101 protein-coding genes (1 of these 101 cut by a window edge) are annotated in these 92,136 nt (G+C 70.2%); 32 read left to right on the forward strand and 69 right to left on the reverse strand.

Annotated elements, in window-relative coordinates; all coding sequences use genetic code 11:
- On the forward strand, positions 1 to 869 hold the 3' portion of the coding sequence (locus tag ACFE76_RS00795) for a citrate synthase (protein ID WP_375429825.1). It extends 412 nt beyond the left edge of the window; 869 of the gene's 1,281 nt are visible here — the last part of the coding sequence; the start codon falls outside the window, past its left edge; the stop codon is at positions 867 to 869.
- Positions 870 to 1,004: 135 nt separating this feature from the next.
- A complete protein-coding gene (locus ACFE76_RS00800) occupies positions 1,005 to 1,919 on the forward strand; it encodes a 2-hydroxyacid dehydrogenase (protein ID WP_375429826.1) in 915 nt (304 codons plus the stop codon).
- Between the two features lie 87 nt (positions 1,920 to 2,006).
- Here ACFE76_RS00800 and ACFE76_RS00805 read toward each other — a convergent pair whose 3' ends face one another.
- The 6 genes from ACFE76_RS00805 to ACFE76_RS00830 form a co-directional block, all read right to left on the reverse strand.
- Positions 2,007 to 3,023 (reverse strand): glycosyltransferase, encoded by a 1,017-nt coding sequence (locus ACFE76_RS00805; protein WP_375429827.1) that lies wholly within the window; start codon positions 3,021 to 3,023, stop codon positions 2,007 to 2,009.
- A gap of 4 nt (positions 3,024 to 3,027) precedes the next feature.
- A complete protein-coding gene (locus tag ACFE76_RS00810; RefSeq protein WP_375429828.1) occupies positions 3,028 to 3,840 on the reverse strand; it encodes a glycosyltransferase in 813 nt (270 codons plus the stop codon).
- A 45-nt stretch (positions 3,841 to 3,885) separates the two neighbouring features.
- Positions 3,886 to 5,631: an ABC-F family ATP-binding cassette domain-containing protein gene (locus ACFE76_RS00815; RefSeq protein ID WP_375429829.1), complete on the reverse strand. Its 1,746-nt coding sequence runs from the start codon at positions 5,629 to 5,631 to the stop codon at positions 3,886 to 3,888.
- A gap of 61 nt (positions 5,632 to 5,692) precedes the next feature.
- On the reverse strand, positions 5,693 to 6,220 hold the full coding sequence (locus ACFE76_RS00820) for a peptidase (RefSeq protein WP_375429830.1): 528 nt from the start codon (positions 6,218 to 6,220) through the stop codon (positions 5,693 to 5,695).
- 166 nt (positions 6,221 to 6,386) lie between these two features.
- The gene (locus ACFE76_RS00825; protein WP_375429831.1) at positions 6,387 to 7,775 is read right to left on the reverse strand and encodes a sensor histidine kinase; all 1,389 of its coding nucleotides are present in this window, start codon (positions 7,773 to 7,775) and stop codon (positions 6,387 to 6,389) included.
- Positions 7,772 to 8,428, reverse strand: a complete 657-nt coding sequence (locus ACFE76_RS00830; protein ID WP_375429832.1) for a response regulator transcription factor — start codon at positions 8,426 to 8,428, stop codon at positions 7,772 to 7,774. The genes ACFE76_RS00825 and ACFE76_RS00830 overlap by 4 nt, the downstream gene beginning before the upstream one ends.
- A 135-nt stretch (positions 8,429 to 8,563) precedes the next feature.
- On the opposite strand from ACFE76_RS00830, the gene ACFE76_RS00835 reads away from it, so the two are divergent.
- The 9 genes from ACFE76_RS00835 to ACFE76_RS00875 all read left to right on the forward strand — a co-directional run bounded on the left by ACFE76_RS00835 (position 8,564) and on the right by ACFE76_RS00875 (position 15,312).
- Complete coding sequence (locus ACFE76_RS00835; RefSeq protein WP_375429833.1) at positions 8,564 to 9,667, forward strand: outer membrane lipoprotein carrier protein LolA; 1,104 nt, start codon at positions 8,564 to 8,566, stop codon at positions 9,665 to 9,667.
- 9 nt (positions 9,668 to 9,676) lie between these two features.
- The gene (locus tag ACFE76_RS00840) at positions 9,677 to 10,606 is read left to right on the forward strand and encodes an ATP-binding cassette domain-containing protein (protein WP_375429834.1); all 930 of its coding nucleotides are present in this window, start codon (positions 9,677 to 9,679) and stop codon (positions 10,604 to 10,606) included.
- A complete protein-coding gene (locus tag ACFE76_RS00845) occupies positions 10,593 to 11,456 on the forward strand; it encodes an ABC transporter permease (RefSeq protein WP_375429835.1) in 864 nt (287 codons plus the stop codon). Before ACFE76_RS00840 ends, ACFE76_RS00845 begins: the two co-directional genes overlap by 14 nt.
- A 22-nt stretch (positions 11,457 to 11,478) precedes the next feature.
- Complete coding sequence (locus tag ACFE76_RS00850; RefSeq protein WP_375429836.1) at positions 11,479 to 11,673, forward strand: hypothetical protein; 195 nt, start codon at positions 11,479 to 11,481, stop codon at positions 11,671 to 11,673.
- Positions 11,670 to 12,401, forward strand: a complete 732-nt coding sequence (gene trmB, locus ACFE76_RS00855) for a tRNA (guanosine(46)-N7)-methyltransferase TrmB (RefSeq protein ID WP_375429837.1) — start codon at positions 11,670 to 11,672, stop codon at positions 12,399 to 12,401. The genes ACFE76_RS00850 and trmB overlap by 4 nt, the downstream gene beginning before the upstream one ends.
- Positions 12,391 to 13,257 (forward strand): tRNA pseudouridine synthase A, encoded by an 867-nt coding sequence (locus ACFE76_RS00860; protein ID WP_375429838.1) that lies wholly within the window; start codon positions 12,391 to 12,393, stop codon positions 13,255 to 13,257. The genes trmB and ACFE76_RS00860 overlap by 11 nt, the downstream gene beginning before the upstream one ends.
- Positions 13,258 to 13,273: 16 nt before the next feature.
- Positions 13,274 to 13,876: a class I SAM-dependent methyltransferase gene (locus ACFE76_RS00865; RefSeq protein WP_375429839.1), complete on the forward strand. Its 603-nt coding sequence runs from the start codon at positions 13,274 to 13,276 to the stop codon at positions 13,874 to 13,876.
- A gap of 183 nt (positions 13,877 to 14,059) precedes the next feature.
- A complete protein-coding gene (locus ACFE76_RS00870) occupies positions 14,060 to 14,815 on the forward strand; it encodes a GAF domain-containing protein (protein ID WP_375429840.1) in 756 nt (251 codons plus the stop codon).
- The gene (locus ACFE76_RS00875; protein ID WP_375429841.1) at positions 14,812 to 15,312 is read left to right on the forward strand and encodes a hypothetical protein; all 501 of its coding nucleotides are present in this window, start codon (positions 14,812 to 14,814) and stop codon (positions 15,310 to 15,312) included. The genes ACFE76_RS00870 and ACFE76_RS00875 overlap by 4 nt, the downstream gene beginning before the upstream one ends.
- 34 nt (positions 15,313 to 15,346) lie before the next feature.
- On the opposite strand, the gene ACFE76_RS00880 is transcribed toward ACFE76_RS00875, so the two are convergent.
- Both ACFE76_RS00880 and ACFE76_RS00885 read right to left on the reverse strand, forming a co-directional pair.
- Positions 15,347 to 16,936 (reverse strand): hypothetical protein, encoded by a 1,590-nt coding sequence (locus tag ACFE76_RS00880; protein WP_375429842.1) that lies wholly within the window; start codon positions 16,934 to 16,936, stop codon positions 15,347 to 15,349.
- Entirely contained in the window at positions 16,912 to 17,676 is a 765-nt protein-coding gene (locus ACFE76_RS00885; protein ID WP_375429843.1) for an ABC transporter ATP-binding protein, read from the reverse strand. Before ACFE76_RS00885 ends, ACFE76_RS00880 begins: the two co-directional genes overlap by 25 nt.
- Before the next feature lie 146 nt (positions 17,677 to 17,822).
- On the opposite strand from ACFE76_RS00885, the gene ACFE76_RS00890 reads away from it, so the two are divergent.
- Positions 17,823 to 18,449 (forward strand): superoxide dismutase, encoded by a 627-nt coding sequence (locus ACFE76_RS00890; protein ID WP_375429844.1) that lies wholly within the window; start codon positions 17,823 to 17,825, stop codon positions 18,447 to 18,449.
- 105 nt (positions 18,450 to 18,554) lie between these two features.
- Here ACFE76_RS00890 and ACFE76_RS00895 read toward each other — a convergent pair whose 3' ends face one another.
- Both ACFE76_RS00895 and ACFE76_RS00900 read right to left on the reverse strand, forming a co-directional pair.
- Positions 18,555 to 19,247, reverse strand: a complete 693-nt coding sequence (locus tag ACFE76_RS00895) for a hypothetical protein (protein WP_375429845.1) — start codon at positions 19,245 to 19,247, stop codon at positions 18,555 to 18,557.
- Positions 19,244 to 20,086: a hypothetical protein gene (locus ACFE76_RS00900; RefSeq protein WP_375429846.1), complete on the reverse strand. Its 843-nt coding sequence runs from the start codon at positions 20,084 to 20,086 to the stop codon at positions 19,244 to 19,246. Before ACFE76_RS00900 ends, ACFE76_RS00895 begins: the two co-directional genes overlap by 4 nt.
- 221 nt (positions 20,087 to 20,307) lie before the next feature.
- Here ACFE76_RS00900 and ACFE76_RS00905 point away from each other — a divergent pair, with 221 nt between their 5' ends.
- From ACFE76_RS00905 to ACFE76_RS00925, 5 genes are read left to right on the forward strand one after another with little or no spacing between them, the layout of a single operon-like run.
- Positions 20,308 to 20,445 carry a hypothetical protein gene (locus tag ACFE76_RS00905; RefSeq protein ID WP_375429847.1) on the forward strand — a complete coding sequence of 46 codons (138 nt, stop codon included), beginning with the start codon at positions 20,308 to 20,310 and terminating at the stop codon, positions 20,443 to 20,445.
- Positions 20,446 to 20,489: 44 nt separating this feature from the next.
- Positions 20,490 to 21,500: an ABC transporter permease gene (locus ACFE76_RS00910; protein ID WP_375429848.1), complete on the forward strand. Its 1,011-nt coding sequence runs from the start codon at positions 20,490 to 20,492 to the stop codon at positions 21,498 to 21,500.
- The gene (locus ACFE76_RS00915) at positions 21,500 to 22,450 is read left to right on the forward strand and encodes an ABC transporter permease (RefSeq protein ID WP_375429849.1); all 951 of its coding nucleotides are present in this window, start codon (positions 21,500 to 21,502) and stop codon (positions 22,448 to 22,450) included. Before ACFE76_RS00910 ends, ACFE76_RS00915 begins: the two co-directional genes overlap by 1 nt.
- Positions 22,447 to 23,556, forward strand: a complete 1,110-nt coding sequence (locus tag ACFE76_RS00920; protein ID WP_375429850.1) for an ABC transporter ATP-binding protein — start codon at positions 22,447 to 22,449, stop codon at positions 23,554 to 23,556. Before ACFE76_RS00915 ends, ACFE76_RS00920 begins: the two co-directional genes overlap by 4 nt.
- Positions 23,553 to 24,323 (forward strand): ABC transporter ATP-binding protein, encoded by a 771-nt coding sequence (locus tag ACFE76_RS00925; protein ID WP_375429851.1) that lies wholly within the window; start codon positions 23,553 to 23,555, stop codon positions 24,321 to 24,323. Before ACFE76_RS00920 ends, ACFE76_RS00925 begins: the two co-directional genes overlap by 4 nt.
- 72 nt (positions 24,324 to 24,395) lie before the next feature.
- On the opposite strand, the gene ACFE76_RS00930 is transcribed toward ACFE76_RS00925, so the two are convergent.
- The 3 genes from ACFE76_RS00930 to ACFE76_RS00940 all read right to left on the reverse strand — a co-directional run bounded on the left by ACFE76_RS00930 (position 24,396) and on the right by ACFE76_RS00940 (position 27,137).
- Positions 24,396 to 24,998, reverse strand: coding sequence for a hypothetical protein (locus ACFE76_RS00930; protein WP_375429852.1), 603 nt, complete (start codon positions 24,996 to 24,998; stop codon positions 24,396 to 24,398).
- Positions 24,995 to 25,678, reverse strand: coding sequence for an FkbM family methyltransferase (locus ACFE76_RS00935; RefSeq protein WP_375429853.1), 684 nt, complete (start codon positions 25,676 to 25,678; stop codon positions 24,995 to 24,997). The genes ACFE76_RS00930 and ACFE76_RS00935 overlap by 4 nt, the downstream gene beginning before the upstream one ends.
- A gap of 70 nt (positions 25,679 to 25,748) precedes the next feature.
- The gene (locus tag ACFE76_RS00940) at positions 25,749 to 27,137 is read right to left on the reverse strand and encodes a glycosyltransferase 87 family protein (RefSeq protein WP_375429854.1); all 1,389 of its coding nucleotides are present in this window, start codon (positions 27,135 to 27,137) and stop codon (positions 25,749 to 25,751) included.
- A 370-nt stretch (positions 27,138 to 27,507) separates the two neighbouring features.
- Here ACFE76_RS00940 and ACFE76_RS00945 point away from each other — a divergent pair, with 370 nt between their 5' ends.
- On the forward strand, positions 27,508 to 27,678 hold the full coding sequence (locus tag ACFE76_RS00945; protein ID WP_375429855.1) for a hypothetical protein: 171 nt from the start codon (positions 27,508 to 27,510) through the stop codon (positions 27,676 to 27,678).
- 9 nt (positions 27,679 to 27,687) lie between these two features.
- Here ACFE76_RS00945 and ACFE76_RS00950 read toward each other — a convergent pair whose 3' ends face one another.
- The 5 genes from ACFE76_RS00950 to ACFE76_RS00970 form a co-directional block, all read right to left on the reverse strand.
- Entirely contained in the window at positions 27,688 to 28,257 is a 570-nt protein-coding gene (locus ACFE76_RS00950; RefSeq protein WP_375429856.1) for a hypothetical protein, read from the reverse strand.
- Positions 28,258 to 28,293: 36 nt separating this feature from the next.
- Entirely contained in the window at positions 28,294 to 29,862 is a 1,569-nt protein-coding gene (locus ACFE76_RS00955) for a polysaccharide biosynthesis tyrosine autokinase (protein WP_375429857.1), read from the reverse strand.
- 68 nt (positions 29,863 to 29,930) lie between these two features.
- Positions 29,931 to 31,355: a hypothetical protein gene (locus tag ACFE76_RS00960; protein ID WP_375429858.1), complete on the reverse strand. Its 1,425-nt coding sequence runs from the start codon at positions 31,353 to 31,355 to the stop codon at positions 29,931 to 29,933.
- A 133-nt stretch (positions 31,356 to 31,488) separates the two neighbouring features.
- Positions 31,489 to 32,793: a DUF1501 domain-containing protein gene (locus ACFE76_RS00965; protein WP_375429859.1), complete on the reverse strand. Its 1,305-nt coding sequence runs from the start codon at positions 32,791 to 32,793 to the stop codon at positions 31,489 to 31,491.
- Positions 32,794 to 32,801: 8 nt separating this feature from the next.
- A complete protein-coding gene (locus ACFE76_RS00970) occupies positions 32,802 to 34,364 on the reverse strand; it encodes a DUF1800 domain-containing protein (protein ID WP_375429860.1) in 1,563 nt (520 codons plus the stop codon).
- A 256-nt stretch (positions 34,365 to 34,620) separates the two neighbouring features.
- Here ACFE76_RS00970 and ACFE76_RS00975 point away from each other — a divergent pair, with 256 nt between their 5' ends.
- From ACFE76_RS00975 to ACFE76_RS00995, 5 genes are read left to right on the forward strand one after another with little or no spacing between them, the layout of a single operon-like run.
- Positions 34,621 to 35,700, forward strand: a complete 1,080-nt coding sequence (locus ACFE76_RS00975; RefSeq protein ID WP_375429861.1) for a polysaccharide biosynthesis protein — start codon at positions 34,621 to 34,623, stop codon at positions 35,698 to 35,700.
- Entirely contained in the window at positions 35,697 to 36,815 is a 1,119-nt protein-coding gene (locus ACFE76_RS00980; RefSeq protein ID WP_375429862.1) for an NAD-dependent epimerase/dehydratase family protein, read from the forward strand. The genes ACFE76_RS00975 and ACFE76_RS00980 overlap by 4 nt, the downstream gene beginning before the upstream one ends.
- Positions 36,812 to 37,933, forward strand: coding sequence for a non-hydrolyzing UDP-N-acetylglucosamine 2-epimerase (gene wecB, locus ACFE76_RS00985; RefSeq protein WP_375429863.1), 1,122 nt, complete (start codon positions 36,812 to 36,814; stop codon positions 37,931 to 37,933). Before ACFE76_RS00980 ends, wecB begins: the two co-directional genes overlap by 4 nt.
- On the forward strand, positions 37,934 to 39,109 hold the full coding sequence (locus ACFE76_RS00990) for a glycosyltransferase (protein WP_375429864.1): 1,176 nt from the start codon (positions 37,934 to 37,936) through the stop codon (positions 39,107 to 39,109).
- The gene (locus tag ACFE76_RS00995) at positions 39,109 to 40,548 is read left to right on the forward strand and encodes a glycosyltransferase (protein ID WP_375429865.1); all 1,440 of its coding nucleotides are present in this window, start codon (positions 39,109 to 39,111) and stop codon (positions 40,546 to 40,548) included. The genes ACFE76_RS00990 and ACFE76_RS00995 overlap by 1 nt, the downstream gene beginning before the upstream one ends.
- Here ACFE76_RS00995 and ACFE76_RS01000 read toward each other — a convergent pair.
- From ACFE76_RS01000 to ACFE76_RS01020, 5 genes are all read right to left on the reverse strand, one after another.
- Positions 40,520 to 41,038 (reverse strand): Imm26 family immunity protein, encoded by a 519-nt coding sequence (locus ACFE76_RS01000; protein WP_375429866.1) that lies wholly within the window; start codon positions 41,036 to 41,038, stop codon positions 40,520 to 40,522. The two genes, ACFE76_RS00995 and ACFE76_RS01000, sit on opposite strands and share 29 nt — an antisense overlap.
- A 2-nt stretch (positions 41,039 to 41,040) precedes the next feature.
- Positions 41,041 to 41,430 carry a hypothetical protein gene (locus ACFE76_RS01005; RefSeq protein WP_375429867.1) on the reverse strand — a complete coding sequence of 130 codons (390 nt, stop codon included), beginning with the start codon at positions 41,428 to 41,430 and terminating at the stop codon, positions 41,041 to 41,043.
- Between the two features lie 27 nt (positions 41,431 to 41,457).
- Complete coding sequence (locus ACFE76_RS01010) at positions 41,458 to 41,862, reverse strand: hypothetical protein (protein ID WP_375429868.1); 405 nt, start codon at positions 41,860 to 41,862, stop codon at positions 41,458 to 41,460.
- Between the two features lie 336 nt (positions 41,863 to 42,198).
- Positions 42,199 to 43,602: a lipopolysaccharide biosynthesis protein gene (locus ACFE76_RS01015; protein WP_375429869.1), complete on the reverse strand. Its 1,404-nt coding sequence runs from the start codon at positions 43,600 to 43,602 to the stop codon at positions 42,199 to 42,201.
- 147 nt (positions 43,603 to 43,749) lie between these two features.
- Positions 43,750 to 44,490: an SDR family NAD(P)-dependent oxidoreductase gene (locus tag ACFE76_RS01020; protein ID WP_375429870.1), complete on the reverse strand. Its 741-nt coding sequence runs from the start codon at positions 44,488 to 44,490 to the stop codon at positions 43,750 to 43,752.
- A gap of 151 nt (positions 44,491 to 44,641) precedes the next feature.
- Here ACFE76_RS01020 and ACFE76_RS01025 point away from each other — a divergent pair, with 151 nt between their 5' ends.
- Both ACFE76_RS01025 and ACFE76_RS01030 read left to right on the forward strand, forming a co-directional pair.
- The gene (locus tag ACFE76_RS01025) at positions 44,642 to 45,601 is read left to right on the forward strand and encodes a glycosyltransferase (RefSeq protein ID WP_375429871.1); all 960 of its coding nucleotides are present in this window, start codon (positions 44,642 to 44,644) and stop codon (positions 45,599 to 45,601) included.
- Between the two features lie 162 nt (positions 45,602 to 45,763).
- Positions 45,764 to 47,014 (forward strand): glycosyltransferase family 4 protein, encoded by a 1,251-nt coding sequence (locus tag ACFE76_RS01030; RefSeq protein WP_375429872.1) that lies wholly within the window; start codon positions 45,764 to 45,766, stop codon positions 47,012 to 47,014.
- Here the strand turns inward: ACFE76_RS01030 and ACFE76_RS01035 are convergent.
- From ACFE76_RS01035 to ACFE76_RS01085, 11 genes are all read right to left on the reverse strand, one after another.
- Positions 46,984 to 47,859 (reverse strand): FkbM family methyltransferase, encoded by an 876-nt coding sequence (locus ACFE76_RS01035; protein ID WP_375429873.1) that lies wholly within the window; start codon positions 47,857 to 47,859, stop codon positions 46,984 to 46,986. The genes ACFE76_RS01030 and ACFE76_RS01035 overlap by 31 nt on opposite strands.
- Before the next feature lie 155 nt (positions 47,860 to 48,014).
- Positions 48,015 to 48,680: a 50S ribosomal protein L17 gene (gene rplQ, locus ACFE76_RS01040; RefSeq protein ID WP_375429874.1), complete on the reverse strand. Its 666-nt coding sequence runs from the start codon at positions 48,678 to 48,680 to the stop codon at positions 48,015 to 48,017.
- Between the two features lie 143 nt (positions 48,681 to 48,823).
- On the reverse strand, positions 48,824 to 49,846 hold the full coding sequence (locus ACFE76_RS01045) for a DNA-directed RNA polymerase subunit alpha (protein ID WP_375429875.1): 1,023 nt from the start codon (positions 49,844 to 49,846) through the stop codon (positions 48,824 to 48,826).
- A 235-nt stretch (positions 49,847 to 50,081) separates the two neighbouring features.
- Complete coding sequence (gene rpsD, locus ACFE76_RS01050; protein WP_375429876.1) at positions 50,082 to 50,687, reverse strand: 30S ribosomal protein S4; 606 nt, start codon at positions 50,685 to 50,687, stop codon at positions 50,082 to 50,084.
- Positions 50,688 to 50,716: 29 nt separating this feature from the next.
- Positions 50,717 to 51,121, reverse strand: a complete 405-nt coding sequence (gene rpsK / locus ACFE76_RS01055; RefSeq protein ID WP_375429877.1) for a 30S ribosomal protein S11 — start codon at positions 51,119 to 51,121, stop codon at positions 50,717 to 50,719.
- Positions 51,121 to 51,495, reverse strand: a complete 375-nt coding sequence (gene rpsM / locus ACFE76_RS01060; RefSeq protein WP_375429878.1) for a 30S ribosomal protein S13 — start codon at positions 51,493 to 51,495, stop codon at positions 51,121 to 51,123. The genes rpsK and rpsM overlap by 1 nt, the downstream gene beginning before the upstream one ends.
- Positions 51,496 to 51,746: 251 nt before the next feature.
- Positions 51,747 to 51,860, reverse strand: a complete 114-nt coding sequence (gene rpmJ, locus ACFE76_RS01065; RefSeq protein WP_013862061.1) for a 50S ribosomal protein L36 — start codon at positions 51,858 to 51,860, stop codon at positions 51,747 to 51,749.
- A 170-nt stretch (positions 51,861 to 52,030) separates the two neighbouring features.
- Positions 52,031 to 52,252: a translation initiation factor IF-1 gene (infA, locus tag ACFE76_RS01070; protein WP_091075514.1), complete on the reverse strand. Its 222-nt coding sequence runs from the start codon at positions 52,250 to 52,252 to the stop codon at positions 52,031 to 52,033.
- Between the two features lie 190 nt (positions 52,253 to 52,442).
- Positions 52,443 to 53,321 carry a GTP-binding protein LepA gene (locus ACFE76_RS01075; protein ID WP_375429879.1) on the reverse strand — a complete coding sequence of 293 codons (879 nt, stop codon included), beginning with the start codon at positions 53,319 to 53,321 and terminating at the stop codon, positions 52,443 to 52,445.
- Between the two features lie 109 nt (positions 53,322 to 53,430).
- Positions 53,431 to 53,751, reverse strand: coding sequence for a DUF1707 domain-containing protein (locus ACFE76_RS01080; protein ID WP_375429880.1), 321 nt, complete (start codon positions 53,749 to 53,751; stop codon positions 53,431 to 53,433).
- 67 nt (positions 53,752 to 53,818) lie between these two features.
- A complete protein-coding gene (locus tag ACFE76_RS01085) occupies positions 53,819 to 54,811 on the reverse strand; it encodes a sigma-70 family RNA polymerase sigma factor (RefSeq protein WP_375429881.1) in 993 nt (330 codons plus the stop codon).
- 29 nt (positions 54,812 to 54,840) lie between these two features.
- Here ACFE76_RS01085 and ACFE76_RS01090 point away from each other — a divergent pair, with 29 nt between their 5' ends.
- Together ACFE76_RS01090 and mgrA are read left to right on the forward strand one after the other, a co-directional pair.
- Positions 54,841 to 55,209 (forward strand): hypothetical protein, encoded by a 369-nt coding sequence (locus tag ACFE76_RS01090; protein ID WP_375429882.1) that lies wholly within the window; start codon positions 54,841 to 54,843, stop codon positions 55,207 to 55,209.
- 38 nt (positions 55,210 to 55,247) lie between these two features.
- A complete protein-coding gene (mgrA, locus tag ACFE76_RS01095) occupies positions 55,248 to 56,285 on the forward strand; it encodes an L-glyceraldehyde 3-phosphate reductase (protein WP_375429883.1) in 1,038 nt (345 codons plus the stop codon).
- Positions 56,286 to 56,340: 55 nt separating this feature from the next.
- Here the strand turns inward: mgrA and ACFE76_RS01100 are convergent, their stop codons facing one another.
- The 5 genes from ACFE76_RS01100 to ACFE76_RS01120 form a co-directional block, all read right to left on the reverse strand.
- Entirely contained in the window at positions 56,341 to 58,437 is a 2,097-nt protein-coding gene (locus tag ACFE76_RS01100) for a prolyl oligopeptidase family protein (protein ID WP_375429884.1), read from the reverse strand.
- Positions 58,438 to 58,647: 210 nt separating this feature from the next.
- Entirely contained in the window at positions 58,648 to 59,487 is an 840-nt protein-coding gene (gene map / locus ACFE76_RS01105) for a type I methionyl aminopeptidase (RefSeq protein ID WP_375429885.1), read from the reverse strand.
- Between the two features lie 29 nt (positions 59,488 to 59,516).
- A complete protein-coding gene (locus tag ACFE76_RS01110; protein WP_375429886.1) occupies positions 59,517 to 60,107 on the reverse strand; it encodes an adenylate kinase in 591 nt (196 codons plus the stop codon).
- Positions 60,107 to 61,414, reverse strand: a complete 1,308-nt coding sequence (secY, locus tag ACFE76_RS01115; protein WP_375429887.1) for a preprotein translocase subunit SecY — start codon at positions 61,412 to 61,414, stop codon at positions 60,107 to 60,109. The genes ACFE76_RS01110 and secY overlap by 1 nt, the downstream gene beginning before the upstream one ends.
- A 156-nt stretch (positions 61,415 to 61,570) precedes the next feature.
- Positions 61,571 to 62,575 carry a superoxide dismutase gene (locus ACFE76_RS01120; RefSeq protein ID WP_375429888.1) on the reverse strand — a complete coding sequence of 335 codons (1,005 nt, stop codon included), beginning with the start codon at positions 62,573 to 62,575 and terminating at the stop codon, positions 61,571 to 61,573.
- Between the two features lie 240 nt (positions 62,576 to 62,815).
- Between ACFE76_RS01120 and ACFE76_RS01125 the strand changes: the two genes are divergently transcribed.
- Complete coding sequence (locus tag ACFE76_RS01125; RefSeq protein ID WP_375429889.1) at positions 62,816 to 63,877, forward strand: LCP family protein; 1,062 nt, start codon at positions 62,816 to 62,818, stop codon at positions 63,875 to 63,877.
- 116 nt (positions 63,878 to 63,993) lie between these two features.
- Positions 63,994 to 64,953, forward strand: coding sequence for a hypothetical protein (locus tag ACFE76_RS01130; protein ID WP_375429890.1), 960 nt, complete (start codon positions 63,994 to 63,996; stop codon positions 64,951 to 64,953).
- Between the two features lie 193 nt (positions 64,954 to 65,146).
- Here the strand turns inward: ACFE76_RS01130 and ACFE76_RS01135 are convergent, their stop codons facing one another.
- On the reverse strand, positions 65,147 to 66,121 hold the full coding sequence (locus ACFE76_RS01135) for an NAD-dependent epimerase/dehydratase family protein (RefSeq protein ID WP_375429891.1): 975 nt from the start codon (positions 66,119 to 66,121) through the stop codon (positions 65,147 to 65,149).
- Complete coding sequence (locus ACFE76_RS01140) at positions 66,118 to 66,987, reverse strand: hypothetical protein (RefSeq protein ID WP_375429892.1); 870 nt, start codon at positions 66,985 to 66,987, stop codon at positions 66,118 to 66,120. Before ACFE76_RS01140 ends, ACFE76_RS01135 begins: the two co-directional genes overlap by 4 nt.
- A gap of 302 nt (positions 66,988 to 67,289) precedes the next feature.
- Between ACFE76_RS01140 and ACFE76_RS01145 the strand changes: the two genes are divergently transcribed.
- Positions 67,290 to 68,555 (forward strand): glycosyltransferase family 4 protein, encoded by a 1,266-nt coding sequence (locus tag ACFE76_RS01145; protein WP_375429893.1) that lies wholly within the window; start codon positions 67,290 to 67,292, stop codon positions 68,553 to 68,555.
- 18 nt (positions 68,556 to 68,573) lie between these two features.
- On the opposite strand, the gene ACFE76_RS01150 is transcribed toward ACFE76_RS01145, so the two are convergent.
- The 25 genes from ACFE76_RS01150 to ACFE76_RS01270 all read right to left on the reverse strand — a co-directional run bounded on the left by ACFE76_RS01150 (position 68,574) and on the right by ACFE76_RS01270 (position 84,115).
- Positions 68,574 to 69,851: a nucleotide sugar dehydrogenase gene (locus ACFE76_RS01150; RefSeq protein ID WP_375429894.1), complete on the reverse strand. Its 1,278-nt coding sequence runs from the start codon at positions 69,849 to 69,851 to the stop codon at positions 68,574 to 68,576.
- The gene (locus ACFE76_RS01155) at positions 69,838 to 70,776 is read right to left on the reverse strand and encodes an NAD-dependent epimerase/dehydratase family protein (protein ID WP_375429895.1); all 939 of its coding nucleotides are present in this window, start codon (positions 70,774 to 70,776) and stop codon (positions 69,838 to 69,840) included. The genes ACFE76_RS01150 and ACFE76_RS01155 overlap by 14 nt, the downstream gene beginning before the upstream one ends.
- A 97-nt stretch (positions 70,777 to 70,873) precedes the next feature.
- The gene (locus ACFE76_RS01160; RefSeq protein WP_375429896.1) at positions 70,874 to 72,658 is read right to left on the reverse strand and encodes a polysaccharide biosynthesis protein; all 1,785 of its coding nucleotides are present in this window, start codon (positions 72,656 to 72,658) and stop codon (positions 70,874 to 70,876) included.
- 184 nt (positions 72,659 to 72,842) lie between these two features.
- Positions 72,843 to 73,283 (reverse strand): 50S ribosomal protein L15, encoded by a 441-nt coding sequence (gene rplO / locus ACFE76_RS01165; protein WP_375429897.1) that lies wholly within the window; start codon positions 73,281 to 73,283, stop codon positions 72,843 to 72,845.
- 1 nt (position 73,284) lies between these two features.
- Positions 73,285 to 73,467: a 50S ribosomal protein L30 gene (gene rpmD, locus ACFE76_RS01170; RefSeq protein WP_375429898.1), complete on the reverse strand. Its 183-nt coding sequence runs from the start codon at positions 73,465 to 73,467 to the stop codon at positions 73,285 to 73,287.
- Positions 73,464 to 74,072 (reverse strand): 30S ribosomal protein S5, encoded by a 609-nt coding sequence (rpsE, locus tag ACFE76_RS01175; protein ID WP_375429899.1) that lies wholly within the window; start codon positions 74,070 to 74,072, stop codon positions 73,464 to 73,466. Before rpsE ends, rpmD begins: the two co-directional genes overlap by 4 nt.
- A gap of 27 nt (positions 74,073 to 74,099) precedes the next feature.
- Positions 74,100 to 74,483, reverse strand: coding sequence for a 50S ribosomal protein L18 (rplR, locus tag ACFE76_RS01180; protein ID WP_375429900.1), 384 nt, complete (start codon positions 74,481 to 74,483; stop codon positions 74,100 to 74,102).
- Positions 74,483 to 75,025, reverse strand: a complete 543-nt coding sequence (gene rplF / locus ACFE76_RS01185) for a 50S ribosomal protein L6 (RefSeq protein WP_375429901.1) — start codon at positions 75,023 to 75,025, stop codon at positions 74,483 to 74,485. Before rplF ends, rplR begins: the two co-directional genes overlap by 1 nt.
- 26 nt (positions 75,026 to 75,051) lie before the next feature.
- Positions 75,052 to 75,459, reverse strand: coding sequence for a 30S ribosomal protein S8 (rpsH, locus tag ACFE76_RS01190; protein WP_375429902.1), 408 nt, complete (start codon positions 75,457 to 75,459; stop codon positions 75,052 to 75,054).
- A gap of 92 nt (positions 75,460 to 75,551) precedes the next feature.
- Positions 75,552 to 75,737, reverse strand: coding sequence for a type Z 30S ribosomal protein S14 (locus ACFE76_RS01195; protein WP_375423609.1), 186 nt, complete (start codon positions 75,735 to 75,737; stop codon positions 75,552 to 75,554).
- Between the two features lie 10 nt (positions 75,738 to 75,747).
- Entirely contained in the window at positions 75,748 to 76,320 is a 573-nt protein-coding gene (gene rplE, locus ACFE76_RS01200) for a 50S ribosomal protein L5 (protein ID WP_375429903.1), read from the reverse strand.
- The gene (gene rplX, locus ACFE76_RS01205) at positions 76,320 to 76,733 is read right to left on the reverse strand and encodes a 50S ribosomal protein L24 (protein ID WP_375429904.1); all 414 of its coding nucleotides are present in this window, start codon (positions 76,731 to 76,733) and stop codon (positions 76,320 to 76,322) included. Before rplX ends, rplE begins: the two co-directional genes overlap by 1 nt.
- 3 nt (positions 76,734 to 76,736) lie before the next feature.
- Positions 76,737 to 77,105: a 50S ribosomal protein L14 gene (gene rplN / locus ACFE76_RS01210; RefSeq protein WP_375429905.1), complete on the reverse strand. Its 369-nt coding sequence runs from the start codon at positions 77,103 to 77,105 to the stop codon at positions 76,737 to 76,739.
- Positions 77,106 to 77,241: 136 nt separating this feature from the next.
- Positions 77,242 to 77,562 (reverse strand): 30S ribosomal protein S17, encoded by a 321-nt coding sequence (gene rpsQ / locus ACFE76_RS01215; RefSeq protein ID WP_375429906.1) that lies wholly within the window; start codon positions 77,560 to 77,562, stop codon positions 77,242 to 77,244.
- A gap of 1 nt (position 77,563) precedes the next feature.
- On the reverse strand, positions 77,564 to 77,845 hold the full coding sequence (gene rpmC, locus ACFE76_RS01220) for a 50S ribosomal protein L29 (RefSeq protein ID WP_375429907.1): 282 nt from the start codon (positions 77,843 to 77,845) through the stop codon (positions 77,564 to 77,566).
- Complete coding sequence (gene rplP, locus ACFE76_RS01225) at positions 77,845 to 78,264, reverse strand: 50S ribosomal protein L16 (RefSeq protein WP_375429908.1); 420 nt, start codon at positions 78,262 to 78,264, stop codon at positions 77,845 to 77,847. The genes rpmC and rplP overlap by 1 nt, the downstream gene beginning before the upstream one ends.
- A 2-nt stretch (positions 78,265 to 78,266) precedes the next feature.
- Positions 78,267 to 79,121 carry a 30S ribosomal protein S3 gene (gene rpsC, locus ACFE76_RS01230; RefSeq protein ID WP_375429909.1) on the reverse strand — a complete coding sequence of 285 codons (855 nt, stop codon included), beginning with the start codon at positions 79,119 to 79,121 and terminating at the stop codon, positions 78,267 to 78,269.
- A gap of 2 nt (positions 79,122 to 79,123) precedes the next feature.
- The gene (gene rplV / locus ACFE76_RS01235) at positions 79,124 to 79,540 is read right to left on the reverse strand and encodes a 50S ribosomal protein L22 (RefSeq protein WP_375429910.1); all 417 of its coding nucleotides are present in this window, start codon (positions 79,538 to 79,540) and stop codon (positions 79,124 to 79,126) included.
- A gap of 34 nt (positions 79,541 to 79,574) precedes the next feature.
- Entirely contained in the window at positions 79,575 to 79,856 is a 282-nt protein-coding gene (gene rpsS / locus ACFE76_RS01240; RefSeq protein ID WP_375423600.1) for a 30S ribosomal protein S19, read from the reverse strand.
- A 29-nt stretch (positions 79,857 to 79,885) separates the two neighbouring features.
- The gene (rplB, locus tag ACFE76_RS01245; RefSeq protein WP_375429911.1) at positions 79,886 to 80,722 is read right to left on the reverse strand and encodes a 50S ribosomal protein L2; all 837 of its coding nucleotides are present in this window, start codon (positions 80,720 to 80,722) and stop codon (positions 79,886 to 79,888) included.
- Between the two features lie 21 nt (positions 80,723 to 80,743).
- On the reverse strand, positions 80,744 to 81,052 hold the full coding sequence (gene rplW / locus ACFE76_RS01250) for a 50S ribosomal protein L23 (protein WP_375429912.1): 309 nt from the start codon (positions 81,050 to 81,052) through the stop codon (positions 80,744 to 80,746).
- Positions 81,049 to 81,876: a 50S ribosomal protein L4 gene (gene rplD / locus ACFE76_RS01255; protein WP_375429913.1), complete on the reverse strand. Its 828-nt coding sequence runs from the start codon at positions 81,874 to 81,876 to the stop codon at positions 81,049 to 81,051. Before rplD ends, rplW begins: the two co-directional genes overlap by 4 nt.
- The gene (gene rplC, locus ACFE76_RS01260) at positions 81,873 to 82,547 is read right to left on the reverse strand and encodes a 50S ribosomal protein L3 (protein WP_375429914.1); all 675 of its coding nucleotides are present in this window, start codon (positions 82,545 to 82,547) and stop codon (positions 81,873 to 81,875) included. Before rplC ends, rplD begins: the two co-directional genes overlap by 4 nt.
- 10 nt (positions 82,548 to 82,557) lie before the next feature.
- Positions 82,558 to 82,866: a 30S ribosomal protein S10 gene (gene rpsJ, locus ACFE76_RS01265; protein WP_300611684.1), complete on the reverse strand. Its 309-nt coding sequence runs from the start codon at positions 82,864 to 82,866 to the stop codon at positions 82,558 to 82,560.
- Between the two features lie 397 nt (positions 82,867 to 83,263).
- Positions 83,264 to 84,115, reverse strand: coding sequence for an endonuclease domain-containing protein (locus ACFE76_RS01270; RefSeq protein ID WP_375429915.1), 852 nt, complete (start codon positions 84,113 to 84,115; stop codon positions 83,264 to 83,266).
- Between the two features lie 202 nt (positions 84,116 to 84,317).
- Between ACFE76_RS01270 and ACFE76_RS01275 the strand changes: the two genes are divergently transcribed.
- Together ACFE76_RS01275 and treY are read left to right on the forward strand one after the other, a co-directional pair.
- Positions 84,318 to 85,700, forward strand: a complete 1,383-nt coding sequence (locus tag ACFE76_RS01275; RefSeq protein ID WP_375429923.1) for a gamma-glutamyltransferase — start codon at positions 84,318 to 84,320, stop codon at positions 85,698 to 85,700.
- Positions 85,701 to 85,737: 37 nt separating this feature from the next.
- Positions 85,738 to 87,990, forward strand: coding sequence for a malto-oligosyltrehalose synthase (gene treY / locus ACFE76_RS01280; protein ID WP_375429916.1), 2,253 nt, complete (start codon positions 85,738 to 85,740; stop codon positions 87,988 to 87,990).
- Positions 87,991 to 88,002: 12 nt separating this feature from the next.
- Here treY and ACFE76_RS01285 read toward each other — a convergent pair whose 3' ends face one another.
- From ACFE76_RS01285 to fusA, 3 genes are all read right to left on the reverse strand, one after another.
- Complete coding sequence (locus tag ACFE76_RS01285) at positions 88,003 to 88,698, reverse strand: GNAT family N-acetyltransferase (RefSeq protein ID WP_375429917.1); 696 nt, start codon at positions 88,696 to 88,698, stop codon at positions 88,003 to 88,005.
- Positions 88,699 to 88,791: 93 nt separating this feature from the next.
- The gene (tuf, locus tag ACFE76_RS01290) at positions 88,792 to 89,985 is read right to left on the reverse strand and encodes an elongation factor Tu (protein ID WP_375429918.1); all 1,194 of its coding nucleotides are present in this window, start codon (positions 89,983 to 89,985) and stop codon (positions 88,792 to 88,794) included.
- 209 nt (positions 89,986 to 90,194) lie between these two features.
- The coding region (fusA, locus tag ACFE76_RS01295; protein ID WP_375429919.1) for an elongation factor G at positions 90,195 to 92,136 on the reverse strand (1,942 nt) is incomplete at its 5' end.

Genomic DNA, 92,136 nt, shown 5'->3' on the forward strand with positions numbered 1-92,136 from the left:
CTTCGGTCAGTGCGCTGTCCACGTTCTACCCCGAGGCGAAGAACATCACCGACGCCGACAACCGGATGCTGCAGATCACCCGGCTGATCGCCAAGATGCCGACGCTCGGCGCCTTCGCCTACCGCCACCAGCTCGGCAAGCCGTACGTCTATCCCGACAACCGGCTCAGCTACACCGAGAACTTCCTGGCGATGCTGTTCAAGATGAGCGAGCCGAGCTATCAGGCGGACCCGCGGCTGGTCAAGGCGCTCGACATCCTGCTCATCCTGCATGCCGACCACGAGCAGAACTGCTCCACCAACGCTGTCCGCTCCGTGGGCTCGTCCGAGGTCGACCCGTACTCGGCCGTCGGCGCCGGGATCGGTGCCCTCTTCGGGCCGCTGCACGGCGGGGCGAACGAGGCCGTGCTGGCCATGCTGCGGCGGATCGGCTCCACCGACAACATCCCCGCGTTCATCGAGGGGGTCAAGGCCGGCAAGGAAAAGCTGATGGGCTTTGGCCACCGGGTCTACAAGAACTTCGACCCGCGCGCCACCATCATCAAGAAGGCCTGCGACGACGTCTTCGAGGTCACCGGGGTCAACCCGCTCCTCAAGATCGCCCAGGAGCTGGAAAGGATCGCGCTCGCGGACGAGTACTTCGTCAAGCGCAAGCTCTATCCCAACGTCGACTTCTACTCCGGCCTCATCTACGAGGCGCTGCAGTTCCCGCCGGAGATGTTCACGGTGCTGTTCGCCATCGGCCGGACGCCCGGCTGGCTGGCCCAGTGGAACGAGCTCGTGCAGGACAAGGACCAGAAGATCGCCCGCCCGAAGCAGATCTACACGGGCATCCGCACCCGGGACTTCGTGGCGATCGGCGACCGCTGACTGGCCGCTACGCCACCGCTACGCCTCGTCCGCGGGTCGGTCACCCCAGTCCGACGCCGGCAGCGAGACCGTAACCAGGACTCCGTCGCCTTCCCGATCCGGGTGGACGCTGAGCCGCCCGCGTACGGTGTGCGCATGACCGTGGTGTGCCTTCCTGACTCCCATGCCGTCGAGCTCCTCGGCCCCGTGCCCGACGGTGTCCGCGTGGTGGCCTGGAACGGCGAGGCCGACCAGCCCGACGGGCTGGCTGAGACGACGTTCTGGGTGCCTCAGGTGGAGGACTCGACCGACCTGCCCGGCAAGTTCGCCGCCATGCCGAAGCTAAAGGTGATGCAGCTGCTCAGTGCCGGGGTCGAGGACGTCGCCGGCCACGTTCCCGAGGGCGTCCAGCTGTGCGACGCGCGGGGGGTGCACGGCAGCTCGGTCGCTGAGCTGGTGCTCGCCTTGATCCTCGCGTCGAACCGCCGACTGCCCCACTTCCTGGACGCGCAGCGCCGCGGCGTCTGGGACCTGGTGCAGGGCGAGGACCTCCGGGACAAGCGCGTCCTGATCATCGGGGCCGGCGACCTGGGCGAGCAGACCGCCCGCCGGCTGCGGAGCTTCGACGCCGAGCCGGTGCTGGTGGCGCACTCCGCCCGGGACGGCGTGCACGCCACTGCCGAGCTGCCCGACCTGCTGCCGGACGCCGACGTCGTGGTGCTGACCCTGCCGCTGACCAGCAAGACCGAGGGCCTGGTCGACGCCGAGTTCCTCGCGTCGATGCCCGCCGGGTCGCTGCTGGTCAACGTCGCCCGCGGCAAGATCGTGGACACCGACGCCCTGGTGGCCGAGCTGACCTCGGGCCGGCTACGGGCCGCACTGGACGTGGTCGAGCCCGAGCCGCTGCCCGAGGGGCACCCTCTGTGGAGCGCGCCGGGCGTGATCATCACCCCGCACGCCGCCGGCGACATCACCCAAGCCGGCGCGCGGGCCTTCGCGCTGGTCAACGCCCAGCTGCGCCGCTACCTGGCCGGTGAGCCGCTGATCAACGTGGTCGAGGGCGACTACTAGCTCCACCCAGCAATAGGTTGCGACATCGTGCCGCGTACTCGCGGCACCATGTCGCACCGTGTTCCACAAATCCGCTGGGGGACTGGCTCAGGCGTAGGCCGTGAAGTTCGGACCGAGCGCGTCCAGCCAGGTCACCGGGTGGGTCGCCGTGGCCGCAGCACCCGGTCGGGCCAGGGCGGCGACGACGGCCGAGTCCAGCGCCGAGGCGGTCCGCTCGAAACCGTAGCGCTCCAGGACCCAGGCCCGGTTCGCCTCGCGCAGCTCGCTGAGCTCGTCAGCTCGGCTGAGCAGGTCGACCACGGCGTCGCGGAGCAGTAGCGGTCGTTGCTCGGGCACCCGCCACGCGCCGGGAGCCTCGAACAGCTCGTACCCGCCGCCGCCGTCGTAGCCGACGACCAGGCAGCCGGAGGCGAACGCCTCCGCGACCGGGAGCCCGAAGCTCTCGCTGTGCCCCAGCGAGACGAAGACGGTGGTGGCGCCCAGGGTCTGGGCCACGGTCGTACGCGGGGCGTCGGTCAGGGGACACAGCTCGACCTCGGCGAGGCGCGGGTCGACGGCCAGCAGCCGCGCCAGCAGCGACGCCTCCCGCGGCCGTTTGCGCGGGAACCAGCTGACCCGTGGGCCGGTGGGCGGGCCGGGCCGGAACAGCTCGCCGTCGACCGGGTTGGGCACGAGCCGGACGTCGAGGTCGACCAGCAGGCTCGCCAGGACGTCCCGGCTCTCGGTCGACACGGCCCAGACCGCGGGCGACGGGGACCAGCCCGGGTAGGTCTGGTCGCTGCCGGTGCTGACACGTCCGGGCGCCGCGGCGTAGGTGTAGAAGTGGTTCTGGTTGAAGATCACCTTCCGCGCGCCAAGCGCCGGGTCGAGCCCGGGGACGATCGGCACCTCGGGCAGCACGAGCAGGTCGGCCGCGCCGATCTCGAGCGTCGGGCCGACCAGCACCGGCACGGTTGCGTCGATCCAGTCGGGCCGTGCCGTGGGCAGCCAGAGCCAGGCCTGGTACCCCGAGGCCCCGAGCAGCTGGACGTGCTGGGTGAGCACGTGCACTCCGCCGCTGTGCCGGGGCGTGGCGAACCCGGCGTACAGGATGCGGCCGGTCACGCTCCTACAGGTACCACGAGGCGCCGCTGCCGGTGTTGTGCGGCGGGAAGGAGTCCGGGCTGAGTCCGACCTGCGCGCGCCAGTCCTCGCCCCAGAGGCTGTCCATCCCGTTCAGGATCTCGATCCGGTTGGCCTCGGACGTCTCGCCCAGCCGGTTCATCGTCGCCCGCCGCAGGTGCGAGACGTAGGCACCCTCGGTGACGAGGCAGACGTAGCCGGCCGCTCGGGCCCGCAGGGCGAGGTCGATGTCCGAGCCGTAGCCGTGGCGTGGGAAGGCCACGGTGTCCAGCAGGCCGATCTCGGCGATCGCCGGCACCGAGAAGGCGATCGCCGTGCCGTCGCAGAATGGCACCTCGCGGACGGTCGGCTGCGGGGCGTACGCGGCCGCGGTCTCGGGGATGACCGAGGCCCGCTGGTGCAGCCAGAAGTCGTCGTAGCAGGCGGCCACGATCGCGGCGTCCGGGCGCTCGGCGAACGGGGCGACCAGACCGGCGAGGAAGCCGGGCGAGAGCCGGGTGTCGTTGTTCAGGACCGCGCAGACGTCGAAGCCCTCGTCCATCGCCGACTGCAGGGCCCCGTTTGCCGACCCGATCCAACGGAGGTTGGCGCCGGCTCGGTAGACCGTTGGCTGGTGCTGGGTCGCCAGCGCCGACGGCGGCAGCTCGTAGTCGCCCGCGTTGTCGACGACCACGATCCGGGTGTCGGGCAGCAGGTCGGGGTCGTCCCGGAGCAGATCGGCCAGCACCGTGTCGGTGAGCTCGGCCGACCCGTACGCGGGGATGGCGACCAGGACCCTCGGAGACGTGGGGCCCGTCACCGGGTCAGACCGAGGTGCGTCATGGGGTTCACCGTAACGGGGCGTTCAACGGGCGCGTTGCACCCGCAGCTCGTCCCAGACCGGTTCGGCGGACTCATAGACGCTGCCGTCGGAGCCGAAGACGAGGAACCGGTCGAAGCCCTGGGCGAACCAGCGGTCGTGGGTGACCGCGACGACCGTGCCCTCGAAGGCCGCTATTCCTTGCTCCAGCGCCTCGGCCGACTCGAGGTCGAGGTTGTCGGTCGGCTCGTCGAGGAGCAGCAGGGTGGCGCCGGACAGCTCGAGCAGCAGCACCTGGAACCGGGCCTGCTGGCCGCCCGACAGCGAGTCGAACCGCTGCTCGGCGGCCGGGGCCAGCTCGTAGCGGTCGAGCTTGCGCGACGCGAGCTCGCGGCCCATCCCCTGCCGACCGCGTCCGTCCGGCTCGGCATCGCCACGGTGCAGGATCTCCAACAGCGTCTTGCCGAGGAGCTCCGGGTGGTGGTGGGTCTGGGCAAACCAGCCGGGCCGGACGCGCGCGCCGAGGCGAGCGCTGCCCGTATGGGCGACGGCCGCGATGTCGACGCCGCCGACCGGCTGGTGCTCGACGTCGGGGTCGGAGCCACCGCGGGCCAGCAGCCGCAGGAGGTGGGACTTGCCGGACCCGTTCGAGCCCAGCACGGCTACCCGGTCGCCGAACCAGATCTCGGTGTCGAACGGCTTCATCAGCCCGCTCAGCTCGAGGTCGGTGACCACCACGGCACGCTTGCCGGTCCGACCGCCGCCGAGCCGCATCGACACGTTCTGCTCCAGCGGGACCGCCTCGGGCGGACCGGCCTCCTCGAACTTGGCCAGCCGGGTCTGCGCCGCCTTGTAGCGGGAGGCGAGTCCGTCGTTGAACTTGGCCTTGACCTTGTACATCTGGACGAGGTCGATGATCTTCTGGTGCTCCTCGTCCCAGCGCCGTCGCAGCTCCTCGAACCGCGCGAAGCGGGCCTTACGGGCCGCCGCCAGCCCGGCGAAGCCGGAGCCGTGCACCCAGACGCTGTTGCCGGCGGCGCCCAGCTCGAGCACGGCGACGCTGGTGGCGGCCTGGGCGAGCAGCTCCCGGTCGTGGCTGACCAGCAGCACTGACTTCTGGGTGGCGGCGAGCTGAGCCTCGAGCCAGCGCTTGCCGGGCACGTCCAGGTAGTTGTCGGGCTCATCGAGCAGCAGCACCTCGTCTGGCCCCCGCAGCAGCGCCTCGAGGGCCAGCCGCTTCTGCTCCCCGCCCGACAGGGTGCTCACCTCGCGCCAGCGGACCCGGTCGTACGGGACCCCGAGCGCTGCCGTGCAACAGGCGTCGAAGGTGACCTCGGCGTCGTAGCCGCCGGCGTCGCCGTAGTCGGCCAACGCCTGGGCGTAGGCGAGCTGGTTGGCCTCGCTGTCGTCCTCCATCAGCGTCAGCTCGAGGGCGTCGACGGCCGCGGCGGCATCCCGGATGCGGGCGGGGGCGAGGGAGAAGAGGAGGTCGCGCACATCGGCGGAGCCGCGGGGGGTCTGCGGGGTCGTCCCCCCAGGATGTAGTTGGCTCGCATCGCGGATGCTGCCGATGAACTGGCGCATCACACCGAGCCCGCCGCTGCGCGACAGGGTGCCGCTGCTGGGGTTCAGGTCGCCGGCGATGATCCGCAGCAACGTGGTCTTGCCGGACCCGTTCGGGCCCACGAGCGCCACCACCGAGCCCTCGCCCACCCGGAACGAGACGTCGTCCAGCAGCACGCGGCCGTCCGGCAGGTGGTACCCCACAGCAGAAAGATCGACGTGCCCCATGTGCTTCTCCCAGAGTCAGACTCTCAGGGTGCTATAGAGCACCCCCATGCTGACAAGTCGGTTAAGCGGCGAGGAGCATCGCGAGGGCGGCCGTGTCGGCGTCGCTCTGCGGGTTGATGCCCGTCCGGCTGACCAGGTGGGTGATCGTGCCGTCGACATCGGCCTCCACCCAGGCGGCGCGGTGCTCGAGCCCCAGGTGCGGCAGGCCTGGCAGAAAGACGCAGCCGGACGCCGTCTCGTACTCAGGGACCGACGCCAACGTGCTGGACGGCGGGTGCAGCACCAACAGTCCCGGTGGCTGGGCCGCGGCAAAGAGCCCGGGCTTGAGCGGGTGGTCGCCGGTGAACTGCCCCTCGGCCACCACCAGCCCGACCGCGCCGGGCTGCGGCCGTTCGGGCAGCTCCTCGCGGACCCGGAACACCGTGCTCACAGGCAGCAGGCCGGGTACGGCCGCCATCTGCACGGCGAGCACGAGGAACTTGGCCCACTCCACGGTGTCCTGCGGCCACCGACCGATCAGCAGAAAGCCGTACAGCGACCCGTCGGACTGCAACGGGGCGACTTCGACCGCTCGCGGACGACCATCCATGACAACCTCCAGCAGCTGGGGTGAGCAGGACCGCCGGTACCTCGTCGAGGAGGCTCAGGGCGCGGTGGGTGGGCTCATCGTCCGTACGCAGGGGCTGGCACACAAGGGGGTGCGAGTGCCAGCGTGACGGTTGGCACGCCTGAGACGAGCGTCGGCGTGACCGAGATCACGAGCTCGTTGGCCGCGGCAACGTCACGACCGCCTGCAGCGACCACGGTGGCGGCGCGTCAGCAAAGCTCAGCGTGCCGCCGGCGCGGGTGACGAGCTCGCGGGCGATGGGCAGGCCCAGGCCGGTCCCGCCCAGGCTGCGACCGCGGGCGTCGTCCAGCCGGGTGAAGCGTTCGAAGACCCGTTCTCGCTCGTCCGCGCTCAGGCCGGGGCCGTCGTCGCGCACCACCAGCCGGACCTCGTCGTCGGCGAGCACCGCCTCCACCTCGACGGCGGAGGTGGCGTGCCGAACGGCGTTGTCGACGAGGTTCTGACACGCTCGGCGCAGCTCGTCGCGGTCGCCGACCAGCTGCGGCTCCCCCTGGGTGCGGACGGTGACCGGGACGCGGCTGCCGGTCTGGCTGGCCGCCACCTCCGCGAGCAGGTCCGCGACCTCGAGCCGGTCCTGACGGGCCGGACCGCGGGTGTCGGCGTCGACGCGCGCCAGCAGCAGCAGGTCCTCGACCAGCCGGGCGAGCCGGTCGACGTCGATCAACAGCTCAGCGGGCAGGCTGCCGCCCTCCTTCAACCGCTCGGCCACCTCGAGCTGGGTCCGGATGCTGGCCAGCGGGCTGCGCAGCTCGTGGGCGGCGTCGGCGACGAACGAGCGTTGCCGGGCCCGGCTGTCGGCCAGCCGGTCGAGCATCCGGTTCAGCGTCACCGCCAGGGCCTGGATCTCGTCGCTGGCGGCCGGCACGGCGAGCCGCTCGGCCCGGCTGGTGCCGCTGATCCGTTCGGCTCCGACGCGCAGCTCCTCCACCGGCCGCAGGGTCGAGCCGATCACCCGCCACGCCACCGCGGCCATCGCCGCGAGCACCAGCGGGAACAGGATCAGCAGGCCCCGGCGCAACGCCGCCCGGCTGGCCAGCACGTCCCCGACCGGCAGCGCCACCAGCACGCTGACGGGGGCATTCGACGGCCCGGCGGCGACCGCCCGTACCCGCAGCGGGGTGGACAGCGCGGCCCGCGAGCCGGGGATGACGACGGCCTCGCCGGCCACCGCCCGGGCCAGCTCGGGCGCCCGGAGCAGCGGGACCAGCCGGTCGGCGGTCGCCGAGCCGCCGACCACCCGGTGCTCGGCGTCGACCACCTGCACCACCTGCGCGCCGGAGACCGGGACCGGGTTGGGCAGCTGGTCAGCGTCGACGAGGGCGGCCACCTCCTGCGCGCTGGCCAGCGCCTCGTTGTCGAGAGTGCGGTCGACGGCGAAGGTGAGGGCGCCGTAGAAAGCGGTCCCGCCCACCAGCAGGGCCAGCGCGACGCCGATGACGCCCACCAGCATCAGCCGTGCCCGCAGGCTGAGCGGCCGCCTCCCGCCCCTCGACAAGCTGAGGGAACGGCGGGTCACGTGACCAGCCGGTAGCCGACCCCGCGGACCGTGACGAGCCGGTCGCTGCCGATCTTGCGCCGGAGGTAGCCGGCGTACACCTCGACCACGTTGGGGGCCACCTCGGTCGCCCGGTCCCAGACGTGCTCCAACAGCTCGTCCTTGCTGACGGCCTGGCCGGCCCGGTGGATCAGGTACTCCAGCAGCAGGAACTCCCGCGGCGTCAGCTCCACCGGCTCCGTCCCCACGAACACCTCACGGCTCGCCGGGTCGAGGCTCACCTCGCCGGCGACCAGCACCGAGGGCCGCGGCGGCCGGCCACGGCGCAGCAGCGCCCGCAGCCGGGCGAGCAGCACCACGAACGAGAACGGCTTCGTCAGCCAGTCGTCGGCGCCGTCGTCGAGCGCGTCGGCCTGGTCGTGCTCGCCGTCCTTGGCCGAGAGCATCAGCACCGGCACCCAGTTGTCCTCCGCGCGCAGCCGCCGCACCACCTCATACCCCGACATGCCGGGCAGCATCACGTCGAGGACGACCGCGTCGAAGTCGCCCGACCGCGCCTGGCGCAGCCCCTCGGTCCCAGTCGCGGCCGAGGCCACCACGAAGCCCTCCGCCACCAGCCCCCGGCGCAGGGCGGCGACCAGCCGTTCCTCGTCGTCGACCAGCAGCACCCGCACCCCTCCAGCCTGCCAGAGGCCCGGAGGAGATTTGTGTGTTGAGAAACCCCTCGACTACGAGGGGTTTCTCCACACAAGTTCCTGACTGCGAGCCTGCTCAGCGTTCCCACAGCAGGCGCGGAGAACAATGGCCCCATGAGCTTCTTCGACTCCCGGCCCGCACTGCGCTGGTTTGCCCCGCTGGCGGTCGTTGCGGTCGTCGGCGGGACCAGCCTGCTGGCCACCACGGCGAACGCCGACCCCACCCTCGCCCCCAAGTCGGCCGAGCAGCTGCTCGTCGACGTCCAGAACGCGAAGGTGGACGGCCTGTCCGGCACCGTCGTGCAGAAGGCCAACCTCGGCCTGCCGGACCTGTCCTCGACCGGTAGCGCCACCACCTCCGAGCTCACCTCGCTGCTCTCGGGCACCCACACGTTGAAGGTCTGGACGACCGGCCCCACCCAGTCGCGGGTCGAGGTGCTGGACGACCTGGCCGCGACGGACGTCGTGGTCAACGGGTCCGACGTCTGGACCTGGTCGAGCAGCACCAACGAGGCCACCCACCGGACGCTGCCGAAGGACGTGGGCAGCGCGGACAAGTCCAAGCTGCCGGTCTCCCCGGACGCGCCGAGCACCCCGGAGGAAGCCGCCAAGCAGGTCCTCGCCGCAGTCGGTGACACGACCGCCGTGACCACCGACAAGTCCGCCGTCGTGGCCAAGCGAGACGCGTACGAGCTCGTGCTCACGCCCAAGGACGACCGGTCCAAGATCGAGTCGGTCCGGATCGCCGTCGACGCCGAGACCTCGGTCCCCCTCGACGTGCAGGCGATCGCCAAGGACGGCACCACCGTGTTCGACGTGGGCTACACCGACGTGACCTTCGGCGCCCCGGACGCCGGCCAGTTCGTGTTCACCCCGCCGCCCGGCGCGAAGGTGACCGAGGGCGCGGTGCCGCAGGCCCGCAAGGCCCCGAGCGCCGCCGACAAGAAGGCCGCTCAGGAGAAAGCGCAGGCCGCGAAGTCGGCGACCAAGGTCGTCGGCGAGGGCTGGACCAGCGTGGTGGTGACCACCCTGCCGAAGGACGCGACCAGCTCGCCGCAGGTGGCGGGCGTGGTCAAGGCCCTCACCGCGGTCTCGGGCCCGTGGGGCTCGGGCCGGCTGTTCTCCGGCCCGGCGTTCTCCGCGGTGCTCAGCGACGACGGTCGGCTGGCGGTGGGGGCGGTCGACGCCTCGCTGCTCTACGACGCACTCGCGAAGTAGGTCCGGCCGATGGCCGACCCCGTCCTCACCCGGGGGCTGACCAAGCAGTTCCGGTCCCAGACCGCCGTGGACTCGGTCGACCTGTGCGTCCCGGCTGGCGCGGTGTACGGCTTCCTCGGTCCGAACGGGTCGGGCAAGACCACCACCATCCGGATGCTGCTCGGCCTGATCCGCCCCACCGCGGGCGAGATCAGCGTGCTGGGGATGCCGATGCCGCAGCGGACCGACGAGGTGCTGCGACGGGTCGGGGCCCTGGTCGAGGGTCCGGCCTTCCACCCGTACCTCTCGGGCCGGGCCAACCTGGCCCGGCTGGACGCCGCCGACCGGCACAGCGACGTACGTACGGCCGGCCGGCGGATCGACGCGGCCCTCGACCGGGTCGGGCTGCTGGCCGCCGCGACCAAGCGCTACCGGGCGTACTCGCTCGGCATGCGGCAGCGGCTGGCCATCGCGAACGCGTTGTTGATGCCGCGCGACCTGCTGGTGCTCGACGAGCCGACCAACGGTCTGGACCCCCAGGGCACCCGCGAGGTACGGCACCTGATCAGCGACCTCGCCGCCGACGGTGCCACCGTCCTGGTCTCGAGCCACCTGCTGGCCGAGGTGGCCCAGATGAGCACCCACATCGGGGTGATGTTCGAGGGCCGGCTGGTCTCGCAGGGCTCGATCGGTGAGCTGCAGGCGGGCACCGTCCAGTCCGTCCGGGTCGACACCGACCGTCCTGAGGAGGCCGCGCGGGTGCTGCGCGAGCTCGGCCTGACCGAGGTCACCGTGGGAGCCGAGCGGGCCACCGGCGTGCTCGGGGACGTCGAGGTGGCCAAGATCGTGCCCAACCTCGTCAACGACAACATCGCCGTGCTCGGGTTCACCGTGCAGCGGCCCAGCCTGGAGGACGTGTTCGTGTCCCTGACCGGTGAAGGTTTCGATGTCAGCGGCTGAGGTGCTGGCGACGCCGGGACGCGACGTCCGCCGTCGGCCGTCCCCGCGCTTCCTGCTGTCGGAGCTGCGGATCATCGGCGGCCGTCGCCGCAACATCGCGGGGCTCGGGGTGCTGGCGGTCGTCCCCGTCCTGCTCGCGGTCGCGGTCCGGCTGTCCTCACCCGGCGGGGACGGCGGCGGTCCCAGCTTCATCAGCTCCATCACCGGCAACGGGCTCTTCGTCGCCTTTGCCGCGCTGGCGCTGGAGCTGCCGATCTTCCTGCCGCTCGCCGTCAGCGTGGTCGCCGGTGACTCGCTCGCCGGTGAGGCCAACATCGGCACGTTGCGCTACCTGCTCACCATCCCGGCCGGGCGGACCCGGCTGCTCGCGGTCAAGTTCGCCGCCATCGTCATCTCCTCCCTCGCCGCGACCGTCCTCGTCGCGACCGTCGGCGTAATCATCGGACTGGCCCTGTTCGGCGGCGGCGAGATGACCCTGCTGTCGGGCAGCCAGACCTCGATGGCCGGCGGCCTCGGCCGGCTCGCCCTCACCTGCCTCTACCTCGCCGCGCAGTTCTCCGCGCTCGGCGCCATCGGGCTGTTCGTCTCCTCGCTGACCGAACAGCCGATCGGGGCCACCGTCGCGGTCGTGCTGATCAACGTGATGATGTTCGTCCTCGACTCGATCTCCCAGCTCGCGTGGCTGCACCCCTGGCTGCTGACCCACTGGTGGACCGCGTTCGGGGACTTGCTGCGCGACCCGATCGCCGGAGAGAACATCACCCGCGGGCTGATCACGGCTGCGGTCTACGCCGCCGTCTTCTGGCTGGCCGCCTGGGCCCGGTTCTCCAGCAAGGACGTCACCAGCTGAGCGCCAGGTAGGGTCTCTCCTCGTGGCTCTCGACCCGAAGATCCGGCGCGAGCTGGCCCAGACCGGGCGGCTCTGGGGACTGGCACTGATCTGTGCGACCGCTGGTGCGGTCACGGTCAGCGTCACCGGCGCCATCCCTCCCGGCGTGATCGCGTTCCTGATCGCCCTCGCGGTCCTGGGTCCGCTGCTGCTGGTCTACGAACGGCGCCACCGGTGACCGACGTCGGTGTCCCGGGGCGCGCGCGGGTGCACCGCGAGGTCGTCTCCTACGTCCGACGGAGCGCCCGGATGCGGCCCAACCAGCGCCGGGCGTGGGAACGCCACGGCGCCGACTACGTGCTCGAGGTGCCCGCCCGCGAGACGAGCACGTCGGTCGACCCGGCTGCCCGGGTCGACCTGCGCGCTGCCTTCGGCCGGACCGCACCGCTGGTCGTGGAGATCGGGCCCGGGACCGGCGAGTCGCTCGTGGCGATGGCGGCGGCCCGCCCAGGCGTCGACGTGCTGGCCTTCGAGGTCTACGCACCCGCGGTGGCCCAGCTCGTCGGCGCCCTCGCCCGCGCCCAGCTCGACAACGTCCGGATCGTCGCGGCGAACGCGGCGGAGGGGCTGCAGCACCTCCTCGACGAGGCCACGGTGACCGAGCTCTGGACCTTCTTCCCCGACCCCTGGCCCAAGGCCCGCCACCACAAGCGGCGCCTGGTCGACGCCGACTTCGCCGCTCTCGCGAGCAGCCGGCTCGTGCCGGGCGGCCGCTGGCGGCTGGCCACCGACTGGGCCGACTACGCCCGCCAGATGCGCGAGGTCCTGGACGCCCAGCCCGGGCTGGTCCGCGAACCCGGCGGCCGCTGGGCCGACCGCCCGGTCACCCGGTTCGAGGCGCGCGGACTCGCCGCCGGGCGTGAGGTGAGCGACCTGACCTACGTACGGGTGCCCGATGAGCGCTGAAGACCCTACGAACTCCCGCTGGCGGCTGGACATCGCCTATGACGGCGGGGGCTTCTCGGGCTGGGCCCGGCAGCCGGGTCAGCGGACCGTGCAGGGCGAGCTCGAGGACTGGACGACACAGGTCCTGCGGCTGCCGACGCCGGCCCGGCTGGTCTGTGCCGGGCGTACGGACACGGGGGTGCACGCGCGCGGCCAGGTGGCGCACGTCGACCTGCCGGCCGACGCGGTCCGCGACGACGGGACGGCGTTGCTGCGACGGCTGGGCCGGGTGCTGCCGGACGACGTCGTCGTCTTGTCGGTGCGGGCGGCGCCGGCGGGTTTCGACGCCCGGTTCGGGGCCGTCTGGCGGCGCTACGTCTACCGGCTGGTCGACCAGGGCACCCCGCTGGACCCGCTGCTGCGCCACCAGGTCGTTCGGGTACCGGTCACCCTGGACCTGGACCTGATGGACGAGGCCGCACCGGTGCTGCTCGGGCTGCGGGACTTCGGCGCCTTCTGCCGGCGCCGTGAGGGTGCGACCTCGATCCGGACGCTGCTCGAGCTGAGCGCCCACCGCATCTCAGCCGGCCCCTACGCCGGGGTGCTCGAGCTGACCGTCCGGGCCGACGCTTTCTGCCACTCGATGGTCCGTTCACTGGTCGGGGCGCTGGTCAGCGTGAGCTCCGGCCGCAGCGACCTGGCCTGGCTGGCCAGGGTCACCGACGCCGCCGCCCGTACCTCCGACGTCCCGGTGATGCCCGCGAAGGGGCTGACCCTGGAGGAGGTCGGCTATCCCCCGGACGACCAGCTCCTCGCCCGCGGCCGGGAGTCCCGGACCGTACGCGAGCTGACACCCGCCACCCCGGGCCGGTCATGACCGAACAGGGTCGGCCGTGACCGAACAGGCGCACTACTTCAACGCCACCCCGTCCGGGCCGGAGCACCGGCGTACCGTGCACGCGTCGATCTGGGGCTCGGACCTCGAGCTGACCACCGCCAACGGCGTCTTCGCCGGCGACGGGCTGGACCGCGGGACGGCGATCCTGCTGCGCGAGTCCGCACCGCCCACGGGGTCGCCGACCGTGCTGGACCTCGGCTGCGGCTACGGACCGATCGCCCTCGGGCTCGCCGTCCACTGCCTCGGCGCCCAGGTCGACGCCGTCGACGTCAACGAACGGGCGCTGGCGCTCTGCCGCGAGAACGCGGCCGCGCTGGGGGTCGCCGATCGCGTCCGGGTGCTGCGGCCCGACCAGGTCGAGGACGGCCGGCGCTACGACGCCATCTGGTCCAACCCGCCGATCCGGGTGGGCAAGCAAGCCCTGCACGAGCTGCTGCTGCAGTGGTTGCCCAGGCTGGCACCTGCGGGTCAGGCGCGGTTGGTGGTGAGCAAGAACCTCGGTGCCGACACCCTGCAACGCTGGCTCGTCGAGCAGGGCTGGCCGTGCGAACGGGTCGCCTCGGCCAAGGGATTTCGGGTCCTGGTCGTCTCGCGCTGAGACGTGTCGTGCGCGTCCGATCCTGGCTTGGGGACCGGGGGTGCGCTACCGTGCTTATGTCCCAGGTATCCCCGGGTCGGGTGAAGTCGCCGCACGGTTGCCGCGCATCTTCACCAAGTTGACGCGCTGGCCCTTCGAGGGCGCGCTCTCTTGAAGGCTGACCACAGAAAGTCCCGGGACTCCATGTCCGCATCCCGCCCGTACTACGACAGTGCCGACCCGCCGGACCCCATGCTCGACGTGGTCTACGACTCCGTGCAGGCGATGCTCGAACGAGACCCCAGCTTCAGCAACGGCCTCGCCGAGGTCGCCGGCCTGGTCCAGCGCAACATTCGCGGCGCCGACGCTGCCGGCGTCGCCCTCAGCAACGGCGGGACGGTCACGTTCCGGGTGGCTTCCTCCCGGCTGGCCGAGCAGGCCGACGACGTGCAGTACGGGCTCGGCGAGGGTCCGTGCCTGACCGCCGTCGCCGAGCGGCGGGGGCTCAAGTCAGGCTCGTTGCGAGAGCACGAGACCTGGTGGCCACGCTTTGCGCACGACGTCCGCCAGCTGGGCATCGAGAGCGTCTTGTCGCTGCCGCTGATGGTGCGTGCAGACGTGATCGGCTCGATCAACATCTACAGCCGGCGTGCGGACGCCTTTGTCGACGAAGACGTGACGAACGGCATACGGTTCGCCTGGCCGGTTGCCGCCGCGATTCGCAGCGCCCAGGTGCTGCGGAACCTCGACGAGCTCACCGACCAGATGCAGGACACCCTCGAGGTCCACGCTCTCGTGTCCGCCGCGGTCGGTTTCCTCCGGCACCGGGAGAGCCTCAGCGCCGAGGACGCCCGGCTACGCCTTTCGAACCTGGCCGCCGCGCGGCACCAGACCGTGGCCGAGGCCGCCACCCAGGTGCTCGAGGACCGCAACGATGACCGCTACGACGGAACTCCATGACGACGAAACCGCCACCGGTCGAGACGGAGGTCGGATCGCTGATGGCGAACGTGCTGGCTCTGGACCTGGTCGAGCTGACCGAGGAGCTGGCGCGGAACGCGATCGACCTGCCGGCGGCCGCGACCATGGTGCAGCGGGACTTCAAGCTCACGGTCCGCTCCTTCCTCGCGCTGACCGTGACGGTCGACCTCGACGCGGCACCTCCGGTGACGCTGACCCTCGCGGCCGCGCCGGTCGAGGCCGACGACGTGAGCAGCGCGTTCTCCCTGTGCCTGAGCGACGACCCCGCCGCGCAGATCGTCCTCACCTGCTACGCCGGCCAGACCGAGTACTTCGACGAGCTGGCGACCGACCTCGCCCTCTCGCTCCACCGCCCCCGTTCGGCCGTGGACCTCGACCCGCTACTGCCGCTCGACCCGCTCGTCCCCGGCCTGTCGGGCCTGGAGGAGTTCCAGGCCGCGTACGAGAACCGCGGCGTGGGCCGCTCCATGATCTAGCGGTCGCTTCCACTGGCGTCGGCGGGGCGGACCCTCAGCCGCTGCGTTCGGACACCGCCAGCATCACCTCGGGCCAGCGGCGGTCCAGCAGCCGACCGCCGCGGACCACTCCCTGCTGCAAGACGATCAGCCCGTTGACGGTCCCGACCGGCAACGCGGCCCAGCCGGCCCACGGCACCCAGATGGAGGCGACCGCGAGGACGAGGGTCGGCAGCGTCAGCACCATGGTGCCGGCGGTGGTGACCGAGAACGAGAGCGCCGACGCCAACCCACCCGTCCCGTTCCGGGCGAACGGGTTGCTGCCGGGCGCGGGGGCCGGCCACTGCCACAGCACCCCGACCACCGAGCCGACCCCGAGACCGGCGCACAGGAACGCGACCGCCAGCCCGACCGACAGGGGCAGCAACCGCCACTCCCCGGTCAGCACCAGCGCGAGGCCGACCATCACGACCAGCAGCGAGCCGTAGACGGTCAGGCTGGACAGCACCCGGCCTCGGCGGTCGGCGGTGCCGTCCAGGCCGGCGGTCACGTGGGTCCAGACCGCGCTGCCGTCGAAGGACAGGTCGGCGGCGATGCTGGCGCCCACCAGCAGCGCGAGCACGCTCGGGGCGAGAACGCCGATCACGGGGCTGGTGTCGGGTGAGGTCAGCGACACCACGAGGATCGCGGCCGGGCCGATCAGGAAGCCCGCGACCGCCGCCACGTAGCGCGGGTCACGCCGCCAGTAGCGCAAGGTCCGGGCGGCGACCGCGCCGGCCGGGGTGGCCGGGTAGAGCCGGTCGACGATGCTGCTCCGGCGGACCCGGACGGCTGCGCCGCCGGCCTCGACCGGTTCCACCAGCCTCCGACCCAGGAGATAGCCCCAGGCCGACCAGAGCGCCACCATCAGCCCGACCGCGAGCAGCAGGTGCAGCCCGGCCGCAAGCCAGCGGCCGCGGGCGACGTCGGCAGGCACCGTCCAGGCCCAGCCGAACGGCGTCCAGCCCGCGACGCCGGCGGCCGCGTCCAGCACGGCACGCAACCGGTCTGGACTGAGCCGGACGACCCCGCTGATCAGGTTGCCGACGATCGCGAAGGCGCCCCCGACCAGGGCCAGCGCCACGAACGCCAGGTCGCGGAAGCGCCGCGAGGACAGGCTGGCCGCGAACGCCGACGTGGCGGCCCGGGCCAGCAGCACGCAGGTCGTGACGCCGAGGACGAGCGCGACCAGCGCCACCACGACCAGCAGCACGCTGCGGCTCCAGGCGACCACCAGGCCGAGACCGACCAGGACGGTCGCGACGCCCGGCACGCCGACGAGCGCCGCCACCAGCAGTCCCGGCAGCAGGTCGCGGGCGCGGACCGGCAGCAGCGCGAACTTGGCGGGGTCGACCGTCTCGTCCACCCCGAAGACCAGCAGCGAGAGCAGCAGCCAGCCGACGCTCAGCCCGGAGAAGGCGAGCACCGTGACGTTGCCGGTGGTGACGGCGGAGGTGAAGCGCAGCGCGACCATCCCGGCGAGCACCGCCGCGACGAGGCCGAGGGCGTAGGCGCCGCCGAGGATGAGCCCAACGGTTCGCCAGACGCTGCGCCGCAGGCTGTTGCGGAGCAGGGTCAGCTTCAGCTGGACGAGGAGCGCAACCACGACAGACCTCCCTCCCCCACCGCGTGGAAGCCGACCAGCTCCAGGAACCGCTGCTGCAGCGTCGAGCCGGCCCGTACGTCGTCGAGGGTGCCGGCCGCGAGCACCCGGCCGCCGGCCACCACGGCCAGCTCGTCGCAGAGGCTCTCGACCAGCTCCATCACGTGGCTGGACAGCACGACGGTGCCGCCGTCGCGGGTGTAGCCGCGCAGGATCGAGCGGATTCCCTCACCCGAGACGGGGTCCACGGCCTCGAACGGCTCGTCCAGCACCAGCAGCCGGGGCGCGTGGATCAGCGCGCAGGCCAGCCCGATCTTCTTGGTCATCCCCGCCGAGTACTCCACGACCAGGGTGTCGCGGTCCTCGCGCAGCCCCAACGCTTCGAGCAGCTCGGCCGACCGCAGCTCGATCGCCTCGGCCGGGACCCGGCGTAGCCGGCCGACGTAGTGCAGCAGCTCGCCGCCGCTCAGCCGGTCGAAGAGCCGGAGCCCGTCGGGCAGCACCCCCATCAGCGCCTTGGCCGCGGCCGGGTCGGACCAGACGTCGCGGTCGAGCACCCGGGCCGTCCCCGCGTCCGGGCGCAGCAGTCCGGTGGCCATCGACAAGGTGGTGGTCTTGCCGGCCCCGTTCGGTCCGACCAGGCCAAAGAGGCAGCCGCGGCGGACCTCCAGGTGGAGGCCGTCCACCGCTCGCTTGGGCCCGAAGGACTTGGTCAGCCCGACCAGGGACAGTGCCGACGTCATGCATGCAGTCAAACACTGCGAGGAGACAGTTCCGGCACGCTGGTCGGGTCCCGCCCGTACGGCCCGCCGAACTGAGGCCGGGCCGGTCGGCGTAGCGTGGCGGACAGAGCGGTTGACGCCGCGTCAGAAGACGAAGGGAACACCTTATGGCTGACTACACCCTGCCCGACCTCCCCTACGACTACAGCGCGCTGGAGCCGCACATCTCGGGGCAGATCATGGAGCTGCACCACGACAAGCACCACGCCACCTACGTGAAGGGCGTCAACACCGCGCTCGAGCAGCTGGCCGAGGCACGTGCGGGCAGCTCGTTCGGGAACATCAACAAGCTCGAGAAGGACCTCGCCTTCCACCTCGGCGGGCACATCAACCACTCGGTCTTCTGGCCGAACATGTCCCCGGACGGTGGCGACAAGCCCGACGGCGAGCTCGGCGCGGCGATCGATGAGTTCTTCGGCAGCTTCGACGCCTTCCGGGCCCAGTTCGAGGCCAACGCGAACGCCATCCAGGGCTCCGGCTGGTCGATGCTCGTCTACGACATCCTCGGCGCCCGGCTGAACGTGGTGCAGCTGTTCGACCAGCAGGGCAACCTGCCGCTCGGCCAGATCCCGATCCTGCTGCTCGACATGTGGGAGCACGCGTTCTACCTGCAGTACAAGAACGTGAAGGCCGACTACGCCAAGGCCTGGTGGAACGTCGTCAACTGGGGCGACGCCGCCAAGCGCTTCGCCGCCGCGAAGGCCCAGACCGTCGGCCTGATCGCCCCCTTCTGAGCCCTCCGCGCCCTGAGCTTGGTCGAAGGCCCTCGACGAGGTTGCGCTGACCCGCAGCACGAGTGAGCGCAACCCCTTCGGGGCCCTCGACAAGCTCGGGACGCGTCAGATCCCGAGGGCGCGGACGGTCTCGAGCGTGTCGGCGTCGGCAGCAGACTTGTCGGGCCGGTAGCGCAGCACCCGGGCGAAGCGCAGGGCCACGCCGCCGGGATAGCGGGTGGAGGCCTGCAGGCCGTCGATGGCGATCTCCACCACCAGGGACGGCTCGACGTACACCGTGCCGGCCGTGCGCCGGACCTCGCGCGCCAGCAGCTGCTCGGTCTGCCAGGTCAGCAGCTGGTCGGTCAGTCCCTTGAACGTCTTCCCCAGCATCACCAGACCGCCGGTCACCGGGTCGCGTGCCCCCAGGTGCAGGTTGGAGAGCCAACCCTGGCGGCGGCCGTGTCCCCACTCCGCGGCGATCACCACCAGGTCGAGGGTGTGCCGGGGCTTGACCTTGACCCAGGCGGCGTCGCGCCGGCCAGCCGCGTACGGCGCGTGGAGGTTCTTCACCACGATGCCCTCGAACCCGCGGCCGACCGCGTCGGTGAACGCCGCCGCGACCTCGTCCACGGTCTCGCAGCGACGGCGCGGCACCTGCAGCTCCGCCGGGAGCACCTCGGCCATCACGGCGAGCCGCTCCGTCAGGGCTGAGTCGAGCAGGTCCCGGCCGTCGAGGTGCAGCAGGTCGAAGAAGTAGACCCGCAACGGGGCGGTGTCGGGGGCGCCGGGTCCGGTCGGGTCGGGGGCGCCGCTCATCGTCGCGACGCGACCACCTGGAACGGCTCGGGTGCGCCGTCGGGGCGCAGCGCCAGGACCTCACCGTCCAGCACCAGCTGGTCCGGGCCGAGGCTGCGCGCGACCGCGACCACCTCCGGCAGCCGGGCGGTGATGTCGTCCAGGCTGCGGGTGAAGACCCGGACCTCCCCGCCCGACCGGTGCACCTGCACCCGTACCCCGTCCAGCTTGACGTCGGCGATCGCCGGCAGGCGCGTACGCTCCGCAGCAGCGGCCGGGTCGGGCGCGCTGGCCGCGAGCATGGGCTGGACCGCGGTACCGACCCGCAGCCCGATCGCCTCGAGCGCCGGCAGACCACCGGCCTGCAGCGCCACGGCCGCGGCTGGGGTGGACGAGCTCAGCATCGCGGCCCGCCGGACGGCCGCGACCGGCACCCCGTACGCGGCGGCGAGGCCCTCCTGCACCTGCGACTCCAGCGCGCCCTGGCGCAGCTCGCCGAACGCCAGGCCGCGCAGGAAGGCCTGCTCGGTCTCGGTGGCCCGGGCGAAGAGGGCCACGACCCCCGCCGTACGAGCGCTGGTCGACCCGGCGCCCGCGAGCTCGCCGAGGTCGGCGAAGGCCTGGTCGACCTCCTGCACCGTCAGCGTCGGTTCGGCCGCCGGCGGCGGGAGCTGCTGCAGCGAACGCCAGCCGACGCCGGTCCGGCGCTGGCGCAGGCTGCCGGCCAGATAGCTGACGACGATCTCCACGTCGTCGGCGTCGGCGTCACGGAGCACCGCCGCGATCAGGTCCCGTTTGGCCAGCCGCGAACGCGTCGCACCCAGAGCAGTCCACGTCGAGGTCAACCTGCTCAGCTGCATGGCTCGCATTCTGCCCGTGCCTGTCTGGAGCGTGCGATGTGGCGCGGTAGAGAGTCGTTCGGGGTCAGAGCGCTCCCGCGAACGAGGAACCCACGAAGAACTGGCCTCGGGGAGCCGAGGTCCACTGACACCGAGCCGGTGAAGTGAGGGGTTGACCTGGGAACGTTCGATGGAGAGCGAGGCGATTCGGTCATGAGACCTGTCGGGATCGTGCGCGCCCGATGTACCGGCCGCTGGAGCTGGACGAGCTCAACGAGCAGCTGGACCGGCTTCCCGACGTCGGAGAACCCTGCGCACCGCCGATGTGGCAGGGTGCGGGCATCACCTGGCGGTTCAAGGTGAAGAAGGTGGGAACGTAGGCCGGGACCAGGTACTCCAGGGAACGCGAGAGGACGAGCTGATCATGGGCCTGAGCCGCTATCTCGGACGGAGACTGTTGTGGTTCTTCGGCACCCTCGTGGTGGCGTTGCTCCTCAACTTCTTCCTGCCACGGTTGATCCCCGGCAACCCGGTGGACTCGATCATCAGCAACCTGTCCCGAGGTGGCGGGGTGGGCGGTGACCAGCTGAAGGAGATCTACGAGAACTACAACCGTGAGTTCGGCCTCGACAAGCCGCTCTGGGAGCAGTTCCTGATCTATCTCAACCAGCTGGTGCACGGGAACTTCGGGACGTCGTTCGCGCAGTACCCGGCCTCGGTCAACACCCTCGTCGCCCAGGCCCTGCCCTGGAGCATCGTGCTCCAGGTGCCAGCGATCCTGATCGGCTGGATCGTCGGGAACGTCCTCGGCGCCATGGCCGCCTTCCGTGGTGGCTGGTTCGACCGTGGCGCCTTCGTCACGTCGCTGTTCGCCACCTCCATCCCCTACTACTGCCTGGCCATCCTGCTGCTCTTCATCGTCGGAGCCAAGCTGGGGATCCTGCCCATCGGCGGGGCGTACTCCTTCGGGCTCAGTCCGGAGTTCAGCGCCGCCTTCTTCGGTGACGCCATCACCTACTTCTGGTTACCGTTCTGGTCGTTGGTGGTCGTCTTCATCGGCGGCCAGGCGGTAGGCATGCGGTCGATGGCCATCTACGAGCTGGGCGCCGACTACGTGAACTACGGCCGTGGCCTCGGGCTGAGCGACAACCGGATCACCCGGTACGTGTTCCGCAACGCGATGCTGCCCCAGATCACCGGCCTCGCGCTGTCGATCAGCGGCCTGGTCGGTGGGGCGCTGGTCACCGAGCTGGTCTTCTCCTACCCCGGCGTCGGAACCCTGCTGTTCAACGCGATCAGCCAGGTCGACTACCCGGTCATCTCGGCCGTGACCTTGATCATCACCCTGGCCGTGCTGCTGGCCAACTTCGCCGTCGACATCGTCAACGGCCTGATCGACCCCCGGATCCGGGCCGCACAGAGTGGAGAACGCTGATGAGAGCGGTCAACCTGACCCCCCGGTTCTGGGTGGCGGCCGGACTGGTGCTCTTCACCCTGGTGGTGGGGCTGATCGGGCCGTTCGTGGTGCAGACCGACCCCGACTCGGTGATCGGCGGCCTGTACGACCCACCGGCCGGGGGCCTGCAGATGCTGCTCGGCACCGACAACGAGGGCCAGAGCGTGCTCGCGAACCTGGTCTACGGCACCCGTACCTCGCTGCTGGTGGGGCTGGTCGCCGGAGTGATCGCCAGCACGATCGGCCTGACCCTCGGGCTGATCGCGGGCTACCAGGGCGGCTGGCTGGACGACCTGATCTCTGGGCTCACCAACGTCGCGCTGGCGATCCCGTCGATCGTGCTGGTGATCCTGCTCGGCATCGCCCTCAACAACCGCAGCTCGCTCTCGCTGGCCCTGATCATCGGCATCACCTCCTGGCCGTGGATGGCCCGGGCGGTGCGGGCCCAGTCGACCAGCATCCGGTCCCGTGAGCACATCGACGTCGCCCGGCTCTCGGGCGCCTCCTGGCTCTCGATCCTGACCCGGGACGTGCTGCCGTACCTGCTCAGCTACGTCGTGATGGCGTTCGTGCTGCAGGTCTCGGGCGCGATCCTGGCCGAGGCGGCGCTCAGCCTGCTCGGCCTCGGCCCGTCCGGGACCACCAGCCTCGGCGTGATGCTCTACTGGGCGCTGCAGTGGGGGGCGATCCGCACCGACGCCTGGTGGGCCTTCCTGCCCCCGACGGTGATGCTGACGCTGATCGCGTTCTCCCTGCTGCTGCTGCAGTCGAGCCTGGACGAGGTGTTCAACCCGCGGCTGCGTCGCGGTCGGCTCAGCAAGGTGGTGAGGGGCGGCATCGCCGAGGTGCCCGCCGCCGCTCCGACCCCGGTCGGGGCCACCGGAATCGTCGAAGCCCCCGCCGCTGCCCCTGCCGGAGGTCACCGATGACCCGCCTGCTCAACGCCGAGAACCTGCGCGCGGCCTACCGCACGCCTGATGGCCGGCAGGTCTTCGCCGTCGACGACGTCAGCGTCTACATCGACGAGGGCGAGGTGCTGGGGGTGGCCGGGGAGTCCGGCTGCGGCAAGTCGACGCTGGGGGCGATCCTGTCGCTGACCACCCGGCCGCCGCTCTACGTCGAGAGCGGCACGCTCGAGGTCGACGGCCTCCGGCAGGAGCTGGGGGCGCGCAGCAAGATCCCCCGCACCTGGCGCGGGTCGGTCGTCTCGCTGCTGCCCCAGGGCGCGATGAACTCGATCAGCCCGACCCAGCGGGTCCGCGACCTGGTGGTCGACGTCGTACGGGCGCACGACCGCAGCACCAAGCCCGACGAGGCGCTGGACCGGGCCCGGGACCGGCTGAAGTCCCTCGACCTGCCCGTCCGGGTGCTGGACTCCTACCCCCACCAGCTGTCCGGCGGCATGAAGCAGCGGACGGTGACCATCATCTCCACGCTGTTGAACCCGCGGCTGCTGATCGCCGACGAGCCGACCTCTGCGCTCGACGTGTCGTCGCAGAAGGCGCTGATCGAGATGCTGCTGCAGATGCTGGAGCAGAAGATCATGGCCGGCGTCGTCTTCGTCACCCACGACCTGCCCGTGCTGCGGACGGTCAGCAACCGGATCGCGATCATGTACGCCGGAAAGATCGTCGAGGTCGGCGACGCGGCCGAGATCACCGAGCGGCCGCGGCACCCGTACGCGGCGGCCCTGCTCAGCGCCGTCCTGGTGCCCGAGCCGCGCTACCGCGCGATGCGCGTCTACGGCATCCCCGGCGCCCCGCCCAACCTGGCGAACCCACCGTCCGGCTGCCGCTTCCACCCGCGGTGCGGCGTCGCGTACTCGGAGTGCAGAGAAGAAGAGCCGCCGCACATCGGCGACGAGCTGCGCTACGCCACCTGCTTCTGGGCCAAGAAGCACCCCGGGGAGTCGGTGCCGATCGGTGCGGTCACCTCGGAGACCCTCGCTGCGGCCGACCCGGTGGTCGCCCTGGACGACCCGGGGGCCCCCGAGCCCGAAGCCACGCCCACGGAGAAGACCCAGGTGTCGGCATGAGCGACGTCTTGGTGGCGAAGGGTGTCTCGAAGACGTTCGGGCACGGCAAGAACACCGTCGAGGCGGTGAAGGACGTGTCGTTCACCCTGGCCGAGAACGAGGTCGTCACCGTGGTCGGTGAGAGCGGCTCGGGCAAGTCGACGCTGGCCCGGATGGTGCTGGGGCTGATGCCGATCACCTCCGGCTCGCTCACCTTCCGCGGTACCGACGTCAGCAAGATGAGCTCGCGGGCACGGACCGACTACTGGAAGGACGTGCAGGCGGTCTTCCAGGACCCGTTCTCGGCGTTCAACCAGTTCTTCACGGTGCGCCGGCTGCTGGCCCGGTCGAGCCGGCTGCTGGATGACCGGGTAGGCCAGGAGCGGCTGGAGGAGTCGCTCGGCTACGTCGGCCTGAACGCCCCGGACGTGCTCGACCGCTTCCCGCACGAGCTCTCCGGCGGTCAGCGGCAACGGGTGATGATCGCTCGTGCGCTGATGATGCGGCCCAAGCTGTTGGTGGCCGACGAGGCCACCTCGATGCTCGACGCCTCGCTGCGGGTCAACGTGTTGAACGTGCTCACCGACCTGCGCGACCAGCTAGGCATGACGGTGCTGTTCATCACCCACGACATCGGCCAGGCCTGCTACGTCGCTGACCGGGTGCTCGTGATGGAGCACGGCGTGATGGTCGAGCAGGGACAGGCCGAGGACGTCATCTTCCGGCCCCAGCACGCGTACACCCAGCGGCTGCTGAGCGACGTGCCCACGCTGCACGACTCGGCCTGAGGGCGCACCGGACCGAGCAATACGCGTCCCGAGCCCGTCGAGGGCCCCGAAGGGGTTGCGCGTTCTTCCACCTCACGGCACCAGCACCGCAGCGATCACCGCCACCGCCTCCTCGATCTCGGCGAAGGAGCGCGCGTAGGCGTCCGCACCACGGCGGTACGGGTCGGCCACGTCGTCACCCCCGGGCAGCCTGACCGGACGGCGTTGCGCCGACGCGAGCGGCAACGCGGCCCGCAGCCGCTTCCCCACCCCGACCGCCGGCAGCGCAGCGGCGTCGACCGCACCCAGCAGCCGGGCGAGCTCCTTGAGCGTGAACGCGCGCCGTACCGCTTTGGGCCAGAGGTCGACGACCTCCCCGCGGTGTGCGGTGGTCAGGGCGAGCACCAGGTCGGCCGGGGCGAGCAACCGCTCCGTCAGTCGGCGGGCGGTGAAGCCCCCAGGATCCCCACCCGCCTCGGCGATCAGGATGTCCATCGGCGGTGAGATCGGCTGGCCGACGAGAGCACGGGTGCCGGCGGAGGACACGACGACGTCAGGTCCCAACCGCGCAGCCAGCAAGCGTTCCGCCGCCGGCGAGCGGCAGATGTTGCCGGTGCAGACGCAGAGGATGGCGAACGCGTCCGTACCCGGACCGGACCAGTCCGCCGAGCTCGGCGTCGCCGGGTGCCGCGTCACCGAGTCCGGGCCCTGGCGACAAGCCACTGCTTGGCCGGGTAAAGGAGGAACCGCAGCCGCTCCCACCGCTGCTGGAGCGTCTTGTAGCGAAGGTCCCGCAGCGGGGAGGTCGAGTCCAACCAGCGCAGCCAGTTCCGGGCGCCCCGGGTGGCGCCACCGAAGATGATCTCGTCCGCCGGCACCACGTCGACGCCGCTGGCGGCCAGCTGAGCGCGCAGCAGCGGCTCACGGGCCCGCAGGCTCGGCGACTTGACGACGTCGAGATGGATCACCAGGTGGTCGATCTTGGCGATCTCCCCCGTCTCCACCAGTCGGTCGACGATGTCGGCCTCGGCTCCCTCGACGTTGACCTTGGCGTAGACGACGTCGGCGGCGTCGACGTGCTCAGCGAACCAGGCCCCTGCGTCCACGAACGCGCACTCCGTCGACTGCTGCACCGGATCCTTGTCGGCGGCGACGGATGCGCCGATCGCGCCCGGATTATGCAGAACCAGAGCCGTGGTCTCCTTCCACAGGCCGAACCGGTGGAGCTCCACCCGTTCGTCAGCCAGCTGCTGGAGCGGCGCCCAGCAGGCGGGCGCCGGTTCGAAGCAGTGGATCCGGTCGAACTGCCAGCGCGGATCGAGCACGACCGAGAGGGTCTCGCCGACGTGCGCGCCGATGTCGAGGAAAACCTTCATCCCGGCAGAGTAAGTCCCCGAGCGCCAGCGCCGTCAGGTCGGCTCGGCCCCACGGGTCGCCGGGCCGGGCTCAACCGACCAGGAGCGACCCGGTTCCGGGCTGTGTGGCGCTGACCTCGGTCCGCTCGAGCGGCGGTCGTCTGAGGTCGACCACGAGCAGCACCACCGCCGCCCCGGCCCCGAGCAGGGCGACCGCGGCGGCGAGGCCCAGTGGCATCAGCTCGCCCTGGCCCAGGTACTCCAGATAGGTCGAGACCGACGCCAGCTGGATCGCGGCGGCGGGCAGCAGGAACCGCCGCTCCACGAAGACCGCCGTGACGGTCAGGACCTCGGCGAGGTAGAAGTAGCGCTCGTGCATCTGCGGCAGCAGCAGCGGCACGACGAGGGTGGCCGTCGCGGCCAGCAGCAGGGTCTGAGCGCCGGTGAGCGACCGGTGCCGGCGCAGCAGCCAGATGCCGAACGCCAGCACGACGGCTGCGGCGAGGGCGAGCCCGACGTACTTCCAGATCGTGCCCGCGTCCGAGGGCAGCCAGGCGTACCAGGTGGGCGCGTTGCGGGTGAGGGTGCTGCTGGACGTCGTGCCGCCGCCGAACCCGCCGCTCCCGCCGCCACCGCCGCCACCGCCGAAGCCGCCCGCCCCGCCGGTACCGCGACCGCCGCCGGGGACTCCACCGCCGCCGAAGCCGCCCCGGCCGGCGCCGGCCCCGGCGCTGCGGCCCGTCCCGACCGCACCGCCGGTGTCGGAGATCTGGGCGGGATAGATCGCGAGCTGGCTGGCCAGGCTGCGGCCGGCGACGAGCGCGGGGACCAGCGCGGCGAGGAAGGCGGCGGGTACGGCCAGCAGGGTGACCAACCGGTGCCGGTGGAGGAGCAGGACCACCACCAGCACGGGGAGGAAGAAGATCGCCTGCAGCTTGAACGCGAACGCCAGCCCGAACATCACGCAGGCGAGCCAGGGCCGTCGCCGCAGCAGGAAGTAGAGGCTGCCGACGCCGAACGCGGCGTAGATCGCGTCGCACTGGGCCCAAGCGCTGCTGTTCATCACCACGGTCGGCAGTAGGAGTACGACGGAGGCGGCGACCACCGGCCGCCACTGCCCGGTCGGCCGCAGGTGCCGGATGATCGCGTAGACGAAGCCGGCGAGCACCAGGTCGAAGACGACCGACAGCGCCTTGATCGCGACCATCGGGGTGAGCGGCAGGTGGGTCATCAGCCAGAGCAGCACCAGGTACGGGGTGTTGTAGTTCGAGAAGTTCCCGGCCAAGGCGCTGAACCCGCCCGAGGCCAGCTCGTTGTACCAGGGCAGCAGGAAGGCCCGGTAGTCACCGGTCTGGACGTCGACCAGCTGCCAGCGGACGACCACGGCGGCGGCCACGACGAGCACCAGCACGACCCGGGGCCACCGGGTCGTCCGCGGCAGAGCGGGAGGGCGGGTGCGGACGCGGAGGCTAGACGACACGATGGTCCTTCGGGTGGACGGCAGCAAGGTCCTAACGCGGTCCACCCTGCCGGCGGCGGCTGTTCACGCGCTGTGACCTCGCTGTGGCGAACCAGACACACTGACATCGGGCCCGGTGAGGCCGCGCGCTTCGGGTCTGCTGGAGATAACCTCCGAACCACGTGGAGTCGCTGCTCGGCATCCCGTTCGAGTGCGGCCACTCATTGTCCAACCGGTCGCGGACCCGACTCCAGGGGATGCTCAGGTCTTGCAGCGGCTCGATCCGGCTTCAGTCTCGCAGCCCTGGCGAACGCCCAGCAAGAGATCCCGGAGCTGCCCGGTCACAGGTCTCCTACGTCGCGGCCATGGGCAGCTGGTCCGAACCGTCCCCGTGCTGACGGTCGCAGCCCTGGCCGGCGTCGACACCGACATTGCTGGGCAGGTGCGGCAGGCTTTCGAAAAAACCTCGTCGGCCAGAGTCGAGCTGATCAGCGCCCGGCTTCTCGACTCCCTGGGGACCAGCTTCGGCTGCGGACGGCCGGCGGGAACGCCCTCGCCGTGAGGGTCGGGCTCAGGCAGCTGGGCTAGCAGGTGCCGCCACAGCACCGACGATCCGGGTGACGGCGTCGTCGATGGCGGCGAAAGCAGTCGCGTAGGCAGCAGGCCCTCGCCGGTAGGGGTCTGGGACGTCGTCGCTGTCCGGACATCGCGGCGGCCTGCGGCTGGCCGCAGCGAGTGGGATGGCAACTCGCAGCCTTTCGACCAGCGGAGCAGCCGGCAGGAGCTCGGGACTGACTCGAGCCAGTGCACGTGCAAATTCACGGACCGTGAACGTGTGGCGGACCGACGCAGGCCAGAGCTCGGCCACAGTTGCCCGGTGGTAGGCGGTGAGCGTGAGGACGAGCTCGGCCGGGCGCACGAGACGCTCCTCGAGCTGGCGGGCCACGAAGCCGCCGGGATCGGCACCGGCCTCGGCCAGGAATGTGTCCATGGGCGGGGAAATCGGCTGACCGACGAGCGCCCCTGTCCCCGCTGACCTGACGTCAGCACCAGACCCGAGTCGAGCACCGATCAGCCGCTCGAGGACCGGGGAGCGGCAGACGTTACCCGTGCACACGCAGAGGACCATCAGCTGCGTCATGCCCGCACCGTCAGTCGTGGAAACTCGATCGTCGGGTCAGCCGTGGCTGCGGCCGCTGAGCAGGCCGTGCCAGCGACTCGAACCTGACTCGGACTCCTTCGTCACTGAGGGCCCGGACCCTCGCCCAATATCCGTACCGCCGCCGCCGGGAGCAGACCAGGCAGGCTCGGGCGCTCGCAGCGGAGTGGGTGCACGGCCTTCGCTGGAGTCGGGCTGGTAGCCGTAGCCATACCCGTAGCCGTCTACTCCTCGACGCTCAACCTTGTTGAGCACTAGTCCATAAACCGCAGCTCCGGCAGCGCGCAACGTCTCGAGCGACTCCACGAGCTGCGGTCGGTGAATACGGTCCGCCCCGACGATGACCAAGGCGCCGCCGACTAGCTTGCTCAGGATCGCAGCGTCGGTCACCGGAAGCAAAGGGGCGCTGTCGAGAAGGATGACGTCGTAGCGACGCGCCAGGTCGTCCAGCAGGTCGGCCATGACCTTCGAGCCCAACAGCTCACTCGGGTTGGGCGGCACCTGGCCGGCTGGCAGGATGTCGAGGTGAGAGTCCTGCCAGGTCTGGATCACGTCCTCCACCTTGGCGCGCCCGATCAGGACGGTCGTCAGCCCAACCCGGCCCTCGATGCCCGCGTGCTCGGCAATCGACGGCCGGCGCAGGTCCGCATCCACCAGAACTACTCGGGAACCAGCGTCTGCCAGAGCCACCGCAAGGTTCAGGGAGGTCGTCGACTTGCCCTCCCCCGGCAGCGACGAGGTCACGACTACCCGCTTGGCTCCGCTTCCCGTGGCGACAAACTGCAGGTTGGTGCGTAGCCGTCGGATCGACTCCGAGGAGGGGCTCAGCGGAAGATCGGAGACCACCGCAGCGTGCTGGGCCACCGACGGGTCGAAGGCGATAGTGCCCAGCAGAGGGCTGTCGGTGAGCTTGCGAAGGTCACTGGCCGACCGGATCTTGGTGTCGAGACTGTCGCGTAGGAGCGCAGTGGCCAAGCCGGCCATCAGGCCGAGCACCAGCCCAAGGGCAAGGTTGAGCGTCACATGGGGCGAGGACGAGACGCGAGGCACCTGGGCCGGTGCGACGATGGTCGCCCGCACCGCGTCTTCCCCGTCGGCGCGCGGTGGAGTGAGCGACACCGCCACCTGGGCTACCTGAGCCCCAACGGCGTTGGCGATCTGCGCAGCCAGCTCACGGTCGGGGTTCGTTACCGCAATGGACAAGATCACGGTGTCGGGCGACACCGTGACAACCACGCGGGAGGCGAGCCGGTCGGAGGTCTCCTGCAGACCTAGCTTGCGAATCACCGGCTCAAGCACGAGCGGGGACGTGGCGACGTCCCGGTAGGACTTCATCTGGTTCTCGGCGAAGGCGGAACCCACCGCCATCTCCGAGGTCGACTGTGTCCCCTGCACGGCGAAGAACAGCCGGGTACTGGCTGTGTACTGGGGCGTGAGCGCCAGCGTGAAGCCAGCGGCAACAGCCAGCACGGAGAGAACGACTATCGCCAGGATCTTCCAGCGCCGGCGTAGGATAACCGCGTAGTCATGGAGGTTCACAAGACATCCTTCGAGCAGAGGACGGTGTCTTCCCCCGAAGACGTGCACCGATCATCACACATTCGGCCCAGCCGGCCCAGCCGCGCAAGAGCCAAACACCTCTCCGGGAGTGCTGCTCATCGAGAGCCTCGGCCCCCCGGCGCGCTCTCGAGGACCGGAGGAGTCGCGGTCACGGTCGGCGACACCGAGGCGTAGCTGCGGGCAAGTCGGCGGTGCAGGCCGCGCAGCAGATAAGCGACCACGAGTGAGGTGAAAGCAATCATCGACGGCCGGCCGATCCCGATCTGGTTGTTGGCTGGGACGAAGAGGATCAGCACAGCGAGCTGGCACAAGAGCAGCAGGGCCAACTTGCTGCGGAGCACCACCGACTCGAACCAGAACCGCGCGGTCCACCAACCGACCACGAACATGAAAGCGATGGCACCAGGCCAGGTGAGGTCGGAGGCCAGCCAGGGGTAGATGGTCGACCATCGCTGTCCAGCCGGCCATCCCGTCCTCGCCTCCGTCAGCCGCGGGTAGGTCGTGTCGTACACGCTCGGACCGAAGCCGTACTGCTCGAGGTAGCTGTCGACCGCCACCGAGGAGCCCCGACCGTGGGTCCAGGTGAACGGCGTCTCCAGGTTGTAGGCGAGTCCCTGGTAGCCGTGAGTGGGGTAGGACAGCACAACGGTGAGCCCTCGGGCGAGGCCATCCCCCACCAGTGTCCGCACCACCGGGTTCGGTTCCCACTGCCCGGCCACGCCGACGGCCGTGAGGCGGGCCGACTGGTTGAAGGCCATGTAGCCGACGAAGACGGCGACCGCGAGCGCGACAGCGACGGTCAGGCCAGGACGGCGCCGTCCCGTCAGGTGCCGGCTCCGCGCCTTCGCCACCATCATTGAGACGCCCGCGAAGATGAGCACCGTCCCCAGCCCGCTGAGCGTACCGATGGCCAGGAAGTACGAGACGTACAGCCCGAGCCCGACAAAGCCGAGCACCTTGATCGGCACGCTGAGCTGACGCCAGTAGAGGATGAGGAACGGGACCAGGGGCGCCGACAGGACTGCGACCAGCGTGACCACCTGGACGACCGGGTTCTTCGTGCCGAGCGCCTCCTGCGCCGCGTACACCTCGAACTTGGCAAGGTAGGCGTGACCGGGGTCCAGCAGGGCCGCCAGAACCGCACCCGGGCTTCGGAAGCCGTACTCCACGAGTAGCGACAGACCGTAGGTCGCGAAGTAGAGAGCGCTGAGCAGGGCCAGGGCCCGCACCTGCTTCGTCTGCGCGGGCGAGAGCTCGGCGGGTGGCAACGGCAGCGGCCGTGCGGCGTATGACCTCGCCTTGAGCAGGTAGCCGAAGCTGAAGGAGAGGATGGTGCCCGCGACGAACGCGGTGAGCCTGCCAAGGTTGGCCACCTCGGCGACGGCACCGAAGAGCACGAACAGAACGTAGGTGCCAGCCAGCCAGACCACCGACAGCCGCAGCGGCAGGGTGAGCGATCGCGATCCACGGGCTACCTGGGCGGGCGGCAAGGCAGCTTGGGGCATCGGCGCTTGGGGCATAGGCATCCTCAACCTTTCATCCCCGGCCCCGAGCCCGACGAAAATGCCCGCCGACACGGTCGATCGCGTCAGCTCGGCTCGGCCCAGCGTACCGACGAATCGCCCGGCGTGGCAGCCCCCGGTGCCGGGCGGCTCAGGAGCGGAGACGCGCCAGGCCCAGCCGGTCGCTGCCCAGCGACGGGAAAACGGTACCCGTCGAGAGGCGGCACCGCTTCTCGAGGATCTCGGCGATGATCGTGCGGTAGTCAGTCGTGCTGGCCAGGTCGCCGTCGTCGAGCTGGTCTGGTCCGAGGCCCGGCCAGCGGCCGAAGACCCGTCCACCGACGACACCGCCGCCCATGACCATGGCCAGGTTGCCGTGGCCGTGGTCCACCCCACCGGAGCCGTTCTCGGCGACGCGCCGCCCGAACTCGCTCAGGGTCACCAGCGTCACGTCGTCGAGCCGGTCCCCGAGGTCGGCGGCGAACCCGGCGAGGGCCGCGCCCAGCTCGCTGAGCTGGTTGAACATCCAGCCACGGTCGCTGGAGCCGAGACCCACGTGCATGTCCCAGTTCCCGACGTCGACGGTCACCGCCCGCAGCCCGACCCTGCCCTTGACCAGCCGGGCGACCTCGCGCAGCGAACGTCCCAACGGAGTGTCGGGATAGCTGGCGGCCGGGGCCAGGTCGGGGGCGGTCGCGCGGACTTGCCGGGCCGCCGTGGTGGCCGCCAGGGTCGCTGCTGTTGCGGTCCTGAGCACCTCGGGACCACTCCGGTGTAGCGCGGTGAGAACGCTCGCCAGGCGCTGCTGCTCACCGGGAAGGTTCGGTGCCACGGGACTGAAGCTCTCCAGATCCGTCATCACGACCTCGGGCACGGGTCCGCGCATCGAGCTCGGCGCGCCGCCGGTGCCCATGGCGACCGACGAGAAGGTCGAGGGCGATCCCGACACACCGACCATCCGGTCGATCCAGCCGCGGCGCAGCGACGATCCCGGCTCAGCGCTCTCCATCTCCTCCATCGCCTTGAAGTGCGAGCGGGTGCGGACCTGCTGCCCGACGGCGTGGACGAAGGCCAACGAGCCGGACCGGTAGAGCGGCAGCAGCCGGGACAGGGCGGGATGCAGTCCGAACATGCCGTCCAGGGGAAGCACCCGGCTGCCCGGCACCGCGATCGTGGGACGGGCCGGGGCGTAACCGGGATCACCGACGGGGACGACGGCGGACAGGCCGTCGAACCCACCCCGCAGACTGAGGACGACGAGGGTGTCCCCGCTGTAGGAGGGGTCGGCCCACGCCAGCTGGGTGGTGATGCCGGTGCTCGCGAGCCCCGCCGCGACACCGAGCGCCCCGGCCCCGGCGAGAAAGCCGCGTCGCCCGATGGTTGCAGCGGCGCGCTGTCCTTCGTCGCAGCCGCACCCCAGGTCGCTGCGGGCGGCGTTCGGTCGTGGGCTGGTCATGGCGGTCCTCAGCGGGTGGTGAAGTTGGGCGAGTCGAGCAGGACGGCGACCAGGTGGGGCAGCCGCCACGACGTCACCGGGTCCGTCGAACGCACGCGGTCGGTCGGCGCGTGGTCGAGGTAGCGGCACAGGGCGGCACGCTGGCTGGCGCTGAGCGGGGTCAGGCACAGCCGGGCGGCGAGCCCGTCGAGCAGGGCCCGGTAGGTCTTGGGCAGCGTGGTCGGCAGCAGCGAACGGGGCTTGGGAGTGGGCAGCGCGGTGCCGTTCCACGACACGACGGCACCGACGTGGAAATTCCAACGCCACAGAGTCGTCGACGTTGTGGTCCAGGCGTCGGCCGTGTCCGGGAAGCCGTCCGGAGCCGCCCAGTTCATCGGCAGCTGGCCCATCCGCAGGAGCGGTCCGATCATGGTGTGCAGCCCTGCGGTACCCGAGGCGTCCGGTTGCGCGCCGAGGACGCGGAGCGTCGCGATGACGTCCTCGAACGGCGTACGGACCTTCTGGTTGGCCGACCGGGCGAACTCGGGGCTGGTGAAGAGCACCCGCAGGACAGCGGTGATGGAGGTGTCCTGGTCGAGATATGTCTTGGCCAGCTTGTCCACCAGCGACGCCGATGGGTTGTCCGAGACGAACCGGACCGCCAGCTTGGTCGCGATCCGCCGGGCGGTGGCGGGCTGACGGGCGAGATGGGTGATCAGCGATTTGGCCACCGGCTCGCCGGCGGCGGAGGCGTTGGGGTGCGACCAGTCCAGCACCTTGACCGCTCCCACCCAGTGCTGCTGGGGCCGGTAGACGTAGGCACCGGTCTGGTCGTCGATACCAAGGCCGGTCAGGGCACAGGCAGCGTTGATCACGTCGGGCTCCGCGTAGTTACCGACGCCTACAGTGTGCAGTTCCAGGAGCTCGCGGGCGTGGTTCTCGTTGGGGGCGTTCTTCGTGCTGTTGGCCAGGTCCAGGATGCGCAGGAGGGCCGGGTGCCGGACGGCCGCCCAGAGAAGGTCGGAGTAGCGACCGAGCGCGTGGGCACGGATGACGTCGCGCTGGTACAGGTGAGCACTGTCGTAGACCTCGGCGGTGGGCACCGGCACCACGAGATGGTTCGTCCAGAACCCGACCATCATCTCCAGCAGCTGCCGCTCCGACCAGATCGCCCGGGCGATGTGACGCTCGACGACGCCGTACATGAAGGCCCAGCGCTCGACGGAGTCGAGCTGTTGACGTACCTGGAGCGACGTCCAGTCCCGCCCCGGCCAGCGGGGCATGAGGGAGTCGATCTTGGCGTCCTTGATCGAGGCGGGCTTCAGCTGACTCTCCAACCACGCCGTGGTGCCCTGGGCCCGGACGCGCTTGACCAGGGCCGGGGTGGGCCCGTAGGTCGCCCGGCGCAGCAGATGCAGCACCGGGTCGGCCGTGGCCGCCTCCGCCGTCTCCGTGAGTGCGCCGACGCTCAGTGCGGCGCCCGTCCCTGCCCCGAAGAGGACGGCGCGCCGACTGCGGCTGGCTGGTCGCTCCTGCTCGAGCAGAGCGAGGTCGTCGGTCCCCCCGCCCGTCGTCGGGGCTGCTGCGCTCACGTTCGCTCCACGTCTTGATCTCGTCGCTGCCCCCGGCCTGACCGCAAGATTATCGGCCGGTCGGACCCGCTCCCAGAGTCCTTCGACCCGGGTCCCAGTGCCGTAGACCGGTCAGCTACGCAGGCGAGCAGGCCTCAGAGCGGCAGTTCCGGGGGCGCGGGCGATGCGCTAGCATCACGAACGTCACCAGGACGACCTGTGGACTCGGGGGAGCCGCCGCACGGTCAGCACATAGCTGAAGCGTGGAAGGACGATCGTGCCCCCCGGACCCCCGCCAGACCCGACCCTCGTACCGCCGTCCCCTGATGTCCCGGGCGCACTCGACGGAGCGACGGTCGCCATCACCGGTGGTACCGGATCGTTCGGCTCCACGATGGCCCGTTACCTCCTCAGCCGTGACGTTGGACGGATCCACGTCTTCTCCCGGGACGAGTCCAAGCAGGACGACATGCGCAAGAAGCTCGCCGACCCGCGGATCCGCTACTTCCTCGGTGACGTGCGGGACTACGAGAGCACCCGCGACGCGCTGGCCGGAGCCGACTACGTCTTCCACGCCGCGGCGCTGAAGCAGGTCCCCAGCTGCGAGTTCTTCCCGCAGCAGGCGGTGAAGACCAACATTGTCGGCAGCAACAACGTGATCGAGGCCGCGGCGGCCGGCGGCGCCCGCAGTGTCGTCTGCCTGAGCACTGACAAGGCCGTCTACCCCGTGAACGCGATGGGGATGTCCAAGGCGCTGATGGAGAAGACCGCGCAGGCCTTCGCCCGGAACCGTCCGCAGTCGGGCACGACCGTCTCGATCACCCGCTACGGCAACGTGATGTACTCCCGCGGCTCGGTGATTCCTTTGTTCGTCGAGCAGGTGCAGTCAGGGCGGCCGCTGACGATCACCGAGCCCCGGATGACCCGCTTCCTGATGAGCCTGACCGAGTCGGTGGACCTCGTCGAGTACGCCTTCCACCACGCCGAGCCGGGCGACCTGTTCGTCCGCAAGGCCCCGGCCTGCACGGTGGAGGTGCTCGCCCGCGCCGTCGCCGGCCTGCTCGGCGACGACGACCCGGAGATCCGGATCCTCGGCCCACGGCACGGTGAGAAGCGGCACGAGACGCTTCTCTCCCGCGAGGAGATGGGCAAGAGCGAGGACCAGGGTAGCTACTTCCGCATCCCGCTGGACGCCCGGTCGCTGGAGTACGAGCTGTACTTCGACGAGGGCGACCGCGAGGCCAGCCGGAACGTCGACTACACCTCGGAGAACACCCAGCGGATGGACGTGGCGGAGACCCAGGCGCTCCTGCAGCGGTTACCAGAGTTCGAGCGGCTGATGGTTCCCACCGGATGAAGGTGTTGGTCACGGGTGCCGGCGGGTTCCTCGGCTGGCACGTGGGCGTGCGCGTCCGCGCGGAGAGGGTGCACAGCCTGGTCGCTGTCGACCGGTCGGGGTGGACGGATCTGCCTCAGCTGCTCTCCCACGCCAACGCGGTCCTGCACCTCGCCGGGGTGAACCGGGGAAGCGAAGACGAGGTGGTCAACGGCAACCTCGCGCTGGCCCACGAGCTGGCCGAGGCCGTCCGCCGGGCCGAGCGGCCGCCGACCCACCTGGTGTACGCGAACTCCGTCCAGGCCCTCACCACCAGCCCGTACGGCAGCGCCAAGGCCGAGGCCGCGACAGTGCTGGCGGCCGCCGCGACCGAGGTGGGCACCGTCTTCGTCGACGTCTTGTTGCCGAACCTGTTGGGCGAGCACGGTCGGCCGCGCTACAACTCCTTCGTCGCCACCTTCGTCGACGCCGTGCTGCGCGGGGACGCACCCCAGGTCGCCGACCGGCCGATCACGCTGCTGCACGCGCAGGGTGCCGCGCAGGTGCTGCTCCGGGCGCTCGCCGAGCCACAGAGCACCCAGCTGCACCCTGGCGGCCACGACACCTCGGTGATCACGGTCCTGGCCACGCTGCAGCAGCTGCACCGCGGCTACCACGACGCCGACCTGCCGGAGCTGACCGACCCGCTGCACCTCGAGCTGTTCAACATGCTGCGCAGCGCGGCCTTCCCGGCGGGCTCGCCGCGCCCGCTGCTGCGCCGCGCCGACCAGCGTGGCGCGCTGACCGAGGTCGTCCGCTCTCCCGGCGGCGGCGGGCAAACCTTCGTCAGCACGACGCTGCCGGGCATCACCCGCGGCGAGCACTTCCACCTCCGCAAGGTGGAGCGCTTCGTGGTGCTGGACGGCCAGGCCCGGATCGAGCTGCGCCGCGTGCTGCACGACGAGGTGGTCGGCTTCGATGTCGACGGCGAGCAGCCCTGCCTGGTGGACATGCCCACGATGTGGGTGCACAACATCACCAACACCGGGTCCACGCCGCTGACCACGCTGTTCTGGACCAACGAGCTGTTCGACCCGGCGCACCCCGACACCTACCCCGAGCCTGTGCGGCAACGCCAGCTCGCCCACGTGCCGTGAAGGTCGTCACGGTCGTCGGGACGCGGCCCGAGCTGATCCGGCTCTCCCGGGTCCTGCGGCGGCTGGACGAGGCCTGTGAGCACGTCCTGGTGCACACCGGTCAGAACTACGACCACCTGCTGAACCAGGTCTTCTTCGACGAGCTCGGGCTGCGGGCGCCCGACTACCTGCTGAACGTGACGACCAGCTCGCTCGGCCATGTCCTCGGTGAGACCCTGATCGGCACCGAGCGGGTGCTGAGCGAGGAACGCCCCGACGCGGTGCTCGTCCTCGGCGACACCAACAGCAGCATCGCGGCGGTGATGGCCAAGCGGATGCGGATCCCGGTCTACCACATGGAGGCAGGCAACCGCTGCTTCGACGAGAACGTCCCCGAGGAGACCAACCGACGGCTGGTGGACCACGTCGCCGACTTCAACCTCGTCTACACCGAGCACGCCCGGCGCAATCTGCTGGCCGAAGGGCTACCAGCTCGTCGGATCCTGCTCACCGGATCGCCGATGCGTGAGGTGCTCGACGCCTACCTGGACCAGATCACCGCCTCCGACGTCGTGGACAGGATGGGCCTGGAGCGAGGCGAATACTTCCTGGTCAGCGCTCACCGCGAGGAGAACGTCGACGCCCCCGCCCGGCTGCAGGCCCTGCTGCACTGCCTCCGCGAGATCCGCCGCACCTTCGGTCTGCCGGTCGTCGTCTCCACCCATCCCCGGACGCGCAAGCGGCTCGCTGCCCTGGATACGGCGGCGGCACAGCTCGACGGCCTCACCTTCCATGAGCCGTTCGGCTTCTTCGACTACAACCAGCTCCAGCTGTCGGCGCGTTGTGTGCTGTCGGACTCCGGCACGATCGCGGAGGAGTCGTCCGTGCTGGGGTTTCCCGCGGTTACGCTCCGGGACTCCATCGAACGTCCCGAGGCCCTCGACACCGGCAGCATCGTGATGACCGGGCTCGACGCCGCCGAGGTCGTAGCGGCCGTGACCCTGGTGACCGAGGCGTCCGTCCGGCCCACCGTGCCCATCGACTACCAGGTGGCCGACACCTCCGAGCGAGTCGTCCGGTTCATTCTCTCCACCGCCCACCGCCACCACGCCTGGGCCGGCATCCGGCCGGGAGCCTAGGTGCGCCTGGTCTTGGCCCGCGGCCCGTACGCTGCCACCCGGGTCCGCGATCTCATCGCCCGACGCGACCGTCGCCCGTCGGCCGTACGGTCTCGTCCGGACCGCGCGTCGGATCGACCGGTCGTGGTCCAGCACTCCTTCGGCTCCCCCAGCCAGGGCGGGCCGGCCACCGCCCTCGCCCGGCTGGAGACCAGCGCGCTCGCCGAGCGGTACCGGTTCGTCCCGATGCACCAAGACACCGCCACAGGCGGGGTCGACCTCGGCCGTGTCTGGCGCTGGGCCCGCCGCGTGCGCAGCGAGCACGCCGAACTGGTACACGTCCGCGGTCTCGGCAACGAGGGCTTCCACGGCGCGCTCGCCGCTCGGCTCGGCGGTGCCCCCCGGGTGCTGCTGAGCGTGCACGGTTCGGTCCGCGACCTGCAGCGGCCGCCGCACCGGCTGCGGGCTCTGGTTGTCGCCCAGGTTCTCGAGCCGCTGACCCTGCTGCTGAGCACCGACGTCGTCACCATGTGCCAGTCGATGAGTGAGCGCAGCTTCCTGCGACCCTTCCGCCGTCGGCTGCGCGCGGTCGTGCCGAACGGTGTCGGGTTGGCCCGGCCTCCTGCGGACCTCCGACTCAGCACCCGCTCCGCGCTCGGCCTGGCCGCCGACGAGGTGGTGGCGATCCTCGTCGGTCGGTTGAGCGTCGAAAAGGGTCATCTCGTGCTCGCCGAGGCCCTCCGTACGCCCGCGACCGCCGCGCTGACGCTGCTCATCGTCGGCGACGGGCCGGACCGGGCCGAGGTCGAGGCCGCGTACGCAGGGGCCGGCAGCCGGACGCTCCTCGTCGGCCAGCAGGGCGACGTCAGGCCCTACCTGGCCGCCGCCGACCTCTTCGTCTTTCCGACGCTGCACGAGAACCTGTCGAACGCGCTGATCGAGGCCATGGCGGCCGGCCTACCGGTGGTGGCGACGGCCGTGGGCGGTAACGTCGAGGTCCTGTCCTACGGCGGCGGGCTGCTCGTCCCGGCTGGCGCCCCGCAGCCGCTGCGCCGGGCGCTGGACCGGCTGGTCGCCGACCCCGACCTCCGCGACCGGCTGGGGATGCAGGCCCGACGGACCGTGGAGCAGCATTACTCCCTGGAGCACATGGTCCAAGCCTGGGACGGGGTCTACCGCCAGCTGCTCGGACGCTGATGCGCGTCACGTTCCTGGGTTTCACGGTGCCGGACGAGATCGCCCGCGCCAACCTCACCGCCGACCCGAACCCGCAGGTGCAGACCACTACCTTCGCCCACGCCGTCCTCGGCGCCGTGACCTCCGCCGGGGTCACGATGACGCTGCTGTCCACGATGCCGGTCTCGAGCTATCCCGGCCAGCCGCGGCTGCTGTTCCGCAGCCGTCGGTTCGTCGACGGCGGCGCCGAAGGCCAGCTGCTCGGCTTCGTCAACGTGCTCGGGGTCAAACAGCTGACCCGGCTGGTGCAGTGCCTGACCCGCGGCACAGCGCGGCTGCGTCGGTGGCGTCCCGACGTTCTGCTGGTGCACGGGGTGCACACCCCCTTTCTGGCGTTCGGCCTGCTGGTCCAGCGAGTCCTGGACCTCCCGGTCGCGGTGATCCTGACCGACCCGCCGGGGGTCGCACTACCCGACGAGGGCTCATTCCGTCGCCGGCTGCACGCCTTCGACCGGCGACTGGCCAGGGCCGCACTCATCCGGGTCCGGGGCGTGGTCGCCCTGACCGCGGCGCTCGCCAGCGACTTCGCCCCGGGCGTTCCGGCGCTGGTGCTGGAGGGAATCTGCAGCAGCGTCCCGGTGCCGCGTACCACCCGGAGCGACGAGAAGGCGCCCCTGCTGGTCTACGCGGGCGGGCTCTCCCGCAGCTACGGGGTGGACCTGCTGGTGGACGCCGTCCTCGCCCGGGCCGACGGCACCCGGCTGCAGCTCTACGGCCGGGGCGAGCTGAGCGACTGGCTCGACGAGGTGGCGCGGAAGGAGCCGCGGGTGCTGCCCGTCCAGTTCGTCCCCCGCGAGGAGGTGGCCCTGGGTTACGCAGCAGCCGACGTGCTGGTGCAGCCCCGTCCGGTGAACCAGGACTTCGTTCCCTACTCGTTCCCGTCCAAGCTGATCGAGTTCCTGGCCAGCGGGGTACCCGTGCTTTCCACGCGGCTGCCCGGTATCCCGGCCGACTACGAAGCCCACCTCGACTGGATCGAGGACGACAGCGCCGCCGGCGTCAACGCCGCCCTCGACGCGCTGCTGGCGGTGCCCGCCGACCAACGTCGGCTGCGGGCCCAGGAGGCCGCCCGCTTCGTCGTCACCACCCGCTCGCAGCGCCACCAGGGTGAGCGGCTAGCCACTTTCCTCCACAACCTGACCTTAGGAGACGATGACGTATCCGCTTCTCCGCCGCCGGACCGGGCCGGGTCACGGTTGCTGCGGCTCGCTCGGTCGACTCGGTCGTCACGACCGCCCGACGGTTCCGCCGCCTCTGGATCAGCGTCCCCGAGGGTCTCCTGGCTCGAGTTGGGTATCCAACGCCAACTCTGGACACCCTCGCCCTCAAATCACGGCCGCCACTCCAGTCACATCACCAAGAATCAGTCATCTAGTGCTCGAAAAGGTCGCTTGAACTAACTCCTCCTTGTGGCAGGATCGTATTGAAGACGTCATTCCACGGCTCCAAGCCGAGATGCGCCCGCAACGCGACTTCGAAATACATCGGTGAAACAATCTTGCGGTAAGGCAGCAGCTCGGCCTCCAACTCAGTCGCTCTTCGTCGCTTAGCTCCCGTGTAGTCGACGACCTCCCACTTGGGAGGGAAGCCGACGGTCTCCTTGTACGCAGGGAGCTTGATGTTGCTGGCCACCGGCTTGTTGCCGATCATGGTCCAGTGGCCGGCCTTGAACTTTGCGTTCATCGAGAGCCCGAAGAACAGAACCGGCGAACTGGTCGCCTCCAAGAAGCGTTCCACGGGCGTGTCGTGAGAAATCACCTCGTCGAACACCGCGAGGTAGTACAGCTGCGGCTGCTCTCCGAGTGCGACCACTTGACCCACAACGTTTCTACCGTCGTTGGTCGGAAGAATGAAAACATCGCCAACCTTGATCCTCGGTTCGCGCGCCATTTCTAGTAATCGCCTCCCGCTGCTTTGTATCGTGCATCGCTCATCTGGTGCCGCTTGTTTGCGAGCAAGCCGTTCGGGTTCGACTTGTTTGTGGGGCCGCCGAGCTGGCGAATGTGAAACTCTTCGAGACGGTCGAGCTGGGGGCCCGGCTTGGCACGACCGAGGACGTCGAACTCGAAGAGCGCATTCGGATTGTCCGCGGCGTGCTCTGCCTGCCTGGCCACGAATCGGTCCATGCTCTTGGCCTGCCCGACGTGCGGCTTGCTCCCCAGCAAGTCCACTCGGTGATACACGACGCCCTCTGGGGTCGGTCGAATCTTACTGAGAACCTTGCCGCCGACCGCGTGAAGGCCATGACCAGTAGCGCCGCCAGCGGCGCCGAGCGGCGGCACCAAGGGCGGTATGGCCGACGAAGCCAGTCACCGAGTGCGGGCCTCATGGTGGCGGCGGGTGCCCTGGCGCCGACCTTGCTTGCGACACCGCCGCCGCCCTGGATGGCGCCAGCCACGCCGGAGATGGCGACCTGACCCCACTGACCGGTTCAGCAGGAACTCCCGCGCCTGGCCGCGGTAGTCACGCTCCGCTGTGCGGCGGCCGGCGCCGTCGTAGCGGTGGCGCGTCTCGCGGCCCTCGGCATCGAGGGTGGAGAGCATCTGCCCGGCGGCGTCGTAGACGTGCTGGACGGAGGCGCCATCGGTCGACTCGGCAACGAGGCGGCCGTCGGCGTCGTGGCGCCAGCGGTTCGTCGCGGAGATCGTCGAGGTCCCGCTGGTGGTGCGGATTCTCGCCTCGATCAGAAACGCGTCGACCATCAGGATCGGCACCCACGTCATGTTCGGTCCCGGCGTCACCATCCGCGGGGCAACCACCGGAGCGACGTCGACGACTGCAATCTCGACGAGGTCTCCGTGGACGCGAAGTGACCCGGGGACGACCGCGGCGTGGTGATCGAGGACGACGTGTGGGTGGGGCGACAACCGCGACCATCCTGCACGGCGTGGTGATCGGGACGGGGTTCGGTGACCGGAGCCTCCGCCGTGCACGAGGAGTGCCCCACCGTACAGCGCGGTGGCCGGCAACCCGGCCCGGGTCATCCGGCCGCGGTGGTGCGAGGAGGGATGCACAGGCCCACGAGGAGCAAGTTGCGCGCGGGTAGACGGTCAACCTGAGACCAGCGTGGCCTCGTTGGCCCGCCGCAGCGCCCTGCGATAGCCCAGGTGGGCCGCCGGCACCACGACCAGCAGGTAGAGGGCCGCGCCGGTGAACGGCAGCCCGGCCAGCCCGACGGTGTGCAGCGCCCAGATCTTGAGGGGCATCGACAGGGCGAGGAACCCCAGCCACCCGACCAGCTGCGGCGCCAGCACCCCGGCCGCGTTCTGCACCATGAAGCGCGGAGAGGTGGCGGCCACCACAGTCCACCACAGCGCCAGCCCGACCAACAGCCACCGGCCCCCGCCGAGGTCGAGCCCAGTCAGTGCGTACAACAGCGACTGGCCGACCATGACCAGCACCGCCGCAGGCAGCAGGACCGCCGCCACCGACAGCAGGGACATCCGTCGGGTGATCCGCCGCACCCAGGCGTCGTCGCCCTGGGCGAAGGCTTCGGCGTTCAAGGGCCAAAGCGGCAGGTTGACCACGCTGACCACCAGCCCCAGCAGCGTGAAGACCTTCACCGGCACCGCCAGCTCGGTGACGGCGGTGAGCCCGAGCACGTGCGTCACCAGAAGGTTGTCGACGTTGATGCTGACCGAGGAGGCGATGGAGATGACCAGGAACAGCGGCCCGATGCGCAACACGTCGCGGGCGGTTTGCCGCGACACCGCCGACGGGCGCGGACGGACCTGCCGACCGTCGCGCAGGTAGTACCAAGCCGAGTTGGCGAGGTTGGCCAGCAACGGCCCCAGCACCGCGACCGCGACCACCAGCAGCGGGTCCATGTGCAGCAGCACCGTGGTCCCCGACGCCGCGACCGCCAGCAAGCTGCCGACCAGCTGCCACAGGTTGCTCTGGGAGATCCGCCCGCTGGCGTACTGCACCCGCTGCACCAGCGAGAGCGGGATGTTGATTAGGAAGGCCGCGAAGCACAGCAGGGTCAGATGCTTACCGAGCTGGGCAATGGACGGGTCCTGGGTACCGAAGACCGCCCCCCACGGCACCAGGGGGGCGGCGGCGAACAGGACGATCAGAAGGCCGAGCGCGACCCCGCCGAGCAGCAGGTAGGTGCTCGAGACCAGACGTTGGCCGGCCGGCCAGTCGTCGCGGCCGACCGCGGCGGCGAGCTTGGTCATCAAGGTGTTGCCGAGGCCGAGGTCGGCCCACAGGACCATGCTGGTCAGGGCGGCAACCGTCATCCAGAGACCGAAGGTCTCCGCGCCGAGATAGCCGATCGTGACGGGCACCAGGAGGAAGGAGGCCGCCGCGGCCGAGCCCCGGCCGACGAGCGCCGTCAGCATGCCCCCGACCAGCCGGCGGGTGCGGTCACGCGTACCGGCGATCATGTTCGGACTCCCGAAGACGTCCGGAACAGCCGGTTCCCCGGTCCGCGTGGCTGCCTCCTCGGACACAGCTTCCTCTCGTCCGCGGCCCCGAGCCCGACGGAGTTGCTACCGGCACGAGGGATCACGCCGGCTGCACGCCACCCTACCGGCCCGACCTCCGTCCGCCCGTGGCGCGCAGCGGAGGAGCTGCACCGGGACCCGCCGTCAATCAGCTCAGCGGGGGAAGTTCTCCGGCCGCGGGGTGAAGATGAGATTCTGCCCGAGGACAGTGCTGGGCCGCTGCAATGCGTGCAGGATCTCCGCCGCCACGTCGGCCGGGTCCATCATCCGCTCGGCCGGGATCTGCCACTGCTCCATCATCGGGGTGTCCATCGCCGCCGGCATGATCCCCTGGATGCGGCAGGGGTGGGAGAAGTCGCGTACTTCGGTCTGGAAGATCTCGGTGGCCTTGGTGAAGGCGGCCTTCGAGCTGTTGTACGCGACGGCGCCGCTACCCACCGTCACGGCCGAGATCGAGAGGACGTTGAAGATCTCCGCCTCGCGGTCGCCGGTGCGGACCCCCAGGTAGCCGTTCAGGAACTCCTTCATCAAGAACACCGGCCCATGGCAGTTCACCGCGAAGACCTGCGCATACGCTGCCTCGTCGACGTCGACGAGGTAGCCCGGCCGGTCGATACCGGCCACGTTGACCAAGATGTCGAAGGCCTCGCCGTGCGCGGCGAACAGCTCGGCCATCGCCGCGACCCGGTGGTCGGCGTCGGTCACGTCGAAGACCCGCGCCGCGGCAGAGCCGCCCGCGGCGGTGACCTGCTCGACCGTCGTAGCCGCCCCGTCGCTGTTCACGTCCGCGGCCACGACGTGCGCTCCCGCGGCCGCGAGCGCCAGGCAGGTCGCCTGGCCCAGCCCGCTCGCCCCGCCGGTCACGAACGCCACCCGACCCGCTACTGCTGGCACCTGCACTCCTCGCACGACGGCACTGCCCGTTCCGGCGCCTGATCGGCGACCGGAGCGCCACCCTACCGGCGGGTCTGACGACCTTCCGGGCGGCCTCCGGCCGGCCTTGGGTACGGTGCTCAGGCCATGTCCCCGACTGATCGGTTGCTGCGTGCGCGTCCTCCTCTGGAACATCCACGGCGGGTACAGCGACTCGTTGCTCAGCGGCCGCCACGACTATCTCTACCTGCCCGCCGGTACCGCGCTCAGCGGCGGGCCGCCGCGGCTGCACCGGCCGAGTCCCGGCACCGTGCGCGTGGTGAGTCCCGAGGAGCTGCGGGACGACCCGCCCGACGTCGTGGTGCTGCAACGGCTGGAGGAGCTGGGCGCGGCGGCCGCGCTGGGCCTACGACCCGGCGTCGACATCCCGGCGCTCTTTGTGGAGCACAACACCCCGCACGACGCGGTGCCGAGCAGCCGGCACCCGCTGGCTGACCGGCCGGAGCTGACCGTGGTGCACGTGACCCACTTCAACTCCCTCGTCTGGGACACCGGTAGCACCCCGGCCGTGGTCGTGGAGCACGGCGTCGCCGACCCGGGACCGCGCTACACCGGCGAGCTGGCCCACCTTGGCTTCGTGGTCAATGAGCCCGTCCGCCGCTGGCGCACCACCGGAACCGACCTGCTGGCTTGCTTCGCCGAGCACCCGGTGGACGCGTTCGGGATCGACGCCGACCTGCTGCCGGCTGCCCTGCCCCAGTGCCCGCGCCTGACCTACGCGGGGAACCTGAGCCCCGAGGAGCTGTATGCCGACCTCGCCCGCCGCCGCGCCTATCTGCACCTGAACCGCTGGACCTCACTGGGACTCTCGCTGATCCAGGCGATGATGCTGGGCATGCCCGTGCTCGTCCTCGACACCACCGAGGCCTCGCGGGCCGTCCCAGCGGATGCCGGCGCACTATCCACCGACATCGAGGAGCTCCGACGCGCAGCAGCCCGGCTGCTCGTCGACCCCGACGAGGCAGCGGCCCGCGGTCGGGTCGCCCGCACCGCCGCCCTGGAGCGGTACGGCATTGACCGGTTCGTCGCCCACTGGGACCGGGTGCTCACCGAGGTGGGCCGCGGTCGCTGACCCACAGGTCCCCGCTATCAGGTACGGTCGCCACTGCTGAGGATCAAGCGCGGCCTCAGCGACACCAACCCGCGGCGGGGCGTGGCCAGAGGGAAGGAGAACCACCACGATGGGCCTTCGAGCGGCCTCTCCAACGTTGACCTCCTGCTCCAAGACCCTCTGATGCGGTTAGCCCTGGTCAGCGGTCACTCCTTCCCGGCCGGCGGCGCAGCGGTCACCCGAATCCTGGCGTTCGCCGAGGCCTGGGTGGACGCCGGCCACGAGGTGGTCATCGTGCTGGTCACCCAGCCTCTGGCGGAGAACGCAACACCACCGGGAGTGGACGCCGCTGACCGCTGGCGCTGGGTCTCGATCGCGACGGCAACCGGACGGTTGCCCGGTGGGTGGCGCGTGGACGTCGGCACCCGGCTAGGAGCGACACTCGCCTGCCTGCACCACGAAGCGCACCTGGACGCCGTCTGGGTGGTGGACCGCGTGCCGTGGACGCTGCACGTCTGCCGCCGCACGGGCCACCGGCTGCGGGTTCCGGTGGTGCACGAGCTCACCGAGTTCCTCGAGGTCACCGATGCGGGTCACCTGCGTGCGGCGGTGGAGCGGCGCCGGATGGTCGCCGAGCTGCGACGCCTCGACGGGCTCCTCGTCATCTCCCGCGCGCTGGGCGCGTTCGCCGACGAGGTGGGCATCCGACACGTGCTGCTGACCGGCCCGATGGTCCACCTCGAAGACCGGTCGCCGCCGCCGGCGGACGCCGACGAGGGCGACGGCGACGGCGACGGCGACGGCCTGGTGGTGCGGATCGGCTACGCCGGCACCATCAGCCAAGCCAAGGACGGCGTCCTGGACCTCGTGTCGGCGGTGGCGATGCTGCACGCCGAGCGACCCGAGCTGAGGGTCGAGCTGACCGTGCTCGGCAGCGGACCGGACGAGCAGGCCGTCCGTGACCGAGCCGAGGCCCTTGGCATCGCTGACCTGGTGGAGCTGCCCGGTCGGCTGACGCCGACGGCCCTGGCGGAGGCCCTGACCCGGTTCCGCGTGCTGACCCTGCCGAGACCGGACTCGCGACAGGCCCTTGGTGGTTTTCCGACCAAGCTCGGGCTCTATCTCCTCAGCGGTCGGCCGGTCGTCGCCACCCGGACAGGCGACGTCGACTACTACCTGGAGGACGGGGTCAACGCCTACCTCGTCCCGTCCGACGACCCCGCGGCGTTCGCGCGGGCACTGGCCACGGTGGTCGACGACCCGGCCGGGGCCGAGGAGGTCGGCCAGCAAGGGCGCCAGGCCTGTGCGGACGGTCGGTTCGCCGCCTCACGCCGGGTGCAGGAGATCACGCCCTTTCTCCGGACGGCCGCCGAGGCGCGCGCCGCCTCGAGCTCGCCGGAGCCTCAGGCCCCCGATGCCGGGCGCGACGCGTAGAGGTAGTAGCGCACCCACGAGCGCGGGTCGTCCAGGCGGGTGCGCATGGTGTACCCCGCCGACGTCAGCGAGGCGGTGACCACCGCAGAGGTGGCCTGCCAGGTGCAGCCATGCTCGTGGGCGCGGAAGTCGTGGCACGAAACAGTGAGCCGCTGCACTCGGGACAGCTGGGCGGGCGCGGGGTCCAGCACCTCACCCTCGGCTCCCTCGATGTTCATCTTCACCAGAGCCACCGGGTCGCTGCCCAGGCTGTCGAGGAGGTCGCCTAACGTCCGGCTCGACACCTCGATCCCCCCGCTGTCACGCCCGAGACGGTTGCTGATGTAGCTGGAGTCGTCCAGCTCAAGCCATACCGATCCCGACGTGCCGCTGAGCGCTGCCTCCACGACGGTCACGTTGGTCAGGTCGTTCTCGGCGATCGTTCGGCGCAGGCAGCGCGCGGCCACCGGATCCGCCTCGACGCACACGACCCTGCCGAGGTCACCGACGAGTGAGGAGAAGACCCGAACCTCACTTCCCACACCGGCGCCGACATCGACGACGGTGTCGCCAGGTTGAGGGACGTAGTCAAAGAGGAAGACGTCGCGTACCTCGCGCTCCTGCTGGGCGGGGGTCATGCTGCCTGGCCTGACGTCAACGAGCACGCCATCGCGGTAGCGGTGGACCCAGATGCCCTCCTCGTAGCGGAGCAGACAGCGTTGCCGGGTCCGCAGCGTCATCCACACCGACCCGACGACGGCGGTGACGCGCGGGTCGAACCGCCACGTCAGGTCGACGAGCCGACGCCGGAAGCTCGTCGTTGGGGAGGCCGCCTGCGGAGGGGGCGAGGTGCTGAGCTCGGGCACGGGGGACTCCTTCTGGCGAGGGCCCCCCGGCGCCCAGCTAATCTACTCCCGCGACGATAGCGTCTCCGCAAGCCGGGCTCGGAAACCGCACCCCGCACGCACGAACGGCGCCCACCCGCGTCAGGGTGGGCGCCGTCAGCGCGTACGGGGCCGGCTCAGGCCTTGGTGTCGCCCTCGGCCGGCTCGACGGCGGGGGTGGCCGTCGCCTCTTCGGTCTCGACGTCGGAGCTCGGCACCTGCTCGGTGTCGGTCGCCGCGTCGAGCTCCTCGGTGTCGGTGACCAGGCCCTCGGCCGGGGTCTCCTCGGTGGTCCCGGTGGACTGCACCTCGTCGTCGGGGGCAGCGTCGCCGGCCGGAGCGCCGGCCGGGGTGGTGCTGGCGACGGGCGAGCTGGCGACAGGCTGGGCCGACGCGCGCTTCTTGGCCGCGACCGGGGTGCTGTTGGCCTTCTTGGAGTCCGCGACAGACTCTTCGACCAGCTCGATCATCGCCATCGGCGCATTGTCACCCTTGCGCGGGCCTACCTTGGTGATCCGTAGGTAGCCGCCCTCGCGCTCGGCCATCTTCGGCGCGATCTCGGTGAAGAGGGTGTGCACGACGCCCTTGTCCTTCACCGTGGTGAGCACCAGGCGGCGGGCGTGGATGTCGCCCCGCTTGGCCTTGGTGATCAGCTTTTCCGCCAGCGGGCGCAACCGCTTGGCCTTGGCCTCGGTGGTCACGATCCGGCCGTGCTCGAACAGCTGGGTCGCGAGATTGGCCAAGATGATCTTCTCGTGGGCCGGGCTGCCGCCCAGACGAGCGCCCTTGGTAGGTGCTGGCATTTTTCCTTCTCCGTTATGCGGTCATGTGCAGGTCGGTCGGGCCGAGCCCGGCCCCGGTCTTCGAGGCGGCCGGTGAACCCGGCCCCACCCTTGGCCCGTCCGCCGAGAGCGGGGGTCCAAGGGGTCGCCCCCCTCGCGGGGGGCTAGTACTGCTCGGTCTCGCTGAAGTCGGCGTCTTCTTCTTCGAGCTCGTCGTAGCGGCCGATGGCGCTCAGCGGGTCAAAGCCGGGGGCGCTGTCCTTGAGGGACAGACCCATCTCGTGCAGCTTGAGCTTGACCTCGTCGATCGACTTCGAGCCGAAGTTGCGGATGTCCAGCAGGTCCTGCTCGCTGCGCGACACCAGCTCGGAGACGGTGTGGATGCCCTCGCGCTTGAGGCAGTTGTAGGACCGGACCGTGAGGTTGAGGTCCTCGACCGGCAGAGCGAGGTCGGCGGCAAGCTGCTCGTCGATGGGCGACGGGCCGATCTCGATGCCCTCGGCCTCGACGTTGAGCTCGCGGGCCAGGCCGAAGAGCTCGACCAGGGTCCGGCCGGCGGACGCGACTGCGTCACGGGGGCGGATGGCCTGCTTGGTCTCGACGTCCAGGATCAGCTTGTCGAAGTCGGTGCGCTGCTCGACGCGGGTGGCCTCGACCTTGTAGGTGACCTTGAGGACCGGGGAGTAGATCGAGTCGACCGGGATGCGGCCGATCTCGGCGTCGGCCATCTTGTTCTGGACGGCGGAGACGTAGCCGCGGCCACGCTCGACGACGAGCTCCATCTCGAGCTTTCCGGTCTCGTTCAGGGTGGCGATGTGCAGGTCGGTGTTGTGCACCTCGACGCCGGTGGGCGGCGCGATGTCGGCCGCGGTGACCGGGCCAGGACCGGCCTTGCGCAGGTACATGGTGACCGGCTCGTCCTCCTCCGAGGAGACGACGAGGGCCTTGAGGTTCAAGATGATCTCGGTAACGTCCTCGACGACGCCCTCGATGGTCGAGAACTCGTGCAGGTTGCCGTCGACCTTGATGCTGGTGATCGCGGCCCCCGGGATCGAGGAGAGCAGCGTGCGACGCAGCGAGTTGCCGAGGGTGTAGCCGAAACCGGGCTCCAGCGGCTCGATGACGAACCGGGAGCGGTCGTCGTTGACGACCTCTTCGGACAGGGTGGGGCGCTGAGCGATGAGCATGCGAGAAGTTCCTTCCTTGACGTCAGGACCCGCTATTTGATCCCGACACACCTCCGGTGCATCTGACACCGGAGGACTTGCCCGATCGCCGGGTCTTTCGACCCAGCGACCGGTTGAGGCGAAGCCTCACCGTCGAACCGTCCCCGACGAAGGAGGGGCTTGGTTCGACGGAACCAACAAGACGCGAGCGCTTGCGCTCTCAGCGTTCTTTCCTGCGGGACGGAGTCCAGCAGTGCTACTTCGAGTAGAGCTCGACGATCAGCTGTTCCTGCACGTCGATCGTGATCTGCGCGCGGGTGGGGAGCTGGTGGACGAGGATCCGGCCACGCTCGGGCAGGGCCTGCAGCCAGGCCGGGACCTCGCGCTCGCCGTGGTTCTCCCGGTTGACGATGTGGGGCGTCGTCTCGCGCAGCTTCGGGGCGAGGTCGACGACGTCGTGCCCGGAGACCCGGTAGGAGGGGATGTCGACCCGCTGGCCGTTGACGAGGAAGTGGCCGTGCACGACGAACTGGCGGGCCTGGCGACGGGTCCGGGCGAAACCGGCCCGGTACACGACGTTGTCCAGCCGCGACTCCAGGATCTGGAGCAGGTTGTCACCGGTCTTGCCGGCGTGCCGGTTGGCCTCTTCGTAGTAACGACGGAACTGCTTCTCGAGCACGCCGTAGGAGAAGCGGGCCTTCTGCTTCTCGCGGAGCTGGAGGGAGTACTCCGACTCCTTGGTGCGCCCCTTGCCGTGCACGCCGGGCGGGTACGGCCGGCGTTCGAACGCCTTGTCGCCACCGACCAGGTCAACACCCAGCCGACGCGACTTCTTGGTCATGGGACCGGTGTAGCGAGCCATGTTCTGTCAGTCCTTTGTGGTTGAGCGGGTTAGACGCGACGACGCTTGGGCGGGCGGCAGCCGTTGTGCGGGATGGGCGTGACGTCGGCGATCGCGCCGACCTCCAGGCCCACAGCCCCGAGCGAACGGATGGCGGTCTCACGACCGGAGCCCGGTCCCTTGACAAAGACGTCGACCCGCTTCATCCCGTGCTCCATGGCCCGACGACCGGCGGCCTCAGCGGCCATCTGCGCGGCGTACGGGGTGGACTTGCGCGAGCCCTTGAAGCCGACCGTCCCGGCCGAGGCCCACGCGATGACGGCACCGGTGGGGTCGGTGATCGAGATGACGGTGTTGTTGAACGTGCTCTTGATGTGGGCGTGGCCCGAGACGACGTTCTTCTTTTCCTTCTTGCGCACCTTGGTGGTGCGGGTGGTACGACCTGCGGTAGCCATTACTTAGCCTTCTTCTTGCCGGCGACGGGCTTGCGGGCGCCCTTGCGACCACGGGCGTTGGTACGGGTGCGCTGGCCCCGGACGGGCAAGCCACTGCGGTGACGACGGCCCTGGTAGGAGCCGATCTCGACCTTGCGGCGGATGTCGGCGGCCACCTCGCGACGGAGGTCACCCTCGGTCTGGTAGTGCGCTTCGATCCAGTCACGGAGCTGGACGAGGTGCTCGTCGCTCAGCTGGTGGACGCGGAGGTCGCCACTGATCTGGGTGGCTTCCAGGGTCTCGAGGGCGCGGGTACGACCGACGCCGAAGATGTAGGTCAGGGCGACCTCGAGGCGCTTGTCGCGCGGGAGGTCGACACCGATGAGACGTGCCATCAGGCGGAACTACCTTTCGATTTCGTCGACGCGCCCGAGCCGGGCTCCAGCCCGGTCAGGGCTGGGTGCGTCGCGGAGGTGTCTGGCGTGACGCGTCCCTGGCTGCCTTCGGCTGAGCTGGGCTCTGCCGCCAGGGCCCCGGCCTCCGACCGGGGGTGACTCGCCCGGGACTATCCGGGTGAGGTGTCATCACACTGTTGGGTTCTTCTGGTGAGCCCGGAAGGGGCTCGGGTCTGGCGCGCGGGAGGGACCTAGCCCTGACGCTGCTTGTGGCGCGGGTTCTCGCAGATGACCATCACGCGACCGTGGCGGCGGATGACCTTGCACTTGTCGCAGATCCGCTTGACGCTCGGCTGGACCTTCATGGAGCTCACTCCTGGTTCGGCTCCGCGCAGGCCAGAGGCCGACCACGGAAGAGGATGGATCGAGGAGTGCCCGACGCGCAGGCACGATAGACAGGCCGCCCGAAGGCGACCAAGGGGACACTGTACGCTCGCGCGCTGACCGACTCAAATCGTGCGGCGGCGCCGAGTGCTCACTTGTGGCGGTAGACGATCCGGCCGCGGGTCAGGTCGTAGGCCGACAGCTCCACGACGACGCGGTCGGCCGGCAGGATGCGGATGTAGTGCTGACGCATCTTGCCGCTGATGGTGGCCAGCACCTTGTGGCCGTTCGCCAGCTCGACCCGGAACATCGCGTTCGGCAGTGCCTCGACGACGGTGCCCTCCAGCTCGAGTGCGCCCTCTTTCTTTGCCATGAACTCTCAATCTGTATTCTGAACCGTGCTCTGCAGTGCCGGTTCGCTCGTTCGTCCTCGGTCAGACCACTGGGCTGACGGCGCGCCACGAGTCTGTTCTCACGAAGCGTTCCCCGACCGACCTCCCATGCTAAGCCGGGAGGGCGAGGACCCCAAACGAGCGGCCTCGGAAGGCCGGCTCGGAGCGACCTCAGGCCCGCTGGACCTGGCGCTCCGCCTGCTCGCGGTAGGCGCCGATGCTCTCGCGCAGCGCCTTCACGATGTAGGGCGGGCACTCCATGCCCTTGCGGCCGGCCCAGAGCAGTCGGCTCTCCACCCGCCCGATCTCGCGGGCGTAGGCCTCGACGTCCTGGTCGACGCCGAGGTCGGTGGCCATCCGGCCGACGCTCTCGCGGTACTTCTTCGACTGGCCGCCGGCGACGTAGTAGCCCTTCTCGCGCAGCACCCGGGCCAGGAACAGCTGCCAGGGCTTGAGCACCTTGTCCTGGATCATCGCGGTGGCCGACATCTGGTAGAAGGCGAAGTGCCCCGGCTCCTGCTGCTTGATCGGGTGCAGGATCGTGGTGGCGATCGCCGTCTCCCCCATCTCCTGCATGCCCGCGTAGAGCTTGTTGTAGGCCAGGACGGCCTGCCGCTCGGTACTGGCGCCGGTCAGGAAGTAGAGCATCCGCGTGATGTCCTGGATCGGCTTGAGGTGAGCCAGCGCGCCGAGGACCTTGATGTCGAGGCCGATGTCGAGCTGCGGCACCGTGGGCGGCCGGCCGATGTCGGTCTGCAGCCGGTCCAGGATCAGTCCGTGCTGGATCTCCTGCGGCGCCCACACGTCGGCGTAGAACGTCTTGTTGGTCTCGTCCACGTCCGGCAGCAGGACCAGCAGCTCGAGGACGTTGCGGTCGACCTCGAGCTCGACCCGGGCGAGGTAGTCGATGGTGTGGCCGTACCGAGCCGCCACCTGGTCCGGGTCGATGACGGTGCGGTCGACGGAGTCGAGCTCGATGGGCGGGTACAGCTCACCCAGTCGCTGCACGTGCTCAGCGATCTTGCGCGGGGTGATCTTCTGTCCAGGCACGGAACCTATCCTACGGAACCGTAACCCCTGCGTCCGGCCGTGCGTTTGTGTCGTTCCTAACAGTTAGGTTAGGCAATCCAAACCGCTGTCGGTGACGAGCGGTCCGCGCTCAGCCCGCGAGGACCAGCAGCAGCACGGCCAGCACGACGACCGCCAGTGCGACCCCACCGACCACCAGCAGCGTCAGCCGGTTGGTGTCGCGGCTCGGGGCGAGCTCGCCGGGCTGGCCGCCGGTGCTCTCCACCAGGGCCGGGTCGGCGTACGTCCGCAGCGCCGGCAGACCGCTCACCACCGGCACCAGCTCGCCGAGCGTCCGGGCGGCGAACAGCTGGTCCAGCCGGGCCTGGTAGTCGTCGGCGTCGAGCGAACCGGACGTGTAGGCGGCGTTCAGCCGGGCGTTGAGCTGGTCACGTTCGGTCTCGGTGACCACCTCACCTGGCGTGCTCCGATAGGGAGACGAAATCGGCAGCTCGTTGGTCACCCACGCCACGGTACCCTCACACGACCTCAGGCAGTCCGAACCGCTCGAACAGGCTGAGCTCGAAAAAGGCCACCACGTGGCTGACACCCTGCTCGGTCAGGGTCGGCACCTGGATCTGGAAGGCGTGGTGGCGACCGTCGGGCCCGCGCATGTAGAGCGCGAGCGCGGCCTGGCCGTTGGCCGAGACGGGCACCATCACCTGGTCGCCCGCCCTGTCGGCCGGGCAGTTGACCTCGATCAGGCGGCCGATCGCCGCGGCCCCGGCGTACCAGCCAGTGAACGGCGGCATCTCCCAGACGGCGTCAGCGGTCAGCAGGCTGACGATGCGGTTGACGTCGTAGGCCTCGAACGCGGCGACGTAGTCGGCCAGCAGCTGCTTGGCGTGCTCGTCCGACACGGGCCGGGTCGACTGCTCGGGGTCGAGCCGCGCCATCGCGGCTCGGGCGCGCTGCAGGCTGGAGTTCGCCGCGCCCACGCTCATCCCGAGCAGGTCGGCGACCTCGTCGGCGTGCCAGGCCAGGACGTCGCGCAGGATCAGCACGGCACGCTGCGGCGGCGTCAGGTGCTGCAGAGCGGCGACGAAGGCCAGCCGGACGCTCTCGCGGTCGAGCACCGTCGCCGCCGGGTCGCCGTTCGCGCGGCCGGATCCACTTGGCTGGCCCCAGACCACCCGGTCCGGCAGCGGTTCGAGCCACGGCGTCTCGGGCCGGGAGTCGAGCGCGTGGTCGGGGTCGCTGGCCGGCTGGCCGAGCCCGGTCGGCAACGGTCGCCGCTGCCTGCTCTCCAGGGCGGTGAGGCAGACGTTGGTGGCGATCCGGTACATCCAGGTGCGCAGCGAGGAGCGCGCCTCGAAGCCGTGGAACGACCGCCAGGCCCGGAGATAGGTCTCCTGCACCAGGTCCTCGGCGTCGTGCACCGACCCGAGCATCCGGTAGCAGTGTGCGGTCAGCTCCCCGCGTAGCGGCTCCACCTGAGCCGTGAAGACGTCGTCGTCGGTCGCCAGGGACATGGGCTGAAACTACCGCGGCTGCGTGGGGGGTGAGAAGGGGCGATGAGCAGCCGCCCTCGGACCGGTCCCTAGGCCCCGATGAACCGCATGGTCGTGGTGGACCCGCCATCGCCGTCCTCGACGCGACCAAGGCCTGCTACCCGGGCCTCGGCCTCAGCCTCAAACCGCAGCTCAACGACGAGAACGCCGCGTGCGTCGTCATCTCGGACACAATCGTGGTGCTGGCGCTGCAGCGTGACCGGTTCGCCGACGTCCTCGCCGGGCCGGTCGCCCGCGCGCTGCGGTCCGGCGGCAAGCCGTGGCTGGACAAGATGGAGATGGGCCCGATGGACGGCCACAGCATCACCGACCCCGACGGGCACGTCCGAGAGGTCCTCTCCATGGGCCAAGGCGCCTGACCGACCCAGATCCCGAGTCGGTCGGTAACGTGGCGCCCATGCCTTCCTATGTTGCTGACGACAACCGCTACGACGTCCAGCCCTACCGCCGCTGCGGCCGCAGCGGCCTGAAGCTCCCCGCGGTGTCGCTGGGCTTCTGGCACAACTTCGGGGACGACAAGCCGCTGGAGACCCAGCGCGCGGTGATGCGCCGCGCGTTCGACCTGGGCGTCACGCACTTCGACCTCGCCAACAACTACGGTCCGCCGTACGGGGCCGCCGAGGTCAACGCCGGCGGCATCCTCGCCGCCGACTTCCGGCCCTACCGCGACGAGCTGGTCATCTCGTCCAAGGCCGGCTGGGACATGTGGCCCGGCCCCTACGGCGACCACGGCTCGCGCAAGTACCTGACGGCCAGCCTCGACCAGTCGCTGCAGCGGCTCCAGCTGGACTACGTCGACATCTTCTACCACCACCGGCCCGACCCCGAGACGCCGCTCGAGGAGACGATGGGCGCGCTCGACGCGGCCGTCCGCGCGGGCAAGGCCCTCTACGTCGGGGTGTCGTCCTACTCCCCCGAGCACACGGCCCAGGCCGCCGCCATCCTGCGCGACCTCGGCACGCCGATGCTGATCCACCAGCCGTCGTACTCGATGTTCAACCGCTGGATCGAGGGCGGCCTGCTCGAGGTGCTCGAGACCGAGGGTGTCGGCTGCATCGCCTTCACCGCCCTGGCCCAGGGACTGCTGACCAACCGCTACCTGAACGGGGTGCCGGCCGACTCCCGGGCGGCCCAGGGCAAGTCCCTGTCGACCGACCAGATCAGCGACGCGAACCTGGCCCGGGTCCGGGCCCTGAACGAGATCGCCCAGAGCCGCGGTCAGACGCTGGCCCAGCTCGCGCTGGCCTGGGTGCTGCGGGACGCCCGGATCACCTCGACCCTGATCGGCGCCAGCAGCGTCGCCCAGCTCGAGGACAACGTCGCCGCCGTCCAGCGGCTCGACTTCACCACCGACGAGCTCGCCGCGATCGACGAGCACGCCGTCGAGTCCGGCATCGACCTCTGGGCCGACGCCCGGGACTCCACCACCGCCTGACCCCGACGGGTCAGACCCCCGTTGTCCGCGAGGACAACGGGTGTGTGCCCCGGGTTCACGGGACGGTGAGGCCGGTGTGGTGGGCGGCGAAGGCGAGCAGGTCAGCCCACTCGGCGGCCTGGAGAGCGACCGGCTTGCCCGGGCCGTGGCCGGTGGCGGTCTCGATCCGGGTCAGCACCGGCGCGGGGCCGGTCTGGGCGGCCTGCAGGGTGGCGGTGAACTTGTGGCTGTGCAGCGGTACGACCCGGTCGTCGTGGTCACCGGTCAGCACCAGGGTCGCCGGGTAGGACGTGCCGGGGCGGACGTGGTGCAGCGGTGAGTAGGCCAGCGCCACGGCGAACTGGTCGGGATCGCGCGGGTCGCCGTAGTCGGAGATCCACGCCGCCCCGACGGTGAAGAGATGGAAGCGCAGCATGTCCAGCACCCCGACCGCCGGTAGCGCCACCGCCGCCAGATCCGGTCGCTGGGTGAGCACGGCGCCGACGAGCAGTCCGCCGTTGCTGCGACCGTGCAGGGCGAGCTGCTCGGTCGTGGTCACATCGGTGTCCTTCAGCTGCTCGGCCACGGCGATGAAGTCGTCGAAGACGTGCTGCTTGGCGTTCAGCCGACCGGCGTCGTACCAGTCGGTGCCGTACTCCCCGCCGCCACGCAGGTTGGCGATCGCCAGCACGCCGCCGGCCGCGAGCCAGGCCGCCCACCCCGGGCGGTACTCGGCCAGCACCGGGATCTTGAAACCGCCGTAGCCCCAGAGCAGCGTCGGCCGCGGCGACGACAGGTCGGTGTCCGCCGCACGGATCATGAAGTACGGCACGGGGGTCCCGTCGGCGCTGGGCGCCCGGCGGCGTTCCACCACGATCTCCGGCGGGACGAACGCCTGCTCGGACGCGGGCACCAGCCCCGGCAGCGGAGCCACCTCACCGGTCGCCACGTCGACCCGGAAGGACTGGGTCGGTGAGACCGCCGACGACAGTCCGACGAAGAGCTCGTCGTCGTCCGGGTGACCCTCGAGCGCGACGACCGCCCCGCCGGCGAGGTCCAGCGCGCCGAGCGGGGTGCCGTCCAGGCCGTAGCGAGTGAGCCGGGGCGCGGCGTCGACGAGGTGGACGGCGACGAAGCCCGCGCCGGCGGCGGTGACCCGTTCCAGCGTGTGCTCCGACTCGGCCAGCACCTCCACGAAGCGCACCGGCCGGCCCCGGCCCACCGTGGCGAGGTCGACGCTGACCACCCGGCTGCGCTCGGCGTCCAGGTCGGTCACCAGGTAAAGGGTGTCCCCGGTCGAGCGCACCGGGGTGAACTCCGCCACCGGCTCCTCGACGACCTTGACCACGTCGCCGAGGCCGCTGCGGCCGTCGACCGTCTCGATCGGGTAGGCCCAGAGCCGGTTCTGGTTCTCGGTGCCCTCGGCGATACTGACCAGCAGCCACCGCTCGTCGTCGCTCACCTCGGCCCAGAGGAACAGCCGGTCGTCCTCGGGGAAGGCCAGCACCAGCTCGTCGGCGTCGGCCGGGCCGCCGACGCGGTGGATCCGCAGCTGGCCGCCGCCGAGCGCGGAGGTCTGGGTGCCCTCAGCGTGTCCCTCGTGCGCGAACGCGGTGTAGGCGTACGACGCGCCGTCGGGCAGCCACAGGGCCGCGGAGAACTTGGTCTGGACCGACCCGTCGAGGACCGGCTCGCCGCTGGCCAGGTCGAGGAGGGTGAACGTGTGCCAGTCGCTGCCGCCCTCGCTGATCCCGTACGCGACCCGGCGACCGTCGCTGCTGACCGTCATCTCGGTGAGGGCGCTGGTGCCGTCGGTAGAGAAAGTGTTCGGGTCGACCAGCACCCGCCCGCCGGCGAGCAGCTCCTCGAGGCTGTCCGCGACGTACCAGACGTCCTGGTTCTGCTGTCCGTCGTTGCGGCTGACCAGATAGCGGCCCGACCGGCGGCGCGGCGTCCCGGCCCGGGGTCGGGCGAGCACGGACCGCATCGTCTCGCTGAACCAGGACCGTTCCGGCAGACCGGCGAGGTGCGCCTCGGTGGCGGCGTTCTGCCGGGCCACCCAGTCAACGGTCTCGGCTGCGTCCGGGTCCTCGAGCCAGCGGTACGGGTCGGGCACGGTCACCCCGTGCAGGACCTCGACGACGTCACCCCGACGGGTAGCGGGCAGATCCATGGCTTTCACCTCTCAGGGGGTGCAACAACATCATTCAACTGCTCCGTCGTCGGATGCCGACGGTGCCGAGCTCAGCCACACGCGCCCTGAGCTTGTCGAAGGCCTCGAAGAGGTTGCGTCAACTTTTCGCTAGCGAGCCATCGCAACCCCTGCGGGGCCCTCGACAAGCTCGGGGCGCGGGAGGACCCCCGACAAGCTCGCGGACCGTCATCAGTCGGCCAGCGGCCCGAACGGAATGCCGAGCTCGGCCAACGCCGCCTCGCCGCCGTCGTCGGCCGTCAGCACCCACAGCCCGCGTGCGGTGACGGTGATGGTGTGCTCCCAGTGTGCCGCGGGTCGGCCGTCGTCGGTCACCACGGTCCAGTCGTCGTCCAGCACGTGGTTGTCCGGATCGCCCAGGGTGAGCATCGGCTCGATCGCGAGCGCGAGTCCCTCGACGATCGTCGGGCCCCGGCTGGGCCGGCCGAAACGGCGCGTGACCAGGTTGGGGACGTCGGGCGGCTGGTGCATCGCCGACCCGATGCCGTGACCCACGTACTCCTCGACGATCCCGTACGAGGCCGGCTCGGCGTGGACGGACCGCTCGACGGCGGCGGAGATGTCGGCCACGTTGCCGCCCAGCTGGGCGGCGCCGATCCCCTGCCACATGGCCCGCCGGGTCGCCTCACTCAGCGCGGCGAGGTCGTCGGCCACCGCGCCGACCGCGACGGTGACCGCGGAGTCCCCGTGCCAGCCCTCGACCACGGCGCCGCAGTCGATCGAGAGCAGGTCACCCACGGCGAGGACCCGGTCGCCCGGCACGCCGTGCACGACCTCCTCGTTCACCGACAGGCAGGTCACGCCCTGGAACCCGCCGATGCCCTCGACCGCCCCGTACCCGAGGAAGGACGGCGTGGCCCCGGCGGTCCGGATGGTGTCGGCCGCGACGGCGTCCAGCTCGCGGGTGCTGACGCCTGGCCGAACCTGGGCCAGCGTGGCGGCGATGGCCGCGTGCACGACCAGACCGGCCCGACGCATCTGCCGCAGCTGGTCCGGAGTCTTGAGCTCCACGCCCCGCGGCGTCCCGGACACGACGGGGGTCAGACCGTCACTGAGGGCTGGTGGCCGAACCCGTCGAGGGCTTCGAACAAGCGGGTGGACACGTCCTCGACCGGACCGAGACCGTCGACCTCGATCAGCAGTCCGCGGTCGGCGTACAGCTTGAGCAGCGGCGCGGTCTGGTCGGCGTAGACCTGCTGCCGGACCCGGATGGTTTCTTCCTTGTCGTCAGCCCGGCCCTGGCTCTCGGCCCGCTTCAGCAGTCGTAGGACGACCTCGTCCTCGTCGGCGAGCAACGAGATGACCGCGTCCAGGTGCTGGCCCCGCCCGGTGAGGAAGGTGTCCAGCGTCTCGACCTGGGCCAGCGTGCGCGGGTACCCGTCGAGGAGGAAGCCCGGCTCGCAGTCGGGCTGCGCCAGCCGCTCGGCCACGATCTCGTTGGTGATCTCGTCGCTGATGTAGCCGCCGGAGGCCATGATCTCGCGGACCTGCTGGGCCAACGGGCCGTCCGCGGTGCGCATGGCACGGAAGATGTCGCCGGTGGAGATGGCCGGGATGGTGTAGTGGGCCGCGATCTGAACGGCCTGGGTCCCCTTGCCTGCCCCCGGGGGACCCATGATCAGAAGGCGCATCAGCGGAGAAACCCTTCGTAGTTGCGTTGCTGCAGCTGGCTCTCGATCTGCTTGACCGTATCGAGTCCGACGCCGACGATGATGAGGATCGAGGTGCCGCCGAAGGGGAAGTTCTGGTTGGCGTCCAAGAAGATGAAGGCCACCGAGGGCAGCAGGGCGATCAGGCCCAGGTAGAGCGAGCCCGGGAAGGTGAGCCGGGACAGCACGAACGCCAGGTAGTCCTCGGTCGGCTTGCCGGCCCGGATGCCCGGGATGAAGCCGCCGTACTTCTTCATGTTGTCGGCGACCTCGTTCGGGTTGAACGTGATGGCGACGTAGAAGTAAGCGAAGAAGACGATCAGCAGGAAGAACGTGACCATGTAGAGCGGATGGTCGCCGCGGACGAAGTTGGCCGAGATCCAGGACGAGACCTTGGAGTCGGGCCGGAACTGGGCGTAGAGCGCCGGCAGGTAGAGCAGCGACGAGGCGAAGATGACCGGGATGACGCCGGCCTGGTTGACCTTGATCGGGATGTAGGTGGTCGAGCCGCCGAGCATCCGGCTGCCGACCATCCGCTTGGCGTACTGCACCGGCACCCGCCGTTGGGACTGCTCGACGAAGATGACGCCGGCCATCACGACCAGGCCGAGAGCCACGACGAGCAGGAAGATGACCCAGCCCTGCGAGCCGGGACGGGCGACCTTGAGGCCCCAGAGGGCGCTCGGGAAGGTGGCGGCGACCTGGGTGAAGATCATCACCGACATGCCGTTGCCGACGCCGCGCTCGGTGATCAGCTCACCGAGCCACATGATCACGCTGGTGCCGGCGGTCATGGTCAGGATCATCGTGATGACCGGGAAGATGCTCTTGTCGTAGACCAGGCCGGTGCAGCCGCTGAAGAGACGGTCGTTGACGGCCACGGTGACGAAGGCCGTCGAGTTCAAGACGGCGAGCACCAGGGTCAGGTAGCGGGTGTACTGGGTGATCTTGGTCTGGCCGGCCTGACCCTCCTTCTTGAGCGCCTCCAGCCGCGGGATCACCACCGTCAGGAGCTGCAGGATGATGCTCGAGGTGATGTAGGGCATGATCCCGAGCGCGAAGATCGCCAGCTGCAGCAGCGCGCCGCCCGAGAACAGGTTGATCAGGGAGTACAGACCCTGCTGCTGGCCGCTCTGGGCCTGCTTGAGGCAGAAGTTGACCTGGCCGACGTTCACGTTCGGCGTCGGGATGATGGAGCCCAGCCGGAACAAGGCCAGGATCGCGAGGGTGAAGAAGATCTTCTTCCTCAGGTCCGGGGTCCGGAATGCGTTGGCGAATGCGGTGAGCACTCGGGCCCTCCCTTTCTTCTCGTGCGTCCCTGGTGATGCCGACCTGAGGCGGAGCGTCTGGGTCGACCGTACGCGCAGGACCGGACGAGATTATCAAGGGATTGCGCAGAACCCCTCATCGTCCGGCCCCGCGCATGCGTGGGCAGTGAGCCTGGGTCAGCGGGGCACGCGGGTGATCCAGTAGTCAGCCGTGTCCGCGTCGTCGACCCCGAAGCGGGCGTTCGGCAGGTACAGGCTCCCCCGGTAGGCCGCCACCGTGGTCGGCACGTCGAAGGTCGCGCCAGCCGGCAGGTCCTTGCTGGTCAGGGTCTTCACCAGCCGCCCCCGGGTGCCGGGGGCGTTGAGGTGCACGACGGCGATCTGGTTGTCCCGGTTCTGGACCGCGTACAGGGTGCGGCCCTTGACGAGCAGCCCGTCGCCGTTGGTCAGCAGGGTCGCGCCGAGGTCGACGCGGCGGGCCACCCCGGTCTTGGGGTTGACCCTGAAGAGGTAGCCGGTGTTCGACTGCACGACCAGCAGCGACTTCCGGTCCGGGCTGAGCGCGATGCCGTTGGCGTTGTTGACCTCCGGCGTCTGCACCCAATCACCGGTCAGCGGCACCGTGGTCACCCTGGCTTTCGCGGCCTTCTTGGCGTACGTGACCCGGTAGAGCTGCGGCTGCGCGGAGTCGGTGAAGTAGGCGGCCCGCTTGCCCAGCACGACGTCGTTGACGAAGCTGGGCTCGCTGGTGAAGGGATAGCTGGCGAGCGTCTTGCCCGTCTTGGTGCTGACGACCCGACCGGTACCGGCTGCACCGCCGGCCACGTAGAGCCGGTCACGAGCGACCTTCAGGCCGACCGAGGCCGTGCCTGGACCCTGGCTGATGGTCCGGCCGCGTCCGTTCTTCAGGTTGACGGCGTAGATGTCGCCGTCAGCGCGCGAGCCGAGATAGGCCGTGCCGTGCCGGCCGATCGTGATCCCCTCGGGCTGGAAGCCGGCCGGCAGCGCGATCCGGCTGGGGAGGGCGTGGTGGCCGCCGTGCCGCGGCGAGGCCCCGGCGGGAGCGGACGTCGTCCCGGCGAGGGTCAGCGCCAGCGCCGCGCTGGTCAGCGCCACGGTGGCGACCCGGAGTCCGGTCCGGAAGGACCGCGAGCGTAGCGGGGTCGGTGTGGGCATCGTCATCGGTGCTCTCCTGTTCTCGGTGCGGGGCCGTCGGGTCGCAGTCGACCGTCGAACGACACCGCAGCAGGTGTGGGCCGCGAGTGCGGTTCTGAGGGAGTGTACGAACCCCATCCACGTCTGGTTCGGTGCCGATGGGTGGGCGCCGGCCTCCCGACCTGTCATGCTGGCTCCGCATGGTCCGGCGCAAGCCGCCAGTCCTCGGGGGAGGGCCACGAGCGCGACGTCCCCCGGAGGTGGCCCATGTCCGTGTTCTTCCCCGAGGGCGAGTCCTCTCCCACTGACCCCTCCGGTAGGGCGCCGGTTCCGCCGCGCCGCCGTCGCCGTCGCAGCACCCGGGTCGTGCTGGCGGTGCTCGCCGCTCTGGTCGCGCTGACCGTCGTCGCCGTCGTGGCCGGCACCGGCTACGTCGCGACCGTCAGCCGTTCCGTCTCGCAGAACCTGCAGCGGGGCCAGGAGCTGCCGCCGGAGACTCCCACCGAGCCCGGCCAGCCACCGCGGCCGACCAAGGCTCCCGCGGCCACCAACGCCATCGACTACGTCTTGATGGGGTCCGACAGCCTGACGGGCGACGCGAGCCAGGGACGCAGCGACGTGCTGATGGTGCTGCACCTCAGCGGGGACCGGAAGAGCGCCGCCCTGATCTCGTTCCCCCGCGACCTGTACGTCTCCATCCCCGGGCACGGCAAGAACAAGATCAACGCCGCCTTCGCCTACGGCGGCGCCCCGCTGACCGTCCGTACGCTCGAAGGCCTGCTCGGCACGCGGATGGACCACGTCGCGCTGATCGACTTCAGCGGCTTCGTCAACCTCACCGAGGAGCTCGGCGGCGTGACCGTCGACAACCCCTACGCCTCGGTGTCGCAGGGGTTCTCCTTTCCGACGGGTCGGATCACCATCAGGGGCGACGCGGCGTTGGCCTACGTCCGGGAGCGCAAGCAGCTGCCACACGGTGACCTGGACCGGGCCGAGCGCCAGCGGCTGGTCGCGCGCGCGGTGCTGGCGAAGGGGCTGAGCCGTCAGACGCTGCTCAACCCGCGAGCCTTCAACCGCTTCGCCGGCGGCCTGGCCTCCCAGGTCACCGTCGACGACGGGCTCAGCGTCGCCGAGCTGCGGAAGACGGCGCTGTCGGTGCGCTTCTCCCCCGACGACATCTCCTCGCTGCAGGCGCCCATCAAGGGCTTCGGCCGGTCGCCCTCGGGTCAGAGCATCGACGTCGTCGACACCGCGCAGCTGAAAGAGCTGGCGAGCGCGCTGCGCAACGACGACCTGCCGGCGTACGAGCGCGAGCACCCAGAGAAGTAACGTCCACGCAACGAAGGCCCTGCCGAAGCCCCAGCAGTGGAAGCGCGCCTGCTACTCAGCTCTGGCTCACATCTTCGCTGCGGGTTGTCATGCGGTAACGCGGCTATGCTCCGGGCATGCCCGACCTCCTCCGGAGATCCGGGCCGAAGCTCGCAGTCGGGGGACTCGTCGTGCTCAATGTGGTCCTGATCGGCGCCCTGGCGCTGCGGGTCCCGAGCCCGGCAACGTCCGCAGTCCCGGCTCCCGACCTCACCTCGCTGAGCACGCCGTCTCGTTCGGCCTCGGCCGAGACCTCCACCAGCACGGGCCCGACGGCTCGACCCTCGGCATCACCCAGCCCCTCGCCCTCCTCATCGCCCACGCCGTCACCTAGCCCGAAGCCTGAGCAGCCGGCCGCGGACCTTGACCGGGTGCTCGCGGCGAGCAGCGCGCAGGTCGCCTGGCGAGCCGAGCGGACCGACTGCGGCTCGAGCTCGCCCGTTGAGGTCACGACCAACGGCGGCAAGAGCTGGTCCCGTACCCGACCCGGGATCGGCTCGATCGTCCGGCTGAAGACCTACCACGACCAGTCGGTCTTCGCCATCGGCGCCGACTCCCGCTGCCGGCCCACCTTCGCCTGGACGACCGGACCCGGCGAGCCGTGGCAGCGCGACCGCAGCCGGGCCGCCGACATCTGGTACCGCACCCCCAAGAACGTCGACGTGGTGCACGCACCGAGCGGGCTCCTCAGCCGGCCGTGCGGAGACGGCCTGGTCTCGCTCGCCGGCCTGGGCACCTACGACGCCGCCGTGCTCTGCGCCGACGGGCGCATCCGCACCGACGCGGAGGGGCGGTCGTGGCGCACCGTGGCCACCCGCACCCGGGTAGTCAGCCTCAACGCCGACGACAGCGTCTTCGTCGCCGTTGGCACCCGGCCCGGCTGTGCAGGCGCCGTCATCAAGCGCTTCGGCGAGGACGGTACCGGGTTGGGCTTACCGGGGCAGTGCCGAGCGTCGGCCGGTTCTGACGGCCGCACGGCCGTCGCCATCCGCGGCGACGTCACCTGGATCTGGCAGGCAGACAAGGTCACCTCCTAGCCCATGTGCCCCTGGTGGGGCACATGGGCTAGGAGGGTGGTGTCGAGCGGCGGCCGTAGCGAGCAGGTGCCCAGGTACGTGCTGGGCAAGGCGCCGGAGGAGTCGGATAGCGGTGTTCTCTCCGCGGCGACGGCAACGCAGCCCGGTGCGTGCCCGGGTGCCGCGCAGTAGGTCGGCGTTTGACACCACCCTCCTAGCGCGATCCGGTCCGCCCCGGCAGCCCTGAGTGGCCCGCGCGAACCACCTCCTGCTGGCGCGCAAGCACCTCCGCGAGGTCGTCACGAACCTGAACGCCTGCGACGCGCGCCCAGGCCGGGTCGACCCCCTGGCCGAACCACATGGCCTCGACCCGGCGCAACGGCCCTTCCAGGCGCCCGCCGCCGGCACGGCTGAGCAGCCAGCCCACCGCTAGAAGGCCTCGACACAGCTTTCGTGGCAGGTGGCGGGGTTCCCGGCCACCGGCGAGCCGTAGCACGTCGGCAGTCGTCATTCCGGCCCAGGGCTGCAACACGACCGGCGGCAGCTGGCCCGGCCAGGCTCCGACCTGGGAGACAAAGTGAGCGAGACCGGCAACCGAGCTCAGGGGTGAGGGATCATCGCCCTGCCCGGCCACCGACGCAAGGCGTCCGCCGGCCAGGCGTTGTAGCGAGGCCGTCCTCGGCCGTCCGACCCCTTGCACGGAGGTCGCCCGAATGACCACCACCTCGGTCCGGTCGACATCCCGTCGGCGAAGCGCCTCCTCGGCGAGGGCCTTCGAGCGGGAGTACGGCGAGAACGGCGCCGTCTCTGGGCTCTCGTCCAGCACAGCGCGCCGACCCTGCACCGCAGCGGAGCTGAGATGCACCAGTCGTGGCACACCCGCTACCTCGCAAGCACGGGCCAGGACGAGCGGAAGCAGCGCGTTGGCGCCGACCAGCTCCGCGGACGACGGTGCGTCAGGGGTAGCCAACCCGGCGGCCAGTACCACGACCTGCGCACCCGCGACCTGGTCGCGGAGCCGGTCGGCCGGCATCATCTCCGCGACCTGGACCAGTTCTTCTACTCCGGCGGCGGGGTCTGCTCGAAGCCGTGGCGCGGAAACGGCTACGACCTCCTGGCCGAGCGCGACGAGGTGGCCGCATACCGCCGAACCGACGAAGCCCGACGCGCCCACCACCACCCATCTCATCGGCGCACGCTGCGGGCGAGGGGGCGTGCGGGAGCGAGCTGGTAGGCCAGCAGGACGACGCCGACGAGCACCAACGGCGCGCCGAGACGGTGTTCGCTCGCCGCCCAGAAGGCGGCGGCGCAGCAGACGGCAGACAGGGTGGCCACCAGCAGAGCGCCCTGCAGATGGGTCAGACCGTTCAGGACCAGCCGTTGATAGACGTGCGAGCGGTGCGCCTGTAGCAACGGCTCACGCCGCCGCAGGCGCACGAGCAGAGTCACGCCGGTATCGGCCAGATACACCAGCGTGGGAGCGGCGGCCAAGAAGCCCTCCCCGGTGGCCAACCAGAGCGCAGCCGCACAGCCGACGACGCTACCGCCGAGCAGGTAGCTGCCGACGTCTCCGAGAAAGACCCTGTGGTGGAGGTTCCAGGGCGCGAAAGCGAGGAAGGCCGCCGCCACCACGAGCCCGCTGCCCTGGATCCAGCCGAGTCCGAGGTAGGTCCCGACTACCATGTAGTGCAGTCCGGCGACGATCCCGTGCAAGGCCGAGATTCCGTCGATGCCGTCCATGAAGTTGGCGGCGTTGACGTAGGCGACCACCGCCGCGGCGACCAGGAGGGTCCACCAGGGCGACCGGCCCAACAGCGAACACAGGCCAAGGCCGAAGGTCACCCCGAGGACGAGCTGTCCCGCGGCCCGCCCTCCAACGGGCAACCCGCGCAGGTCCTCGAGCAGACCCAGGAGCGCCGAAGCCAGGGCCAGAGCCAGGATCAATCCCGCGAGCGGTCCTGCACCACCGGTTATGACGACGACGATAGGTAGGGCAAACAGGATCCCCGTCGCCGGACCCAGCCCTGCCCCGCGGACCGCGACGGAACTGTGCATCGACCGTCGATTGGGCTGGTCGAGAACGCTGCGCTGCCGGAGCAGCGGCACCCACCACAGGAGCGAGACCGATGCCGCGACCCAGGACGCCAGGGCCGACCAGAGCACCCTCCACCGACCCCTCTCCCCCGAGAGCCCAGTAGCCGAGCATGAATCTAGCACCAGGCGCGCCTCGCGTTTGGGCGCTGGGGACCGGCCGCTGTCGTGGTTCAGGAGGTCACATGCGCTAATCTCCAGGCGCCGGGACCCCGGCGTGGCCGGCCCCGGGAACCGTCACGAGCGATCCATCGAGAGAGGCCGCCATGCGTGTCGGGCTGCTGACCCAGTGGTACGACCCGGAGCCAGGTCCGGCAGCACTTCCCGGGGTGCTCGCCCGCGGCCTCGCTGCGCGGGGACATGACGTCCAGGTGTTGACGGGCTTCCCCAACTACCCAACTGGTCGGCTCGCTGCCGGTTACCGTCAACGCCGGCGGCAGGACGAGAAGCTCGACGGGATCAGGGTCCGTCGGGTGGCGCTCTACCCGAGCCACGACCGGTCTGCGGTTCGTCGCATCCTCAACTACGGGTCGTTCGCCTTCTCGGCGACGGCCTCCGGGTTGGATGCCCTCCGAGGTCTCGACGCGCTGTGGGTGGGCTGCTCGCCCGCGACTGTCGGACTGCCCCTGCTGGCAGCGCGGGCCGGACTGGGCCTGCCGTGCGTGACCCAGGTCCTCGACCTCTGGCCGGACACCATGCTGGCCAGCGGGTTCCTGGCTGGCGGCGCCGCGGGAAAGCTGGTCACCGGGGCGGTGGGCCTGTGGTGCCGAGGGCTGTACCGCGCCTCCACCGCTGTCGTCTACATCTCACCCGGCGTGGGGCCGGTACTGCAGGCGAGGGGCGTACCGCGCCACAAGCTGCACTACGTACCGCTGTGGGCCGACGAGGAGGTCTTCCAACCGTCGTCGGAGGACATGCGGGCACAGCTCGGCCTCGAGCGTGATCAGGTCGTCCTGCTCTACGCCGGCGCCATCGGGGAAGCCCAGGGTCTGGAGACCCTGCTGGAGGCAGCGGCCCTCGTCCCGGACCGACGCTTCGTGGCCGTCCTGGCGGGCTCGGGGGCAACCGAGGAATCGCTCCGCGAGATCCTTCGCCGCACCGGCGGAGCAAACGTCCGCATGATCGGCCGCGTACCGCAGCAACAGATGACCGCCCTGATGGCGTCCGCCGACCTCAGCTACGTCAGCCTGCGCGACCACCCGCTGTCCGCGATCACCATGCCGAGCAAGACCCAGGCCGCCCTCGCCGCGGGCAAGCCCATCCTCGCCGCCGCCACCGGCGATGTCGCCCAGGTGGTGCGCGCCTCCGGAGCAGGATGGGTGGTCCCGCCCCACCACGCCCCGGCCATTGCGGCCACCATTTCGGCAGCCGTCAGTCTCGGTCGGCAAGGGCTCCACGAGAAGGGCGAGCGCGCCCGGGCGTTCTACCTGCAGTCGTTCTCGGTCGAACGGGGCGTGCAGCAGCTCGAAGCGCTGCTCGAGCGGGCGGCTGCGACGCGGACCCCCGGCGCCCGCAACCGTCCTCGGTCTTGAGCCCGATCTGCTCAGAGCTCACAGCCGGAGGACGTGCCCGCCGGGCTTGAGTACCCCGCGCGTGTCGAACACCAGCTGAGCGCTGTCGGAGAGCCGCCCAAGGTCGTAGGCGCGGTGCGTCTGGAGCAGGACGGTGACGTCGGCCTCCGCCGCCGCGGCGTAGACGTCGTCGACAGCGGTGAGCCGGCGGGACCGCTCGCCGCGTCCCACCTGCCAGGTCGGCACCAGCGGGTCGTGGTAGCTCAGATCGGCCCCCCAGGAGAGCAGCCGCTCGGCCAGCGGAGTGGCTGGGGTCTCACGGCAGTCCGCGACGTCGGGCTTGTAGGTGACGCCAACGAGTAGGACGTGCGACCCCTTGACCGCGGCCGACTGCTCGTTAAGCGCCTCCCGAACCCGACTGGCGACGTAGAGCGGGGCAGCCTTGTTGATCTCCTCGGCGAGCTCGACCATCCGGAAGGAGTAGCCGAGGCTGGCCCGGACTCGGTGGCTCAGATAGGAAGGGTCGACGGGGATGCAGTGCCCGCCGACGCCGGGACCCGGCCGGAAGGCCATAAAACCGAAGGGCTTGGTCTCCGCGCACTCGATCGCGTTCCACAGGTCGATGTCCAGCTCGTCGCAGAACCGCACCATCTCGTTCACCAAGGCGATGTTGACGTGTCGAAACGTGTTCTCCAGCAGCTTGGCCATTTCCGCCTCCCGGGCGCCGAGAGCGGGGAGGACCTCGTCGAGGAAGCGGGAGTAGAACTGCTGCGCCCGCACCGTGCACTGCGGCGTCAGGCCGCCCACCACCTTGGGAGTGTTCTGCACGGTGTAATGACGGTTCCCCGGGTCGATGCGCTCCGGCGAGAACGCGATGTGGACGTCGACCCCCAGCCGGTACCGGTCGCCGAGCACCAGCGGGGCGAACAGCTCCTCAGTTGTGCCGGGATAGGTGGTCGACTCCAGCACGACGAGCGTTCCCGGGCTTACGTGCTCACCGATCGTTGTGGCTGCCGAAAGCACTGCCCGGAGGTCGGGGCCGCCGTCGCTGCTCAACGGCGTGGGTACGCAGACGACAATCGCCCCGGCACCGACGAGACAGGTGGGGTCACCGGACGGGCGGTAGCCGCTCGCGAGACCGGCTTGCAACTCGGCGTCGGAGACATCGGTGATGTGCGACCGGCCTCCAGCGAGAGCGCTGACCACGCCGGGAGCGGTATCCATCCCCACCACTACCAGGCCGGCACGCGCGGCCGCGAGCGCCATCGGCAGGCCGACGTAGCCCTGCCCCATCACGACCAGGTCAACCTCGGACATGCATCGTCCTCATCCAGGTGAGGGTCTCGGTGAGACCGCGTGCGAGGGGGGTAGGCGCCGCTCCGGGGAACAGGCTCCGCAGGACGGCGTTGTCGGCTTGTGATCGCCGCACGTCACCGGGGCGGGCAGGTAGCTGCTCACGGGCAATGGGTCGGCCGAGGATCGTCGATACCGTCGCTACCAGCTCGTTGATCGAAGTGTTCGTGCCGAAGGCGAGATTGACCGGTTCGGGGTGGACGACCCGCCGGGACACCGCGTCGAGCAGCACCGACGTGACGGTGTCGACGAAGGTGAAGTCGCGGGACTGCTCCCCATCACCGTGCACCGGTACGGGCAGGTCCCGCAGCAGCCGGTCGAGGAAGACCGGAACCACTGCGGCGTACACATGACCGGGCCGTTGTCCGGGGCCGTAGACGTTGAAGAACCGAAAGGCGAGGGTGTCCAGACCGAAAGACTGCTGGTAGGCCAGCGTGTACTGCTCGGCGGCCAGCTTGGTCACGGCGTAGGGGCTCATCGGACGCACCCAGGATCGCTCACGTTTAGGCAGCTCGACGTTGAGGCCGTAGACCGAGCTCGACGAAGCGCTCACCACGTAAGGGGCTTTTCCTCTGCGCACCGCTTCGAGCAGGTGCAGGGTGCCGGTGGCGTTGGCGGCGTGGCTGGCGAGGGGATCCTTGATGCTCCGGGGAACGCTACCGAGTGCCGCGAGGTGCACCACCGCGTCGACTCCCCCCATCGCGTTTCCTAGCAGGTCGGCATCCAGCAGCGACCCCTCGACCACGCGGACGTCGAGGCCATGGAGATTATCCTCGTAACCGGTTGACAGATCGTCGAGCACGACCACGTCATGACCTTGCTCGACCGCCTGCGCGGCTAGCCGCGAGCCAATGAAACCGGCGCCACCGGTGATCAGCAGTCGGCTCACAGGTGGGGCTCCGAAGAGTTGGCCGGCAGAGTTGCCCGCCGGCCGGCGCAGGACGGGTACCTCCGACCAGCTCTGGGTCGCGCGGCCAGGTTCACTGTCATGGCGCGGCGCTCAGCGCCTGGTTTGCCGGGAACCAGAGCGGGGTCGCCGCTGCCCTGTCGTCCTTGAGGTCTGCGGGAGACAGCGGTGGGACTGCCACGTGCGTAATCAATGGGTGACTCCGACGCCGCCCGCTCTCGGTCTGGCTGAGCAGGACCTCGTGCATCTTCTCGCCGTGCCGTAGGCCGGTGAAGACGATCTCGATCCGCTGGCCCGACTGCGCGATCATCCGCTTGGCCACCTCGAGGATGCTGACCGGCTCGCCCATGTCGAGCACGAGCACCTCGCCCGGCCCGCCGACGGCTCCGGCCTGGATGACCAGGGCGCAGGCTTCGGGGATGGTCATGAAGTAGCGGGTGATCTCGGGGTGGGTGACGGTCACCGGGCCGCCGGCGCGGATCTGGGCGTTGAAGGTGTGCAGCATCGAGCCCCGACTGCCGAGCACGTTCCCGAAGCGCACCGACAGGTAGGTCCCGCGCGTGCCCTGGGCGTACCAGGCCGTCAGCTGCTCCGCGGTCCGCTTGGTGCGGCCCAGCACGCTCGTCGGGTCGGCCGCCTTGTCGGTGCTGACGTTGACGAAGCGTTCACAGCCGCAGGCGCGGGCGGCGCGGAGCACGTTGCGGGTGCCGAGCACGTTGGTCTTCCAGCCCTCGTCGGGATACTGCTCGAGCATCGGCAGGTGCTTGAGCGCGGCGGCGTGGAAGACGACCTCTGGTCGGTGCCGGGCGAAGACCTGCGTGACCGTGTCCTCGTCGCGGATGTCGGCCAGCACCATGTCGGGGGTGTCGAGCAGACCCTGACCGTAGATCGACAGCTGGACCCCGTGCAGCCCGGACTCGTCCCGGTCGAGCAGGATCAGCTCGCTCGGGCCGAAGCGGTGCACCTGGCGGGCCAGCTCGGCACCGATGGAGCCACCCGCCCCGGTGACCAGGACGCGCTTGCCGGTGAGATAGCCGGCGATGCGGGCGAGGTCGGTCTCGACCTGGTGCCGGCCCAGGATGTCGGCGATGTCGACCTCGCGTACGTCGGCGAGCGAGATCGGCCGGCCGAGCATCTCGCTCAGCGGCGGTAGGACCATGAAGTGCAGCCCGGCGCCCTCGACGTCGGAGGAGAGGCGCCGGACCGTCTCGGCGTCAGCCTGCGGGATGGCCAGGATCACCGTCGTGGCGTCGCGGTCGGCCGCGATGTCAAGCAGCCGGTCCCCGGTGCCCAGCACCGGCACCCCCATCAGCCGCAGGTTGCGCTTGGTCCGGGCGTCGTCGACGAAGCCGACGACCTCGTAGCCGGCCGTCGGGTCACTGTTGATCAGCCGCATCAGCTGGTAGCCGGCGCGGCCGGCGCCGTAGATCAGCACCCGCTCCGACTGCTGCGCGGTCCGCGCCCGCCGGTCGACGAACGCGCGGTAGCCCCCCCGTGCCCCCACCATCAACAGCAGGGCGATCGGCGGGACGAGCACCGGCGTGGCCCGGGGGAACGGTCCGCTGCCCAGGCCGAGCATGGTGCCGAAGAAGAGTGCGGCACTCACGAGCCCGGCGGTCACCGCGAGCCCGAAGATCTCGTCAAAGCTGGCCGTCCGGTAGCGGCCCCGGTAGAGCATCATCGCGGTCCCCACGACCGCCTGCAGGACGCAGGCGAAGACGACGTAGACCGCGATGGAAAGGTACTGGCTCGGCTGGAGAGCGAACTCGTAGCGGGCGTAGACCACCAGCAGCGCCGCCATCGCCCAGCTGGCGCAGTCCCACAGCAGTCGCGCCACTCGACGGCGCCAGTCTGCTTCGAGCATGGAGGGAACCCTTCGGCCTCCCCCGAGGCGAATAACGAGCTGCCCCCGCGGCTCAGTGCACGACGAGACTAGTCCAGCTTTTCGGCCGTTGCCACCGAGCAAGCGATCTGTACCCCCCACGCGCAGCAGGGCCGCCCGAGAATCTCGGGCGGCCCTGCTGGACTCGCGTGGGTGGTGACCAAGCTCAGAGCTCGGTCGTGCTCCCACCGGCGGCGGCGATCTTTTCCTTGGCCGAGGCGGAGAACGCGTCGGCGGTGACCTGCACCGCGACGGAGATCTCACCCGTTCCCAGGACCTTGACGGCGTGACCCGGACGAACCGCACCGGCGGCGACGAGGTCGGCCACGCCGATCTGGCCCCCCTCGGGGAACAGCTCACTGATCCGGTCGAGGTTGACAATCTGGGCCTCGACGCGGAACGGGTTCTTGAAGCCACGCAGCTTCGGGATGCGCATGTGCATGGGCATCTGGCCACCCTCGAAGTTCTCGGGGATGTTGCGGCGGGCGCCGGAGCCCTTGGTACCGCGACCAGCAGTCTTGCCCTTGGAGCCTTCACCGCGACCCACACGGGTCTTGGCGGTCTTGGCGCCGGGCGCCGGCCTCAGGTGATGGACCTTGAGTGCCATGTCAGTCGACCTCCTCAACGGTCACCAGGTGGGCGACCGTCTTCAACATTCCGCGGACCTCGGGACGGTCCTCCTTGACGGACACGTCACCGACGCGCTTCAACCCCAGCGTGCGCAGCGTGTCCCGCTGGTTCTGCTTGCCGCCGATCCCGGACCGGATCTGGCTCACCTTGAACTGGCTCATGCCTGGGCCACCGCTCGGTGCGCCCGCAGCAGCGCGGCCGGGGTGACGTCCTCGACGGACTTCCCGCGGCGCTTCGCCACGTCCTCGGGCATCTCGAGACCCTGCAGCGCGGCCACCGTGGCGTGCACCACGTTGATCGCGTTGGCTGAGCCCAGCGACTTGGCGAGCACGTCGTGCACACCGGCGCACTCGAGCACGGCGCGAGCCGAGCCACCGGCGATGACGCCGGTACCCGGGGACGCCGGACGCAGCATGACCACGCCGGCCGCCTTCTCACCCTGCACCGGGTGCGAGATCGTGCCCTGGATGCGCGGGACGGTGAAGAAGTGCTTCTTCGCCTCCTCGACGCCCTTGGCGATCGCCGCGGGCACCTCCTTGGCCTTGCCGTAGCCGACGCCCACCGTGCCGTCACCGTCGCCGACGACGACCAGCGCGGTGAAGCTGAAGCGCCGGCCACCCTTCACGACCTTGGCGACGCGGTTGATCGCGACGACCCGTTCGATGTAGTTGCTCTTCTCGGCCGCCTGGCCACGTCCGCCATCGCGACCGCCACCACGACGGTCGCCCCCACCTGCGCCGCCTCCGCGGCGCTGGGTTCCACTCATCGCACTACCTCTTCCGTATCAGTCATGTCAGAACCCGAGGCCACCCTCGCGCGCACCGTCAGCCAGTGCGGCGATTCGACCGTGGTACTTGTTGCCGGCCCGGTCGAAGACGACCTGCTCGACGCCGACGGCCTTGGCGCGCTCGGCGACGAGGCCACCGACCTGCTTGGCCTTGGCCGACTTGTCACCGGCAGCCGCGCGCAGGTCGGGCTCCATGGTGGAGGCCGAGGCCAGCGTGCGACCAGCGGTGTCGTCGATCACCTGGGCGACCATGTGCTTGGCCGAACGGGTGACGACCAGCCGCGGCCGTTCCGGGGCGCCGAAGATCTTCTTCCGCGCCCGGATCTGGCGGCGCAGCCGCGACCGCGTACGAGCCGCGGTTCCCTTGTGCGAAGACAGCGAGACAGCCATCACTTACCAGCCTTTCCAACCTTGCGACGGACCTTCTCGCCCGCGTACCGGACACCCTTGCCCTTGTAGGGCTCGGGCTTGCGCAGCTTGCGGATGTTCGCAGCGACCTCGCCGACCTGCTGCTTGTCGATCCCGATGACCGCCAGGCGGGTCGGGGCTTCGACGGTGAAGGTGATGCCCTCCGGGGCACTCACCCGCACCGGGTGGCTGTAGCCGAGCGCGAACTCCAGCTCGGTCGGGCTCTTGGCCACCACGCGGTAGCCGACGCCGACGATCTCGAGCTTCTTCTCATAACCCGCGGTGACGCCGGTGACCATGTTGGCCACCAGGGTGCGGGTCAGGCCGTGCAGCGAACGGCTGAGCCGCTCGTCGTCGGGCCGGGTGACCTCGAGCTCGCCGTTGTCGGCCCGCCCGATACGGATCGGCTCAGCGACGCGGAGCGCCAGGGAGCCCTTGGGGCCTGTGACCGAGACCGACTGGCCCTCGAGGGTGACCTCGACGCCGGACGGGACCGGGACAGGAAGCCTGCCAATGCGTGACATGTGTGTTCCTTCCTAGATCTCGTCGCTCACCAGACGTAGGCGACGACTTCGCCACCCACGCCGGTCGAGTGCGCCTGACGGTCCGTCAGCAGCCCCGATGATGTTGAGATGATCGCGATGCCGAGGCCGCCGAGGACCTTGGGCAGGCCGGTCGACTTCGCGTAGACGCGCAGTCCCGGCTTGGAGATCCGCCGGACGCCGGCGATCGAACGCTCGCGGTTCTGGCCGTACTTGAGGGTGATGGCCAAGGTCTTGCCGACCTCGCCCTCCTTCGGCTCGTTCACCGCGTAGCTCGCGATGTAGCCCTCGCTGGCGAGGATCTCGGCGATGCCGACCTTGATCTTGCTGTGGGGCATGACCGTCACCTCGTGGAACGCCTGGTTGGCGTTACGGAGGCGGGTCAGCATGTCCGCGATCGGGTCTGTCATGGTCATAGCTGGGTGTACTTCTCTCTCGCCGTGGTTTCCCGGACGGGACCTTCAGCGCATTCGGAACGGGGTGCGTCGGTGCTCGCGGGGGAGCAGGGTCACCAGGAGGACTTGGTGATGCCCGGGAGCTCGCCGCGGTGGGCCATCTCGCGGACGCAGATCCGGCACAGGCCGAACTTGCGGAACACCGCGCGGGGGCGACCACAACGCTGGCACCGGGTGTAACCCTGCACCGCGAACTTGGGCGTGCGGGCCTGCTTGACCCGGAGCGCTGTCTTAGCCATCGATACCTCTCTAGTTCTGCCGGAACGGGAAGCCGAGGTTGCGCAGCAGCGCCCAGCCCTGGTCGTCGGTCGTGGCCGTGGTCACGAAGGTGATGTCCATGCCGCGGACGCGGTCGATCCGGTCCTGGTCGATCTCGTGGAACATGACCTGCTCGTTGAGACCGAACGTGTAGTTGCCGTTGCCGTCGAACTGCTTCGGCGACAGACCGCGGAAGTCACGGATCCGGGGCAGGGCCAGGGAGAGCAGCCGGTCGGCGAACTCCCACATCCGGTCCCCACGCAGGGTCACGTGGCAACCGATCGGCATACCCTCGCGCAGCTTGAACTGGGCGATGGACTTGCGCGACTTGGTGACCTGCGGCTTCTGACCGGTGATGGTCGTGAGGTCGCGGACGGCGCCGTCGATCAGCTTGGAGTCACGTGCGGCCTCGCCGACACCCATGTTCACCACGATCTTGGACAGACCGGGGATCTGCATGACGTTGGCGAACTGGAACTCCTCCTGCAGGGCAGCGCGAATCTCGTCGCGGTAGCGCTGCTTGAGCCGCGGCAGCGTGGTGGGCTCGGTAGCGGTGGCGCTCATCAGATCTCCTCTCCGGTGACCCGGGCGATACGGACGGAACGGGTGGAGGGGTACTCCGACCCGTCGGACCGACGCTTCGTCACCGCGACCCGGTCGTAGCCGACCCGGGTGACGACCTCGTCGCCGGCTTCGTTCTTGACGACCAGCTGGACGTTGGAAGCGTGGATCGGCGCCTCGGAGGAGACGATCCCGCCCTTGGTGGTGGCCCGGCCCTGCGGTTGCGCCGAGGTGTCCTTCAGGTGCCGCTTGACGATGTTCACGCCCGCGATGGTCACCTTCTGACGCTCGGGGAAGACGGCGATGACCTCACCGACCAGACCCTTGTCCTTGCCGGCGATGACCTTGACCCGGTCACCCTTCACGACGTGCAGCTTGGTCTGCACGGCGCCCTTGTTGGTCTTCTTGACACTCATGACTCAGATCACCTCGGGAGCGAGAGAGATGATGCGCATGAACTTCTTCTCGCGCAGCTCACGGCCGACCGGGCCGAAGATTCGGGTTCCACGGGGCTCGCCGTCGCTCTTCAGGATCACCGCAGCGTTCTCGTCGAACTTGATGTACGAGCCGTCGGCGCGACGGCGCTCCTTGACGGTGCGCACGACGACGGCCTTGACGACCTCGCCCTTCTTGACGTTCCCCCCCGGGATGGCGTCCTTGACAGTGGCGACGATGACGTCACCGATGCCGGCGTAACGACGACTGGAACCGCCGAGCACCCGGATGCACAAGATCTCCTTGGCTCCGGTGTTGTCGGCGACCTTGAGTCGCGACTCCTGCTGGATCATCTACTTCTCCTGGTTGTCTCACTGGTTCCCCTCAGCGCAGCGGCTGGGTGGGCCTGGTGGAACTCGATGTCGTTCCGAAGCCGGTCGATGGGCTCCGGGTGGCCTGAACCACGAGGGCTCAGGGCGCGGGACCTGCTTACTTGGCCTTCTCGAGGATCTCGACCAGGCGCCAGCGCTTGGTGGCGCTGAGCGGTCGGGTCTCCATGATCCGGACCCGGTCACCCAGGCCAGCACTGTTGGCCTCGTCGTGCGCCTTCAGCCGTGCGGTCTGGCGCAGGACCTTGCCGTAGAGGCGGTGCTTGACCCGGTCCTCGACCGCCACCACGACGGTCTTGTCCATCTTGTCGCTCACCACGTAGCCCTCGCGGACCTTGCGGGCGCCACGGTCGGCCGAAGCCGTCGTCTCGTCCACCACGGTGGTCTCGTTGCTCTGCCCATTGATCTGGGGCTCTGTCATCTCAGGCCTTCACTCTCTGCACCGCGGTAACCGCGGCTTCCTCGGTCTCGTTCGCCTCGACCAGGTCGGGGTCTTCGACGATGCCGAGCTCACGCTCGGTCAGCACGGTGTAGATCCGCGCGATGTCCTTGCGGACCGCACGCAGCCGACCGTGCGACTCCAGCTGGCCGGTGGCGGACTGGAAGCGGAGCGTGAACAGCTCCTCTTTCAGCTCGGTCACCTTGGCGTTGAGCTCGGTGCGGCTCAGGCCGCGCAGCTCAGCAGCGGTTGCTGTCTTGGCCATCAGATCTCACCCACTTCGCGCTTGATGAAGCGTGCCTTCATCGGCAGCTTGTGGATGGCCAGGCGCATGGCCTCGCGAGCCACTTCCTCGGTCACCCCGGACAGCTCGAACAACACGCGTCCGGGCTTGATGTTGGCGATCCACCACTCCGGCGATCCCTTGCCCGAACCCATCCGGGTCTCGGCGGGCTTTTTGGTCAGCGGGCGGTCGGGGTAGACGTTGATCCACACCTTGCCGCCGCGCTTGATGTGCCGGGTCATGGCGATACGGGCCGACTCGATCTGACGGTTGGTCAGGTACGAGGCCTCGACGGCCTGGATGCCGAACTCACCGAAGGCGAGCTTGGTGCCACCCTTGGCTGCGCCACGACGGGTGGGGTGGTGCTGCTTGCGGAACTTCACCCTGCGAGGGATCAGCATGACTAGGCCTCCTGTCCTGTTGCCTGAGCGTTGACGGCCTGCGCGTCCACGCCAGCGGCCACGGCCACGGGGGCCTCGGTCGCCGCGGGAGCCTCAGCACCCTCGGCGCGACGACGACCGCCGCGCTCGGGCCGGGTGGCGCCACGCTCGGGCCGACCGGTGCGAGCCGGACGGGCCCGACCACCGGCGGCGTTGCGGGCCGCCTTCTGAGCCGCGCGCTCGGCGCGGGTCCCGGACACGTCACCCTTGTAGATCCAGACCTTCACGCCGATCCGGCCGAAGGTGGTCTTGGCCTCGAAGAAGCCGTAGTCGATGTCGGCGCGCAGCGTGTGCAGCGGCACCTGACCCTCGCGGTAGAACTCCGACCGGCTCATCTCGGCGCCGCCGAGACGACCCGAGCACTGGATCCGGATGCCCTTGGCCGCACCCGAGCGCATGGCGCTCTGCTGGGCCTTGCGCATCGCGCGACGGAACTGCACGCGTGAGGCGAGCTGCTCGGCCACGCCCTGGGCGACCAGCTGTGCGTCGGTCTCGGGGTTCTTGACCTCGAGGATGTTCAGCTGGACCTGCTTGCCGGTCAGCTTCTCGAGCTCGTTGCGGACGCGCTCGGCCTCGGCGCCGTTACGGCCGATGACGATGCCCGGACGTGCGGTGTAGATGTCGACGCGGACCCGGTCCCGGGTGCGCTCGATCTCGACACTGGAGATGCCGGCCCGCTCGAGGGTCTTGATCAGCAGGCGACGGATCTTGACGTCCTCGCCCACGTACGCGGAGTAGAGCTTGTCGGAGTACCAACGGCTCTTGTGGTCGGTGGTGATACCGAGGCGGAAGCCGTACGGGTTGATCTTCTGGCCCATGCTCAGGCCTCCTTCCGGCCGGAGGCCGCATCGGTCGGGTGCGGCTCGACAACAACGGTGATGTGGCTCGACCGCTTGAGGATGCGGCTCGCGCTGCCCTTGGCGCGCGGACGGATCCGGCGCATGGTCACGCCTTCGTCCACGAACGCCTGGGAGACGTAGAGGTCGTCGCTGCGCAGGTTGTCGGTGTTCGCGGCGTTGGCCACCGCGCTCGCCACGACCTTGTACACGGGGTCGCTCGCGGCCTGCGGCGCAAACTTCAGCGTCACCAGGGCGTCAGCGACGCTCATGCCCCGGACCAGGTCGACGACCCGGCGTGCCTTGGTCGGGGAGACCCGGACCTGGCGCGCCACGGCGTACGAACCTGGACGGTCGCCGAGCAGCGCCGTGCGCCGGTTCGGGCGGATGTCCTTGCTCATGATCAGATTCCTTCTCGTCGCGTCCGTCGCCGCGTCAGCGACGACGAGCCTTCCGGTCGTCCTTGATGTGGCCACGGAAGGTCCGCGTGGGCGCGAACTCTCCCAGCTTGTGACCGACCATCGAGTCGGTCACGAAGACCGGCACGTGCTTGCGACCGTCGTGCACCGCGATCGTGTGGCCGATCATGTCGGGCACGATCATCGAGCGGCGCGACCAGGTCTTGATCACGTTCTTGGTCCCGCGGCCGTTTTGCACCTCGACCTTCTTGGCCAGGTGGTCGTCGACGAACGGGCCCTTCTTCAGGCTGCGTGGCATGTTCTAGGTTTCCTCTTCGAGCTCTCGACTCAGCGCTTCTTGCCGGACTTGCGGCGACGGACGATCATGCGGCTGCTCGCCTTGTTCTTGTCGCGGGTACGGCCTTCGGCCTGGCCCCACGGAGACACCGGGTGACGACCACCGGAGGTCTTGCCCTCACCACCGCCGTGCGGGTGGTCGATCGGGTTCATCGCCACACCGCGGACGGTCGGGCGCTTGCCCTTCCACCGGTTACGGCCAGCCTTGCCCCAGTTGATGTTCGACTGCTCGGCGTTGCCGACCTCGCCGACGGTGGCGCGGCAGCGCACGTCGACGAGCCGCATCTCCCCTGAGGGCATCCGCAGCGTGGCGTTCTTGCCCTCGCGGGCCACCAGCTGGATGCTCGCCCCGGCGGAACGGCCCAGCTTGGCGCCACCGCCCGGACGCAGCTCGACCGCGTGGATCGTCGTGCCGACCGGGATGTTGCGCAGCGGGAGGTTGTTACCGGGCTTGATGTCGGCGGCCTCACCGGCCTCGACCTCCGTACCCTGCTTCAGACCCTGCGGCGCGATGATGTAGCGCTTCTCGCCGTCGGCGAAGTGCAGCAGCGCGATCCGAGCCGTGCGGTTCGGGTCGTACTCGATGTGCGCGACCTTGGCCGGCACACCGTCCTTGTCGTAGCGCTTGAAGTCGACCAGCCGGTAGGCCTGCTTGTGACCGCCACCGATGTGCCGGGTGGTGATCCGGCCGGTGTTGTTGCGGCCACCGGTCTTGGGGCTGGGGACGAGCAGGGACTTCTCCGGGGTAGAGCGCGTGAGCTCGACGAAGTCGGCCACGCTGCTGCCCCGACGGCCCGGCGTCGTCGGCTTGTACTTGCGGATACCCATGTCCTAGTTCCTTACCTGTCCTCAGCGTGCGGGGGCGGAGAAGATGTCGATGCGCTCGCCGTCCGCCACGGACACGATGGCCCGCTTGGTGTCGGGACGCTTCCCGACGCCGGCGCGCGTCCGCCGCTTCTTGCCGATCCGGTTGAGCGTGTTCACCCCGGTGACGTGCACCTTGAACACAGCCTCGACGGCGATCTTGATCTCGGTCTTGTTCGCGTCCGGCGCGACGAGGAACGTGTACTTGTTCTCGTCGAGCAGCGTGTAGCTCTTCTCGCTCACCACAGGGGCGAGCAGGATGTCGCGGTGGTCGCGGATCTTGACGCTGGTCACTTGTCGTCTCCTTCGGGCTCGATCGCGGTCGCCACGGCGGCCGCCGCGTCCAGCTCGTCGCCACTCGGCTCAGCCGAGGACTCGGGGGTCTCGTAGCCGTCGAGGTCGGCCTCGGTCACCGCGGTGGCCTCGGACTCGGTTGCCACGGCCTTGACCGAACGACCACGGGCCGGACCGGACACGTACGCGTCCAGGGCGGCCGTGGTGAAGACGACCTCGTCGTTGACGAGCACGTCGTAGGCGTTCAGCTGGTCGACGGCGATCGCGTGCACCGTGGCGGCGTTGCGCAGACTCAGCCAGGCCAGGTCGTCGTCGCGGTGCAGGACCACGAGGACCTTCGGGCTGCTCGCCACCGTGGCCAGCGCGGTGAGCGCGGTCTTGGTCGAAGGCGTGTCGCCGAGCACGAGGTCAGCGACCACGTGCACCCGGCCGTCGCGGGCCCGGTCCGAGAGTGCCCCGCGCAGAGCGGCGGCAATCATCTTCTTGGGCGTCCGCTGGGCGTAGCCGTGAGGCTGCGGTCCGTGGACGACACCGCCACCGACGTACTGCGGGGCGCGGGTCGAACCCTGACGGGCGCGGCCGGTGCCCTTCTGCCGGTACGGCTTCTTGCCGCCACCGCGGACCTCGCCCCGAGTCTTCGTCGAGTGCGTGCCCTGACGGGCGGCGGCCAGCTGGGCCACCACGACCTGGTGGATCAGCGGGATGTTGGCGGTGACGTCGAACAGCTCAGCGGGCAGCTCGGTCGTGCCGGTCTTGCTGCCGGAGGCGTCGAGGACGTCAACCACGCGCGCCGCGGACAGGTGCTCAGTTCGGGTCTCGCTCATGCGGGCTCCCCCTTCTTGGCGGCGCTGCGCAGGACGACAAGGCCACCCTTGTTGCCCGGGATCGCGCCCTTGATCAGGATCAGACCGCGCTCGGCGTCCACGGCGTGCACGGTGAGGTTTTGCACGGTGACGCGCTCGACGCCCATCCGGCCGGCCATCTTGAGGCCCTTGAAGACGCGACCGGGGGTCGCGCAGCCGCCGATGGAGCCCGGCGAGCGGTGCTTGCGGTGCACACCGTGGGACGCGCGCAGACCGTGGAAGCCGTGCCGCTTCATGACACCAGCGGTGCCCTTGCCCTTGCTGACACCGGTCACGTCGATGATCTCGTCGGCGGCGAACACCTCAGCGGTGAGCTCCTGGCCGAGCGTGAACTCGGTAGCGTCGGTGGTGCGGATCTCGACGAGGTGCTTGCGAGGGGTGACCCCGGCCTTCTCGAAGTGACCAGCACTGGGCTTGGTGACCTGCTTGGCCTTGATCGCGCCGAAGCCGAGCTGCACGGCGCCGTAGCCGTTCACGTCGGGGGTGCGGACCTGGGTGACCACGCAGGGGCCGGCCTGGACCACGGTCACGGGGACCACGCGGTTGTTGGCGTCCCACAGCTGGGTCATGCCGAGCTTGGTGCCCAGCAGGCCCTTGACCTTGCGGTCGGAGAGAGTGGATGCGTTGCTCATGTCGCCGTCCTCAGAGCTTGATCTCGATGTCGACACCGGCCGGCAGGTCGAGGCGCATCAGCGAGTCCACGGTCTTGGGGGTCGGGTCGATGATGTCGATCAGACGCTTGTGCGTCCGCATCTCGAAGTGCTCCCGGCTGTCCTTGTACTTGTGCGGGGAGCGGATCACGCAGTACACGTTCTTCTCCGTCGGCAGCGGCACGGGGCCGGCAACCTTGGCACCCGTACGCGTCACCGTGTCCACGATCTTGCGCGCGGAGGAGTCGATGACCTCGTGGTCATAGGCCTTGAGCCTGATGCGGATCTTTTGTCCCGCCACAGTTCGTCCTTACTTCTCGCTACGTCGGAGCTACTTCTTCTGATGTGCGTCTTCACGTCCTGCTGGTCCCGCTGTTCCTCCGACCCCCACGGTCGGGCGTGTCGGGTGCCTTTCGGCACGACACAGCCCCGTAAACCCGCGCTGGGAGAGATCAGACGATCCTGGCGGACCGATCGACCCTGGGGTCTCGCGGTGCGACGGCTCTCGCCCCGCCCGTCCGAAGACCAGCGAAGACATGGCGCGCCCCGGCGACCCCGTCAAAGCAACCTGGCAATCTTGTCAGACTCGCCAGTCGAGATCAAATCATGGGGGTTGGCCGACCAGGCCGCTGACAGATGCTCCCCAGTCGAGCGGGAGCGCGCCCACGGCGCCCGGTTCGGCTGAGACGGAGCATTCGTCAGCGGCCGAGCGCGGTATGGATGCAGCTCAGCACCCAGGCGGGCTCGTCCTGGAGCTGGCGCCAGGTGAAGTTGAGCACCCGGTAGCCCGCGAGGACCAGAGCGTTGCGCCGAACCCGGTCGTCCTCGAAGGCTTGCCGGCCGCCGTGAGCAGCCCAGCCGTCGATCTCGAGGATCAGCCGGTCGCGGGCGAAGAGCACGTCGACCCAGTAGCCACCGACGAGCCGGTTGGACTTCCACCCCACGATCCCCGCCGCGCGGAGCAGCCGGTGGCCCTCCCGCTCGGCTTCGGACCACGGTTCGTCACGGGAGTCGTGCAGCAGTGCCTCGCGGGCGGGATTGCCGGGGCGCCCGGGCTGCAGCCGGAAGGCTTCCCACATCTGAGCCAGGGTGGCCGCCCCTGTCCTGAGCGCCTCGTCGATGGCCGGGCCACCGTGGGGTCCGCTGGCCAGGTCGACGGCCGTGGCCCACGGCTGCGTCACGGCCCAGGCTCCGCGGGTCAGGACCAGCTCGGGCGGGACACGACGCCGTTCGACGACCACGCCGGCGCACGACCGCTTGGTGGTGGTGGGCAGAGCCAGGGTCACCGGACCTGCCGGGGCGGCCGGCCAGAAGGTCGTGCGCGCGGCCGCCAGCCCGGTGAGGACCGCCCCAGGGCCGGCCCAGACGAGGGCGGCGCGCGTCGCCACCCCAGGATCGCCGCTGAGCTCGGGCGGGCAGTAGACACCGGGCAGCGGACTGACCAGCTGCCCCGTCCGCAACAGCCGGTCGAGAGTGCCCGAAAGATCGCGGTGGTCGCGCCGGGCCAGCACACCACCGCCAGCGCGTAAGCGCTCCCCCACCTCGTCCACGAACGGAGTCTCCGGACATCCCGGTCGAGATGCGGATTTCCCGCCGTGCTGTGGAGGAGACAGCAGGCTCGCCGAGCCTGTGGATAACGACAAGCCGCTGACGGATGCTCCGCAGATCCCGTTCTCGACCGCTGAGCGGCCCCAACGGGCATCCCGGGAGCATTTCTCAGCGGCTCAGCACCTCTAGTCTGATCCGGTGCAGATGAGGGTGGGGGTGGCGGCGGGGCATCCGTCGACAGCGGCGGCCGGAGCCGAGATCCTCGAGGCGGGCGGGAGCGCGGTCGACGCGGCTGTGGCCATGATGCTGGTCGGCTGCGCGGCCGAGACGATCTTCACCGGGCTGAGCGGCGGCGGGTTCGCCACCTGTTACGACGCCGCCACCGGCGAGGTCCACTGCGTCGACTTCTTCGTCGCCGTCCCCGGGCTGGACGGCACCTCCCCCGGCGCCGGCCGGGCGATCGAGGTCACCTTCGTCGGCCAGGCCATGCCGTACGAGATCGGACCGGCGACGGTCGCCGTGCCCGGCGTCCCGGCCGGCGCCCACCACCTGTGGCAACGGTACGGCCGGCTGCCCTGGGCCGACGTGGTCGCCCCCGGTCTGGCCGCCTCCTACGGCACGCCCTTTCCCCAGACCCATGCCGTGCTGCTGCCGGTGATCGCCCCGGCCATGTGCGTCGGCGAAGGGCTGCAGGTGTACGCCCGTCCGGACGGGTCGCTGCTGCAGGCGGGCGACCGGCTCTGGCACCCGGACCACCACCGGGCATACGAGCTCCTCGCCGCGGACCCGGCGGCCTTCTACACCGGCACGTACGCGGACGCGCTCGTCGCGGCGGTGGCCGACGGCGGCGCGATCAGCCGCGACGACCTGGCCGCGTACGCGGTCCGGGAGCACCAACCCCGGGCGGCCGGCTTTGCCGGCGGCACCGTGCACGCCCGCGGGGACGACCTGGACGACCTGCTCGCCACCCTGCAGCGGGTCGACCGGCTCGTCCCCGGCGACCCGCACACCGACCCCGCCTCGGCGCTCGGCCTCGTCGCGGCGCTGCGCGCGCCGGACCGCCGGGCCGAGACCACCAACGTGGTCGCCGTCGACGCCCAGGGCAACGGGTGCGCGCTGACCACCAGTCTCGGCCTGGGCTCCGGCGTCTGGGTCCCCGGTTACGGCGTCCACCTCAACTCGATGCTCGGCGAGGGCGAGCTGATCCGCGGCGCGCTACAACCCGGGGTACGGATGGGTTCGATGATGTCGCCGCTGGCCGTGCTGGACGCCGAACGCCGGCTCGTCGCCGTGGCCGGCGGGGCCGGCGGCAGCCGGATCCGGCCGGCGCTGGTGCAGGTGCTGGTCCAGATCCTCCGGGGCGTGCCGCCGCAACAGGCGATCGACGGCCCGCGGCTGAACGCGCTGCCCGCGATGGTCCGGGCCGAGCCGGGCTTCGCGCCCGAGGTGCTCACCGCGCTGGCCGCCGCCGGCAACGAGGTGGCCGTCGCCGAACGCCGCGACCCGTACTTCGGCGGCGTCTCGGCATTGAGTCCCCTCGGCGGGGGCGCGGACCCGAGGCGCAGCGGAGCCGTCATCCTGCTCTGAGTGGCCTCCCCCTGGGTACCGACTAAGGTCGACCACCGTGACTCCCTCCTCGACCTACCGGCTGCAGATCTCTCGCGACTTCCCCCTCGCCGAGGCCACGGACCTCCTCGACTACCTCACCGAGCTGGGAGCGGGCGCGGTCTACCTGTCGCCGCTGCTGCGGTCGACCACCGGCTCGAGGCACGGCTACGACACCGTCGACGTCACCCGGGTCGACCCCGACCGCGGCGGGGAGGTCGCGCTCGAGGCGCTCTTCGCGGCGGCGGAGCAGCGCGGCCTCGACGTGGTCATCGACATCGTGCCCAACCACCTCGGCATCGACGTACCAGCGGAGAACCCGGCCTGGTGGGACGTCCTGCAGCACGGCCGCGAGTCCAGGTACGCCGACTGGTTCGACATCGACTGGAGCCGGCCGAGGATCCTGCTGCCTGTCCTGGGCGACGACGCGGTGCTCAGCGTCGAAGAGGGCGAGCTGCGCTACTACGAGCACCGTTTCCCGCTCGCTCCCGGCACCTGGTCCCCGGGCGATGACCCGGCCGAGGTGCACGCCCGCCAGCACTACGAGCTGGCCCACCACTCCCGCGGCAACTCCGAGCTCAGCTATCGCCGCTTCTTCGCCGTGACCAGCCTCGCCGGCGTCCGGGTGGAGGACGAGCGGGTCTTCGCCGCCACTCACGCCCTGGTGCGGCAGTGGGTCGAGCGCGGTGTCGCCGGGCTCCGGGTCGACCACCCGGACGGCCTCGTGGATCCCGGGGAGTACCTGCGTCGGCTGCGTGCGCTCGCGCCGGAGGCCTGGATCACCGTGGAGAAGATCCTGGAGCCGGGTGAGTCGCTGCCCGCGGACTGGCCAGTCGAAGGCACCACCGGCTACGACGCCATGCGCGAGGTCAACGGCCTCTTCGTCGACCCGGACGCCGAGCAGGAGCTGACCGAGCTCTACGTCCGGCTGACCGGCGACGAGCGCGACGTCGCGGAGCACATCGAGATGGGCAAGCGGATGGTGGTCACCGACCTGCTGCCCGCCGAGATCCGGCGGATGGCCGCCCTCGCCCCCGACGTCACCGACGCCGGGGCGGCGATCGCCGAGGTGGCCGTGGCCTTCGCGGTCTACCGCTCCTACCTGCCCGACGGTGCGGCCGACCTCGACCACGCGTTGGCCCTGGCCCGCCGCCGCCGGCCGGCCCTGGCTGAGGCCCTGGACACGCTCAGCCCGCGGCTGCACGACGGGGACGACGAGCTCGCCCGCCGGATGCAGCAGCTCAGTGGCGCCACGATGGCCAAGGGCATCGAGGACACCGCCTACTACCGCTACGCCCGGTTCGTGGCGCTGAACGAGGTGGGCAGCGACCCGAGCACGTTCGGCATCGCGCCCGCGGAGTTCCACGAGACCACGCGGCGTCGACAGGCCGAGCAGCCGCAGTCGATGACCGGGCTCTCCACCCACGACACCAAGCGGGGCGAGGACGTCCGGGCCCGGCTCGCTGTGCTCGCCGAGATCCCGGGCGCCTGGGCGACCTTCGCCGAGCACGTCCTCACCACCTCCACGGTGCCCAACCGGGCCTTCGCCTACTTCCTGGCGCAGACCCTGGTCGGCGCCGGCCCCATCGAGCGGGACCGGATGCACGCGTACGCGGAGAAGGCCATGCGCGAGGCCAGCGACCGCACCACCTACACCGCCGTGGACCAGGCGTACGAGACGGCCGTGCACGCCCTGGTCGACGCTGCGTACGACGAACCGCAGCTGCGGACGGCCTGGGACGACCTGGTCGCTGCGGTCCGCGGACCGGGCTGGTCGAACGCACTGGGCCAGAAGCTCGTGCAGCTCACCATGCCCGGCGTCCCGGACGTGTACCAGGGCACCGAGCTGTGGGACGACTCGCTGGTCGACCCGGACAACCGTCGGCCCGTCGACTACGCGCGGCGACGGTCCCTGCTGGCCGAGGTGCAGCAGACCCACCCGGCGGTGGACGAGAGCGGCGCGGCCAAGCTCTGGGTCACCGCCCAGGCGCTGCGGGCCCGCCGCGACCGGGCCGAGGCGTTCACCACGTACGAGCCGCTGCTCGCCAGCGGGCCGGCTGCGGACCACCTCGTCGCGTACGACCGCGGCGGCGCGGTGACGCTGGCCACCCGGCTGCCGGTGGCACTGGCGGCGGCCGGCGGCTGGCTGGACACCTCCCTGGCGTTGACCGGTACCTACACCGACGACCTGACCGGTCGCGAGTTCTCCGGTCCGGTCCAGGTGGGCGAGGTGCTCGACCGCTACCCGGTGGCCCTGCTGCTGCGCTCCTGACCCTCCCCGACTTCAGGTGAGGGCGACGGTGGTCTGGGCGCCCACCTCGGTGAACCCGAGCCGGCGGGCCAGCCGGCGGGAGCCGACGTTGTCCACGCGGGCCCGCCACTGCGCGACCAGGCCGACGTCGAGCGCGTCGTTGAGGGCCAGGGCCGCGGCCACGGTCCCCCGGCCCGTCCGCCGGTGCTCCGGTGCGGTCAGGGCGCCGAGGTGGCCGAGGATACCCTGCCACTCGTCGTAGCCGGCGCCGGCGGTGGGCGCGTCCCTCTCGTCGAGGATGACGAAGATCCGGCCGAACTCGGCCAGGCCGACCTCGCTGACGTCATCAGGTGGGCAGCTCTTCTCCAGCAGGACCGCGGCCGCTGCACCGTCGTCGACCGGTACCTCCCGCAGCCCGGGCAGCTGGACGTACCGGTCGGTGTAGGCCAGCACCGCCTGGCCGACCACCCGGGCCCGGTGACCTTCGCAGCGCCGCAGCAGCTTCGACTGGTCGAGCAGTTCGGCTGGGTCGGTCTCCGCCACCCGCTCGTGCAGCCACTCCGGCCCGACCACGACGTAGGTGTCCCAGAGCCGGACGACCATCGCCTCCCGTTCGGAGTCGGCGCGGACCGTGCGCACGGGGTTGCGCACCGGGTCGAGGCTGTCATCGGGCAGGCCCAGCAGCCGGGACCAGCCCAGCCGGATGATCGCCGCCGTGTTCGCCTCCACCCGGCGATGGTAGGCGTTGCCTGGCGCGGGCAAGCGAAAAGCCCCGCACCAGCAGGTGCGGGGCTCTTCGGGTGGAACGTTGAAGCAGTCAGATCACTTGAGGATCTTCGTCACCCGACCGGCGCCCACGGTACGGCCACCCTCGCGGATGGCGAACTTGAGCTCCTCCTCCATGGCGATCGGCTGGATGAGCGCCACGGTCATGTCCGTGTTGTCACCCGGCATCACCATGTCGGTGCCCTCCGGCAGGTTGACCACACCGGTGACGTCGGTGGTGCGGAAGTAGAACTGCGGACGGTAGTTGTTGAAGAACGGCGTGTGCCGGCCGCCCTCTTCCTTGCTGAGGATGTAGACGCGCGCCTCGAAGTCGGTGTGCGGGGTGGTCGTACCCGGCTTGATCACGACCATGCCGCGCTCGACGTCCTCGCGCTTGGTGCCACGAAGCAGCAGACCGACGTTCTCGCCCGCCTGGCCCTCGTCGAGGAGCTTGCGGAACATCTCCACACCGGTGACGGTGGTGGTCTGCTTGGTCGTCCGGATGCCGATGATGTCGACGGTCTCGTTGACCTTGACCACGCCACGCTCGATCCGGCCGGTGATCACGGTGCCACGACCGGTGATCGTGAAGACGTCCTCGACCGGCATCAGGAAGGGCTTGTCGATCTCGCGGACCGGCTGGGGGATGGAGTTGTCGACGGCGGCCATGAGCTCCATGATCGCGTCACCCCACTTCGCGTCACCGTTCAGCGCCGGGAAGGCAGCCACGCGGACCACGGGGGTCTCGTCGCCGTCGTACTCGTACTCGCTGAGCAGCTCGCGGACCTCCAGCTCGACGAGCTCCAGGATCTCCTCGTCGTCGACCATGTCGCACTTGTTGAGCGCGACGACGATCGCCGGCACACCAACCTGACGGGCCAGCAGCACGTGCTCGCGGGTCTGCGGCATCGGGCCGTCGGTGGCGGCGACCACGAGGATCGCACCGTCCATCTGGGCCGCACCGGTGATCATGTTCTTGATGTAGTCGGCGTGACCGGGGCAGTCGACGTGCGCGTAGTGACGCGACTCGGTCTGGTACTCGACGTGCGCGATCGAGATCGTGATACCGCGCTGACGCTCTTCGGGCGCCTTGTCGATCTGGTCGAACGCCGACGCCTGGTTGAGGGTCGGGTACTTGTCGTGCAGCACCTTCGTGATCGCCGCGGTCAGCGTCGTCTTGCCGTGGTCGATGTGCCCGATGGTGCCGATGTTGACGTGCGGCTTAGTCCGCTCGAACTTGGCCTTGGCCACTGGGGCTCCTTCTGGATTCCTCGCCACGCGATCGCCTGGCGTTCTTGGGTGAGTTGCTGGTCGTGACCGGGCAAAGCCCGGCCTAAGTTTTCCTTGTCGCGCTGCGCGCGTCAAACTGCTGGCCGCAGGGGGCGGAAGTCGCTCCGCCCCCACAGCCCCTTCGAGCCGGGCTCGCTGCGCCCGCGCAACGAGCTCGCTCCGCTCCTTCGTTACTCGCCGCGAGCCTTCTGGATGATCTCGTCCGAGACCGACTTGGGCGTCTCGGCGTAGGCGTGGAACTCCATCGAGTACGACGCCTGGCCCGAGGTCTTCGACCGCAGGTCGCCGACGTAGCCGAACATCTCCGACAGCGGCACCAGAGCCTCGACGACCTTGTTGCCGTGCAGGTCGTTCATGGCCTGGATCTGACCGCGACGAGAGTTCAGGTCACCGATGACGGTGCCCATGTAGTCCTCGGGGGTCGTCACCTCCACAGCCATCACCGGCTCGAGCAGCGCTGGGTCGGCCCGACGTGCGGCCTCCTTGAAGACCATCGAACCGGCGATCTTGAACGCGAGCTCGGAGGAGTCGACGTCGTGGTAGGCGCCGTCCTGCAGCGTCACCTTGATGTCCTCCACCGCGTACCCGGCGAGCACGCCGAACTGCATGGCGTCCTGGACGCCGTGGTCCACCGCGGGGATGTACTCCTTGGGGATCCGGCCACCGGTGACGCCGTTCACGAACTCATAACCAGAGCCAGGCTCCAGCGGCTCGAGGTCGATGATCACGCGGGCGTACTGACCCGAGCCACCCGACTGCTTCTTGTGGGTGTACTCGATCTTGGTCACCGCGCGACGCAGCGTCTCGCGGTAGGCCACCTGCGGCTTGCCGATGTTCGCCTCGACGCGGAACTCGCGCTTCATCCGGTCGATCAGCACCTCCAGGTGCAGCTCTCCCATGCCGGCGATGATCGTCTGACCGGTCTCGTCGTCGGTGTGGACCCGGAACGTCGGGTCCTCCTCGGCGAGCCGCTGGATGGCGACACCCAGCTTTTCCTGGTCAGACTTCGTCTTCGGCTCGATGGCCTGCTCGATCACCGGCGCCGGGAAGTCCATGGACTCCAGCACGACGGGGTTCGACGGGTCGGACAGCGTCTCGCCGGTGGTGGTGTCCTTCAGACCCATCACCGCGACGATCTGACCGGCGCCGACGCTGGCGATCTCCTCACGCTTGTTGGCGTGCATCTGGTAGATCTTCCCGATCCGCTCCTTGCGGCCCTTGGTGCTGTTCAGCACCGTGGAGCCAGCCTCGAGCTTGCCCGAGTAGAGACGGATGTAGGTCAGCCGGCCCAGGTGCGGGTCGGCCGCGATCTTGAAGGCCAGCGCCGAGAACGGGTCGGTCGAGTCCGGGTGCCGCTCGATGACGACCGACTCGTCGCCGGGCTTGAACCCGTCGATGGCCGGCACGTCCAGCGGGGACGGCAGATAGGCGATGACCGCGTCGAGCAGCGGCTGCACACCCTTGTTCTTGAAGGCGCTGCCACAGAGGACGGCGGTGATCTGCGAGGAGAGCACGGCGCGACGGATGGCCGCGTCGATCAGCTCGGGCGTCATCGCCGCCTCGTCCTCGGCCAGGTAGGCCTCCATCAGCGTGTCGTCGTACTCGGCGACCAGCTCGACCAGCTCGGCGTGAGCCGCGGTGGCCTTCTCGAGCATGTCGGCCGGGATCTCCTCGACGGTGTAGTCCTCACCGATCGTGGTCTCGCCACGCCAGGTGAGCGCCCGCATCCGCACGACGTCGACGACGCCGAGGAAGCCGCCCTCGGTACCGATCGGCAGCTGCAGGATCGCGGGAACGGCGTTCAGCCGGCTCTTGATCGTGGAGACGCAGAAGTCGAAGCTCGCGCCCGTGCGGTCCAGCTTGTTGATGAAGCAGATCCGCGGCACCTTGTACCGGTCGGCCTGACGCCACACGGTCTGGCTCTGCGGCTCGACCCCGGCCACACCGTCGAAGACCGCGACGGCACCGTCGAGGACGCGGAGCGAACGCTCCACCTCGACGGTGAAGTCGACGTGCCCCGGGGTGTCGATGATGTTGATCTGGGTGTCGTGCCAGTGGCAGGTCGTCGCGGCGGACGTGATCGTGATGCCGCGCTCCTGCTCCTGCTCCATC

It is taken from the genome of uncultured Friedmanniella sp., from assembly GCF_964244005.1.
In the GTDB taxonomy this organism is placed as follows: Bacteria; Actinomycetota; Actinomycetes; order Propionibacteriales; family Propionibacteriaceae; genus Microlunatus.

Coding starts and splice junctions, on each gene's coding strand:
- rpsE (WP_375429899.1), bottom strand. CDS start 74,072: ATGAGTGGAACCCAGCGCCGCGGAGGCGGCGCAGGTGGGGGCGACCGT.
- ACFE76_RS00915 (WP_375429849.1), top strand. CDS start 21,500: ATGAGAGCGGTCAACCTGACCCCCCGGTTCTGGGTGGCGGCCGGACTG.
- ACFE76_RS01000 (WP_375429866.1), bottom strand. CDS start 41,038: ATGGCGCGCGAACCGAGGATCAAGGTTGGCGATGTTTTCATTCTTCCG.
- ACFE76_RS01160 (WP_375429896.1), bottom strand. CDS start 72,658: ATGCTCGAAGCAGACTGGCGCCGTCGAGTGGCGCGACTGCTGTGGGAC.
- ACFE76_RS01150 (WP_375429894.1), bottom strand. CDS start 69,851: ATGTCCGAGGTTGACCTGGTCGTGATGGGGCAGGGCTACGTCGGCCTG.
- infA (WP_091075514.1), bottom strand. CDS start 52,252: ATGGCAAAGAAAGAGGGCGCACTCGAGCTGGAGGGCACCGTCGTCGAG.
- ACFE76_RS00800 (WP_375429826.1), top strand. CDS start 1,005: ATGACCGTGGTGTGCCTTCCTGACTCCCATGCCGTCGAGCTCCTCGGC.
- ACFE76_RS00870 (WP_375429840.1), top strand. CDS start 14,060: ATGTCCGCATCCCGCCCGTACTACGACAGTGCCGACCCGCCGGACCCC.
- rplE (WP_375429903.1), bottom strand. CDS start 76,320: ATGAGCGCCACCGCTACCGAGCCCACCACGCTGCCGCGGCTCAAGCAG.
- ACFE76_RS00885 (WP_375429843.1), bottom strand. CDS start 17,676: ATGACGTCGGCACTGTCCCTGGTCGGGCTGACCAAGTCCTTCGGGCCC.
- ACFE76_RS01135 (WP_375429891.1), bottom strand. CDS start 66,121: ATGAGATGGGTGGTGGTGGGCGCGTCGGGCTTCGTCGGTTCGGCGGTA.
- ACFE76_RS01145 (WP_375429893.1), top strand. CDS start 67,290: ATGCGTGTCGGGCTGCTGACCCAGTGGTACGACCCGGAGCCAGGTCCG.
- rplV (WP_375429910.1), bottom strand. CDS start 79,540: ATGAGCAAGGACATCCGCCCGAACCGGCGCACGGCGCTGCTCGGCGAC.
- ACFE76_RS00890 (WP_375429844.1), top strand. CDS start 17,823: ATGGCTGACTACACCCTGCCCGACCTCCCCTACGACTACAGCGCGCTG.
- rplR (WP_375429900.1), bottom strand. CDS start 74,483: ATGGCTGTCTCGCTGTCTTCGCACAAGGGAACCGCGGCTCGTACGCGG.
- rplP (WP_375429908.1), bottom strand. CDS start 78,264: ATGCTGATCCCTCGCAGGGTGAAGTTCCGCAAGCAGCACCACCCCACC.
- mgrA (WP_375429883.1), top strand. CDS start 55,248: ATGCCTTCCTATGTTGCTGACGACAACCGCTACGACGTCCAGCCCTAC.
- rpsQ (WP_375429906.1), bottom strand. CDS start 77,562: ATGACAGAGCCCCAGATCAATGGGCAGAGCAACGAGACCACCGTGGTG.
- ACFE76_RS00920 (WP_375429850.1), top strand. CDS start 22,447: ATGACCCGCCTGCTCAACGCCGAGAACCTGCGCGCGGCCTACCGCACG.
- ACFE76_RS01100 (WP_375429884.1), bottom strand. CDS start 58,437: ATGGATCTGCCCGCTACCCGTCGGGGTGACGTCGTCGAGGTCCTGCAC.
- rpmD (WP_375429898.1), bottom strand. CDS start 73,467: ATGAGCCAGTTCAAGGTGAGCCAGATCCGGTCCGGGATCGGCGGCAAG.
- rplC (WP_375429914.1), bottom strand. CDS start 82,547: ATGAGCAACGCATCCACTCTCTCCGACCGCAAGGTCAAGGGCCTGCTG.
- rpsC (WP_375429909.1), bottom strand. CDS start 79,121: ATGGGCCAGAAGATCAACCCGTACGGCTTCCGCCTCGGTATCACCACC.
- ACFE76_RS01195 (WP_375423609.1), bottom strand. CDS start 75,737: ATGGCTAAGACAGCGCTCCGGGTCAAGCAGGCCCGCACGCCCAAGTTC.
- ACFE76_RS00900 (WP_375429846.1), bottom strand. CDS start 20,086: ATGCAGCTGAGCAGGTTGACCTCGACGTGGACTGCTCTGGGTGCGACG.
- ACFE76_RS00965 (WP_375429859.1), bottom strand. CDS start 32,793: ATGACCAGCCCACGACCGAACGCCGCCCGCAGCGACCTGGGGTGCGGC.
- ACFE76_RS00935 (WP_375429853.1), bottom strand. CDS start 25,678: ATGAAGGTTTTCCTCGACATCGGCGCGCACGTCGGCGAGACCCTCTCG.
- rplX (WP_375429904.1), bottom strand. CDS start 76,733: ATGAGTGTCAAGAAGACCAACAAGGGCGCCGTGCAGACCAAGCTGCAC.
- ACFE76_RS00845 (WP_375429835.1), top strand. CDS start 10,593: ATGTCAGCGGCTGAGGTGCTGGCGACGCCGGGACGCGACGTCCGCCGT.
- ACFE76_RS00895 (WP_375429845.1), bottom strand. CDS start 19,247: ATGAGCGGCGCCCCCGACCCGACCGGACCCGGCGCCCCCGACACCGCC.
- ACFE76_RS01120 (WP_375429888.1), bottom strand. CDS start 62,575: ATGACGATGCCCACACCGACCCCGCTACGCTCGCGGTCCTTCCGGACC.
- rplO (WP_375429897.1), bottom strand. CDS start 73,283: ATGGCACTCAAGGTCCATCACCTGAGGCCGGCGCCCGGCGCCAAGACC.
- rpsK (WP_375429877.1), bottom strand. CDS start 51,121: ATGGCTACCGCAGGTCGTACCACCCGCACCACCAAGGTGCGCAAGAAG.
- rplB (WP_375429911.1), bottom strand. CDS start 80,722: ATGGGTATCCGCAAGTACAAGCCGACGACGCCGGGCCGTCGGGGCAGC.
- rpsM (WP_375429878.1), bottom strand. CDS start 51,495: ATGGCACGTCTCATCGGTGTCGACCTCCCGCGCGACAAGCGCCTCGAG.
- ACFE76_RS01275 (WP_375429923.1), top strand. CDS start 84,318: ATGAGGGTGGGGGTGGCGGCGGGGCATCCGTCGACAGCGGCGGCCGGA.
- ACFE76_RS00860 (WP_375429838.1), top strand. CDS start 12,391: ATGAGCGCTGAAGACCCTACGAACTCCCGCTGGCGGCTGGACATCGCC.
- rpsH (WP_375429902.1), bottom strand. CDS start 75,459: ATGACCATGACAGACCCGATCGCGGACATGCTGACCCGCCTCCGTAAC.
- ACFE76_RS00995 (WP_375429865.1), top strand. CDS start 39,109: ATGCGCGTCACGTTCCTGGGTTTCACGGTGCCGGACGAGATCGCCCGC.
- ACFE76_RS00875 (WP_375429841.1), top strand. CDS start 14,812: ATGACGACGAAACCGCCACCGGTCGAGACGGAGGTCGGATCGCTGATG.
- rplF (WP_375429901.1), bottom strand. CDS start 75,025: ATGTCACGCATTGGCAGGCTTCCTGTCCCGGTCCCGTCCGGCGTCGAG.
- ACFE76_RS00925 (WP_375429851.1), top strand. CDS start 23,553: ATGAGCGACGTCTTGGTGGCGAAGGGTGTCTCGAAGACGTTCGGGCAC.
- rpsD (WP_375429876.1), bottom strand. CDS start 50,687: ATGGCTCGCTACACCGGTCCCATGACCAAGAAGTCGCGTCGGCTGGGT.
- ACFE76_RS01140 (WP_375429892.1), bottom strand. CDS start 66,987: ATGCACAGTTCCGTCGCGGTCCGCGGGGCAGGGCTGGGTCCGGCGACG.
- ACFE76_RS01110 (WP_375429886.1), bottom strand. CDS start 60,107: ATGCGCCTTCTGATCATGGGTCCCCCGGGGGCAGGCAAGGGGACCCAG.
- ACFE76_RS01045 (WP_375429875.1), bottom strand. CDS start 49,846: ATGCTCATCGCTCAGCGCCCCACCCTGTCCGAAGAGGTCGTCAACGAC.
- ACFE76_RS00815 (WP_375429829.1), bottom strand. CDS start 5,631: ATGGGGCACGTCGATCTTTCTGCTGTGGGGTACCACCTGCCGGACGGC.
- rpmJ (WP_013862061.1), bottom strand. CDS start 51,860: ATGAAGGTCCAGCCGAGCGTCAAGCGGATCTGCGACAAGTGCAAGGTC.
- ACFE76_RS00950 (WP_375429856.1), bottom strand. CDS start 28,257: ATGACGCAGCTGATGGTCCTCTGCGTGTGCACGGGTAACGTCTGCCGC.
- rplQ (WP_375429874.1), bottom strand. CDS start 48,680: ATGCCAGCACCTACCAAGGGCGCTCGTCTGGGCGGCAGCCCGGCCCAC.
- ACFE76_RS01125 (WP_375429889.1), top strand. CDS start 62,816: ATGTCCGTGTTCTTCCCCGAGGGCGAGTCCTCTCCCACTGACCCCTCC.
- rpsS (WP_375423600.1), bottom strand. CDS start 79,856: ATGCCACGCAGCCTGAAGAAGGGCCCGTTCGTCGACGACCACCTGGCC.
- rpmC (WP_375429907.1), bottom strand. CDS start 77,845: ATGGCCAAGACAGCAACCGCTGCTGAGCTGCGCGGCCTGAGCCGCACC.
- rplD (WP_375429913.1), bottom strand. CDS start 81,876: ATGAGCGAGACCCGAACTGAGCACCTGTCCGCGGCGCGCGTGGTTGAC.
- ACFE76_RS00820 (WP_375429830.1), bottom strand. CDS start 6,220: ATGGATGGTCGTCCGCGAGCGGTCGAAGTCGCCCCGTTGCAGTCCGAC.
- rplN (WP_375429905.1), bottom strand. CDS start 77,105: ATGATCCAGCAGGAGTCGCGACTCAAGGTCGCCGACAACACCGGAGCC.
- ACFE76_RS00980 (WP_375429862.1), top strand. CDS start 35,697: ATGAAGGTGTTGGTCACGGGTGCCGGCGGGTTCCTCGGCTGGCACGTG.
- ACFE76_RS00835 (WP_375429833.1), top strand. CDS start 8,564: ATGAGCTTCTTCGACTCCCGGCCCGCACTGCGCTGGTTTGCCCCGCTG.
- ACFE76_RS00840 (WP_375429834.1), top strand. CDS start 9,677: ATGGCCGACCCCGTCCTCACCCGGGGGCTGACCAAGCAGTTCCGGTCC.
- ACFE76_RS00905 (WP_375429847.1), top strand. CDS start 20,308: ATGTACCGGCCGCTGGAGCTGGACGAGCTCAACGAGCAGCTGGACCGG.
- ACFE76_RS00960 (WP_375429858.1), bottom strand. CDS start 31,355: ATGCCCCAAGCGCCGATGCCCCAAGCTGCCTTGCCGCCCGCCCAGGTA.
- ACFE76_RS00910 (WP_375429848.1), top strand. CDS start 20,490: ATGGGCCTGAGCCGCTATCTCGGACGGAGACTGTTGTGGTTCTTCGGC.
- ACFE76_RS01030 (WP_375429872.1), top strand. CDS start 45,764: ATGCGGTTAGCCCTGGTCAGCGGTCACTCCTTCCCGGCCGGCGGCGCA.
- ACFE76_RS01130 (WP_375429890.1), top strand. CDS start 63,994: ATGCCCGACCTCCTCCGGAGATCCGGGCCGAAGCTCGCAGTCGGGGGA.
- ACFE76_RS01085 (WP_375429881.1), bottom strand. CDS start 54,811: ATGTCCCTGGCGACCGACGACGACGTCTTCACGGCTCAGGTGGAGCCG.